This is a genomic window from Maricaulis sp. (assembly GCF_048269565.1).
Classification (GTDB): domain Bacteria; phylum Pseudomonadota; class Alphaproteobacteria; order Caulobacterales; family Maricaulaceae; genus Maricaulis.
On record NZ_JBLXIK010000002.1, the window covers coordinates 458,559 to 570,647 of the forward strand.

A 112,089-nucleotide genomic window follows, 5' to 3' on the forward strand; every position below is an offset into this window, starting at 1 on the left:
CGGGACATCCTTCGCTCGAATTGAGCGTTGGGCCTGCCCGGCCGTAGCTCGCGCAGCGAGCGAAGGATGGTGGAGCCGAGCGGGATCGAACCGCTGACCTCGTCATTGCGAACGACGCGCTCTCCCAACTGAGCTACGGCCCCGAACCAAGGAGGCGTCAACTACGAGCGTGTGCGGGTGGTGTCAAGCGCTCGCTTCTGGACGCGGGCGGGCGGGGCGGTTACATAGCCCGTCATCGTTTGTCGCTCCGGATTTCGCTATGCCGCTCGAATTGTCCCTTGGCCAGGCCCTGGTGGTCTATTTTCTCAATCCGATCCTTGGCTTGTTGTGGATCGTCGTCATTGTCGGCGTGGTGTTGAGCTGGTTGATCAGCTTCAATGTGGTCAATCCGCACAATCAGCTTGTCGGCATGGTCTGGCGTCTGACCAATACGATTACCGAGCCTCTGCTCCGGCCGATCCGCAGCATTCTGCCGCCGTTTGGCGGGATGGATTTCTCACCGGTCGTGCTGCTGCTGCTGATCTCCTTCGCGCAGGGCTATCTGGTGCCGACTCTCATGCGAGCGCTTTGAGCGGAGCCTGGCTCGAAGACCAGGCAGGTCTGACGCTGCGAGTCCGCCTGTCGCCCAATGCATCGCAGGATGCGGTGGCGGGCGTGGCCGCGACTGCAGACGGCCTGTGTCATCTCGCCGTCCGGGTCCGGGCCGTGCCGGAAAAGGGCAAGGCCAACAAGGCGCTGATTGTCATTTTGTCACGCTTCCTCGGTGTGCCGAAGCGCGATATCGAAGTGATCCGGGGCACGACGTCGCGTTTGAAGACGGTCCGTGTGTCGGCGGATAGAGCGGCGCGGCAGCGAATGTCCGCCCTGCTGGGGGAGATTGAAGATGAGCGCGATGCTGATTGACGGCAAGGCCGTTGCGGCCGAGATCGATGCCCGTGCCGGTCGGGCCGGCGCCGGGCTGGCCCGGACGCTGGGCCGGGCCCCCTGTCTGGCCGTGGTCCTGATCGGAGACGATCCGGCCAGCGATGTCTATGTCCGTTCCAAGGTCAGGCGCACCGAAGCGGCGGGCATGACCTCGATCGAGATCCGGCGGCCGGCCGATATCAGCCAGGCCGAGGTGGTCGAGATCGTTCGCGGCCTCAATATCGACGACACGGTTGACGGTATCCTGGTGCAGATGCCGCTGCCCGGTCATATCGATGCCAATGCCGTGCTGGCCGTGATCGATCCCGGCAAGGATGTCGATGGACTGACCGAGGCCAGTGCCGGCCGCTTGCTGCTCGGCAAGCCGGGGCTGCGGCCCTGTACGCCGGCCGGCTGTGTCTTGCTGGCGGAGCGCGCGATGGGCTCGCTCTCGGGCAAGTCGGTCGTGGTGATCGGGCGGTCCATCCTGGTGGGCAAACCGGCCGCGATGTTGTTCCTCGAACAGAACGCCACCGTCACGATCGCCCATTCGCGCACCCATGATCTGCCCGCACTGGTTCGGACGGCCGATATTGTCGTCGCTGCGGTTGGCCGGCCGGAAATGGTCCGGGGCGACTGGATCAAGCCGGGCGCCTGCGTGCTCGATGTCGGGATCAACCGGATCGATGCACCCGAGCGTGGTGAAGGCCGCACCCGGCTGGTCGGCGATGTCGCGTTTGACGAGGCCGTCGGCCATGCCGGCTGGATCACGCCGGTGCCGGGTGGTATCGGCCCGATGACGATCGCCATGCTGTTGCGTAACACCGTGCTCGCGGCCGCATCCCGGGCCGGGCTTGCGCCGCCTGAGGAGCTTTGACGCCGGACATTCTTGCATCTGTAAACGGTTCAATAACGCAACTCGGCGACACTGGGACGAAGGGAGAGTCCAAATGGCCAATCAGGCACTGCACGTGCTGCATGTGGAAGACGACTTCGCGGACGCGATGCTCGTTCAGCAGGCTGTTTGTGAGGCGGGTGATTTTGACATCTCCTTCGAGGTTGTCCGCACCTTGCGTGAAGCCAAGCAGCGCATGCAGGCCGGCGGGTTTGACCTGATCCTGCTTGATTTGCGCCTGCCGGATTCGGTGCACCCCACCGAGACGCTGGAAGTTGCCCGCAGCACTGCCGGCAATACGCCTGTCCTGGTCCTGTCCGGTTCGATGGCTGTTGATCGCAATCATCTCGGCGGCGAAATTGCCAGCCTCGACAAGAATGCCAGCTTCAAGTCCGAACGCGGCCGCAAGGGCATCAATATCGCCCAGAGCATCCGCAATGCGGTCGACACGGATGACTTTCTGAGCATCTGAGTCCCTGCCATGCCGGGTTTCCGGCACACAGCTTACAATCCCTGCGAATCCCGCGTTATAGTCGCCGCCCAACAAGCGGTGAGGGAATGTCCATGAGCAGTGCGCACGAAATCGATTACAAGATTTGCGGCGAAGATATCCAGTATGTCGAGATCGAGCTGGATCCGGGCGAGACCGTCGTCGCGGAAGCCGGTGCCATGATGTACAAGTCGACCGGCATTGCCATGGAATCGGTATTCGGCGACGGGTCCCAGAAAAACCAGGGATTCATGGGTGCATTGGCCGGTGCCGGCAAGCGGCTCCTGACCGGTGAAAGCCTGTTCATGACCGCCTTCACCCATAACGGCCAGGGCAAGGCCCACGCCGCCTTTGCGGCCCCGTTCCCCGGTACGATCATCGCCGTGCATCTGCCCGATGTCGATGGTGAGCTGATCTGCCAGAAGGACAGTTTTCTCGTTGCCGCCAAAGGGGTCTCGATCGGGATCGCGCTCCAGAAACGCATCATGACCGGTCTGTTCGGCGGCGAAGGTTTCATCATGCAGCGCCTCGAAGGCGATGGCTGGTGCTTCATCCATGCCGGCGGCACGCTGGTCGAGCGCGAGCTGGCAGCCGGTGAGGAAATCCATGTCGATACCGGCTGTGTGGTGGCCTACACCAAGACGGTCGACTTCGAGATCGAGCGCGCCGGCAATATCAAATCGATGATTTTCGGCGGCGAGGGCGTGTTCTTTGCCCGGCTCAAGGGGCCGGGCAAGGTGTGGATGCAATCCATGCCGTTCTCGCGCCTCGCCGGCCGCATCATGGCCAACCTGCCGGTCACCGGTTCCGGACAGGGCGAAGGCTCGGTGCTTGGTCCGCTTGGCAGCATCATTCGCGGTAATTGATCACCGGTTCAGTCGGGGCCTGCCGCGCGGTTGGCCCCGTCTGCCTACAGGAGTCGACACCATGCGACACGAAGATCTGCCCTCAGCCGAACAGGATGCCCTTGACGCAGCGACGTTCCGCCGCCTGCTGGCACATCTCAATGCCAACCGGGATGTCCAGAATATCGACCTGATGATCCTGGCCGGCTTCTGCCGCAATTGCCTCGGCAAATGGTACCAGGCCGCCGCCGATGAGCGCGGCGTCGAACTCGGTGACGAAGCGGCGCGTGAACGCATTTACGGCATGCCCTATGCCGACTGGAAGCGCGATTTCCAGGCCCCGGCCACGCCGGAGCAGCTCGCGGCCATGGCGGCGCGGGACAAGGCCTGAGGCGGTTCGGTAACGGGCGACAGGTTTGGCGCCATGATCTAGTCTGGCGGCGTGTAAAAGGCGGAGATGATGATGTCAGCTTGCTTTGCATTCCGGATGCTGGCGGCCACCCTGCCGGCGCTGGTGCTCGCGTCCGGCGCGGCCCGGGCGCAGACGCCGGTCTATATCGACAGCCCCTTCCTGCTGTTCGACATGAGCGAAAACCTCACCGCTGCGGTCGAGCTGGCCGATATTGATGGCGATGGCGATCTCGATGTCCTCGCCGCCAATGGCCGCCACTGGGCGCAACAGGATTTCGCCTTTCTCAATATTGGCAATGGCCGCCTGCTCGAGGCCTTGCCCGTGGGAGATGCGATGGGCGCGAGCTATGCGATCCGCACCGGGGATCTCGACGGCGATGGTGATCTCGACGCGGCGGTTGCACGCGACAGCCTGCCGGCGCTGGTGTTTCACAATGATGGCCAAGGCCGGTTTGCATTGGCGGGCAGCCTCGAAGGCAGCGGCGGTGCCGTTCGAGCGGCGCTGTTGCAGGACCTGGATGGCGATGGCTGGCCCGATCTGGTCCTGGCGCGCCGACGCGGGGCCAATCTTCTGTTTCGCGGCGATGGTGAAGGCGGATTCGGGCCGGCGGGCGAATTGCCCGGGGCACTGGACGGATCGACCGGTGTGGCGATTGCCGATCTCGACCAGGATGGCGATCCCGACCTCGTCTTTGCCTGCCGCGATGGCAATGCCAGCTATGTCCTGCTGAATGAGGGCGAAGCCCGCTTCGTGCCGGCCGCGCTGGCGGGCAGCGAGGGCGATCACCGCCAGGTCGTGGCGGCGGATTTCACCGGCGATGGCGCGCTTGATATCATTTTCGCCGCCACCGACGGCACCAATGCGCTTTATCGCGGCGATGGCTCAGGCGCCTTCGGCAGCAGCCTCACAATCGGCGAGGCCGGCCGCGCCGTGCAGTCCCTGGCGGCTGCCGATCTTGATGGCGATGGCGATATCGACCTGATCGAGGGTGCGGGAGAACAGCCCAACCGCATCTACTGGAATGATGGCGGCCAGGGCTTCACGGCGATTGAGCTGCAAGACGGGGCCGAGGACACCTATGGCGTCGCGATCGGCGATCTGAACGGCGACGGCCTGCCCGACCTGGTTTTCGCCAATTCAGGAAGCCCCAACCGTGTCATGATCGCGCGCCTGCCGCGGGAGTAGCGGGGGCGGGGAACTGGCAGTTTGTGATCAAGGTTGCGCGCAGTCCTCCTTCGCCGAGGCTTCGGAGGGCATCTCTTCGCCCCCAAGTGCGCGCTGCGGGTGGCTTGCCACCCGAAGCCCGCAGGGCGCCACAAAAACAGGATGGAGAAATGTTGCGCGCGGGCCCTCCTTCGCCAAGTCTTCGGAGGGCACCTCTTCGCCCCAAGTGCGCGCTGCGGGTAGCTTGCCACCCGAAGCCCGCAGGGCGAAGGGTGGTGCCGCATGGGTGACTCGAACTAAGCGGCAATCTCGTTATATTTATCTTTGAAATCAGAACCTTAATGGATTGGCGTTGTCGCGACCCAATAAAAATACCAACAAAGATACCAACTAATTTTTCTTCTTGCGGGCTGCGTTTGCCGTTGCGTTGGTTTGCTTTGGGGCGGCCCGTTCCATTATGGCGGCGGCGGACGCGACATTCTTCGACCGAACAGTTTGCCAGTCCGATTCGCCAGACTTGAACTGAACCACAATTGTTCCGGGCCGCTCAATTTGAACCTGACCGCAGGGCGCAGCGAAATAGTCTTCAGTCACTTCCTCGCCCAATGGTCCGCGTTCTCGCTCGATGCCGGCGCTCACTGAGAAAAGCTCTATACCGTCCGGCTCGAAAAGCGCTCTGGCGGAAAATGGAGCCTTTCCGTCGCCGCGTGAGGCAATTTCGAACCAGCAGGTCAAATCCATAGCGTGCGGAAACTCAGTAACCACAATCTCACCAGTGTAAACACCGATGAGAATAACCTTGCCATTATCTTCGCGGCGCACATCATCACATATAACAACATTGCTGCAGGTTATGGTCAGGGTGTTTTTGTTTTTAGGCATTGTGATCAACGTTCAGGGTTCGTCCATTGGTGCTAGTCAGGTGCGTAGGCGGGCGGCCCTGAAAGGTTATCTGCCCAGTTCTCGTTTGCTGTAGGCTTGCCGCATATGAATGTTCGGATTCTACCCGCACATGATTTGTTGGGTTGGTGCTCGGGTCGAAGATTTCAACCTTAATGCACTGACCCAATCCCCAAACCAAGTCCGCGAGAGACTCAAGCGTGAGGTTGTTGAGGCCCCGTAGCCTGCGATTGACCACAGATCGATTGACGCCCAGCTTCTCCGCAAGGCTCGTTTGGGTTTCGATCCCTTGTTCGTGGCGCTCAGCGTAGGCGTCGCGAATTTGAGATTCGACGTCTGAGACAAGCGAAAGGTAGACCTGCCTTCGATTATCAACGTTGTTTATGTATGACCGCAATTAAGTCTCCCTGCATCATTGTGTTTTCGAGGCCGTGCGCTTTCGCGAAGGCCAGCACTGAGTTCCGTTTTCTATCGTTCAAGCCCTTGTCCAGCTTCGTTTCGGATTCCAATGCCCCCGACACCAAAACCATCACCCTTGGCTCGCAAAACCATCCGTAGATGCGCAGTTTGGGCGGGCGTAGCGTCCACACTCTATCTCTCGTAGGCATCAACCGTCGCAGGTCGCCACCACCGGGGCGCTGGGCACAGCGGAAGTCGCACAGTGTCTGAATCAGATGTTCAACGAGCAATCTTCCACCCACGCTGTGAGTTTTGCTGGTCAAGCTAGGGTGGTTGTCTGACCACTCATCCAGTTCTGGTGCCACATAGAGTGCTCGTTGGGCCACCCTTGTCTCGATGCACGGTAAGGCAAATAGCTCCAACGCCCCCTTAGATATCGCCTGTTGAATTGTTGCCATATAAGTCAACACTACTCAAATTAATATATTGTGATGAATCGTCGCACGCATCATGGCCGCAACTGACGCGGGTGCACAAGGTGAATAACACTACGGCGTCCGGACGCGGCAAAACGGCGAAGAAATATTCAGGCACACATAAACGTTGGTGCGCCCCTAAGTAATGGAGAAGCCGAATGACGCGCATGGTCGCGGGCTTCCGAACTTAGGAAACGCGAATAATAATATGACAGATAACCCAGATAATGATCCCCAAGGCCTAGAAGCTGCAAGAGCAGCCGCAACCGCCTTTTTTAAAGACACGTACCAGACGCTGGTTGATGAAGGACAGGTTGTCCTCCCATACGAGATGGCAATCGCTGGGGTAGAGATGGGGGTCGATGATGACGGCAGCCCTCAATTAGTCGTGTTGCTGCCCGAAAACCTGAATTGGCATATGAGGGGATGGTGGACCGAGGTTTCGAAATTCCCTTTCCCGATCTATGACGAGGGCGGCACTCCGTCAGCCTCTACCCGAAGCCATGTTGAGGTCATGATCTTCGACCGTGATCGCATTTGGCGGAAGATCGGCCCGGATGCCCCACCCATCAAATTCGACGGCACCTACTTCGACCGGCGCCGCGCCGTTCTTCGTTACCGGGAACGGTTGGGAATACTGGATTCAGACGCATCGATGGAACAATTCCACCGACAACTCGCCCGCAGGTTTCCGTCCCCTACTCCGCGATATCCAACGCCGGTAATCGCCGCACGATCTTCATCGTTTCCAGACTGACCGTGATCACCCGCTGGAATAGCTTCAGCGGGTAGGCGGAATCATGCATGGTTTCGGTGGCGTAGAGATTGGCGTCACCCCGGTATCATCCGTCGCTGGGAGGAAGCCGAGCATCCACCGAGTGCGAAACATGTCCCGGCGATTGTCGAATTTCCCGCCGATGATGATTGGCTGGAAGCCGGGTCGTTTTGCCAGAGGCTGACGCGATTTCGAAAATTGCGTGGATGGTCTCAACTGCCACTGTCGCACTCGCTGAACTGTGCCGAGACCTCAATCCCGATGTGGGAGCGCGGCGTACGTCCGAGCCGGACCATTCACGGATTGACCCTCCGGACATTTCTCCAGAATCCGTACGCAATGATGCCCATCAAGAGGAACTGAGCCGCTACCGGCTGTAGCGCCGGGAAGACGCCGAGCATGGCGATACGGGGCACGAATGGCCACGGCGTTATGCCTACCATTCCTGCCTCCTGGAGCCCGGCCACGCCTTTTCCGATCAATATCACCGCCAATATGGCGATAAGGACCGCGCTATAATTGAACAACTTGCCGACGGGCAGCTCGCGGCTGTATCGCAGCATCGCCCACGCAACCGCTGCCAGGAGTAATATGGCGGCGCCCGCGCCTGCCAGAATGGCGGCGCCATTCTGTTCGGTCCAAAGTGCCGCGAAAAACAAGATTGTCTCAAATACCTCTCGGTAGACGACGAGGAAAGCGAGACCGAACAGGAACCAACTCGATCCCCGAGACAGCGCCTCGCTCATGGTTTTCTGGATGTAGCGTTGCCATTCGCCGGCCTGCGACTTGCCATGCATCCAAATACCCACTGACACGAGCACGACTGCCGCGAGCAGAGAGCCGAATCCCTCGGTAAGTTCACGGCTCGCGCCGCTGACGGCTATCAGTTCAGTGGCTACGAACCATGTCGCGGTTCCCACCACCAGCGCTGTGACCCAGCCTGCATGAACGTAGCGTATACCCTCCGGACGCCCCGCTTTGCGCAAAAAGGCGACCATGGCGACGACGATCAGAAGCGCCTCAAGCCCTTCCCGCAGCAAGATCGTCAGGGAGCCCACAAAACTCGACATCCAGTCTCCCGCCCCCTGTTCAAGCACGCCGTCGGCCTGGTCGATTAGACCGCTCAGCTCATCCGCCTGAATTTGCACTTCGGAGGTTGGCGCACCTCGACCAATCGCTGCCCTGAGTGCTCCCATCGAGCGCTCTATCTGAGCCAGGAGTTCCGCATCTCGCATCGCCAATGCCGGCTCAAAAGGCTCGAAACCGTCAAGATATGCAGATAATGCAAGGTCAACTGCCCGATCCCGATCGCCATTCTGATAGGCTGACACGCTTTCTCGCACTCGAGCGCGAGCGACATCGAGCCCCGCCGCTCGACTGGCTGTCGCTCTTCCGGGCATCTGTCGAAGGAATGCTGCTAGGGCAGGAGCCCTTTCGGCGCCCAACTCTCGGTTCAGCTGTGCCGGGGTGATCTGGGTAAGCGCCTCGAGAGTCGAAAGCCGCCGACGCAAGTCCGGCTCGGCATTCCAGATCAACTCGCCTCGGCGTGCGTCCGCATCGGAGAAGGCGAATGCACTGACACGAAAGGCCAATGCCCATTGAGCCGAACTGTCGAGATGCGCGAAGCTCCCCATTGCCGTTCCGTCAACACCTTGATTGATAACTTGGTAGAGACTGAAAACGCTACGCTCCTGAGCCCTGACCAAGTCGGTGAACACGGCTGGTGGCGGGTCCAGACCAGCCGCAACCGGACCGTCACCGTCCCCAGTTGGCCCGTGGCAGGAGGCACATTGATCCGCGTAAAGCGCCGCCGATTGCGACAAGTCGGGCAGGGCGGACGGAGCCAAGGGCACGGGATAGGCGAGCAGCACTTCACGCCCGAGTGCGCGCGCGTGTGCGCCCACGACCTCGGCTGACGCCCGGTCCGCTATCGCGCGCTGTAGCTGATTGGCCAGCCTCACAAGATCGGCTTTGGCACCGGTGGCGGGCAGACCTGCGATCCGTTCGCTTGCGGATTGAGAAAACTCAAGCATCTCGTCATATTCGCCGCGATTAATTACCGCCCCGTCGGAAACCGCTCCGGGATAGTCGACCGCAATATAATCAAGGAGCCGCCAGGCTATCGCCGCGTCGGCCTGTCCAGGAGCAGCAGCTAATGCCGACGCCCCGGTACCAACAGAAAAAAGTAGCGCGATCCCGACGATGATTAGCGTAAACCGATTCACATTCTTGCCTCGCCCTTTAGTCTCACAAGCCTTCAAACTACGCGATATTGTGAGAAGAAATCACGGTGTATACACGCGGTAGCGGTTATTGGATCAAGATGTATTTGACCGCAATTGTGAAACGAATTCACAAAAGCCGTTGCGAAAAAATCTTATGAATTGCTCCACGGGAGCGGCAGTTGTCTCATGAGTGGAGCTCATGGTTCTTCTGCTCAGACAATGCTTGCGCACAAATTAGCCATGCTGAGCGAGAAAAAATACCTGCCAATACGAATGCTATAACAAGATCAGGCCATGCCTCACCAGTGATCGCAACCAGTCCGGCCGCGACCATCACGCCAACATTGCCGATCGCGTCATTTCTTGAACACAGCCACACAGATCGAACGTTGGCGTCGCCATCTTTCCATTTCAGAAGAATGAAAACACTGATCACATTGGCAAGCAGTGCCGCGAAACCAACAATCCCCATCGTCTCAGCGGCAGGCGGTTCGCCCGTAAGCGCGCGAAAGAGCGTCATGCCCAGGACCGCAATCGCAATCGCAAACAGCAACCCACCTTTGAATAATGCTGCCTTCGAACGAAGGGCGAGACTTGAGCCAATAACCAACAAGCTGATGCTGTAGGTCATCGAATCGCCGGCAAAGTCGAGCGCGTCCGCTATCAGAGCTTGCGAACCGGACGCAAACCCGGCCAATGCCTCGACGAAAAACATTGCGCTATTGATCAAAATTACAGCCCAGAGTGCCCGGCGATAAGCCGGTGAAGCGCCGTCGAATTTTTGATCGTTTGAACAGGAACTCATATTCTTGACCCGGTAATTGATCTGGAGTCTACTTTCTACAGCGACTGTAGAAGCAAGGTAAAAATGAAGCGGGATTTCACAATCGGCGAAGCGGCAAACGCCTCTGGCGTAAAAGTGACAACGATACGCTATTACGAGAGCACCGGCTTGATGCCCGAGCCACGCCGTGTGGAAAGCGGGCGTCGTGTGTACAGTCAAGGTGCTGTGGGTCTGCTGGGCTTTATTCGGCACGCACGCGACTTGGGATTTTCCGTGGAGGCCATTAGGGGGCTGCTCGACCTCCAGGACAACCCGGGCACAGATTGCACGAGGGCGGATGAGCTTGCCCGTCACCATCTCCTTGGGACCCGCAAGCGCATTGAACAGTTGCGCGCCCTGGAGCGCGAGCTGGAACGAATGATTGAAGGCTGTTCAGGCGGAGAGGTCGGAACGTGCGAAATCGTCAATAGTCTCTTTGATCATTCCAGATGCCTCTCTGACCACAAACACAATATGGCCAGCAAACAGTAGAGCCTATTGCTCAACTTCCTGCGATGCCTGCGGTCTTAGTTTCCATCCGGCGAGCAATAGCATGACGCCGCAAAAGACGAACACATCTGCCAGATTGAACGTCGGCCATCGGATCGCGTGCAGGCCAAAGTCCAAATAGTCGGTCACCGCTCCATCTCCGAGCCGATCAATGGCGTTGGCAAAACCGCCAGCCGCGAAGAATAATCCCGCGGCATTGACCAATTTCGATTTCTGCCGGGCGGTCCAGCCTAGGGCGAACGCCACAAGGACGACTGCGACGCATGCAAGTAGAACCGGTGTGAGCCAGAACGAACTGTCCAGCAGCCCGAAACTCACACCTCGATTGTGACCCAGCGTGAGATTGAGGCCGGGGAATATTGGGATTGAGGCGCCCAAGGTCCCAAGCCCTCGCTCAACATAGAATTTGATCACCAAATCCAATCCGGTCAGCGCCGCCACGCCAACCAGCTGTGAAGGACGAAGCTGCCGAAGGCCAATCAATGTTGGTCGGATGAAATTAGAGTTCATAAGGAGTACTCCGTCCCTACTAACCCGGCTGGGTTTAATCATGGATAGTTGAGCGAACAGACCCGGGCATTTTCTAGAGTGCGCCAAAACGCCCGGGCTGCGAAGCTCGCTAGCTACGACGCCGACAAATGATCGGTATCGCTGTTCAAGGTGTGGGGTGCGAACCACTTGTAGACCGCTGGCAACACCAACAGGGTCAGCACGGTCGACGTCACCAAGCCTCCGATCACCACGGCAGCAAGTGGCCGCTGCACCTCTGAACCGATACCGGACGCGAACATGAGTGGCATGAGCCCGAGGCCTGTCGTGGTCGCGGTCATCAGCACGGGTTGAACACGGCGCACGGCGGCCTCGACCGAGAACACATCAATGTCCAGCCGTTCCTTGGCGAGACGGTCCAGGAATGAGACTAGAACCATGCCATTGCCGAGGGCGATGCCGAACAGAGCGATGAACCCTACAGTCGCGGGTACCGACAAATTCTGACCCGTGAGCCAGAGAGCCGCGATGCCGCCGACCAGTGCCAGTGGCACGTTCGCCATGATCAGAAGCGCACTTTTCAACCGGCCAAAGCTGAACAGCAGCAGCAGGAAGACGACCCCGAGTGTGATCGGGATCACAACCGCGAAACGGGCATTCGCTTGTTGCTGAAGCTCGAACTGTCCGCCCCACTCGATGAAGTATCCTGGCGGAAGCTCGATATTGGCAGCCACGGCCCGTTGGCCGTCTTCAACGAAGGACCCGATATCACGCTCACGCACATTGGTTTGGGTGGTGATGTAGCGCTGGCCGTTTTCACGGGTGATCTGACGCGGCCCCTCGATCCGCTCCACTAACGCGACCCGGCCGAGCGGAATTGTCACATCGCCGGGGCCATTGAGGACGATCCGGCTGATCCGCTCTGCGCTCAATCGATCTTCTTCGCGATATCGCACGATGATGTCGAAACGCCGCACGCCTTCGAACACCTGGCCGGCCTGCGAGCCACCAATCGCGGTTCGCACGACAGCCAGCACATCCTCAACATTCAGGCCAAATCGGCTGATTGCGTCGCGGTCTACCGAAATCCGCAATTGCGGGGCGCCGGTGACCTGGTCGGTTTGGACGTCAGCCGCGCCCGGGACATCGCGGATCACATTCGCAATCTGTGCCGCATACTGCTCCAGGACAGCCATATCCTCACCGAACAATTTGATCGCGAGGTCTGCCTTCGTGCCCGTCAACAACTCATCGGTTGCCGCAGCAATCGGTTGCGTGAAATTGAACCGGGCAGCAGGGAACGCCTCAAAACTCTCACTCATCATCGCGAGCAATTCATCCTGGGATCGTGCCGAAACCCATTGGTCGCGAGGCGCCAGCGCCACGAAGGCTTCAGCGCTATTGACAGGGTCGGCATGAGCACCAACCTCGCCGCGGCCAATTCGGGTGACAATTCGCTCTACCTCCGGAAAGCTGGAGAGCAATTGTTGTTCGAACCGCGTGACCGTGTCTCGTGCCTCCGGCAACGAGATCGACGGCGCCATGGTGAGGCGCACCAGCAGGTCGCCCTCATTCATTCGCGGTGTGAACTCTGAACCCAATCGAGGGAAGATCGCCCCGCCCACGAGCAGCATGACACCCGCCAGCGTGAGCGCAGCCCATCGCTTGTGAACGAAAAATCGGATCAATGGTGCAAAATAGCGTTCGTAGAAATCAGGCCCGTCTGAGTTTGCCGAGCTTCGACCCAATTTGAGCCCGGCCATCGAGGCAGCCGGGGCCAGAAGAACCGCAAAAACAAGCGAGCCCGCCATCGCAAAGACCACCGCGAAGGCCAGCGGCCTGAAGGTTTTTCCTTCCACGCCTTGCAGCGTCAAAATTGGCACAAACACGATCACGACGATCAGGATTGCAAAGATAAGCGGCTGAAGAACTTCAGCACACGCCTTGGCGATGAGTGTTCGTTTGTCGGCCTTGTCATCCGTTGAACTCAAGATACGGTTGACGTTTTCCACGATGACAACGGCACCATCCACCATCATCCCGATGGCGATTGCGATTCCACCCAGCGACATAAGGTTGGCAGAGACACCGAAGGCCTGCATGGCCAGAAGTGCAAAACCGACAGAGAATGGGATGGAAGCCACGACGATGAGACTTGGTCGCCATCCCCGAAGGAAGAAGAACAAGATCGCCGCGACGAGCAGTGCGCCTTGCCACAGCGCCGTGGTCACAGTCCCAACCGCAGCCTCGACGAGTTCCGACTGGTCGTAGTAAGGCACGGCCGTGACACCGGGCGGCAGCGATTCATTGATCCGCTCCAGCCGTTCATGCACGCTCGCGATCACCTCATTGGTGTTTGCCCCGAGTAGTTTGAGCACGAGCCCGGCGACCACTTCGCCTTGCCCATTCATCGTTGCCATGCCCTGCCGGGGAGCTCCACCAAGTTCAATGGATGCGATGTCACTCACCCGGACCGGAACGCCATCTTCAACCTTGACGATGATCTCGGACAAATCATGAATGCCCTGGGCCAGGCCCACCGCCCGGACGGTGTATTGCTCGCCATTCTCAACGAGAAACTGAGCGCCTGCATTGGCATTATTGTTTTCGACGGCAGTGACGATCTCTTCAATCGCAAGCCCGTATCTCAACAGGGCCTCCGGCCTGACATTGATCTGATATTGCTGCTCGAAGCCGCCAAGGGACAAAACTTCGGTCACGCCGCGGACCGTCTGAAGGTTGAGCTTGATCTGCCAGTCTTGCAGGGTTCTCAGCTGTATGCCGTCAAGCGTCTCATCGTCGGTTTCCAGGAAATAGAAGAGAATTTGACCAAGCCCGGTCGTAATCGGACCCATGCCTGGATCGCCGAAGCCTTGCGGTATCTCTTCACGCGCTTGTTGCAGGCGCTCTCCGACGAGCTGGCGTGCCCAGTAGATATCGGCCCCGTCTTCAAAATAGATATTGACCACCGACAATCCGAAATTCGACGTCGAGCGAACTTCACGTAGACGAGGCAGGCCGTTCATTGATGTTTCGATGGGAAAGGTGACGTATCGCTCGACCTCTTCAGGCGCGAGCCCCTCGGTTTCGGTAAACACTTGAACGAGCGTCGGCGTCACATCGGGAAAGGCATCGACGGGCATCGACCGAAAGGTAATGATGCCGCCGATCAGGACGAGTGCAAAAGTGAGCGCCGCAAGAAGCCGTCCGCCCGCAATGCGGTGCAGAAGGGTCGTCAAGCCGCTGGCCGGTTGGGTTTCTTTAGTGTGCGTGTCCATCGTCGAACTCCCCTTTCTGCAATTCTGCTTTCAACGAAAATGTCCCCGTGATGGCGATCAATTCGCTGGGCGAAACACCCGACAGGATTTCGGCGAACTGTTCAGAGCGGCGGCCAAGTTGAACGCTTCTGACCTCAAAGCCGTCATCGCTGCGGACAAAAACCACGGATCGACCGTCAATGGTCTGCAAGGCCGAAACTGGCACTCGGACCACCGAAACCGCGTCGGAAGCCACTGCGAACACGGTCACGAACATGCCTGGGCGAAGCCGGTCGCCAGCGTTAGCGATTACGACGCGGGCTCTGCCGGTTCGCGTTCGCTCACCAATTTGCGGGCTTACGAAATCGATGGTGGATTCAATCGGGGCCACGCCATCACCTGGATCAATGGAAACCGCAGCACCGGCCCGTAACCGCCCCAAATCCCCACCGTAGATCGCTGCATCAACCCAGACTGAGCTGGTATTCGCGATGATGAAGGCAGGCGGTTGCCCGCCTTCTTCCAGCACTTCCCCGAGCACGGCGTGCCGCTCAATGATTGTTCCAGCGATTGGGGCCGCCAGTTCGTATCGTGTCAAAGAGAGGTTCGTCGTAGCATTCACCCGGGGCAGAGTGCTCGCGTCCACCCCAAGGGCATCAAGCTGTTGGCCTGCGCTTCTGACAACGATGCGCGCCTCTTCCAGCGCTTGCCGGGCGTTGAGAAAATCCTGCTCTGCGGAGATTTGCCGTTCCCACAGGCGTTCCTCACGTTGATAGGAACTCTCAGCGAGGTCCAATCTTGCCCGTGCTGACAGGTAGGCGGCTTTCGCGTCGGCGAGCGGGCGACTGTTCAGAATCGCGAGAATGTCGCCGGCTTCGACGCGGTCGCCCTCCGCAACACTGACGCTTTGAACCACACCGGAAACCCGAGGCGATACGTGGGCAAGATGGTTTTGGTCGAACCCGACTTCACCGGGTAGTTCCAAAACGCCATCGACGGCACCAGTTGTGACCGCTTCAACCGTAATGCCCAGGGCACTGAATTGATCTTCGCTGAGATGGACCTCAGGGTTTGCGCCACGGCCGCCCGGCTCCGCATGGTTGTCTTCAAGGTTGCCCTCATGTTGGGCGCCATCAGTGTCTGAGTGTGGCGCGGCACCGGTTGAGTGCTGATCTCTGTCTTGATTGCCCGGTGAGCACGCGGCCAAAGCAAGCATGCTGACCGTTACCGCTAGAAGATTGGTTTTGAACAGTGTCATTGTGCTGCCTCCGTGGAGTTTGGCGCGGCCAATTGGTTGAGTTGCGGCGTTCCGGCGAGCGCATCCAGTTCGATGGCGGCACTCGCGAGTTCGGCGCGTGCGGAAATCAGATTGATGCGTGCGTCAAAATAGGATCGCTGGATATCGAGCAAATTGAGTACATCAAGCGCCCCTTCCCGGTAGGCAAATTGAGCGCCCTCCAGGGCTGTTTGGGTGGCGGGCAGGATGTTCTCGTCGAGCAGGGAGAATGTGGTTCGTGCCCGTTCCAGTCGCCCCGCTGCAGCGGCGAACCGGGCCATCAGCGTGCGGCGAGAAGCGTCTTCGTCAAAACGGGCACCGTTCTCACGCGATGCCGCCGCGGCAACGCCGCCCTGATTGCGATTGAGCAGCGGGATCGGCATTTCCAACGTCGCGATGAATGCCGATTCGTCGGTGCCACCATAGCGACGCCAGCCGGCGCCAACGGTTAGATCGGGAATTGCTTCGGCCCGTTCTCGTCGAATTTCCTGGCTTCGAGCGAGGGTCACCGCTCGCAAGCTCACAAGCTCCGGATTATTGGAAATCCAGTCAGCCGGCGCTGCCGTGCGATAATTGATCACATCGAGCGATTGCAAGGGCGATTCAAGAGCGACGTCGACCGGGATACCAGACCAGATTGCGTAGAGCCGGTTGCGCGCCTGTCGTTGGGCATTCTCCGCGTCCCGAGCGGCAATGGTCGCCAAGCCTACCAGTATCTCCGCTCGACTGCGCTCGATTGGCGAGGCCCGCCCTGCCTCAACTCGGGCGAGAATGGCAGCTGATGAACTATTGGCGAGTTCCAATAATTCCAGGCGAACAGTGTAGGTCTCTGAAGCGGCAAACGTCGCAATATATGCCTGTGCGGTACTTGCCAGAAGATCGCTACGTGTCTGGGCCAGATCGGCTCGGGCCGCGTGAGCCCAGGCTGTGGTTACGTCGCGGGCTCGCGCTCGATCTCCGCCCATCGGGATAGTTTGCCTGACCGAAAGCGTCGTGTCGGCATCACCGATTGCCCGTCGATCACCACCGAAATCTTCAAAGTCAGCACTAAGTGTCGGATTATCCCACAGGCCGACCTGTCGGGCTTCAGCTTCAATCGCCCGGAGTTCGGCGTTCGCGGCTTCGATTATCGGGTTGTTGTCTAACGCAAGTCGCAGCGTTTGGGACAGGTTGATATGCGTTGCTGCAGCGTCTTGCGCTCCAGCAGATTCAATGGAGATCGCGGCAAGCATAATCGCAGCCACGGTGCTCCGACCCAGCCAAATTGGCCAGACGTCACTGATTGTATTCATAAAATTGGATTCCGATTGTTGGTTTCAGCTGGACGGGTTGTTCAGACTGAAATTCAAATCGGTGGCTGGTAGGGCGGTTCGGTCGCGGATCGCGGCGCACGGTCAGAATAGGCCGGATGGGCACCCAAGTGACGTTCGGCTGGAGGCGTAATCGCTCCAAGGCGAAGATCAACAGCATGGTGGCAGGCGCCGCAGGCATGGAGGGCATGCTGACCATGGTCGGATTGCGGCTCATCGTCCCTGTCGAGGGAAACGATTTCATGGTGGTCCAGATTTGGCGTCGCGGCCACACCCGCTTCACTCGCGAATGCCACGAGAAAGAGTGCCGCTATGATTGCCCGAAGATAGACCATATCCGCAGTTACATTGTCCCGTGGTGCGAAGCAAGCGCGGCGCCGATCATGATGCCGCCGGGCTTGGCCCTACCTGTCAGACCGTTTCGCCCCCAGCCGGTGCGGCGTTCGAATTGCGTTCCGGTCCATCATATTCCCGACGCCACACTGGTATTGGTAGAGGCCTGCGGCGACCAGGGCTGGGTTGGGGAAGCCTGCCGTGTCTAGCTTGGCAAGGGCTTGCCTCGATCCGCCACAACCATCTTCGATCCGCCCCGACAGCGGGCGAGAACTTGCGCCGCAGATGAAGCTTACTCGAACCGAAAACTGGGCTCGTCACGGGGCCCCTTCAGGATTGAAGCAATTTGATGAGTGAAACGCTCATGACTGGATCGCTCAATTTCTTGCGAAATTTTTGGACCGACCAATCAATATCGCAGGTAACCTGGCTGCTAAATCGCCCTCGTTATCGGCGACTATTTTTCAGATTATTGATTGGAAATGTGTGGACAATTTCGTCGATATTCTTGTTCGAAACGATGAATAGATGGCCACTGATGGCGTTGAATATTACCAGTGAACGTACAATGTCATCAAAAAATTAAACAAATACATCGGCATCTTTTCATCAATATCAACACTATTATTGTCGTCCACTATCACCGTATTATATTAGATGTTTGAAACAATATTACTTTACATGATTTTGGCGGCGTCAGTGTTAATTTGTTACATCAATAGAAGAAGTAATGCTATAACAAATTAATAGAATACTATTTGCACATAAGTTGATTGTGTGCATTGATTTTACCAAATACTTAGTTCAACGAGTTGTGCATGTCGTTACGTACATTCAGCAAGCAAGTTGACTGCAGGTCGGACCAACGTCGTCCCGACCGGGGTGTGTCTAGGTCAGGGCCGTGCCGTCCGGCAGTGTCCCGCAGGTTTCGCCAAGCATTTCGAACGCAAACTTCGTGCAATACCGAACCGTGTTGGAGACCTCGGCAGGGCGGACCGTCTGGATGTCTATAGCCAGATGCCGGTGGGTGGCCTGAGCGCCAGACCGGTTGGACAATGCATTCGCAAGCTTGCTACGGAACCGGCCTTCGTTTGCCTGAAATCGAAGGATTTCATCCGAGTCATCAGTCGAGAAGATGGCATGGATATGCATTGGAATCTCACGTCCAGTGGATTTGGAGCGCTTTTCGGGAACAATAAGGCAAGGGGTTGATTGCTCGCCACGTTTGTATGCGTGCTTGGAATGCACAGTCTCGTTGTAGATATGCTTCACGAGACGACAGGTCTTTCCGATGGCGTGTCCCGCAAATGCGTTGAAGCGCGAAACTCTTTCGATGCCGCCGGCAGGTGCGAGCCCTAGCGTGACCATGATCCCATGGTCTGGCCAACCCATTTCGGCAAAGTGTTCACTCGTCCAATGACAGCTTTGGAAGAGGTCCCGGTTGTAGGGCAGCTGATCCGACTGCGTGGGAAGCCATGCTCCGCAGTTGGACTGGAGGATGCCGGATTGGACCGTTGACGCATTCGTGTTGAGAATATGGGTCATGCCGGCACCCCAGCGCCGCAATGTCGGGCAGATTCAGGCGGGCGGGCGAGTATCCAGTCCTCGACCTCGTGGTCGTGCCACGCCAACCGCTTCTCAAGCAGTCGAACTGGGGCCGGGAAAGTTCCATTACGCACAGAACGGCGAATAGAGGACTTGCTCAGCGTAGTAGTGCAAGCGACGTCATTTATAGAAAGTAACATAGTAGTTCTCCGTGGTTACAGAACTACTTATGGCTACAGATGACGCATCTTCACGGTTTTCGCAAATAAATCGTAAGAAAATGCAGTTGCTTCGAAAATCGCAAGCCGCTGATAAGCTTGATCATTGCAATCAAAATTCGTGGTGCCGAAGCAATTTCGGCGACTTGCAGCGAAATGAGGGCGGTTTGTCCTATGATGACTGCATACCATCAATTCCCTGAGACAACGCCCATGACCGAACGAATACTAATCACGACCGCCGAATTCTGTGAAACCTGCCGAATCTCCCGCAGCACGTTCTACCGCCTCCGGGCCAGCGACGCCGATTTTCCACAATGTGTTGAATATGGGGTCCGGTCCGTCCGGTACCGCCTAGTTGATGTCAACGGGTATATTGAATCGAAATTGCGTCCCGTCGCCGCTTAGTCAGGTGGCCTATGCCTGATGTCCGGCGACTTCGGGCGCGGACTGCTTAGTGCAGTATTCATCATGCAGGGCATCCAGCTTGTCGGCGTACCACTGCATCATCTCGGTTCGATCCCGAAGGTAATCGGCCGCATTGTAGGCGGCTCGGACTGAGTTGCCTTCGACGTGTGCCAACTGGGCTTCAATCCAATCTGGTGCGAAATGGGCGTTGTTGAGTATGGTGGATGCCGTTGTTCTGAATCCGTGTGATGTATGGCGGTCCTTATAGCCAAGTCTCCAAAGGGCTTGGTTTAGCGTGTTCTCGCAGAGCGGCACTTCCTTGAAGGCTGATCGGAACACCCATGGTGATTCAGGGTTCAGCAGCTTGAGCTTTTCAATCAATATCAATGCCTGTCGCGAGAGTGGGACCACGTGGGGTCGCTTCTTCTTCATACGGTCCGCGGGAAGCGCCCACCGGGCATTCTGAAGGTCGATCTCTTCCCATCTTGCAAATCGCAATTCCCCGGGCCGCAGAAATGTCAAAGCGCACATTTCAAGTCCGTAGCGTGTCACGGCCTGTCCCGAGTATCGCCTACAGTCGAAGATCAATTGACCGACCTCATCTGGTGCGGTGATCCCCGGGTGGTGTTCTGGACCATTCGTCGGAATGGCCTTCGGAATCTCTACCGCGACATTATTTTCGACCCTGCCGGTCGCGACAGCGTAGTTCAATACGTCAATAATGAACCGGGCAGTCCGCCGCGCCTTGTCGAAAGTCTGCTTGCGGGTGTGGACTTCGACGGCCAAGTGGGCGCTTCGGGCGGTTATCTTGGCAACTGGCGTCTTCCGAAATTCGGCGCCGGTCGCCTCGAGCGTCCAGCGGTATTTTGAAACAGTCGGTGGCTTCCGGCCATCGAGGATGCGTTTGTCAATGAACTCATTCGCGACAACCTCGAACGAGGAATGCTGTGTCTCTTCTGCCTGCCGCTTGCGTTCACGCTTCAGCGCCGCCGGGTCATCGCCGTTCGCTAGTTCCCTTTTCACTTCCTCGCGAAGTTCGCGAGCCTCTTTCAGGCTGACGGTCGGATATGGACCGAACGAGATCGTCCTTTGCTTGCCATGATATCGATAGGCCTTCTGCCAGAGTTTGCCGCCGGCCTTTGTAACGAGCAGGTACAGGCCGCCGCCATCGCGATGTTTTTTGGCAAACCCTGTTGAGGACAGGTTCTTGATCTTTAAATCGTTCAGCAGCATGCCGTCTCCGGTCTCAAAACACCAACACCAATACCAACAAAAATGTGGGATTGTGCGATGCGACATGGAGCGTCGTGGGACAAACTTCAAGCGGAATCCCAGAAAAAAATCATTTTTTCAGTGGGTTGTGGATCGGCAGGAAGTCTTCTGGGACTCTGTGACGAAAGGAAATGGTGCCGCATGGGTGACTCGAACACCCGACCTACGCATTACGAATGCGTTGCTCTACCAGCTGAGCTAATGCGGCTTACCTTGTGGCGTCCGGCCGGTTGTCTGGCAGGAGGCGGCGGAAACTAGCTTTGAACGGGCAAGCGGGCAAGCCCTTCGTCAGCGCGGCCTGCGCATGGCCGGATTGAGCCGGATCAGCGCTTCAGCAGCGGCTGCGGCGCCAGGGCGACGCGTTCCACCACCGGCCGCGCCAGGGCGTCGAAATCGGGTGCGCCCATATTCTCGACGACCAGATCGGCCGCCTCGCGCTGGGGCTCGACATACAGATCGTGCATCGGCCGCACAATCTGCTCGAATTGCTGTCGGGCGAAGGCCTCGGTGCGGCCGCGCTCGGCGACATCGCGCTGGATGCGCCGGGTCAGGCGGGTGGTGTCGCAGGCATCGACGAAAATCGTGAGGTCAAATTGCGCCGCCAGTTGCGGGCTGGCCAGAAGATGCAGGCCCTCGACGATCATGACGGCGGCCGGGGCGCGGGCGACCGTGGCACCGCAGCGGCAATGGGTGGTGAAATCGTATTGCGGTGCCTCGACCATCCGGCCCTGACGCAGGGCGGCGAGATGGTCGGCCAAGAGGTCATGGTCCTTGGCGGCTGGCTCGTCGAAATTGAACTCTGACGCCGAAAAACCGGGCTGGTTGCCGGCGTCGACATAGTAATCATCCTCGGGGATGACATAGGCGTCATGCGCGGCGAAATGATCCGCCAGGGCTTGGGCGAGGCGGGTCTTGCCCGAGGCCGAGCCGCCGACAACGGCCAGGAGGAAGGGCGTCTGCGTCACGCGGCCCGCCCCGAATCCTCGCCATCATCATCCACGCCCGGGTCGTCCGGCGGGCGCGGAGCTTCGAAATAGGCCGGCGCGGCCTTCGGTCCGCCCGTTGCGCCGCGCCGGTGCGGGGCTTCCACCAGCAGCGCCGTCTCCGGCACGGCCTCGGCATTGCGCTCATAGCGCTCATAGCGGGGATGGATCAGCCGGCCTTCATCCCCATAGATATAGACCATCCGCTTCCAGTCATCGCCGGTATAGGGGAAGGCGTTGCCGTCCGGGTCCATGTCTGACCAGTCGGCCTCGGTCGAGGCGTGGGCCGCGCGCGCCATCCAGCGGCGGGCCTGCTCGTCCTCGCCCTCGAGCCGGGCCAGCCGGGCGGCCAGCGCACACAGACGCGAGCTCGGCGTGCCGTCGTCGATCAGGGGCGCGATCAGGGTGCGTGCGGTGGCGGCGTCATTGTCTTCCAGCGCGACATCGATCAGCACCAGCTTGCTTTCGCGATGCTCCGGCTGCAGCGCTGCCAGCCCCTTGAGGCGCTCCAGCCGTTTGGCCCGGGTATCGGACTTGCGCAGCTCCCGATAGGCGCGGGCAATGGCGGGGTGAGGCGCCAGCGTCCAGCAGGCCTCCAGCACGTCGGACGCCTTCTTGTACCGGCGCGCCGAGGTCAGCAGGCGCGAGGCGAGATTGGCGGCGGGGGCAAAGCCGGGTGCCGCACGGCAGGCCGCTTCGGCGAGATCGCGGGCACGGTCGGCATCACTCGCTTCGCAGCCGAGCGCGGAGGCTGTCAGCAAGACGGCGCGCCGGCGCTTGGAGATATTGGGCGCGATGTGCTTGCGCCGGTCGCCCTCGCCGAGCGTTTCCAGTGCCGCGTCCCAGCGACCCTGGGCGACTTGCGCCTCGAACAGCGCATCGAAGGCCCAGCGCGCGCCCTTGGCCTTGTCAAAAGCGTCGGCGGCGTGTTCGGCGGTGGCTTCCAGATCGCCGCGATCATGCGCCAGCTGGGTCAGGCCGCGGCGGGCGACGACGCGGGTGCGCGGGTCTTCCAGCAGGGCTTCATACTGGGTTTCGGCGCGTTCCGGATTGCCGGCCGCTTCGGCGGCACGCGCGGCGAGCAGGCGCGACAGGGCCGGCCTGTCGAGCAGGGCATCGGCACGCGCGGCCTGGCGCACAGCGGCCTCGCCATCGCCGGCGGCCGAAGCGATCAGCGCGCGTTCGAGTGCATCATAGCCTTGCTCGCGGCGGCGGCGCGACAGGAAGGTCTTCACCTTGTCCGGCGAGGTCCACAACATGTAGATGCCCCACCACAGCACCAGCATCACGAAGGAGAAGAAGATGATCGCGCCGGCGGCGACGACGAAGGGCATCTCCATCTGGGTGCCGAGAAACTCGAAACTGGCATGACCGGGATTGAGCGCGAGGAAGGCCCCCAGCGCCGCCGTCAGCAGCGCGACGGCAACGGCAATAATCAGGCGAATCATGACGGATCCTCCCCCTGGGCAGCGGCCGCGTCGGTCAGGGCCTGACGCAGGGAGACCAGACGCCGGTCGAGATCGAGCCGCGCCTGGGCGCCGATCAGCCAGTCGCGCGCGGCGGGCAGCGCCGTCTCGTCCAGCCGTTCGGTCAGGGCAACAGCGCCTTCAAGATCGCGCTGGGCGAGGCGGTTTTCCGCCAGGGCCGAGATCGCCATGGCGCCGGTCTCGCTGGTGCCCGGATCGGCCTGGCGCACTTCGATCAGGCCGAAGAATATCCGGCCCGGTCCCGCCGCGTCGCGGATTGCGTCGCCGGGATAATCGGCAGTGAGGTCTTCCAGGGTCGGCACGCCGGCGCGGGCATAGCTGGCCATCGCCGCCAGATCGGCATTGCCGCGCCAGAGCTGCGCCAGGGCGGCGCGTTCGGCCTCGAAACCTTCATGGGTGCCGGCGATGTCGCGAAGCGCGCTCAGCGCCAGGGCGCGGGCGGCGAGCTGGCGCGAAGCCTGGCCGGTGTCCGGTGCGGGGCTTGCTGCAGTGGTCGCAGCGGCTTCGGCCAGGGCGCGGGTCTCGGCGAGCGCGGTTTCGAGCTGGTCGATCCGCCTGGCGAGATCATCTATCCGGGGATCGGCGACCGGCTCGCCCGGCGTTGCGCCGAGATCCTGTGCCGTCTCCAGGGCGGCGATCCGTTCAGACAGGTTTTGCAGCAGCATGGGGTCTGTCGCGGCCTGCGCGCCCTGGGCTGCCGTGTCGCCGGCCTCGCGGGCGAGTGTCGCGATGGTGGCGAGTTCCGCTTCGATCGCGTCGAGCCGGGTCGTCCATGCTTCGGCGGCGGCGGTATTCTCGGTTGGTGCAGCGGTCTCCAGCGCCGCAATGCGGGCTTCAACTGCGGTCAGGTCCGGTGCGGGGCCCGGTGCGGGCGTCGCGGCCTCGAGCGCATCAAGGCGGGCCGTGATTGCGGCAACAGGTTCGGCCAGCGCGGCCTCAACCGTCAATGCAGGCGCTTCGCCCTCCAGCGATGCCAGGCGGGTCTCCAGTGTGGTGATGGCCTCAACCAGGGCTGCGCGCTCATTGGCCGCGCCGGTATCGACCGTGTTTTCGGCTGGAAGATAGCGGGCGCCGGCAAAGCCGAGGCCGCCCCCGGCGAGCGTCGCAATCAGGAACAGGATCGCCACTGTCGCGCCGCCAACGCCCTTGCGGCCGGCGCGCGGGCTGTCCGCTTCCGGCAAATCGCTGGCGGGTTCAAACTCGGCATCAACCGGTTCGGGGTCTGTATCTGGGTTGGGATCGGCCATCTCTGCACGCGATTCAGCTAGGTTTGCCGCACCTTATGATGCGTTGCCCAGCGGCGCCAGTTCCATGGGATGAACCAGCAGGTCGAGCAGTGCATCCTCATTGGGTTGCGGCGCCGGGACCAGCGCGGCAAGGCCTGCGTTTTCCAGTGGCTTCAAGGCATTGGCGCTGATGCCATAGGCCGTCACCGATTTCAGCCAGGGCTGCAGTCCGAATTTTCGCGCCAGTTCGAGAAAGGTCTTCGCACCGCGCCCCGAATGAATCAGGACCGCCACCGGAGCACCGCAGAGAATGGCGGCGATGGCGTCTTCGCGCAGGGCGTCGACCGCAACGGCGCCATAGCCGATCGCCTCGCGTACCTTGAACCCCGCCGCCTTGAGCTCACCGGACAGATTGCCGGCAATCTGGATGCCGCGCACATGCAGGATGGCGCCGTTTTCCGGTTTCAGTTTGCGCTTGATGAGACTGGCCAGATCCTTCACATCGCCATCGGCTGAATGGACCTTGCGAAAACCGGCCTGACGGGCGTCCGAGGCCGTATTGCCGCCGACGGCGAAGACCGGCAGGTCGCGCTCGGGTCGCCGCGGCCCCCAGGCGCGAACGCCATTGCCGCTGGTGAAGACGAGGGCCTGGACATCTGTGAGGTCAACATCGATGCGGGCGCGGAAATTGATGTCGAGCACCGGCGCGATGATCGGGTCGATGCCGCGCTCGCGCAGCCCCTTTGCGGTGCGTTCGGCGCCGGGCCAGCCACGTGTGACCAGAACTGTCATGCGCCGGCAAGCACGGCCGCGAGCTGATCGCCGGCCGCATCCCTGACCGTCTGGCCCATTTGCTGGCCTGCGGCTATGGCGCTGGTTCTGGTGGCTGTCTTCATGTCGAATCGCATCTGTTCCCGCCAACGGAGCTGGCCATCAGGAGTCAAAACTTCGCCGCTGAAGTCCATTGATTCGATATTCACATGGGCCGCGATCGGGGTGCGGCAAGAGCCGTCAAGCCTTGCCAGGAAGGCGCGTTCGGCCAGGATGGCGAGCTCGGTTGCGCGGTGGTTGAGTGCCATCAACAGTTCGCGGGCGCGCTCGTCATCATCGCGAATCGCCACGCCGACCGCGCCCTGGGCCGCGGCGGGGAGCATTTCCGACAGCGCCAGCGGTTCGGCTTTGGCTTCGTCGCGGCCGAGCCGGTTGAGGCCGGCGCGGGCGAGGAAAGTGGCGTAGACCTCACCGGAGGCGAGACGTCCGAGACGGGTATCGACATTGCCGCGCAGCACCACGACTTTCAGATCGGGCCGCTGGTATAGCGCCTGGGCCTGGCGCCGCAGGCTGGCGGTGCCGATCACCACGCCTTCTGGCAGATCGGCCAGCCGCGTTTCGCCGCCGCGCGCCAGCAGCATGTCGCGCGGGTCCTCGCGTTCCAGGATGGCACCGAGCTCAAGCCCGTCGGGCAATTCGGTCTGCACATCCTTCATCGAATGTACGGCAAAGGCGGCGCGGCGCTCGAACAGGGCCTCGTCGATCTCCTTGGTGAACAGGCCCTTGCCGCCCGCCTCGATCAGGGCGCGGTCCTGGATCTGGTCGCCGGTGCTGACCAGGCCGAGGATCGGGAACACGATATCGCGCTGGCCATCCTCGACGCCGTGCAGGCGCGCCAGCCTGGCCTGGACGTCGCGGGCCTGGACAAGGGCGAGCGGAGAGCGCCGGGTGGCGATGGGCATGGGTTTGGACGGTAGCGGCACGTTGCGGGATCCCGGCGGTAAGGTTATCGAACAGCCATGGACTTAGCCTCGCCATCCCCCTTAGCGCAAGACGGCACGCTGACCGTGCTCGGGCTTGAATCGAGCTGTGACGAGACCGCAGCGGCCGTGCTGCGCCGATCAGCCACAGGCGAGATCGAGGTCCTGTCCGATCTCATCCTCGGCCAGACCGAGGCCCACGCCCCCTATGGCGGCGTCGTGCCCGAGATTGCGGCGCGCGCCCATGCCGAGGCGATGTCGGGGCTGGCCGAGCAGGCCCTGCAGCAGGCCGGGCTGACCCTGGCGCAAATTGACGGCATCGCGGCGACGTCGGGGCCGGGGCTGATCGGCGGCGTGATGGCGGCGCTGATGACGGCCAAGGGGCTGGCGCTCGGCTCGGGCAAACCCCTGATCGCGGTCAATCATCTTGAAGGTCATGCGCTGTCGCCGCGCCTGAGCGAGACTCTGGACTTCCCGTATTTGCTCCTGCTCGTCTCCGGCGGGCATACGCAATTGATCTGTGTGGAAGATTTCGGCGTCTACCGGCGGATGGGATCGACGCTGGACGATGCCGCCGGTGAGGCGTTCGACAAGACCGCCAAAGTGATGGGGCTGGGCTTTCCCGGCGGGCCGGCGCTGGAGCGCTGTGCGGCCAATGGTAATGCCAAACGCTTCGACCTGCCCAACCCGCTTAAGGGCCGTCCCGGCTGCGATTTTTCCTTTGCCGGCCTCAAGACGGCGGCACGTCAGATCTGGGACGGGTTCGACAATCCGAACGATCAGGACCGCGCCGACCTTGCCGCCTCGGTGCAGACGGCGATCGCGCAGACCCTGGCGACACGCTCGCGCCGGGCGATGCGCGAATTTGCCTCTGATCATCCTTCCCTTGCACGCCCGCTACCCTTCATTGTCGCCGGGGGTGTCGCTGCGAATCAGACCGTGCGCCGTCTGCTGGAGAGCGCGGCGCGCGAGGAAGGTTTCCGTCTGGTCGCACCGCCGATGCGCTGGTGCACCGACAATGCCGCGATGATCGCCCTGGCCGGTCTGGAGCATCTCGCGCGCGGTGAAATCGACGGACTCGATGCGCCCGCACGGGCGCGCTGGCCTTTGGACGCACTCTCGGCCAGATTGGACCCTGTGATCGGCTCGGGACGAAAAGGACCAAAGGCGTGACGGATTTTCAGACGATTGGCGTAATCGGGGCCGGTGCCTGGGGCACGGCGCTGGCACAGACGGCGGCCAAGGCCGGCCGCGATGTCTTGCTCTGGTCCTTCGAACAGGACGTCGCCGATGTGATCAATAACCAGCACGAGAACAGGATCTTTCTGCCCGGCGTGGCGCTGGAGCCGAATATCGCTGCCGTCACCGCGATGGCCGATCTCGATGTCTGCGACGCGGTTCTGGCCGTGGCACCGGCGCAGCATTTGCGCGCGACGCTGGAAAAATTCGCCCCCTTCGCCAAGCGCGGCCTGCCGATCATCCTGTGCGCCAAGGGGATTGAGCAATCGAGCCTGTCGATGATGACCCAGGTGCTGGCCGAGACCATTCCCTCCGCCATCCCCGCCGTCCTGTCGGGTCCGAGCTTTGCCATCGATACCGCCCAGGGCCTGCCGACGGCTGTGACCCTGGCCTGCAAGGACGAGACAACCGGCGCGGCCCTGATCGAGGCGCTCGGCACGACGCGGTTCCGCCCCTATCTCGCGACCGACCTCATCGGCGCGGAAATCGGCGGCGCGGTGAAGAATGTGCTGGCGATCGGTTGCGGCATTGTCGAAGGACGCGGGCTGGGCAAGTCGGCGCATGCGGCGCTGATCTCGCGCGGCTTTGCCGAGATGACGCGGCTGGCGCTGGCGCTGGGCGCGAAACGGGAAACCCTCGCCGGACTGTGCGGGCTGGGCGATCTGGTGTTGACCTGTTCCTCGCCGCAATCGCGCAATATGTCCTGCGGCCTGGCGCTGGGGCGCGGCGTGCATCTGGACGATATTCTCGGCAGCCGCCGCTCGGTCACCGAAGGTGTGGCCAGTGCGCCGGCAGTCGTTGCGCTGGCGAAACGAGAGGGCGTCGAGATGCCGATCTGCGAGGCCGTTGACGATATTCTCGCCGGCCGCACCAGCGTCGAAAACGCCATCGAAACCCTGCTCGCCCGTCCCTTCACGCTGGAATCCGCCTGATGCTCTTCATGGTCCACGCTACCGACAAACCCGGCGCGCTCGATATCCGCCTCGCCAACCGCCCGGCCCACCTCGACTGGCTGACCGCCGCCGGCGCCGCCATCAAGGCCGCCGGTCCCTGGCTCGGCAGTGACGACAAGCCGGCCGGCTCGCTCCTGATCGTCGAGATGGCGGATCGCACCGCGCTCGATGCCTGGCTGGCCACCGATCCCTATGCCATCGCCGGCCTGTTCCAATCGGTTGAGGCCGCGCCCTATAAATGGGTGTTCAACCCGCCGGCCGATCTCGCTCCATGAGCGGTTTGCCGAAACCCGGCACCGTCCTCGGCCGCCTGGGCGACCTGCCCGACCCCGGCGCCCGTGCCTCGAGCTGGAATGACGGCGCCGTCATCCTGGTCCGCCGCGGCGACACCGTCACCGCCTTCCTCAACACCTGCCCCCACGCCCAGCGCCCCCTCAACCTGCCCGGCGGCAAGGTGATGCTGCACGAGGGCCAATTCATCGTCTGTCCGGTGCACGGGGCGAGTTTTGGCGCCAGCGATGGTGTTTGTGTCGGTGGACCGGCTGCGGGCTATGGCCTGACGGGGGTTGGGGTTGAGGTGGTCGGGGGCGAGGTAAGGGTGGTTTAGTGGTGGCGGCCGTGTGGCCCTAAATCATTCAACTTCAATCCATTTTTGTTGTCATCCCGGCTCTGCGCCCGGATCGCTGACGCGTCCGGGCATCCGGCAGGGATGGCACGAGTTGGGTTTGTTTGATTGAGTGTGACGGTGTGCCCGCGCCGGGCAGAGCGATCCCTGAAACCCTTGCCAAGCAGGGCGCCAGAGAGGAGTTGAGCGGTCAAGGGCGCGTCGCGCCGCTTCGCGGGTTCCCACTTGACCGCTCAACTCCTCTCTGGCCGGATGCAGGCATGGTTTTCAGGGCGGGCTGTGGCCCGGCGGGGCCAGGTTGCTCAAAGCTCACAATCCCATATTCCTCCGGCCTTCGCTGCGCTCCTCCGGGGGAAATCAAAGAGTGGCGGATGACGCGGAGCGCGGGGGCCTCGCGCCGCTACTCGCCGGCCGGAATCGCCGCGGCTGCATCGACCAGCGCGCGGCCGGTGGCCTCATCCCGGACCACGGCGCAGAAGGTGCCGTCGGTGGCGCGGTGATAGATCACGGCGTCGGTGGTGACATCGTGTTGCTGGCCGGCGGCGCGGTAGAAGTCGGCGGCGGCGGCATCGAGGGCCTGGCGCGGTGCGTCCGTCATCTGGCTGACGAAGAACTCATAGCTGGCGCGTTCGCCGCCGAGGGCGTGGGCGATGCGCACGGCGCCGTCGGGGCCGCGTTCGATCAGGGTCTGGCCCGGCTCGAGCAGGGCGGCGCGGTCGTCTGCGAAACAGGCGTCCGAACTGGCGAGATGGTCGGCATCATAGACCGGCGCCGCCTCCGGCTGCGAACAGGCAGCGAGCAGGATCAGGGCGGGGATCGCGAGCAGGACTTTCATTTCGGGGCACTCCGGGGGCGAGGTTTCAACGCCGCTATAGCGGAGGCGGGCAAGGTCCGTGAAATGAATGTTTTGTGTCGGGACGGGCGGCGCGTTGCGGCCCCGGTCGCGACAATATGCATCGGGGCCCGCGCTTGCACCCCGGCCCGCTTCGTGCCCAGTCTGTCAGTTAAAGCAACTGAGGGAGACTTCCTGTGAGCACACCGATCGATGCGGTTACCTGGGTCGCGGCGCTGGATGGCGGCAAGGCGCTGATCTGGCGCAATGAGGGCTTTGACGACCAGCCCAATCTGAAACTCGTGGATCAGGACGAACTCGACAATCCGCCTGCCCATGATCACAGTTCCGACCGCCCCGGCCGGGTGATCAAGGCCAGCGGCGCCCACGCCGCGGTGGAACACACTGACGGGCACAGCCAGGCCAAGCATAATTTCGTGCAGTCAGCGATTGCCCGCCTCAACCAGGCCGCCGAGAAGGGCGCGTTTGACCGGCTGGTGCTGCTGGCCCCGGCGCATGTGCTCGGCGAGGCCCGGCCCTATTATTCCGACGCGCTGAAGAAGCATCTGATCGAGCGCGAACGCGATGTCGTGAATCAATCGACCGACAAGATCGAGGCGCAATTCATCGCCGCCCTGGCCGAATAGGGCCGCTGATTTCAACGCGCCGCCGTTGGCTGCCTATGGGGCGGCCGCGGCGGCGGTCTTGAGGTTGAAGAAGGCCTCGACATCGGCGATCAGGGCCTGCTTGGCCACGGCGACGATCTGCGCGCCCTTTTCCGGTGTCGCCTGCGAGGGATCCGAGCCGATACGGCCATCGGGGAATTTGGCGCGATAATCGGCGGCGTCGGCAAAATTGCCCGAGGGTGCGATTTTCGGGCTCATCTCAACGGATTTGATCGCCTGCGGCAGGGCGTATTGCGTCACCGAGACTTCCGAAGCGGTGGCGTGCGAGCCCTCGCCGACCGGAAACAGCTGTTTGCAGGTCTCCATCACGCCGGGCAATTCCCACCAGTTGCGCTGCATCAGCCGCGCCGGGCAGGGTTCGGCGTCGAGCGACCATTGCGCGTAGAATTCGGCGAAGGCGGCGCTGATCGTGGTGATATTGCCGCCATGGCCATTGAAGAAATAGATCCGCTTGAAACCGTGGCGCAACAGGCTCTCGGTCCAGTCATTGATGACGGCGATCATGGTCGAGGGGCGCAATGTCATCGAGCCGGGAAAGCCGAGATGGTGCTGGGCGATGCCGACATTGAAGGTCGGCCCGACCAGAAAGCCGGCCTCGGCGCCCGCTTCGGTGGCGATCACTTCCGGGCAGATCGAATCCGTGCCCACCAGGCCGTTGGGGCCGTGCTGTTCGGTCGAGCCGATCGGAATCACGATGCCCTTGCAGCGCTTCAGATAGGTTTCGACTTCAGGCCAGGTGGCGTGATGGAGCAGCATGGCAAGGCCCTTCGCGGCGGGATTGGATTGCCGAGATAAACGGCCCCGGACGCGAAGTGCAAGTGGCTGCAAGCAGTGCGGCCGGATCAGTCTTCGCGGCGGCTTTCTGCCCGGTAAATGAGCGCGGCGCCAACGGCCATGATTGTCGCGATCGCGAGCATGAAGTGCATGATTCAATCTCCCCAAGGTCACGGAAGGAATCAGGCTCCGGACACGCGCCATTCAATGCCAGAAAAACCCTTCTCAACTGTAAAGGCTTGAATCTTTGAGGGTCGATCAGGGTCTCACAGCGAATTGATTGGCCTTGCGCCGCCGCATGCAGATGATGATTGCCCATGATACGGGGATTATTGTCGGGGACATCATCATGCGCCTTCTCTTGTGCCTTTCCGCTGCAGCGCTTGCGCTGGCAGCCTGTACGCCGGCGAGTGAAACAGACACCGCGGCCGCCGCCGACGCCATGGCCGCGGCCGCCGCCGACGCCATGGCCGGGGCCGCTCCGGTTGAGCCTGCTGCGGCCCGCGCGGCTGACCCGATGCCGGCGGCGATCGAGGCGGCGCTCGCCGATGCCTCGCGCCCCGAGGAAGACCGCTTGCTCGATGTCGCGCGGCACCCGGCCGAAGTGCTGGCCTTTGCCGGTCTCGAGCATGGCTGGCAGGTCGCCGATATTGTTCCCGGCGGCGGCTATTATGCCCGCGTGCTGTCGACCGCTGTCGGCGATGAGGGCCATGTCCATGCCTTCAATCCGGGCTGGTTGGCCGAGCAATTTGCCGACGCCAATGCGGCGCTGGGTGAGCTGGCGGATTCCCGCAGCAATATGAGCCATGTGGTCGGACCGCTGGAAGGTTTCGACGCGGCGATCGACGCGCCACTGGATGCGGTTTTCATGGTGCTTTTCTATCATGACACCGCGTATTCGGGCACGGATCGTGCGGCGATGAACCAGGCGATCTTCAACGCGCTGCGCCCGGGCGGCGTCTATATCGTGATCGATCATCATGCGCCGGCCGGGTCGGGCGTGACCTTCGTCAACGATACCCACCGCATTGACGCCGAGCTGGTGCGCGATGAGGTGACGGCGGCCGGTTTCGAGCTCGATGGTGACAGCGACATGCTGGCCAATCCGGCCGATGACCGCACCGGCAGCGTCTTCGCGCCGGATATCCGGCGGCACACGGATCGCTTCGTCTACCGTTTCCGCAAGCCGTCCTGAGGCGCTGCGGCAGCTGAATCAATAACGGGCGGCGCCAGATCGGCACCGCCCGTTTTATTGAGACAATCGCGATTGGCGATCAGGCGGCGTCGAGCGCGGCCTTGAAGGCGTTGAGTTCGGCGTCGAGCTGGGTCGCCGACTGGTTGAGTTCCGAGGACGCCACCATGAATTCCTCGGCGGCGGTGCTGGTGCGGCCGGCGGCGCCGTTCACATTGTCCATTTCCCGCGTGACTTCGGAGGTCTCGCTGGCGGCGCGTTCGGCCAGCTCGGCGATTTCCCGCGTGGCGCTGCTTTGCTCGGTGAAGGCGCCGCGAACGCTGTTTGACGAGGCGCGCAGCTCTTCAATCGTCTCGGCAATCTTGCCCAGCGAACTGGCGGCTCCGCCCGAGGCGCCGCGCATCGCCTCGATCCGTCCGGCAATGTCGCTGGAGGCGCGCGAGGTCTGTTCGGCCAGTGCCTTCACTTCCGAGGCGACGACGGCGAAGCCCTTGCCGGCCTCACCGGCGCGCGCCGCTTCGATGGTGGCGTTGAGGGCGAGCAGATTGGTCTGTTCGGCAACGGCCGCGACCAGTTGCATGATGTCCTCGATTTCCTTGGCGGCGGCCTGCAGGTCATCGATCGAGCGCCCGGCCCCGACGGCTTCCGCGGCGGCGCGTTCGGAGACATTGTCGGAGTTTTCCAGGATGCGGGAAACTTCCGAGATCGAGGCGGACAATTCCTGCGCTGCCGCGGCGACAGACTGGACATTCGAATTGGTCAGGCCGGCCCGTTCGGTGGCACTGCGGGCACCGTCACGGGTGGCGCCGGCATCGGTCTGCAGCTGGCGGGCCAGGGAATCCACCTGGCCGGCCGCACCGGAAACGCCACTGGCGACCGTGCGCAGGGCGTTCTGGAAATCGGCTGCGAGGCTGGAAATCGAGGCGCGGCGGGTTTCGGTATCCGTTTTGGCCGATTGTTCTGCGGCGGCGCTTTCGGCAGCCGATTGCTGGGCCAGATTGGCCTCGCGGGTGCTGGTCTCGGCATCGGTCAGGGCCTTGGCGGCCTGTGCCGTCATCCAGATCAGGGTGCCGCTCTGGCCGATCACGATGATGGCGTGAAACAGGACGCGCAGGAAGCTCGAGCCATCCGGGAAGATCGCCCAGGGCAGGATGAAGTTGAGCGAAAGGTGGTGGACAGCGGTCACGCCTGCGGCCGCGACGATCACGCGCCAGTCGAGCAGGACGGCGGTGGCGGCGAGGCAGGCAAAGAACATCATGTGCATGTCGATCTGCCAGGCCGAGCCGCTCATCATGTAGACGAGCGTCGCCGGGAAGGCGATCAGGGCTGCGCCGGTGGTGATGCGTGAGGCCGTCGAGTTCGGATCGGTCTTCCAGGCGAAGACTGCGGCGCCGGCAACGGCCGCCAGCAGGATTGTGCCGGGGATCAGCCGGTCGGTGGCCAGGAAGAAGGCCGCGAGTGGGTAGAGCAGGGCACCGGCACAGATGACGAGGGTCAGCGCTGACTGGGCCTGGGCCCTGAGTTGATCAAGACGGTTCATGTCGGAATTCCGATGCTGGTCGAGGGGGAGGCAAAGGGGTCGGAGGCGTCGCGTGGCAACAGGCAACCGCCCAGTGCGCCGGGCGGTAGCAGGAGCAGGGCACCGGCGTGGCGCAGCGCCGTCAGGGAGGTGTCGTCGACAATCTGCACAATGCCGATATTTGCGAAGGCGCCGAAGCGGACGAAGGACAGGTCTGCCTCCGCGGTGGCGAGCATGACATCGGCATGCGTCCAGCCCGGCGGGAAGATGGCCGCAGCCTCATCGCCGCGCACAGGTTCAAACGCGGACAGGAGCGGCGCGCCGATCACGGCCAGGCTGACGGCGATGGCGGGCAGGTAGCGGCGAAGGGCAGTAAAGTGTGTGCGCACGGTTTCGGATCCATACCAGATGAACCTTCAGACCATGATTGTGGTTAAGGAAGCCTTGTGGCCGTTGCGCACACCCTGCTGAAGGCTGATCCGGCCCTAGAGGCTGATGCGACTGAAGATCAGGCTGTCGCGCACGCCGATATGGGTTTCCCAGGCGGCGCGCAAATGGCCCTCAAGCTGGAAGCCGATCGCCTCGAGCAGTTTGATCGAGGCGGTATTGTCCGGATCGGTGTCGGCATAGATACGGCGCAGGCCGCGCGTCGCGAAGCCGTGCTCGACCACCGCCGCCGTCGCCTCGCGGGCATAGCCATGACCGTGCCGGTCGGGGCGCATCATATAACCGGTCTCGGCCGCATTGTTCTTGCGATCCATCAACACGACCCAGCCGAGCGCATCCTCGGGGGCGTCCTTCAGCGTGATCACGAAGGTCTCCACGCCGTCGCCGCGGATATTCCAGCCGAGATAATCGCGTACCGCCTCGATGCCGGCCAGCGGACCGCGTGACCAGTATTTCATCGTCTCCGGATCGGTCAGCGCCGGCAGGAAGGCCTCGCAATCCTCAAACGTCATGGGGCGCAATAACAGGCGCTCCGTGGTCAACAGCACGGGCTCGAGGCGTGGATAGGGTATCGTCAGGGCATCATCGGTGAGGGTGAGGCGGATCTCGTCGAAACGCTCTTCGATACAGGCCTGCATGGTCTTGAAGCAGTCCCGGGAAAACCAGTCATGATCGGCAAAACAGGCTTGGCGCATCGCTTCTGACGGCCACAGCGCATAGGACCAGAACTCGCCGTTTTCGCCCTCGTGCAGGCGGGCGCCATAGGAGTTGCAGCGCTGATGGATCAGGCGCGTGCCCTCGGCCCAGGCAGCGCGGAACTCCGCCTCGCGGCCGGGCTTGAGACGCCAGTGATAGAGGATGGCGGCGGTCATTCGCCTGCGGCCGCTTGGGCTTCCAGCCGCTGTTTCTTCAATACGCTCGCCTTCACCTTCTTGCTTTCCGAGCGCAATTGCCCGCAGGCGGCGAAGATATCGCGGCCGCGCGGGGTACGGATCGGCGAGGCATAACCGGCCTTGTTGACCAGGTCGGCGAAGGCGGTGATCTGGGCCGGGTCCGAGCATTCATAGGGGCTGTCGGGCCAGGGATTGAAGGGGATGAGATTGATCTTGGCCGGCACGCCCTTGAGCAGTTTCACCAGGGCGCGCGCCTCGGCGAGGCTGTCATTGACGCCCTTCAGCATCACGTATTCGAAGGTGATGCGGCGTGAATTGTTCAGCCCCGGATAGGCGCGGATCGCGTCCATCAGCATTTTGAGCGGATATTTCTTGTTCAGCGGCACCAGCTCGTCGCGCAGGGCGTCATTGGTGGCGTGCAGCGAGATCGCCAGCATGGTGTTGGTGCGGGTGCCGAGTTCGGAGATTTTCGGCACCACGCCGGAGGTCGAGACTGTGATGCGGCGACGGCCGATCGCCATGCCTTCGGGATCGGAGATCGTGTCGATCGAATCCGAGACATTGTCGAGATTATACAAGGGCTCGCCCATGCCCATGAAGACGATATTGGTCACTTTGCGGTCGGCGTTGGAGCTCGGCCATTCGGCGAGGTCATCACGCGCGATCATCACCTGGGCGACGATTTCTGCAGCGGTCAGATTGCGCACCAGCGCCTGGGTGCCGGTATGGCAGAAGGTGCAATTGAGGGTGCAGCCGACCTGGCTGGAGACGCACAGCGCCCCGGAGCGGGCGACATCGGGGATGAAGACGGTTTCGCACTCGACGCCGGGCGACAGCTCGATCAGGTATTTGCGCGTGCCGTCGGTGGAGACGAGGCGTTCCAGGATGCGTGGCCGGTCGAGCGTGTAATGCGCCGCAAGGCGTGCCCGCGTCTCCTTGTCGATATTCGTCATCTCGTCGAAGGACGTGCTGCCATAGTGATAGATCCAGCCGAACAACTGGTTGGCGCGCATCTTGGCCTTGCGCTCCTCGACGCCACAGGCGATCGCGGCTTCGCGCAATTGCGCCCGGCCCATGCCCGCCAGCGAGGGCAGGGCACGCGGCGTGGTGTCGTCGATGCGCGGGGCATTGGTCTGGGAAGCAGCGATGTTCAGCGCATGGCTCATGATCGAAACGGTCGTCCAAGGGGGCGGGAGCGGCGCGCAATATCACAAAAGCGCGGCCCGGCCTAATCGCGTCTGATGCCGCGAGGTCTAGCCGCAGAGGCTGGAGACCCGTTGCAGGGCAGCCGTGACGCCGCTGAGCGAGAATTCATAGGCGGTGGCAATGCCGTCGACCGTAGTGCCGGTGACACGCATGGTCGCGCCGCGGCGCATTTCCCGGATCAGCGAGGGCTCATCATCCAGATTGTCGAGAAAGCCTTCCTGGCCGTCTGCGAACAGGTCAAAGCGGCTGGACCCGACCCGGATTTGCGGCGGGCTGTTGGGGCGCAAATCATAGCCGACCAGCAGGCTGGGCTGCTCCTCGACCGCGCCGGACTGCCAGGAGGAGACGAGGAAATAGACATTGCCATGGGCATGGGCGAGCGGGGTTGCATCGCGGGGCCGGCTCAGCGTGTAGCAGACCAGCCCGTCATCACCATTGCGTGTGAAAACGCGCCAGTCGCCATACTCGCCACGAAATTCGGGCTCGCCCTGCGCCATCGCAGGCGCAGCCAGCCCGAGGGCGAAAACGAGAGCAGTCAGACAAAGTCGGAACGTCACGGCAATACACCTCACAAAAGACCACACGATAAAAAGCGCATGCAGATGGCGGTATGATGGCGAGGGTTAAGCCCGCGCTAAGATTTGCGGCATGACCGCAAATTTAACCGGGAGAACGCCTGCAGGCGCTAGTTGATATCGACGGTGATCTGTCCGTCTGCATGCACCACGGCGCGCTTCATGCCCGGCGAGTTGAAGGGCTGGGCGATATGGCCATGCCGGTCGACGGCGATCAGCCCGCCCTCGCCGCCCAGCGCCCCGACATCATCAATCGCTGCCTGGCAGGCCGTCGCCAGATCGGCGCCGCCATAGGCCATGCGCGCGGCCACATCCTTGGCTGTGGCGGTGCGCAGGAAATATTCGCCCTGGCCGGTGCAGGAGACCGCGACGCGGTCATCGGCCCAGGTTCCCGATCCGATCACCGGGCAATCGCCAATGCGGCCTTCCATCTTGTTCAGCGTGCCGCCGGTCGAGGTTGCGGCGACCAGGTGCCCGGCGCGGTCGAGCGCGACACAGCCAACCGTCCCGGTCGCCATGGCCCGGTCATCGGGCGCGGCGGCGGGGGTGTAGTAATCATTGACGCTGTCGACGCATTCGAGACCCTGCTGCATCGCGAAGGCATCGGCACCGCGGCCGGCCAGCATGACATGCGGGGTGGTTTCCATGACGGCGCGCGCTGCATGGACCGGGCTGACGAAGCCGGTGAGTGCCGCCACAGCGCCAGCCTTGCGGTCAATGCCGGTCATGATGGCGGCATCGAGCTCATAGCGGCCGGCCTTGTTGGGTGAGGCCCCCTTGCCCGCCACATAGAGGCCCGAGGCCTCCAGCTGGCGGACGATTTCCGTGACGGTATCGAGTGCGCTTTCGCCGGATTCGAGCATGGCCTTGCCGAGTTCGGCCAGCTTGCGCATGTGGACGATCTGGTCGGGATAGCCGTGGTCGGCGAGCACACCGGCACCGCCATGAAGAAGAAGGGCATAGGCACCGGACATGTGGCGTGTCTCCAGGCAAGCGGGCGAATCTGAGGTCCGCTCTATCACCTGCCGGAACGGAGGTGAAGGCGGCAAGACGATGGGCTGCGCACAATTGCCGCATTCAACCATACAGAATTTGTGTGTATATCGAGCGCCGTGTTCAACCAGTAGGGAGTGAGTGTCATGACAGATGTGCAGACTGCCCCGAAGAGCGGGGAAAAAGCGGTGGCCGTGCGCCGCACAGATCCTCTGGCGAGCTTGCGGGAGGACATGGATAATCTGATGCAGCGGGTCTGGCGCGGCGCGCCGATCGCGGGCCTTGAATGGCCCCGCATCGGTGCGAATGGCTGGGCAGCCCCGGCCATGGATTTCAGCGAATCCGACAGCGCCTACACCTTCACGGCCGAATTGCCCGGCATGGACAAGGACGATATCGACGTTTCCGTCCAGGACGGCATGCTGGTCGTATCGGGCGAAAAGCGCAGTGAGCTCGACGAGACGCGCGACAATATCCGCCATAGCGAGCGCCGCTATGGCCAATTCCAGCGCGCTTTCTCACTGCCCGCCGATGCGGCGGATTCCAAGGTCGATGCCAAATACAACAATGGCGTCCTGGAAATCACCGTCCCGCGCTCGCCCGGCCTCGCCAAGGCGACGAAGGTCCAGATCCGCTAAACTGCCTGCTCTGGTTATATTCCCCTGAAACTCGGCGCTGCCCCGCTTGCGAAGGCAGCGCCTTTTCGTTACGCCACAACACAGAGTTTGACGGGCGATGTGCCCGTCCATGCGAAGGATTGAACCGATGAAAATTGACGCGTCTATTGCTGCCATTGTCACCGGCGGCGCTTCCGGTCTTGGTGAAGGCTCGGCCCGCCGTCTGGCTGCTGATGGTGCCAAGGTCGCCATTTTCGACATGAATGCCGAACGTGGCGAAATGGTCGCGAAGGAAATCGGCGGCGTGTTTTGCCAGGTCAATGTCGCCGACGAAGCCAGCGTTGATGCCGGTTTCGCCAAGGCGCGCGCCGCTCATGGCCAGGAACGCATTTTCGTCAATTGTGCCGGCATTGGCTGGGCCGAGAAGACGGCGCGCCGCTCCTCCTCGACCGGCGAGGTTTCCGCGCACAGCTTTGCCGGTTTCTCGAAGGTGATCTCGATCAATCTGATCGGGTCCTTCATCTGTGCTGCCAAATCGGCGGCCGGCATGATGGCGATCGACCCCAATGGCGGTTCCGGCCGCGGCGTGATCATCAATACCGCATCCGTCGCAGCCCAGGACGGTCAGATCGGCCAGGTGGCCTATTCAGCCTCCAAGGGCGGCATTTATGGCATGACCCTGCCGATGGCGCGCGATCTGGCGCGTGAGGGCATTCGCGTCAACACCATTCTGCCGGGCTTCTTCGAGACGCCGATCTATCAGCAAATGCCGCCGGAAGTGAAAGTCAGCCTCGCCTCTCACCTGCAATTCCCGCAGCGCTTTGGCACCCCGGCCGAATACGCCGATCTCGTCGCCTTCATGGTCACCAATGACTATATCAATGCCGAATGCGTCCGCCTCGATGCCGGCGCGCGCATGCCCCCGAAATAGCCAGCGCACCCGACGTTGCCAGCAAGGGCCGGGATGATCCCCCGGCCCTTTTTGTTGCGCAGAGCTGCGACAGAGTGTGCAACTCACTCGCAATAATGCTGGACTTTTCCGGGGCCGCTCTGTAATTGCGGCTCATTCGCAATGCATGATCCGGGGGTTTCCATGCGCCGTACGCTTCTCTCTGCGACCGCTCTGGTCGCGATTTCCATGCCCGTCTGGGCGCAGGAAGCGGCGCAGGCGGCCAGCCACGCCGATGTCATCGCGGTGATCGGTCTTGGCGGCGACCCGAATTCGGTGCCAGGCTCGGCGGCACTTCTTGATGCCGACGATCTCGCGGTCCACGACTATCCCGACATCACCCGTCTGCTGCGCACCGTCGCCGGCGTGAATATCCAGGAAGAGGATGGCTACGGCCTGCGCCCGAATATCGGCATGCGCGGCACGGGCCTCGACCGCTCCGAAAAGATCACCCTGATGGAGGATGGCGTCCTGATTTCGCCGGCTCCCTATGCTGCCCCGGCGGCTTATTATTTCCCCCATGCCGGCCGTATGGCGGGGGTCGAGGTGATCAAGGGTGCGGCAGGCGTGCGCTATGGACCGCGCACCCAGGGCGGTTCGCTGAACCTGCTCTCGACACCAGTCCCGGATGAGTTTTCGGGCCAGATCGGTGTATGGGCCGGCGATGAAGGTATCCTGCGCGGGCATGGCTTTGCCGGCGGCATGAGCCAGGCCGGCACCGGTCTTCGCGTTGGCGGCCTGCTGGAAGCCTATCTCGACAGCGCCGACGGCTTCAAGACGATTGATGGCTTCGAGGACGCCTCGACCGGCTATGAAATCGAGGACTATGTCGGCAAGTTGCGCTTCGAATTCGACGCGGGCGGTATCGCCCACATGTTCGAACTGAAGGGCCAGTATTCAGACGAGCTGTCCAACGAAACCTATCTCGGCCTCACCGAAGCCGATTTCGCCGCCGATCCGTTCCGCCGCTATGCCGGCAGCCAGATGGACGCGATGGACGCGCAGCATTCGGAACTCTCGCTGCGCTATCGCGGCGAGCTGGAGAACGGGCTGGTCTTTTCAGCCGTCGCCTATTCGACCGAATTCTCACGCGACTGGTTCAAGCTCGACAGCGTTGACCCCGATGGTGCCGGCGCCGCCGGTTCGGTTTCCATCGCGGCCCTGCTCGACGACCCCACCACCCATGCCGACGCCTTCGAGACCGTGCTCGGCGCCAGTGGCTTCGTCTCCGCTGATGATGCACTGCGGGTCAAACACAATAATCGCGACTACGCGGCACAGGGCGTCCAGTTCGAGCTCGCCGGTGACATGACCATGGCCCGGGCCGACCATGCCTGGCGGATCGGTGTCCGTGCGCACCGGGACGAAATGGATCGCTATCAATGGGTTGAACGCTTCCGGATGGATGACGGCGAGATGGTCCAGACCAGCGTCGATGTCCCGGGCTCGGATTCGAACCGGATCGAGAGCGCTGAAGCCCTTGCTGTCTTCGTCCAGGACGAGATCAGTTTCGGCAACTGGATGCTGACTCCGGGCCTGCGCTATGAGCGCGTCGAGTTGCGGCGGGAGGATTTCGGCAAGCTGGACCCGGACCGGACCGGCGCCAATCTAGCCATCCGGACCAATACGGTTGAAGCCCTGATCCCCGGCATCGGGCTGCGCCATGACATTGATGCCCACCTCTCGGTGTTTGCCGGTGTCCACCGCGGCTTCGCACCGCCGGCACCTGGCTCGACGACGCAGGAAGCGGAAGACGCGACCAATTGGGAAGTCGGCGCCCGCTACGGTCGCGAGAACTGGCAGGTCGAGGCGATTGGCTTCTTCAACGGTTATGAAAACCTGATCGGCAGCTGCACCAATTCAACCGGCGGCGGCTGCACGGTCGGTGACCAGTTTGACGGTGGCAAGGTCGATGTGCGCGGGCTGGAGCTGACCGGCGATGTCGATCTCGGCCCGGCGTTCGGGTTCGGATTCTCCGTGCCCTTACGCGCCGCCTACACCTGGACCGAGGCCGAGTTCCAGACCGCGTTCAACTCGGGCTATGAGCCCTGGAGCATGGTGCTGGCCGGCGATCTGGTGCCCTACATTCCGGAACAACAGGTCTTCGCTGCCATCGGGATCGAGACCGAAAGGTTTGGCGGTGAGCTGGCTCTGTCCTGGGTCGACGAAGTGCGGACCCAGGCCGGACAGGGCGCCATCCCGGCGGATGAGCGCATCGAAAGCCATACCGTGGCCGATTTCTCGGCCTGGTATGCCTTCACCGACCAGGTGCGGGCGCGCCTTTCGGTCCGCAATCTGACCGATGAGACCTATGCGGTCGCGCGGCAGCCGGCCGGTCTGCGGCCTGGCGCACCGCGCGCCGTTCTTGTCGGCCTCTCAGCCAGCTTCTGAGGCGGGCATCAGCCCGCTTCCGGCCTGACGATCTGCGGCCCCAGATTGGTCATCACCTCGCGTGCGTCGAAGGCATTGGCGTCATCGGGCTTGCTGCCATGGCCGAGCACGATTTCGGCACTGGCCTCATAGCGGGTGATTTCGCGGTAATTGATGTCGTTCCAGAACGGATCGCCACCCCCGTACCAGCCGGCCCGCGGATGGTAATACCGGTAGTGGAGGCCGAAACCGGGCCGGTAGAACGGGTCCCGGCCGGAGCCGACAATCCGCGTTTCGGCGTCGGTGACGCGTTGCGCGACGATGAAATGATCGAAGCCGCGCTCCAGCGTCAGCTCGGCGGCGCGGTAGAGGAAATAGGTCTCGACAGTTTCCCGGTCGGTCAGTGAATTGCCACTGAATGACACCCGGAACCGGTTGGACTCGATCTGGCTTTCCTGGAACCCCCACTGATCACCCGCAGCCGCCTGGTAGGGCGTCGGGGTGGCGCAGGCTGTGAGGATGGAAAGTCCGGCGAGGGCGATGAGGAGGCGTTTCATGAGCTTGTCCTTGGTCAGTTTCCCGATCGGGATTCATCAATTATGACTCGTCTTGGCCAGTTTGTAAGGGCCGAATCGAAATCGGTATCGGGCGGGCCTGTTTCAAGGCGAGGGAGTTTATGTCGCACCATGTCGGGACTCTGCACCAGAGCGATGTTCAAACAGGCGACGGTTGCGCTTGTCCTGGTGCTCGGCGGCCCGGCCATGGTTTCGGCAGAGCGTCCGGGTGAAGCCGCAGGCCGGCTCACGACCGTCTGCGCCGCACGCGGACATCCCGATGAGGCCTGCCAGTGCCTGTCCCGCGAAGCGGGATCGCGCTTTGGCCTTGATCAGCTCGAACACATTGCTGACGCGCTGGAAGCCGGCGAGAGGCTCCTCGAAGCCGGTGATCGCATGCGCCGGGCCGGCATGCCCGAGAGCGAAGTCGCCAGTATCATAGACCGGCTCCACACGGCCGAAGTCGTCATCCAGCAAACCTGTGGCGCCTCCATCTTCGAGCCCGCTGCAGACAATTAGGCCCGCAAACGCCCGCGCCCGTGCCTGATCCGTCAGGGCAGCTGGAATTGCAGGATAACCGTCGCCGGGCGCGGATCGTCGGGAACAGACCCATCCTCTGGAAATAGCGGCCAGGCGGCATTGGCGACCAGCCAGCCGCGGCCATCAGCCAGGTCGATCAGGGTCGGCTCCGTATCGCCCGCCATGTCGCGATGGCCACGCAGGATGACATCGACATTGGCGACAGCGCGTCCCGTGGCATCGAGATCTATGGCCATGACCTGATGCGGCGAGACGCCATTGCGCACGGCGATCAGCCGCCCGTCCCGTGTGTTGAGGAAGCCATCAATCCCGATCAGGCTCTCATCGCCGGGCCGAACCAGCGAGGCGCTGTGATCGCCCAGATCGATCCGCCAGATCCCCATGGCATAGTCGGCGACATAAAGCGCACCGTGAGCCAGCGCGAGGCCCTGCAGGCTGACGAAGCGCGGATCCTCGACCAGCAATTCGAGCTGTCCGGAGAGCGAGTCGAGCACATAGATGCGCGGCGCGGCACTGTCGGAAACGTAGACAATGCCGTCCCGCACGACGAAATCGCCAAGACGTTCGGCCCCCTCGATTTCATAACGGCGATAGAGGTCGCCCGTGGTCATGTCGAAGGCGAACAGGGCGGTGCCGCTGTCCTCGTCGGCCGCCATCGGCGTTTGTGGCACGACACCGGACGTCGCCCAGACCATGCGGCTGCGGTCATCGACGGCGATCCCGAATACCGACCACAGCCCGTCCTCGCGGTCGGCAAACACTTCCGGCGTGTTCGGCGCGAAAGGTTCGAGCATCAGGATTTCGCGCCCGGCGACCGAGGACAGGAAGATCCGGTCGGTCTCGATATCGACCGCGACGCCTTCGATCAGCGCGTCGGGCCGCTCGATCCGGGCGGCCCGCTCGGCCTGGCCGGCCGGAGCCAGATTGGCATCCAGTTGCCGGGTGATAGCGGCGAAGCGTTCGCTGTCGGCGCTCGCAAGCCAGTCGGCCTCGCCAGTTGTGTCATAGTAAAGTCCGGCCGCGGCGATGCGTTCCAGCACGTCGAGCGCATCCTCCGGCCGTTCGGCTTGCTCGGCCACCCGGTAAAGTCCGCGCAGGATGGCGGGGTGGCCCGGCTTGAGATCAAGAGCCGACTCGAGCATGCGCCGTGCGCTCTCGTAATCATCGCTGCGCAAGGCAGTGTTGGCGCCGGCAAACAATTCCATCGCGATGCTCTGGGGCGTTGGCGTGGCAGGTCCGGCATCCGCACTGGTCTGGGCGAGGGCGGGCAGGGTGACCAGCGCCGCCAGCCCTGTCGCTGCCAGGAAATTCCGGATGGAGATAAACTTGCCCATGAACACGCCTTCTGGTCTGTGCCGCCGCGCGAGAGAGGCGGCGAAGTAACTGGATAATATAAGGATAAGTCTGGCCCGAAAGTTACATTTGCGACAACAGCCGGTGTTCAGAGATCGAGTTCGATCTCGCCCTGGTCCTCGACCGGACCGGTGAGAATGACATGGCCGTCGCTTTCGCGCCATTCGACAAACAACTCGCCGCCATCGGCGGTGATGGATGCGCGCCGTCCGGCGAGACCGCGGCGGTGGGCCGCAACCAGCGCGGCGCAGGCCCCGGTGCCGCAGGCCGGCGTCAGCCCGGCCCCGCGCTCCCAGACGCGCAGGCGGATATGCTCGGGGTCGAGAATCTGGGCGAAGCCGGCATTGACGCGTTCCGGGAAGACCGGATCGTACTCCACCTCCCGCCCGAGCCTTTCAACCGGCAGGCTTTCGACATCGCGCACGAAGAAGACGGCATGGGGATTGCCCATATTCACCGCTCCGGGATTCTCGATCCGGACGCCATCGACCTCGGTGCAAAAGTCGAGGCTGACCGTATCCATCTCGCGCGCCAGCGGAATGTCGCGCCAGTCGAGCCGGGGCGGGCCCATATCGACGCTGACCTCATGGCCCGGCGTGCGGCTGGCCAGCAGCACGCCCGCGGCCGTGTCGAGGGCGATCCGGTCGCCGGCACCGTTTTCCATCATCCGCCATGCGGCAGCGCGTGTCCCATTGCCGCAGGCGCCGACCTCGTCGCCATCGGAATTCCAGATACGCATGAAGGCATCGGCGCGGCCCGACTTCTCCAGCACCAGGAGCTGGTCAAAGGCCCAGCGCTGCGCCCATGCGCGAATCCGGGCGGCATCAATGCGGGTCGGCGATGGCCTGTCACGCGCATCGGCAAGGATGAAGGCATTACCGGCGCCATTGATCAATCGTGCTTTCATCCTGTTGCGATAGCGCCGAGACGGCTTTACGTCCAGCATCAGACCGGGCTTTACTGCGCCGCAAATCGGCAGAAGGAATTCAGCGATGCGTTCAATGACGAGCAAGTTGATGGCGGCGGCAGGAGCATTGCTGCTGGCAGCGTGCACCCAGCCGGCCGTGGACAATGGAGACAGCGTGACCCCTGAGACCCCCGCCGCCGGAACCGGCCGGCAGATCGTCCAGATCGATCCGGAAAACGATCCACGCCTCTGGCTGGAGGAGGTCGAGGGCGAGCCAGCCCTCGCCTGGGTCGAGGAACAGAATGAGCGGACCTTCGACCGGTTGCAGGGCGATCCGCGCTATCAGGGCATGTTTGACGAGGCGCTGGCGATCTATCAGAGCGAGGACCGCATCCCGCACGGTGCCTTCTACGGCGGCTATGTCTGGAATTTCTGGCGGGATGCGACCCATTCCCATGGACTGTGGCGTCGCACGACGATGGAAAGCTACGTCACCGAGACGCCGGAATGGGACATTATTCTCGATCTCGACGTCCTGTCGGAAGCGGAGGGCCGGAACTGGATCTGGCGCGGCGCCAATTGCCTCGGGCCGGATTACGAGCGCTGTATGCTCACCCTGTCCGATGGCGGCACCGATGCCGCCGTGCGGCGGGAATTCTCGATCCCGGCCCGTGATTTTGTCGCTGGCGGCTTCGAGACGCCGGAAGCCAAGGGCGGCGTCAGCTGGGTCGATGCCGACACGCTGCTGGTCGGTCTGGCGACGAGCGAGGCCGATACCACCGAGTCCGGCTACCCGTCCGTCGCCTATCGCTGGCAGCGCGGTACAGAGCTGGCGGACGCGACCGAGGTGGTGCGCGGCGACCGGTCCGATGTCGGCCTGTTCAGCTTCCGCGTCGAGGATTTCGACGGCACCGTCTATATGATGGCCTCCCAGGCGGTCACTTTTTACGATACCACTTGGTGGTATTTGCCCGATGAGGCTGCGCCGGTGCAGCTGCCATTGCCGGCGAAGTCCTCGCTCCAGGATATTTTCCATGGCCAGCTGGTCTTCACCATCGAGGAAGACTGGACGCCGGTCGAGGGCGGCGAAAGCTTCACCCAGGGCTCGCTGCTATCATTCGACATGGCGGAATTTGCCGCGAGTGGAGAATTGCCCACCGTGCACACCGTCTATGTTCCGCGGGGGCGGCAATCGCTTGGCGGCATGGGGGCGACGCGGACGGCCTTCCTCGTCGAGATCGACGAGAATGTCGTTGGCGGGCTGGAGGCCTTCCATTTTGACAATAGCGCCTGGACCTCCGAGACGATCCCGGTTCCGGCCAATCTGACGATCGGGCTCGGCAGCACCAACAGCCATGAAGACCTCGCCTTCATCAGCGCGGAAGGCTTCCTGACCCCGGATACGCTGTCGCTGGTCAACTCCGCCGAAATGACGGTCGAGCCGATCAAATCCATGCCGGCACGTTTCGATGCCGAGGGCCTGATCGTCGAACAGCGTGAAGCCGCGTCAACCGACGGTGTGATGATCCCGTATTTCGTCGTCCGCCGCGAAGACACCGTGATGGATGGCACGACCCCAACCCTGCTCTACGCCTATGGCGGTTTCCAGGTCTCGATCCGGCCGGGCTATTCCGGCGTCGACGGCCGCCTGTGGCTGGAGAATGGCGGTGCCTATGTCGTCGCCAATATCCGCGGCGGCGGTGAGTTCGGGCCGGCCTGGCACCAGGCGGGCCTGAAGATGAAGCGGCAGATCATCTATGATGATCTGATCGCGGTGGCGGAGAACCTCGCCGAGACCGGCCTGACATCGCCGCGTCACCTCGCAGTCTATGGCCGTTCAAATGGCGGCCTGTTGACCGGTGTGATGTATACCCAACGCCCTGACCTGTGGAATGCGGTCGTGTCTGGCGTGCCGCTGCTCGACATGCTGCGCTACAATCAGCTGCTGGCCGGCAATTCCTGGATGGGTGAATATGGCGATCCGGCCGATCCGGACGAAGGCGCCTTCCTGCGCTCGATCTCGCCCTATCACAATGTCGATGCCAACGGGGAATACCCGGAAATCTTCCTCTACACCTCGACCCTGGATGACCGGGTTCATCCGGGCCATGCGCGCAAGATGGCGCACTTGCTCTCCGAGGTCGGGCATTCCTATCTCTATTACGAGAATACGGCCGGCGGTCATGCCGGCGCGGCCAACCTGGCCGAGAATGCCCTGCGGGATGCCCTGTTCTACACCTTCCTGACCCAGAAACTGGTGGATCCGGACGATCCGGCAAGCGATGCCGCAGCATCGCCGGAATAGTTCGGCCCTGCCTGTTTGACGCGAGACCCCGGAGCCTGGCTCCGGGGTTTTTCGTTGGCGATGTGCGGTCAGCGTGGCTGGATCTCGCACAGGAAGCTGCGGCGACCGGCATCGGCCTCGGCAAGCCGGGACGGGTCCTCGACGATCCGGCGGTAAAGCACCAGGCCGGTATCGCTCGGGCTCCGGACCGGGATGGCGCCATCCGGTTCGGCCATGCTGCCGGGCCGGTCAAGCCAGATGGCTGCCGACCGACCCTGGCTCGCGGCCCGGTCGCGGTCACTCAGCGTGAAGATATTGTTGGTGCGCGCATCATACAGGCTGATGGAGGCATAACTGCCATCCTGAGGCCATTGTGCCTGGACCAGCAGCGGGCCGGTGGACAGGTCGAAGGGGCAGATCGAATACAGGATGTCCGGGCTGGGCCGGACCACCCCGCGGCTCGTTTCGGTCACCGGCGGGGCGTGGGTCACAGCGTTGAGAGCAGCGCCGCCGGCCAGGATGCGGTCCATGGCCCGTGCCATGATGAAGTCCGGCACCCGGTCCAGGGTCATCCAGAAGCCGAGCATGCCGGCCAGCAGTGCGGCGGCGAGGGGAAGCAACCAGCGCATCAACCCATGCCCCCGCAGGACAGGCGCTCGATCACCGGCAGGGCAGCGAGGGTCGGATCCTCACGGATCGCATCGGCGGGTTGATACAGGCGCAGCGTGAGGGCGAACTGGCCGCCATTGCGCGAACTGATCCAGTGGGGCGCACTGTCAGGCCGGGTCGCGGCAATCATGATGGTCATCGCATCCCCGGCGCCGGGCGCGGCCTGTTCTGCCGTGATCGAGGCGGCCTGGTCGCCATTGACGGCGAGATAGTCATCTGCGGCATAGAGGGTCAGACTCCACCAGCGCGTATCGGGCCGGCGTTCAAGGCTGACGCGATAGGAGCAATCCTCACGCAGCCTACGGCCGGCATCGTCGGTGGTGGCGTTGAAATAGACCGTTTCAGACCGGCTCAGTGCCAGCAGGCCGCGCCGGGCGATGACGGCGCGCAGGACCGGTGAGGCATCAGGCGCCCCGATCAGGAGATTGGTGCGCCAGGGTCCCGCCTGGGCACCGCCAATTTCAAGCGGACCGAAAACGAGCAGCAAGGCCAGCGCGCTGCCGCCCGCCAGTCCTGCCAGAGTCGCCAATCCGGTTCTGATCCACATGCGGTGAGACTAGGGGCGGTGCAGCGGCTTGAAAAGCCTGAGACCCCGCGCGCGGGTATGGTCAGACATCAGGCGGCTTTCGCACGGGGCGCCAGCTGGACCAGCATGGTCTGGATCTGCTTCAGCTTGGCCTTGCCCTCGGCGGTCGCAGCCTCGCTGGCGCCGGCTGCGGATTTCAGGTGCCGCAGCGCGCGGGCCTGCGCATCCTGCGCGCACTGGCCGGCCGGCAAGGCACCGGCAGTGGCCAGACGAAGCAGTCCTGTGGCCTTGTCGAGTGCCGGGCGATCACCGGCTTCAACGGCGTTGAGAATCTTGCTCTCATCAATGATTTTCATGCCCAGCGCGTCGATCGCGCTCGCCAATTCCGCTTTCTCACGAGCGGGATAGTGGCCCTTGAGCACGCGGCGTTGATGCGCTGTCAGCGAGGCGAGCCGTTCCAGCGGCTTGCCCGGGCCGCGCAGATACCATCCGAGAACTGTCTGTGAACCGAGCAGGCCCTGAACAAAGCCGGCGAGTTTCTGCTTGTTCGTCTCGCCGACAATATTCTCCTCGAGCGCGAGCAAACGCTCGACTTCCTCGTCCGGGTCGCGCGCGTGTTTCAGTAATTCATCGATCGTTTCCGGGTGCAGCAGGCGCGCGGATCGTGCCGCGAAGGCCTTGATCAGGGCGTCGGTCGGCAGAAGGGAGTCGGGGCTCATGACCAGTTTCTGCGCCAGTTCCCGCGCCAGGCGGAGTTCTTCGGAGAGGCTGCTCGGGCGCAGGCGTTTCGGGCGCTCCAGTTCTGCCAGCAGGGCTTTGGCAATGACACTGCGGCAGGCGTCCACTTCGCTCTTGCCGATATAACGCGCCATGCGCTTGCACACACCCGGCGCGTAGTTGATGGCTTCGGCCCCCGGATCACCGTCGAACAGACAGGTCAGCCGCTCGAGCATTTCACCCGAATCCCGGCATTGTCCGAGCAGCGCGGTCATGCCGGCATCGAAGCTGATGACTTCGGCCGCATAATTGTCGATTTCCGCCAGGGCGAAGTCGCGAACCGGACCCTCGGCGCCGAGCTTGTCGGCCATGTCCATCAGGGCGTCGAGCTTGTCGCCATATTTCCTGGCGGACTTCAGGCGGTTCGCCATGGCTGCGCGCAAGAGATAGGCGCGCTGGTCGCCGGCATGGATCTCGCTGGCAATGTCCTTGAACGGCTTGGAATCCGGATAGTCCGGCAGGCGCTGGGCGCGGGCATCCTGGTAGATGCGCGTCAGGGCCATCTGGACCAGCTCGTTGAGCTGTTTCACATAGCCGTGCACATCGGCATCGCTGTCGCGGGCGCTGGCGATGGCGACTTTCTGGACGGCGCCCTGCAGATCGGTGCCGGAGGCTTCCAGCTTCTCGACCAGATCCGGCCGGTGCAGCAATTCCATCGGCAGCGCCTGCAAGCGCTCGAACCAGGCCGTGAGCACGCGACGGATCGTGTCACGCGCGTGCGGTTTCGACAGGTCTTCCGGCGAGAGGCAGGGCAGGCTGGCGGTCCCGTCCTTTTCCTCGTCGGCAGCGAACTTCTCGGCGCCAAGCTCGCAGATCGGGACCGAGCGGAAGGTGCGCGCGTCCTCGTCATAGACTTCCTTGGTGACGCGAACCGAGCCGGTCTTGTTCTTGGCGAAGACACCGTGGGCCAGCCGGATCGCCGCCTCGCGGTCGTCCTGCGCTTCAAACAGGGTCCACGGGGCCTTGCGGTTTTTCTTCAGGAAGACTTCGAAATGTGTATCGGCAGCCATAATCACCCCCGGTGAATAGCGGTCGAGACTGGCCCAATAGGCTTAAAAGCATATGAACCCGGCGCATTCAGGCGGTTCCTGCTTGGCGTGCGGGCCATGCCGCGTCTATTCTGCCGCTCGAACGGAAATATTCAGCTTCCGGTTCGCGGTGCAATGGGCGGAGATGGCATGGCTACAATAGCGCTCGTCGATGACGACGAGAACATCATTACCTCGGTCTCGATCTTTCTTGAGGGCGAGGGCTATAATGTCCGGACCTATAATGACGGTGCCTCTGCGCTGGTTGCGCTGACCGAGGATCCGCCGGACCTGGGAATCTTCGACATCAAGATGCCACGCATGGACGGCCTCGAGCTTTTGCGCCGCCTGCGGCAATCCTCGAACCTGCCGGTCATCTTCCTGACATCGAAAGATGACGAGTTCGACGAGGCACTCGGGCTCAATCTCGGTGCCGATGACTATATCGCGAAACCCTTCTCGCAGCGCTTGCTCGGCGAGCGCGTCAAGGCGGTACTGCGCCGCGCCCGTCTGGCGTCGGAGCCCCTGACGCTGACCAGTGGCGAGCCGGGCGACAGCAAGCCGCTGGACCGGGGCAAGCTCTTGCTCGATTCCAATCGCCATGCCTGTTCCTGGGTCGGCGAGCCGGTCCGGCTGACCGTGACGGAATTCCTGATTCTGCAGGCGCTGGCGACACGGCCGGGCTATGTGAAGAGCCGCGACAATCTGATGGACGCCGCCTACGACGACCAGGTCTATGTCGATGACCGTACCATCGACAGCCACATCAAACGGATCCGCAAGAAGTTCCGCGAAGTCGACAAGGAATTCGATTCCATCGAGACTCTCTATGGCGTGGGCTACCGGTATAAGGAAGATTGACGTCGCCGATATGCGCGAGACCGTCCGGCGAACACGCGCCATCCTGCGTGGGCTGACGCCCCGGGCGTCGTCGCGTCTGGCACAGCTCATCCTGGTGGCCAATTTTGTCGCCCTGGGTGTGCTGGTCGTCGGCATGCTGGCGCTGACTGAAACGCGACGGGGCCTGGTCAATGCCAAGCTCGATTCACTGCGTAGCCAGGGCGAATTAATCGCCAATGTGCTGGCCGAGGGGGCGTCGGACGGGTTTCCGGCGCCTGCTCTGCGCAATGATGACGCCCGCGCCCTGCTGCGGCAACTCTATGTGCCGGCCGAAGCACGTGTCCTTGTCTTCGACAAGGGCGCGACCCTTGTGGCCGACAGCCATCTTCTGGCCGATGTGTTTGAAACCTCCGAATTGCCGCCCGCCGGCACCGCCCCCGCCGGCGATGACGAGACCGCAGGCAATCTGCCCGGACGTCTGCTCGACGGTTTTGCCGATATCCTGCGCTCTCCCGAAGAACGCGCCGCGCTGAACCGGGATCTGCGCGACGAGGTTCGCCAGGCGATCGCCGGCGGGATTATCGCCGGCGTGCGGCGTGAGCCCGATGGTCGCCGCGTCGTCTCGGTCTCGATCCCGATCCAGCCGGTCCGGGCGGTTGTCGGGGTGGTGACGATCGAATCCTATGACCTCGACCGGCTGATCGAAGCCGATCGCCGCGCCCTCTTGCCCTTCATCCTGATCGCCGCGCTGGTGACCGGCATGTCGTCGCTGGCGCTGACCGTCTTCATTGCCCGGCCGATCCGGCGGCTGGCGCGCGCCGCGCACGAGGCCCGGCGCGCTGGTGGCCGGCGGGTCAAGATGCCGGATCTGAGGGCGCGCAAGGATGAGATCGGGGAGCTCGGCGTCGCGCTCTCGGAAATGACCGATGCCCTGTATGACCGCCTCGACGCCATCGAAAGCTTCGCCGCCGATGTGGCTCACGAGCTGAAAAACCCGCTCACTTCCATCCGTTCCGCCGCCGAGACCCTGCCCAAGGCCCGGGATGATGTCCGCCGCGACCGCCTGCTGGCTGTCATCACCGCCGATGTCGCCCGGCTGGACCGGTTGATCACCGATATTTCCCGTGCGTCTCGGGTCGATGCCGAGCTGGCGCGCGAGGATGTGGCGCCGTTTGATCTTGGCGGGCTGCTCGAGAGCCTCACCGAAGCCTATAATGACACACCTGCGAGCACGGTGCCGGTCCTGTTCGAGCGCCAGGTTCGGGACAGTCATGTGCTCGGGCGCGAAGGGCCGTTGGGGCAGGTCTTCCGCAACCTGATCGACAATGCCATCACCTTCAGCCCGGCCGGTGGCAAGGTTTATGTGACGGCGACGCGCGGCCAGCGTGAGTCGAAGCCCACCCTGGTCATCACGGTCGATGATGACGGGCCGGGCATCCCGGCGGAGAATCTCGAAGCGGTATTCGAGCGCTTCTATACCGAGCGCCCGACCGGTGCGGCTTTCGGGACCCATTCCGGCCTCGGCCTGGCAATTTCCCGGCAGATCATCAAGGCCCATGGCGGCCGTATCACCGCCAGCAACAGGCTTGATGCGACAGGCGCCTGTCTCGGTGCGCGCTTCACCGTCGAACTGCCCGCGGCGCCGCAACACTGACAATGAAGCTGCTTGTGTTGCAAAAAGACGCTTCCCCGATGAGCCAAGCCGCGATTAGATGCATCGCATGATAGGAGTTGTCGTCGTCAGTCATGGCCGTTTGGCCGATGAATTCGTGGCCGCCACAGAGCATGTGGTCGGTCCGATGGATGCGTTTCTGGCTGTCTGCATTGGTCCCGACGACGATATGGAAAAGCGCCGGAATGATATCCGGCAGGCGATTGCCGATGCCGATCGGGGTGAGGGCGTGCTGGTCCTGACCGACATGTTTGGCGGCACACCGTCAAATCTGGCGATTTCCCTGCTCGAGGCCGGCAAGGTCGAGATCATTGCCGGCGTCAATCTGCCGATGCTGATCAAGTTGGCCGAGGCCCGCTCGCGCGCCGATCTCGATAGTCTGGCCCGGATGGGCGAGGATGCCGGCAAGCGCTATATCGCCATTGCATCGAATGTCCTGGAAGGCTCCGGCAAGTGAGTGTTGCCGAGCGCCGCGTGACGATCTGCAATAATCGCGGCCTGCACGCCCGTGCGGCGGCGAAATTCGTCGAGCTGGCCCAGGGCTATGACGCGGTGATCCACGTCTCGCGCGATGGCGAGACCGTGAACGCCGATTCCATCATGGAATTGTTGATGCTGGCCGCGGGCAAGGGCTCCGAAATCGGGATCGAGGCCTCCGGCAGCCAGGCCGACGAGGTCGCCGACGCACTGGCGGCCCTGGTTGAGGCCGGCTTCCACGAGGACGACTGATCCGGTGCGGCGAGGGTTCGCCGCTAGCCTGCCTTGTCCGGATCAACTTCAACTTCAGGCGCGCCGGGTGCGAAATCGCCGCTGGCGCTTTCCATCATCGGATCATGATCATCATCAATCATCGGATCCTCGATCGCGGCCGCGGTGACGGACGCTTCGGCATCGTCAGCGGCTTCCGCTGAGACTTCACCGGGCTCTGCTTCTGCGGCGACATCCTGCGGAGCCGGGCTGGCGTTGATGATCCCGGCAGGCTCGTCTGCAGGCGTGTCACCCATTTCGCCGGCCGGCATCGGGGCCAGGGCTTCGGCAGCCGGTGTTGCGGCCATCAGCTCCGGCGTGGCCGGCTCCGGATCTGCGCTGGCAGGGGCTTCGGTCTCGGCAGGCGGTGCCGGCATCGGTGGTGGAGCGGCCACCGCCATCGTGCGGTCGTCGTCCAGCAGGCTGGCTGTGCCTGCATCGGCTTCGGCACTCAGCCCCGCGCGCTCGCTATCACTGATCGCGGCGGCGGCAGCCACCGCTTCCAGGCTCGGCAGGTCATCTTCGGATTCGATGTCGCTGTCGGCCGCGTCAGCTGATTGATCGCCCGCCTCGGCGTCGGCGTCCGTTCCAGCTTCCGCCTCCGCTTCAGGGGCGGCATCGGCGGCGGGCTCAGCGTCGTCCAGGGCCTCGTCCGATTCTTCTGCTGCAGGCTCCGCGCTCACGGCCGCAACCGGCTCGACCTCGGCCTCGACATCCGATGAGGTCTCGGCGTCGGTTGCAGTTTCAATTTCGGCCGATGCGGCGGTTTCGTCATCGCCGTTTTCATCAGCGGCAACTTCGCCATTCGCGGCGCTCCCGGCGGTATCGGTATCGGTAGCCTCGGCGTCCGCAGGGTCGATCTCATCTGCGGCCACGGCCTCGGGCTCGGCATCATCCCCGGCTTCAGCGGCAGGCTCATCGCCTTCGGCAACAGCTGAGGCCGTCGCGATCGCGGTCGCGGCGACAGCGGCAGCCAGCGGTTCCGGTGCGATGCTCGCCGCGCGGGCCGTTTCGGAGCTGCGGACGCCCTCCTCGGGCGGGTGGCTCAGAACATACTCAGCCAGGCGCTCGACGCGGGCATTGAAGCGGCCGCCATCGCGGACCCGGTTGATGAAGCCGCCAATGACGAACAACAATACGGAGCCGCCGATCATCAGCAGTGTTGCGACCGGGCTGGAGAGAATGGCGCCGGACACGACGCACAGCAGTGCCAGGGCCGGCACATAGAGCAGGCGCCAGGAACGCGCGAAAAACGTGACCAGTGCGAGAATCGCGACGCCGGTAACCAGGCCCCACTCGGTCAGCTGGTTCATGGGCACCACGCCAAGGGCGGCAATACCGTCGAACAGGCCCGATGGCAGTGCCGTTTCCAGCCGCCAGCTGGCGAGGCCCGGCATGCGTGCACCCAGTTCGGCATAGAGGTCAAAGGCCGGCACGCCCGTCATCATCGCGCCGTTCACCTCGGTGAGGAAGCTGTGCAGGGCCGGCCAGGCGGCGGCCACTGCGACCAGCGCCAGCGCCAGGACCGACAGCCACCAGTTCAGCGTTCGTGTCACGCCGGAACGGGCCAGGATCGATGTCGCATCCGGTGCGGCCCGCATCCAGACATTGCGCGAATGATTGATGATGGCGACCGGGCGCGAGCGCCGGCTGGGACCGGACTGGACCCGCAAGACGGTCGCGGTATCGCCGGCGGCGAGGGCGCTGGTACGTTCGATCAGGCGGATGTCGTGGACAACGCCGTCACCATCGGTCACGCGGCCTGTGCCGGCATCGGAGTTGGAGACTTCTCCGGAAACGGTGATGAAATCGATCCGGCGTGAACCGAATGACTGTCCGGCATGAGCAGTGGGCAACAACGACATAACGCAACGCACCTTGTAAAACGCCTGGCGGACAGGGTTTTGTACCAATCCGGGCCAGTCAATGGTAACTTTCGATTAATCCTACAAGTTCGGTGCCGGAATTAGAACCATCGAAATGATGAAGTTTATATTGGGTGTGAAAAGTGGTGCGCGCTGCCCCGGCTTCCGTGGGCGACCTTGCTGCGCGTGCGATTTGCTTCGGGCCTGCTGCGCGCTAGCTTGTCGGCCATGATCCGTTCTCTGCTCGTCCTGATTTGCCTGTCTCTCGCCGGTTGCGCCGGCCTGCCCGGCGGGCTGTTGCCGTCAGCGCCGCAACGCGCGCCGTTCCGGCCCGTCGATGTCTATCCGACACCGCCCAATGTCGACCGGCTGATCGGTCCCGAAGATTGCCGGGGCTCGACCCTGGCTGCGGTCTCGGCGCCGACACCTGTCTATCCCGCCGGGCAATATGCCAACGGGCGTCAGGGCTGGGTCGTGGTGCGCTTTCACGTCTATTCGGACGGCAGCGTTCACCGCGCCCGGATTGCCCGCGCCGTGCCGGGCGGTGCCTTCAGCCGGGCTGCATTGAGGGCGGTTTCAAGCTGGCGTTTCAGGCCACTCGACGGGGTCGATATCCTGCAAAACTGCGTCGTGATGTTCGAATTTCGCGCTGGTGAAGTGCAAATCCGCTGATCGGGACACGCAGTCGGCCGCGCCGGCTATCCCCGGCAATTTCCGCATTGTGCACGGATATTATTCGCGGTTTTGCGCGCGCCTGATAAGTTATTAAGAGTTTTGCGGCGCCGGGCATCGCCCGCGAGTCCCCGCACCGTTATCATGGTGATTCGTGCAGGCCTCGAAACATGGGGTAGATGCCTGCCACAGGGCGAGATTGATGACCGGACAGACCTTCCAGATCGTGACCCTGATCGTCACACTCGGCGCTGTGGCCTTTGCCTTCGCGACCGGGATGTGGGCCTACCGGCTGACAGCGGGCGCGCGTGCAGCCCAGACTTTATGGCGCCGGCGGACCTCGGAACTGGAAGACAAGATTGCCCGCGCCGACAGTGTGTTTGGCGCGCATCCGGGCCTGGTTCTGGTCTGGGACGAGCCGCCTTTTGATGAAGCCGAATCGGGCTGGGGCCATCCACGCATTTTCGGATCGCCGGTCGCACTGGCTTCACTCCTGCGCTTTGCCGAGGCCAGCGATGGTCCTGATCCGGCCAGCACGCTGATGGAAGGGCTCGCCGATTACGAGGCTCGGTCGGCCGGCGGGGACGAGACGACCCTGCGTTTGCGCTTTCAGGAATTGATGCGGCAGGGAAGCCCGTTTTCGCTGACGATTTTAGGGCCTGGCGGCCGGTTTCTCGAAGTTGATGGCCGCGCCGCCGGCACCCAGCTCGTGGTCTGGCTATCGGACTCCACCATTCGCGGTCTCGAGGAATCCGGCGCCCGGGGCCGGGTGGAGGAGGCGCAGCGCCTGGTCAGCAAGGACCCGCTCGCCTTCCTCGACATGCTCGGTCGTGCGCCCTTCCCCGCCTGGCGCATGAATGCGACCGGCCGGCTGGAATGGGCCAACCAGGCCTATGTGAACGCCGTCGATGCCGAGCATGTCGACCAGGTGCTGCAAAAGCAGACAACGCTGGATGCCGGCATGGCCGAACAGGCCGCGCGGGCAACCGCCAAGGCCGATGTTGTCGGCGATACCCGGGTGGTGGTGGTCGGCGGCCGGCGGCGGTCCATGCAGTTTCTTGTTTTCCCGGTCTCCGGTGGTGCTGCCGGTTTCGCGCTGGACGTCACCGAGGGCGAGGAGGCCAAGGCCGATCTGTCGCGGTTTCGCCGCGCCCATGACGAGACCCTCAATCACATGGCCGAGGCGGTGGTCGTGTTCGACCGTTCCAAGCGCACAGCCTTTCACAACACGGCGTTCTCCAAATTGTTCAAGCTCGACGAGGCCTGGCTCAATGACCGGCCCGGTCACGGCCAGCTGCTCGATCGCATGCGTGAAAAACGCCTCCTGCCGGAACAGGCCGATTTCTCGGCGTGGAAGGCCCAGGAGCTGGCGCGCTATGAGGCGGCGCCGGGCGATGAGACCCCGGACGAATTATGGCCGGTCCCCGATGGGCGGACGCTGCGCGTCGCGCGCCAGCGCCACCCGCTTGGCGGCTTGATGCTGATCTTCGAGGACAAGACCGACGAGCTGGCGCTGCGGGCCCGCTACAACACACTGATCAATGTCCAGCGCGCCACGCTCGACAAGCTGCACGAGGCCGTCGCGGTGTTCGGCGCCAATGGCCGGCTTCAACTCAACAACAATGCTTTCGAGCAATTATGGGGCTTCGACCCTGACGAGCTCGACGGCCAACCGGATTTCGAGGCCGTGGCCGAAACCTGCGCCACCCTGTTTGCCGATGACCGTGTCTGGAACGATATCCGTGCCCGCGTCACCGATCCGAGCCCGCAGGCGCGCAAACAGGTCACCGGCGAGATGCACCGCTCCGACGAACGCGTGCTGACCTATCTGACGCGGCCATTGCCCGATGGTGCGACCCTGATCTGTTGGGATGATGTCACCGACAGCCGCCGCATCGAGGAAGCGCTGCGCGAGCGCGCCGAGGCGCTGGAGACATCGGAGCGGATCAAGACGGAATTCGTCGAACATGTGAGCTATCAATTGCGCACGCCACTGACGACGATTGGCGGCTATGCCGACCTGCTGGCTCAGGGCTTTGCCGGCGAGCTGACCGATCGGCAGAAGGAGCCGATGGCGGCAATCCAGTCGGCATCATCGCATCTGGCCAAGCTGATCGATGATATTCTCGATATTGCCGCGATCGATGCCGGCCAGTTCGAACTCGACCTCGGTGATGTCGATCTGGAGGAGGTGGTCCGCGAGGCCGCCGAGCTGGTCGCGGCCCGGGCCGATCATAATGCGATCAAGCTGGATGTGCGCGTTGATGGCGATGTCGGCCTGCTGCGTGCCGACCGCAACCGTCTCAAACAGGTCGCGATGAACCTGCTGTCCAACGCGCTGCGCCATGTGCAGGCCGGCGGAAGCATCACGATTGGCGCGCGCCGTGAGGGCGATCAGTTGACGCTTTGGGTCAATGACAATGGTGAGGGGATCGCGCCCGAGAAGCAGGCCAGCGTGTTTGACCGCTTCGCCCGCGGCGAACGCGGCGGTGCCGGTCTCGGTCTGGCGCTGGTGAAGGATATCGCCCAGCTGCATGGCGGCTGGGTCGAGCTCAAGTCAGAACCCGGCGAGGGCACGCTGGTGGCCTGCCATCTGCCGGCCGAGGCGCGCAGCCGGGCGACGCCAAAGGAACTCGACCTCAAGGGCGTGACGCAGGACGATTCCCGGATGGTGACCGACAGCTAGCTGCGACGCCTGTTCCGGTGCCGGTGTCTCAGCCCTGGTGTTCGGGCATCCGCACGATCAGTCCATCGAGATCTTCGGTAACCTTGATCTGGCAGGAGAGCCGCGAGGTCTCGGTGACGCCGTCGGCGAAATCGAGCATCGACTCTTCCATCGCCTCGCGCGAACCGGTCTTTTCGAACCAGGCGGGATCGACGTAAACATGACAGGTTGCGCAGGCACAGGCACCGCCACAATCGGCATCAATGCCGGGAATGGTGTTACGAATGGCCCCTTCCATCACCGTCAGGCCGGGTGCGACCTCGATGCTGTGCTCGGTTCCATTGTGTTCAATATAGGTAATCTTGGCCATGCGACGCTCCGGTTCTGTGCCTTGGAAATGAACAGCGTTCACCGCGATGTCAAGATTGCGCCTCACCGCTTGCCGTCGCCGCCCGGCTTCGTTATGCGCGAAGCATGAGCCAATCGCCACCACTCATCCTGTCCGATATCGCCGCGACCGCGGCGCTGGGACATCGCCTCGCGGCGGCCTTGCGGGCGGGCGATGTCGTGTGCCTGGCTGGTGATCTGGGTGCGGGCAAGACCACCCTGGCGCGCCAGGTCATCGCCGATCTGTGCGGCATTGATGATGCGCCCAGCCCCACCTACACCATCGTGCAGGTGTACGAGACGGCGGATTCGGTTCCGCTCTGGCATGTCGATCTCTACCGAATCGATGAGCCCGGCGAGCTGGAACAGCTCGGGCTTGAGGATGCCTTCGACGAGGCCATCACGCTGATTGAATGGCCGGAGCGCCTGGGCGCCGCCATGCCCGCTGACCGGCTGGAAATTTCCATAGCCATGGCGGGCACAGGCGTGGAGACTGTCCGCGAAGCCCGGATAACAGGGTTCGGAAACTGGGAGAGCCGAGTTGACGCAATCTGATCGCGACGCTGCGCGAGCACGCTTTCTGGACAAGGCCGGATGGGGCGATGCCGAAGTCATGGCCTTGCCGGGCGACGCCTCGACGCGGCGCTATTTCCGCCTGTCAGGTCCGGATCAGCAGGCGATGCTGATGGACGCGCCCCTGCGGGCCGAGGCCCCGACCTGTCCGGAAAACGCGACGGCGCAGGAGCGGGCGGCGCTCGGCTATAATGCCCAGGCCCGGTTGGCCGGCTCCAATCCGATCGCCTTCGCGGGACTGGCCACGGCGCTGGTCGAGCGCGGCTTCTCCGCGCCGCGCATTCTGGCGAGCGATACCGGTCAGGGTTTCCTCCTGCTCGAGGACCTCGGGGATGCCCTGTTTGCCCGCCTCGTGCCGGGACAGATGCATGAGGGACGGCTCTATGCCGAGGCGGTCGATGCCCTCGCGGCGCTCTATCGCGCCTCCTTCCCCGACCGGGTCGGGTTCGACAATCAGAGCTGGCCAATCCTGTCCTATGACGAGGTCGCGCTGGGTGCCGAGATCGAGCTGTTTCTGGACTGGTATGTGGCCCGCCATGCCGGGCTGGAAATCGATGCTGCCGCCCGCGCCGAATGGTCGTCGATCTGGAGCCGCGCCTTTCAACGGCTCGACTCTTGCGCGCCTGGCCTGGTGCTGCGCGACTTTCACGCCGAGAACCTGATCTATTTGCCCGGGCGCGAAGGGCCTGCCCGCGTTGGCCTGCTTGATTTCCAGGACGCCCTGATGGGGCATCCGGCCTATGATCTGGTCTCCCTGATCGAGGACGCCCGGCGCAGCGTTGACCGTAATCTGGCGGTGCCCCTGAAGGCGCGTTTTGTCGAGAAGGCCGGGCTTGGCGACGCCGCCGGATTCGATGCCGCCTACGCCGTGCTCGGCGCCCAGCGCAATGCCAAGATCCTCGGCATTTTCGTCCGTCTCGCCCTGCGCGATGGCAAGCAGCGCTATCTCGATCTCCTGCCACGCGTTGCCCGGCATTATGTCGGCAACCTGCAGCATCCGGCCCTGCTGCCGCTGTTGATGTGGACCAAGACCCATACGCCGTGCGTTTTCGCGGAAGCGCACAAATGATCCGGATCGACACCGGCATGGCGCTTGCGGCCGGGCTTGGCACCCGGATGCGCCCGCTCACCAATGACCGTCCCAAGGCATTGGTCGAGGTTGGTGGCAAGGCCCTGCTCGACTGGGCCCTCGACCGTTTCCAGGCCGCCGGAGTCACGCGGACCATCATCAATGTGCATCACTTCGCCGACGCGATGCAGGCGCATATCGAGGCGCATCCGCGCGCTACGGCGCTGACGGTGTCCGATGAACGCGCCGAGGTGCTGGAAACCGGCGGCGGTGTGGTCAAGGCCCTGCCCCTGCTGGGCGAGGACCCGGTCTTCATCTCCAATATCGATGCCATCTGGGTCGATGGCGCCGAGGCCGAGCTCGATCGCATGCGCGCGGCCTGGGATGGTGACCGCATGGACGTTTTACTGTTGCTCGCGCCGATGGCGGCGACACTGGGCTTTGACGGTGCCGGCGACTTCTTCCTGGGTGAGGATGGCCGCATCGCCTGGCGCGGCGAGGCGGCGCGTGCGCCCTTCGCCTATGCCGGGGTGCAGATCATGAAGCCGTCCATCATGGCCGGCCGGCCGGCGGCACGTTTCTCGATGACCGAGGTCTGGCGCGATCTGGTGCCGAAGGGCCGCGTTTATGGTCTGCCGATGCAGAGTTTCTGGATGCATGTTGGCGATCCGCAGGCGGTAAAAGCCGCCGAGGCGCGGCTGGCGCGTTGAGCGAGAGCCTGTTCGATACGCCGGCCCCGCGCCTCTTCACCCTGCCGCCCCAGGCGGACTTCCTGCGCTCCATTGCCCGCCGCCTGCGGCTGCAATTCAATGTTGATACCCATCCCGACGCACTGACGCGGGTGCTGATCCTGACCCCGACGCGGCGTGCCGCCAAGGCGCTGGGCGATGCCTTCTCCGCAGAGGCCGGCAATGGTGTCGCGCTCTTGCCGATGATCCGGCCGCTCGGCGATATCGATGTCGACGACCCGCCCTTCGAGCCGGGCGAGCTGGCCGGTATCGCTCCGCCAGCCGTGTCCGCCTCACGCCGCCGTTTCGAGCTGGCGCGATTGATCCTGGCCAAAGAAGAGGCGCTGGGTCGCGAGATCGGCATTGGCGGCGCCCTTGCCCTGGCCGAACCGCTCGGGGCCCTGCTTGATGATCTGGCGACCGAGGACGTGAAGGATTTCTCCGTCCTTGATGAGGCGCTGCAGGAACATTTGCCGGCCGACCGGCGCGAGGCGGTGGAATTCCTCAATATCGTTGGCACGATCTGGCCGATGCGGCTGGAGGAGCTCGGCCTGGTCGACAGTGCCGCGCGCCGCTCCATCGTGCTTGGCGCCCTGGTCGAACGCTGGCAGACGCAGCCGCCGGCGCATCCGGTTCTGGTGGTCGGCTCGACCGGCTCGATCCCGGCGGCGCGTGACGTGATGCGCTGCGTTGCGATGCTAGAACAGGGCGCGGTTGTGTTGCCCGGCTTCGACTGGGATGCCGATGATGCCGCCTGGGACAAGATCGATGACGCCCACCCGCAATGGGCGATGCGCGACTTTGTCGACACGCTGGGCGTTGAGCGGCGCGAGGTGCAACAATGGCCCGGTTCCGCCGAGAAAGCGCCGGCGCGGGCGCGGCGGCGCGTGATCGCGGAATCGCTGCGCCCGGCGGAAGTCACCGATGGCTGGCTGGGCCGGGTCGAGCGTCTGGCCGAGGAGTTTGGCGCGGATTTCTTCGCCCGCGGCCTTGATGGCCTCTCCCTGGTCGAGGCGCCCGATCTGCTGGCCGAGGCGCGCATCTGCGCCCTGCTGCTGCGCGAGACGCTCGAGACCCCGGACAAGACCGCCATCCTGGTCACCCCGGATCGTGGTCTGGCGCGCCGGGTTGCGGCCGAGATGGAGAAGTTCGGGGTCCGGCTGGACGATTCCGGTGGTGCGGCGCTGTCGGAAACCCATGCCGGGGCCTTCCTGCTGCGACTGCTCGATGTCGCCGAGGACCCGGGCAGTGTCGTGGCGCTGTCGGCCTTGTGGGGCTCGCCGCTGTTTGCCGCGGGGCTGGAACGCGGCCTGGTGCATGGCGTGCTGGGGAAATTCGAGGCCGAGGCCCTGCGCGGTGTGCGGCCGGGACGGGACCTGGCCTCGGTACGCGCGCGCCTCGATGGCAAATACGTGCAGCTGTTTGATGACGACCGCGCCGCGATTGAAACGATCCTGACGCAGATGGACGCGGCGATGCCGCCGCTCGGAGGCGAGGAGGTTCTGCCCGCCGCTGTCTGGGCCGAGCGCCATGCCCGCGCCGCCGAGGCGCTGGCCGCCACATCCGACCGCGACGGCGCTGTGCGGCTCTGGTCCGGCGAGGGCGGTGAGGCGGCGGCTGGGGTGTTGCGCGAATTGCTCGGCGAGACCGAGAGCCTGCCGCCGATGCGCCTGTTTGATTATGCCGGCGCCTTTCGCGAGCTGGTACGGGCGCGCCGGGTACCGCCGCGTCTCGGCGTGCATCCGCGCCTGCAGGTGCTCGGCCCGCTCGAGGCGCGCTTGATCGGGGCCGACCGGATTGTGCTGGCTGGCCTCAATGAAGGCGTCTGGCCTGCGGGCCTCGGGGTTGATCCCTGGCTCTCGGCCGGCATGCGCAAGGCCCTGAAACTGGGCGCACCGGAACGCCGGCATGGTCTGGCGGCGCATGATTTCGCCCAGCTGGCAGCCGGGGCCGAGGTGTTCTTGACCCGTGCGACCAAGGCCGATGGCGCGCCGACCGTGGCCTCGCGCTGGGTCTGGCGCCTGAAAACCCTGGTGGAAGGGGCGATGGGACGCGAGGCCGCCAGTGCGGCGCTGCGCCCGTCTGTTGATTATTCCGCCATCGCCCGTGACCTCAACGCGCAGGGCTGCGCGCCGAAACCGGCGCCGAAACCGGCGCCACGTCCACCGGTCTCGGCGCGGCCACGCGGCCTGTCGATCACCGAAATCCGCACCTGGGTGCGCGATCCCTATTCGATCTATGCCCGCCGCATTCTCGGCATTGACCGGCTCGACCCGGCCGATATGCCGATCGGCGCGCGTGAACGCGGCACGGCGCTCCACAATGCGCTGCATGAGGCCTTCATGGCCTGGAAGGACGTGCTGCCCGAGGACGCGGAAACGCAATTGATCGAGGTTTCGCGGCGGCACCTGGTGATGGCCGGTTTTGCACCTGAGGAGCTGGTGGTCGAGCTGCCACGCTTCGCCCGCGCCGCGCGCTGGCTGGTGGGCTGGGAGCGGGAGCGCCGGGCTGCCGGCATCACCATCGCCGAGCTGGAGATCAAGGGCCATATGACGCTGGATGTGCCCGGTGGTGACTGGGTGCTGACGGGCCGTTCCGATCGGTTTGATCGCCAGGCCGACGGTCGCATCGACATCATCGATTACAAGACCGGAAATGCGGCTTCAGCGAAGGAAGTGGCGGCCGGTTTCGATCCGCAATTGCCGCTCACCGCCGCGATGGCGCGCGAGGCCGGCGTGTTCCCGGACTTCGCCGGAGACCCGGCCGGGCTGTATTATGTGCGCCTTCCCGGCAATGCCGTGGGCGGCGTGGAAACCCGTATCGACAGCACCAAGGCGACCCCGTCCGCGGCCGAGATGGCTGACCAGGCCATCGCCGAATTGCGCGAGTGGATCACTCGTTTCGATACCGAAACGGAACCCTATCTCTCGCAGCCGCGCGCGAAATACGTCAATGATTATGGCGATTACGATCACCTCGCCCGGCGCGGCGAATGGGCCAGTGCGCCCGGTGGCAGCGATGAGGGGGGCGGCGAGACATGAGCGAGCCCGGCTTCGATCCAGTCATCATCAAGAGTGCCACCGCCGAACAGGACCGCGCGGCCGATCCTGCCGCCAGCGTTTTCGTTGAGGCCAACGCCGGCTCGGGCAAGACCCGCGTTCTCGTCAATCGCGTGATCAATCTCCTGCTCGACGAGACCCGGCCGGACCGCATCCTGTGCGTGACCTATACCAAGGCGGCCGCTGCCGAGATGAAGGGACGCCTGTTCGAACGGCTCGGTCAGTGGTCGGTGCTGCCGGACGCAAAGCTCGGCGATGAGCTGGCCAAGCTTGGCCATGACCGGCGCGATCCCGGTTTCCTCGCGACGGCGCGCAAGCTGTTTGCCCTGGCACTGGAAACGCCGGGCGGGCTCAAGATCCAGACGATCCACGCCTTTTGCGAAAACCTGCTGCGGCGCTTCCCGCTCGAGGCCGGCGCACCGCCGGGCTTCAAGACGCTGGACGATGCCGAGGCCGCGAAGGTGGTTGAAGCGGCACGGCGGCGCACGCTGCAGCGACTGGACCGGGACACGGTCGATACGCTGCTGCAGGCCGGTGGCCCCGACGCGCTGGGCAATATCCTGCGCTGGACCCGTTTCAACCGTCACAAGCTCGGCGACGCCCTGGTCCTGGCCGGTGACGCCGCTCAGCTTGTGAACCGGCTGTATGATCTGTTCGATCTGCCGGCGGGCGCCAAATCGGCGGCGCTCAAGGCGCAGACCTGGGCCGAGGCCCCGCATGCGCATCTCGCCGAGGCGGTGATCGCGCTGCGCAATTATGGCAGCAAGACCGATCACACCCGGGCGGCCGCGCTCGAGGCTGCGCTGAACGCGCCCTCGCCCGATCTCGCCTTCGATGCCTGTCTGCCGGCCTATTTCATCACCAATGGCGAAGGCAGCCGGGCCAAATCGCTGATCACCAAGGATTGCGACAAGGCAGCACCGAGCCTCAAGCCCATGCTTGAGGCCGAAGCGGAGCGGTTCGAGCTGGCCCGTGACCGCGTCCGCGCGGCCCGGGTCGCCGAGGCCAGCGCGGCAGGCTTACGCGTCGCAACCCTCTTCCTCGAGGCCTATGACGCTGAGATGCTGCGCCAGCGGGCGCTCGATTTCGATGATCTGGTGGTGCTTTCGGGTCAGCTCCTGAGCCCTGCCAACGCCTTTTCCGGCTGGGTCGGCTACAAGCTCGACGGCCGGCTGGCGCATGCGCTGGTCGATGAGGCCCAGGACACGGCGCCGCGGCAATGGGACATGATCGCCTCGCTGACGGCCGAATTCTTCGCCGGCAAGGGCGCCAATGAGGACAGGCGCACCCTGTTCGTGGTCGGCGACGAAAAACAGTCGATCTATTCCTTCCAGGGCGCCGAGCCGGCCCGCTTTATCGCCGAGGGTGATGCGCTGGGTGAGCGGGCTGAAGCGGTGGACCTGAAATTTGAACGGCCGGGGCTGGATGTCAGCTTCCGCTCGGCACCGGAAATCCTGCACGCAGTGGATCTCGCCTTCGCACCGATTGCGGCCAGCGCGCCGGAGACCAAATTCGTCAATACCGATCCGGCCCGGCCCTTCGCTTTCTACCACAATCACAAGGCGGCGCGCTCGGGCACGCCGGGCTGTGTCGAGTTCTGGCCGGCGGTGCCCAAGCCGGAGGCGGTCGAAGAGACCTCGATCTTCGATCCGGTCGATGCGCCCGGCCGTGGCTCGGCGCGCGATATCCTAGCCCAGACGATTGCCACAGAGATCCGCGCCATGCTCGATCGCGGCGATGCGGTATGGCAGGAGACGGACGGAGGTTTCGAGCGGCGCCCGGTGCAGCCGAAGGATATCGCCATCCTGGTCTGGCGCCGTACCGGCGGGTTTTTCGAGGAAGTGATCCGTCAGCTCAAACTGGCCGGGGTTCCCGTCGCCGGCGCTGACCGCATGGTGCTGCGCGAGCAGACTGTGGTGAAGGATCTGCTGGCGCTGGGGCGGCTGGCGATCACGCCGGGCGATGATCTCGCGCTGGCCGAATTGCTCAAATCGCCCTTTTTCGATCCGGCAAGCAGCACCGTGCCGCCGATTGACGATGCCGCCCTGTTCGATCTCGCTGCCAGCCGACGCAACAGCAATCGCGGCGCCTTGTGGAATGCGCTCTTCACCTCGACCGATCCGCGCTTTGCCGAAGCGAAGGCGGCGCTGACGCGCTGGCGGAACAAGGCCGATAGCGAGGGGTTGTACGACGTCTATTCCGGCTTCCTCAATGAGCGCACCCCGACCGGTGAAAGCCGCTGGGCGCGGGTTCTGGCGCGGCTGGGCGAGGAGGCGCGCGATCCGGCGGAAGTCTTCCTCGGCCGGGCGCTCGAGCATGAGCGCGAGCAGGGCGGCGCCATGGCGAGCTTCATCGCGTCACTGCAGGGCGAGGAGACCCAGCTCAAGCGCGAGATGAGCGCCGACCGCGACGAGGTCCAGGTGATGACGGTTCACGCCTCCAAGGGGCTTGAGCGGCCGGTCATCATCCTGCCCGACACGACGCGTTCGCCGGCCACGGGCAAGGGCGAACCTATCTTCAGCCATCCCGAGGCGGGCCTGATCTGGTCGCAGCGCAAGGCCGAGGACCCGCCAGTGGTCGCCGAGATTCGCGAGCACGCGGCCGCCAAGGTCCAGGCCGAGCATGGCCGTCTGCTTTATGTCGCGCTGACGCGGGCGCGTGACCGGCTGATCGTTTGTGGCTGGCGCCAGGGCAATGGCCCGTCCGGCAGCGTCGCCAAGGACAGCTGGTACACGCAGCTGGCGGCGCAGTGGTCGGGTGCGGACTGGGCGGAGTTTGACACGCCGCTGACGGCCCGTGTTGAGGATATCGGGCCCGGCTTGCGGCTGGGCGAGGCGCCGCTGGCGCTTGGCCCCCATGATCGTGGCGCCGGTGGCGCCGCAGCCGTGCCGGGCTGGGCGATCGAACCGGCGGTGGCCGAGGCGGGCGCGCTGCGTGCCATCGCGCCGTCACGCCTGCTGGCCGGCGATGAAACGGCCGAAGCCGTGGTCTCGCCCCTGCTGGATCCGGGCGGGCACCGGTTCCGCCGCGGCGAGGTGATCCACAAACTGCTCGAGACCCTGCCCGATCTCGAGCCCGGTCGCCGTCGCGATGCGGCGACGCGCTTTGTGGCGGCCCAGCCTGATCTCGACGCTGACGCGCGCCGCATCATTGTCGAGGAAACCCTCGGCATTCTCGCCCATCCCGATTTTGCCGACCTGTTCGGTCCGGGCAGCCGCGCCGAGGTGGCGCTGACGGGCACCGCGCCGGGCCTGCCGCCCGGCACCAAGGTGCGTGGCCAGGTCGACCGGCTGGTGGTGACCGACCAGGAAGTCCTGATTGTCGACTACAAGACCAACCGGCCCCCGCCCGCTGATGTCAGCGGCGTTGCGCGGGTCTATCTCGGCCAGATGGCCGCCTACCGGGCGCTGCTGCGCAGCCTGCATCCGGGCAAGTCGGTGCGTTGCGCCCTGTTGTGGACGGATGCAGCGCGGCTGATGGAGCTGCCGCCAGAGTTGATGGATGAGGCCCTGTCAGGTGCAAACTCTTGACGATTGACCCGGCGCTGCTTACCTCACGCCTCATCCAATGAGTTCGGAACAACCGGACTCGTCCCGAACAAAGGAGTAGCCCATGGCGACGAAAGCGGTCAGCGATGATTCCTTCGAGTCTGATGTCCTCAATGCGGATCGTCCCGTGCTTGTCGATTTCTGGGCCGAGTGGTGCGGTCCGTGCAAGCAGATTGCACCCGCACTTGAAGAATTGGCCGAGGAAATGGCCGGCGAACTCACCGTCGCCAAGGTGAATATCGACGATCACCCGATGACGCCCGGCAAGTACGGCGTCCGCGGCATCCCGACCCTGATGATTTTCAAGGGTGGCCAGGTGGCCTCGACCAAGATTGGCGCGATGGCCAAGGGCAAGATCACCGAATGGGTCCGCGAGACACTTTCGGCCTGATCCGTTCTGCCTGACGAAATGTGAAAAGCGGGCTGCCCTTGTCAGGGCGGCCCGCTTTTTTCTGCGCTGGCTTGTGCGGGATGCCTACTGGCGCGCGAGCGTCAGCGCGGTGTCCATTGCCGCAGCCGCCTCGATGGCGATATCCGGCACCACGCCATGGCCTTCAATGCGGCCATTGGTCATCGAGTAGTAATCGGCAATCGGCAGGGCGAGCTGATAGCCGCCCGGCAGGTCGTACAATGTCTGCGACAGCATCTCACCGGCCGTCGTCTCCCCGATCAGTGTCGCCCGGCCTGAGGCCTTGAGCGCATCGGACGCCATCTCGGCCGCGCTGGCGGTCTCATGGCTGGTCAGCACATAGACCGGACCGTCAAAGCCGGGCTCGACCGGCTGGAAGGTGATCCGCGTGACCAGGTTTGCCTGGACGTCGGCCCAGAAGGAGAGGACCGACCAGCCCTCCCAGGGCTCAAGGCCGGCGATGTCATCGGGGCCGGGCGCGTGATCCATGGTCGCATTCCACGGCTGGGAGATGAAGGCTCCGGCATCGAGCGGCGTGTCGATGATGTGGGCCACCAGCGGTCGCACGGCAAAGGCCCCGCCGCCATTTTCTCGCAGGTCGACAATCAGGGCGGCGGTATCATGGCGGGCGATCTCGTCAAAGGCCGCATCGATCTCCTCGATCGTGTCCTCGCCCATCATCGTATTGACCGTCAGCACGGCGATCTCGTCGTCCCAGCTCAGCACGGCACCGCCGCCGCCAATGCGCATGCTGTCGAAACCGGCGCCCATCTCGGCGGCGGTCTGATTGCTCTGCCGCAGCACGACGTGGGAGAAGGGCCCCGAGCGCCAGATGGTCCGGAAGCCCGAGAGGAATTCCTGGTCGGATGTGGCGGTCAAGGCGAGGGCGGAAACAGCTTGCTCGACGGCAGCATAAGCCGGTCCTTCGAGCTCTGCCGGGTTGTAGTGATGAGCGAGCATGGTTGCGTTGATGGCGTCAGCCAGCTCGGTGAAGTCGGTATGGGCCGATGCCTCCTGGGCGAGGCTGCTGGCCGGCGCGAGCAGGGCAAGGGCGAAGATCGATGTGGCCAGATGGAGGGTATTGCGCATTGTGGATTCCTGTCGATGAACGGGTTGTCTGTGATCCCATGATGTTCCGGCAGGACAGGTTGGATGCAGGCCAGGTCTTCACGCTCGCGTGAACGGTCAGCCCGGTGTCTGGTGCGGCGGTGAACCGCCGAGCGCCAGTGCCTCGCCGGCAAGATAGAGCGAGCCTCCGATCAGGATGCGCGGTGCCGGCAATTCCTTCGCGGCATTCTTCACCGCCTGCAGCAATCCGGTGGCGGTCTCCGCCCTGAGGCCGGCGGTATTGGAGGCGGCAGCAACGGCTTCGGCTGTTTGCGACCCGCCACGCCCGGAACTGAATTCGACCGCAATCAGCCGCCGCGCGAGGCCGGCAAATTGCGAGCACCAGCCCTCGACATCCTTGTTGGGCGAGAAGCCGGCAATGATCACCAGCGGGCGGTCTTCGCGCTCATCCATATCGGCGAGCGCGTGTGACAGCGCGGCGGCTGCGGCCGGGTTGTGGCCGCCATCGAGCCAGAGTTCGGCCTTATGGTCGCGGGCGATCTCGCCGAGCGGGCCGCGGGTGATGTTTTGCAGCCGCGCCGGCCAGGTGGCGTGGGCGATACCGTCAGCGACACATTTTTCCGGCCATTGCAGCACCGCGGCACAGGCGGCAGCGGCGCCGGCATTGTCGATCTGATGCGGCCCGATCAGGCCCGGGCTGGGCAGATCCCAGACGCGGCTCTCATCTTCATAGGTCAGGCGGCCATGTTGCTGATAGGCCCGGTAATCCTGGCCCCAGACATAGGTCAGGGCGCCGACGCGGTGGGCTTCCTTGAGCAGGGCAGCCTCGGCCTCCGGGCTCTGTTGACGGCCGATAATGGTCGGGACGCCGAATTTGCAGATGCCGGCCTTTTCGTGGGCGATCATCTCGATCGTGTCGCCGAGGAATTCCTGGTGATCCAGACCGATGGCAGTGATGACGCACAGGATGGGGTTTGCGATCACATTGGTGGCGTCGAAGCGGCCGCCCAGCCCCACTTCGAGGATCAGCAGATCGGCCGGGTGTTCGCTGAACAGCAGGAAGGCCGCCGCCGTGGTGATTTCAAAGAAGGTGATCGGCTCGCCGAAATTCGCCGCCTCGCAGCGCGCGAAGGCCTCGATCAGCGTCTGGTCGCCGACCGGCTGGCTGTCGATCTGGATGCGCTCATTGAAATCGACCAGATGCGGCGAGGTGTAGACATGCACTTTCTGGCCGTTGGACCGCGCCATATGGGCCAGGAAAGCACAGGTCGAGCCTTTGCCATTGGTGCCGGCGACATGGATCGTCGGCGGCAGCTGGTTCTGGGGATTACCCAGCGCTGCGAGCAGGCGCTGCAGCCGGCCCAGCGACAGGTCGATCTTTCTGGGATGCAGCCGGGAAAGCCGCGTCAGCGCGTCGTCAACGGCCTGGCGTCGGGCGCTCATGCGCTCCTCCGTCCGCCGCCACATGATCGGGCGAGGGCGGTGCCAGGCGGCCGGGGCTGGAAGCGCTGGGCCGCTTCATCAGAACGCGCAGCATGCGCGCCAGGGTGGCCGGGATTTCATGGCGATGCACGACCTGGTCGATCATGCCCTTTTCCAGCAGATATTCGGCACGCTGGAAGCCCTCGGGCAGTTTCTCGCGGATGGTCTGCTCGATCACGCGCGGGCCGGCGAAGCCGATCAGCGCGCCCGGTTCGGCAATCTGGACATCGCCGAGCATGGCATAGGAGGCGGTGACGCCGCCCGTCGTGGGATCGGTCAGCACGACGATATAGGGCAGGCCGGCATCGCGCATCATCTCGACGGCAATCGTGGTGCGCGGCATCTGCATTAGCGACAGGGCGCCTTCCTGCATACGGGCGCCACCGGCGGCGGTGAAGACGATCAGCGGCGCGCGCTTGGCGACTGCGGTTTCGGCTGCCTTGATGAAGCTCTCGCCAGCGGCCATGCCGAGCGAGCCGCCCATGAAGGCGAAATTCTGCACCAGCACGACGGATTCAACGCCGCCAATACGGCCAACGGCAATCGCCATCGCATCGTCGCGCCCGGTCTTCTTGCGGGCTGTCGCGATCTTGGAGACATAGGTTTTCTCGTCGCGGAATTTCAGCGGGTCCTTGGGGACTTCCGGCGTGTCGAGCTCTTCATAGGTGTCGTCAAAGGTGAACTGGAAGCGCCAGGCCGGCCCGATCCGCATGTGATGACCGGCCGGCGTGACGAATTGACCGGCTTCCAGGTCCTTCTGGAACACCATCTCGCCGGAGACCGGGCATTTGACCCAGAGATTGTCGGGCGTATCCCGCTTGGAGAATATTTTCGACATCCCCGGAGGGGTGATCTTGGACAGCCAGTTCATTTCCGAGTCCCGATCCCTCATTGCCCGTATCTCATCGTTTGACGCCGTGTGTGGCGCTCGACAAGGTTTTCACCAATTTCACCGCGCCCGCAACACCGCCATCATGCATCGCATCGACGATGGCCGAGCCAACCACGACCGCATCGGCGCATTGCGCGATCGCCTTGGCCTGTTCCGGCGTGCGAACGCCAAAGCCGACCACGACCGGCAGGCCGCTTGCCGCTTTCACGCGCGCGACCGCATCGCCAACCTCGGTGACGGCGCCGGAGCCGGAGCCGGTCACGCCCGTGGTGGAGACGTAATAAACGAAGCCCGAGGTGTTTTCGACCACTGTTGCCAGCCGCTTGTCGTCCGTCGTCGGGGTGGCGAGGCGGATCATCGAGATGCCCTGCCTGGCCAGATGCGGCCGCAGCACAGCATCTTCCTCCGGCGGCAGGTCAACGCAGATCAGCCCGTCGACGCCGGCCTTCGCCGCGGCCTTGGCGAATTTTTCCCAGCCCATGGAATGGATCGGATTGGCATAACCCATCAGGACGATCGGTGTCGTGTGGTTATGCTTTCGAAAGCCCCTGACTTGCTCGAGGGTGCCTTTCAGCGTCATGCCGGCATCAAGTGAGCGCAGGGCGGCGGCCTGGATCGAGGCGCCATCGGCCATCGGATCGGTAAACGGCATGCCGAGCTCGATCACATCCGCACCGGCATCGGGCAGTGCCGCGAGCAGGCCGGCGCTGTCGCCATCGCCGGCCATGATATAGGCGACGAAGCCGGGGCGGCCCCAGGCTTCCAGCTCGGAGAAACGGGTGGTGAGGCGGTTCTTCATGTCAGAGGTCTGCTCCTGCGGGCGTTGGGCGACAACGTCTCATATCTTGAAGCTTCATGCCTCCCCCTTCTTCATCGCATCGACATAGGCGCGCAGCACCGAATTGATGCGGGTCTGATAGCCTTTGCCCTGCGCCTTGAAGAAGCGGAGAATGTCGACGTCAAGGCGGAGCGTGACTTGCTCCTTGGTCACCGGCATGCGCAGCTCTGCCTTGGCGAACCAGGCCTCGTCGAGCTCGGGGATATCGGAATAATCGATATCCTCGTCAGGCATGTTCGCGATCTCGGCGACACGCTCTTCGGAGACGTGGAGATCACTGAGTTTCTTGCGAATAATGGCCATGATAGAGCGCCCTTTCCTTCTTATTGGCCCGCCGCGCCGAGATGAGGCGCGTGCGGCCCTGCCTGTCGGTGTGAACGATGGCAATGATGGCGCGGTCCTCGATTTGACCGATCGATATTTCGCGCAATTCGCCATAATCCACCCTGTCGTCGACAATGGTGAAAACCGGGCCATCAAAGGCCTGCACGGCCTCCTGGAAACTCAGCCGGTGCTTGGCGATATTGGCCGCGTTCTTCGCCTCATCCCATTCGAACATGGTGCATTGTAACTACAAATGTCGTTACAATCAAGCTAGCGGTTGGCATTGGTAATCTAGAATTATGGCGCTTCGCATTCGGTGACTGCCGTATAGGCAATGATAATGACGGCTGGGGGTGGGACAGCGTCGGCGCCTATAACAGTTGGATCGCTGCGGTCAGCGACTGAGAAACCGACTCGTTCACAATTATCGTCGTCCGCAAGCGAGCGTTCCCAGATATACCAATTTCCAAGCGTGTAGGTGTCCCGCCAATCGCTCGTGTCCAGATGTTCCGTGAAGACGGAGAGATCGGCAACCTCGTCGGACAATATCTCGATGCAGCGAAACCCCAGCGCGTTGCTGTAGGAGGCACGCTCTGGTGGCCAGAGCTCACACTCGGTTTGCAGGCGGGCGCCTTCGGGGACTGGCATCGCGACAGAATCTGGAAAAACGCGAGTCTCTGCCGAAGCTGGCGCCAGGAGGGCAGCGGTGAGTGAGGCGAGCTCGAAAATCACAGCTTAACTCCCAGCATCTCCGCCACCTGCGGCACGTCCTTGTCGCCGCGGCCGCACATATTCATCAGGATCATGCCGTCCGGGCCCAGCTCCTTGGCCAGGTCGCGGACGCGGGCGAGGGCGTGGGCCGGCTCCAGCGCCGGGATGATGCCTTCGAGTTTGGAGCAGATCTGGAACATTTCCAGCGCTTCTGTATCGGTGGCCGAGACATATTCGGCACGCTTCATGTCGTGCAAGAAGGCGTGTTCGGGTCCGATGCCGGGATAATCCAGTCCGGCGGAGATCGAGTGGGCGTCGATGATCTGGCCGTCATCATCCTGCAGGAGATAGGTGCGGTTGCCGTGCAGGATGCCGGGCCGCCCGCCCTTGAGGCTGGCGGCGTGCTTGTCGGTATCCAGACCCAGGCCGGCGGCTTCGACCCCGATCAGGCGGACATCCTCGTCATCGATGAAGGGGTGAAACAGGCCCATCGCATTGGAGCCGCCGCCGATACAGGCGACGCAGGCATCGGGCAGGCGTCCGGTGCGTTCCAGGATCTGCTCGCGCGCCTCGCGGCCGATGATCGACTGGAAATCGCGCACCATGGCCGGATAGGGGTGCGGGCCGGCGACGGTGCCGATGACGTAGAAGGTGTCATGCACATTGGTGACCCAGTCGCGAAGCGCCTCATTCATCGCATCCTTCAGCGTGCCGGTGCCGGAGGTGACGGGAACGACTTCGGCGCCGAGCAGTTTCATGCGGAAGACATTGGGTGATTGCCGCGCGACATCGGTGGCGCCCATGAAGACGGTGCAGGGCAGGCCGAAACGGGCCGCGACCGTGGCGGTGGCGACACCATGCTGGCCGGCGCCGGTCTCGGCGATGATGCGGGTCTTGCCCATACGCAGGGCAAGCAGGACCTGGCCGAGGCAGTTATTGATCTTGTGGCTGCCGGTATGATTGAGCTCGTCGCGCTTGAGCCAGACCTGGGCGCCGCCGAATTCCTCGGTCAGGCGCTCGGCAAAATACATCGGGCTCGGCTTGCCGACATAATCGCGCAGGAATTCATCCATCTTGTCGGTGAAGGCCGGATCGGTCTTGGCCGCCTCATAGGCGGTTTCCAGCTCGAGGATCAGCGGCATCAGGGTTTCGGCGACAAAACGGCCACCGAAATCGCCGAAACGGCCGGCCTTGTCCGGCCAGGCGGAGAGCGAATTGGGTCGGGTGTCGACGGGCGCAGTCTCGCTCATGGCGCGTGTCCTTCCAGATCAGGCCGTGCGCCGGGGGGCAAGCGCATCGGCAAAGGCTTGTATCCGTGCCGCATCCTTGATGCCGGGCGCTGATTCAATGCCCGAGGACACGTCGACAGCCCTGGCGCCGGAGGCCGCAATAGCTGCCGCGACATTGCTGGCATCAAGCCCGCCGGACAAGAGCCAGGGCACAGAAACATCCAGATTTTTCAGCAGGGCATAATCATAGCCCTCGCCCCAGCCACCGGGCCGGTCGGCGCCCTTGGGCGGTTTGGCGTCGAACAACAGCCTGTCGGCGACGCGGTCATAGACGCGCGCGGCCTCGAGATCGACGGCGCTGGCGACCGGGATCGCCTTGATAATCCCCTGGCGGGCATAGGCGCGGGCCTGAACGATACGCTCTGGGCTTTCGCTGCCGTGCAGCTGGATCCAGTCCGGCCGCATGGCGTCGCGGATCTGGGCCAGCAGATCGTCATCGGGATTGACCGTCACGGCGACGGTCTCGGTGCCGCTTGCCAGATGCGCCAGTTCACCGGCCAGGCTGGGCGAGACGTGGCGCGGGCTGCGGGCAAACACCACAAAGCCGGTCCAGCGCGCACCGGCCTCGACGGCGGCGGCGACATCGCGCCCGGTTTTCAGGCCACAGAATTTGATCTCGGTCATGGCTGTGGAGTTAGCCCTTCCCCGTCCTGAGGGAAAGCCGGTTGTGGCCGATTGAGACAGAAGGCCATCGGCTGGAACAGCATCCATTGCACGAAGGCTGCGATCTTCGGCTCTTTGGCGCGCGCCTTGTCGAATACCAGCCAGTGGCCCTCGCCATGCCCGGTTTCGTGCGTGAAAGGCTGGATCAGGCTGCCGGCCGCGATCTGTTCAGCGAAATATAGCGGCGAGACCATCACGGCCGCGTCTCCCGCGGCAATGGCAGCGGCGACCTCCATTGTCTGTGTTTCCAGCTCCAGATGCGGGCGCTCCGGCAGGCGCGATGCGTCGCCCCCGGCGCCGCTCATCCAGTCGCACCACCAATTCATCGGACCGATCAGGCGCAGGCGCAACAAATCATCCGGCGTGGTGAAGGGGCCGTGCCGCCCGGCGGTGCGGGCCGGGATCAGGGCGGTCGCGGTATCGTCGAACAGGCGGCGGGCTTCCAGGCCCGGCCAGCTTCCATCGCCGAGACGGATGCCGATATCGGCATCACCGGCACGGATATCGACCAGGTCGGGACGGCTGTCGATGCGCACGGCGAGCTCGGGATTGTCCATCTGGAAGGAGCCGATGCGTGGCACCAGCCAGTTGGAACAAAACGTTGGCAGAGCGGTGATGGTCAGCACGCTGTCGCGCGCCTCACGGACATCGCGGAAAGTCCGTTCCAGCAGGCGGAAAGCTTCGGTGGTGCCCTTGGCGAGCTGCGCCCCGCGCGCGGTCAGTTCGACATGGCGCGCCTTGCGCTCGAACAGGGCAAAGCCGAGCCGGTCCTCCAGCAGCTTGATCTGATAGCTCACCGCGGCCTGGGTCATGCCCAGGGCATCACCCGTGCGCGTGAAATTGCCGAGCCGCGCCGCGGTCTCGAAGACGCGTATGGCATTGATCGGCGGCAGGCGGAATGGGGCAGGCATAAATTCAGCTTATGGCAGACCATTGAATACCCGTTGGTCAATGCCGCATTTGGAGCGCTATAGCAAGCTCATGCTTCTGATGGAGAGCGAGATGACATTCTATGAATTGATGCATGAAACCCAGCCACCCAAAGCGCTCGATGCCAAGGCCCTGCGCTGGAAACTCGGTGGCGGCTGGGTTGGATGGTTGGAGCGCCTGCTCGCCAAACTCGGCGACAACGCTGACTATCACCGCAAGGTCTAGGCGGTGAAACCGGGGCATGGCGCTGCCTGATGCCGATGGGCAGCGCCGCGCAGGCGGCGGTTCGAGGTTGGACTGTGACCGACCCGAAAGGGACCGCCTTGAATGACTCTGCATGCCCTGACCGGATTGGTCGGGGTGAGAGTCAGCGAAACGGAGCGTGCCCGGGCCCAAGAGGTCCAGGCATCGCTTCCGGTTCGCCCGCCGCACGCGACAACTACCGAATGCGGGGCTGGGAACGGGAACGGGCACTGTCACAGTCACTGAGGCTGATATGGGCGGTGCCGCATAGATTGTCCGCCTGAAGGCGGATTGTCAGCTTCATGGATATGGCGCGCGCGTCAGGGCTGGCAGAACCCAGCCATGCCGGCCCGGATCAAGGCCGATCAGGCCGGCGTCAGTTTCGAGGCCCGTGAGGCGTCGACGCGTTCGCGCAACTCCTTGCCGGTCTTGAAGAAGGGGACGTGCTTTTCCTTGACGGCCACACTCTCACCCGTGCGCGGATTGCGACCGACGCGGGCGGGGCGGTGACGAACGGAAAAGGCTCCGAATCCGCGCAATTCAACGCGCTCGCCGCGCGCCAGGGATTCGGTGATGCCATCGAGAATGGTGTTGACCACCCGCTCGACATCCCGGTGGTAAAGATGAGGATTGGCTTCCGCCAATTTGTCGATCAGCTCGGATTTGATCATGCGACAACTCCACGCCTGAAAGTTCAAACCTGACCTTTGCGACCGCCCGCGTCAATGCGTCAGATTCAAAAAAGGCGGCCAGGACAACAAGCCCTGACCGCCCTTCTCGATCAACCCCTGGGGGTCAACAGATTTTATTCGCCCTTGTCGGCATCTTTCTCGCGCATTGCTGCACCGAGAATATCGCCAAGCGAGGCACCGGCATCAGACGAGCCGTACTGTTCGACAGCGTCGCGTTCGTCAGCGATTTCCAGCGCCTTGACCGAAAGCGAAACCCGGCGCGAGGCCTTGTCGACATTGGTGATGCGGGCATCAACCTTGTCGCCGACCGCAAAACGCTCCGGACGCTGTTCAGCGCGATCGCGCGACAGGTCGGACTTGCGGATGAAGGCCTTGACCGCGGCGTCGTCGCCGAAGGTGACTTCGATACCGCCGGAGGTGATTTCAGTGACCGTACAGGTCACGGTGTCACCGCGATTGGCACCGGAGGAATCCATCGGATCGCCAGCCAGTTGCTTGATGCCGAGGGAAACGCGTTCCTTGTCGATATCAACGTCGAGCACTTTCGCGTCGACCAGGTCGCCCTTCTTGAAGGCTTCGATGGCTTGCTCGCCCGACTGATCCCAGGAGATGTCGGAGAGGTGAACCATGCCGTCGATTTCGCCTTCCAGGCCAACGAACAGACCGAATTCGGTGATGTTCTTGACTTCGCCCTGGATCTGCGAGCCCGCCGGATAGTTTTCCGCGAAGACTTCCCATGGATTGCGCTGGGTCTGTTTGACGCCGAGCGAGATGCGGCGCTTGTCGGCGTCGACATCGAGAACCATGACTTCGACTTCCTGGGAGGTCGAAAGGATCTTGCCTGGGTGGATATTCTTCTTGGTCCAGCTCATTTCGGAGACGTGGACCAGGCCTTCAACGCCTTCTTCGAGTTCAACGAAGGCACCGTATTCGGCGATATTGGTCACGCGGCCGGTGAAGGTGGCGCCGACAGGGTATTTGGCGGCAACGCCTTCCCACGGATCGGACATCAGCTGTTTCATGCCGAGGGAGATACGCTGGGTCTCCTTGTTGATCTTGATGATCTGAACTTTGACGTTTTGACCAACTTCGACCACTTCGGACGGATGACCCACGCGGCTCCAGGACATGTCGGTGACGTGCAGCAGGCCGTCAATACCGCCGAGATCGACGAATGCGCCGTAATCGGTGATGTTCTTGACGATACCGTCACGGGCTTCACCCTCCGCCAGCTGACCGACGAGTTCCGCACGCTGCTCGGCACGCGATTCTTCGAGAACGGCCCGGCGCGAGACGACGATATTGCCGCGCGGACGGTCCATTTTGAGAACGGCGAAAGGCTGTTCCTGGTTCATCAGCGGGCCGACATCGCGCACAGGGCGGATATCGACTTGCGAGCCCGGCAGGAAGGCGCTGGCGCCGCCCAGATCGACCGTGAAACCACCCTTGACGCGGCCGACGATGGCACCGTTGACAGGTTCTTTTTTTTCGAAGGACTGCTCGAGGCGATCCCAGCTTTCTTCGCGGCGAGCCTTGTCGCGCGACAGCATGGCTTCACCGAGGGCGTTTTCGATGCGCTCGAGGAAGACTTCGACTTCATCACCCACGACCGGGGCTTTCGAACCGGGGCCGGTGAATTCACGGACCGGAATGCGGCCTTCGGTCTTGAGACCTACGTCGACGACGACGGCATCATTTTCAATTGCGGTGACGATGCCCTTGATGACCTGGCCTTCGGCAAGGTCACGGCCAGCCAGGCTGGCTTCCAGCATGGCGGCAAAATCGTCGGTCGTCGGGGAAAGGGTTTCGGTAGACATGTAAGAGGTTGCTCCAGAATGCGATGCGAGCCGCAAAAGCGGGGTAATTCGCACCGCTGGGCCAAGATGGCCCGGCAAGGGGTTTTTCCATGGGCACCGGCGTCAACGCTCGCAGCGATGGTGAAATCGCGCGCGATTTGAAGTCGGTAAGCCCGGTTTGTGACCGCCAAAGCCTTCGCGGATCACGCCTTGTTGGCGTTTTCCACAATCTGTATGGCAGCGGCGATCGCCGCGTCTATACTCAAGGACGAGGTATCAAGCAAGGTTGCGTCATCGGCGGGCCGCATCGGTGCATCGGCGCGCTCGGTGTCGCGTGCATCGCGTTCGCGCGTCTGGGCGAGCACGGTTTCATAGCTGATCGGATCGCCCTTGGCCGCCAGTTCGCGCCAGCGCCGCTCGGCCCGGGTTTCGGCATTGGCCGTCACATAGAGTTTCACATCGGCATCCGGGCAGATCACCGTGCCGATATCACGCCCGTCCAGGATGGCGCCGCCCGTCTGTGAGGCGAAATCGCGCTGCAATTCATAGAGCGCGGCCCGCACGGCCGGCAGGGCAGCCACGCGTGAGGCCATTGCGCCGGCCTGTGCGGTGCGGATCCGGGCCTCGTCAATGCCGGCGATATCGAGGGCGCGAGCTGCCGCGGCTGCCGCCGCTTCATCGGCCGGATCAATCCCGGCATCGAGGACGGCAACCGCCGTGGCGCGGTAAAGCGATCCGGTATCGAGATGGGGCAGGGCGAAATGGCGCGCCAGCGCCTTGGCGATCGTGCCCTTGCCCGAAGCGAGCGGTCCATCAACGGCGATAATCATGTCACGCAGGCTCCAGTATGGCGCCGAGCGCCTTCATGTCATCGGCGAAACCGGGATAGCTGGTCGCGATCATCGCCGCATCGTCAATGCTCACCGCCTTCTGTGCCGCAAGCCCGAGCACGAGCGCACTCATCGCCAGGCGATGGTCGTGATGGGTTGCCACCATGCCGCCGCCGGCGACCTGGCCGGGGCCCTTGCCGTGAACCGTCAGGCTGTCCTCGCCGGCCTCGACCTCGACGCCATTGCGGCCGAGCAGATCGGCGGTGCCGGCGAGACGGTCGCTTTCCTTGGCGCGCAACTCGGCAAGGCCGGCCATGTGCGTGGTGCCGGTGGCGAAGGCGGCGGCGACGCCGAGCACCGGATATTCGTCGATCATCGACGGCGCGCGTTCAGCCGGCACATTGACGCCCTGCAGCTGCGAGGCCCGGGCAATGATATTCATCGTGCGCTCGCCGGCCATGTCCGGTCCGGGCGTAATGTCCAGGTCGGCGCCCATCTCCCTGAGGGTCTCGATCAGGCCGGTACGGGCCGGATTGTCCATCACGCCGGTGATGCGGATATTCGAGCCGGGGATGATGAGGGCCGCCACCAGCGCAAATCCGATCGAGGACGGATCCCCCGGCACACTCACATCGCGCGCCTGCAGCGATTGTGGTCCGGGCAGGCTGATGCGGATCCCTGCCTCGGTGCGGGTGATGTCGAGGCTGACGCCGAAGGCCCGCAACATCGTCTCGGTATGGTCCCGCGTCGCATGGTGTTCGGTGATGATGGTCTCGCCCTCGGCGCCGAGCCCGGCCAGCAACACGGCCGATTTCACCTGCGCCGAGGCGATCGGCGGCGCATAGGCAATGCCGTGCAGGGTTGATGGCGTCAGCGTCGCCGGCAGGCGTCCATCGGTGCTCGCGAAACGGGCACCCATCAATTCAAGCGGATCGGTGACGCGGCGCATCGGCCGGCTCGACAGGCTGGCATCGCCGGTGAAGACGGCGCCGGCGCCGCTGCCGGCAATCGCCCCCATCATCAAACGCACGCCGGTACCGGAATTGCCGAAGTCGAGTGGGGCCTCAGGCGTCGTGAAGCGGCCGCCAGTGCCGCTGACGCGCCAGCTGCCGGGCCCGAGGCGCTCGACCCCGGCGCCGAGTGCTGCGACCGCCCTGGCGGTATTGAGCACATCCTCGCTTTCGAGCAGGCCCTCAATGCGGCTCTCGCCATGGGCCAGTGCAGCGAAAATCAGGGCGCGATGCGAGACCGACTTGTCGGCAGGCGCGGCAAGGGTGCCGCTCAGCGGACCGCTCTGGCGAGCGAGAAACGGGCCTTGCAATGGGGGGGCAAGCTGGGTCATCAACGAAAATTCAACGATTGGGGTGGGAAGACGGCGATCAGGTTTTGACAGAGCGCGGTGATCGTGGCAACGGGTCGCGCCGAAAAACAAAAACCGGTTGTGAAGGGATGTCATGGCCAAGCATGAACTGGGTTCCAAGCGCACATGCCCGAAGTGCGCCGCCAAATTCTACGATCTGGGCCGCCGCCCGGCGCGTTGTCCGAAATGCGGCAATGAGTTCGATCCCGAACTGGTGTCGCTGTCGCTGAAGCCTGTCGCGGAGTCCGTCGAGGATGACGAGGCGCCGGTCAAGGCCGCGCCCGCCGAGGCCGACGGTTTCGAGGATGAGGTTGATGACACGCCGGAAGTCGGCGAAGGCGGCGATGAAATCGTGGTCGACGAGGATGACGACGATGAGGGTTCGGGCCTCAGCGACGATATTCCCGATGGATTCGAGGAAGATGACGGCGAAGATCCCGTCGATGAGGATGACAATACGGTCCTGCTCAACGATGATGAGGACGATGATTTCGCCGAATTCTCCACGGGTGATGACGAGGACAGTTGACGCCGCCGTCATGGCGCTGCACATGGCGCTGCGTGAAGGCTTGATCCGTATGAAAAGCGGGACTAGTTTCCGCGCCTCTCGCCGCACCCCATCGCGGCGGACAGGATAATGGGGCCATAGCTCAGTTGGGAGAGCGCTTGCATGGCATGCAAGAGGTCGTCGGTTCGATTCCGTCTGGCTCCACCATCCTTCGCTCGCTGCGCGAGCTACGGCCGGGCAGGCCCAACGCTCAATTCGAGCGAAGGATGTCCCGCCATAGCCGGAGGCGAAGGCGGACACCCCGGTCAGTCCGGCCTCAACATCATTTGGCGCTCGCTGCGCGAGCTACGGCCGGGCAGGCCCAACGCTCAATTCGAGCGAAGGATGTCCCGCCATAGCCGAAGGCGAAGGCGGACGCCCACTCTCCGCATGCTCAACATCATTTGGCGCCCGCTGCGCGAGCTACCTCCGGGCTGGCCCAACGCTCAATTCGAGCGAAGGATGACCCGCCGCAGCCTTCTCGGCGAAGGCGGACACTCCGGTCATCCCTGGCTCAACATCCTCCAGGCGAAGCTGCACAACAAAATGCCCCGCGGGTCTTCCGGCGGGGCTTTTGCTGTTCGGGTCTTACGGGGCCGGCGGGTCGTCCTCTTCCCGGCGCAGGTCGTCGCGCTGGCTCTCCAGGCTGTCGGGATAGTCCGAGACATCACCATATTCGAGAAACTCGTCATAGCGCCGGTGCGTGCCGCGGACGCGCGCGGCATGCTTGATCGGGCACCAGTATTGTTCGGTGCGTGAACCAATCTCGTGGACATAGGCGATGACGCCATTGGCGTAGGCGCAGTAGAAGCAGTTCACCTTCTGGATCAGGTTGAGATAGGGCAGCCGGTGGCGATCATAGACCACATAGTCCCGCCGCCTGACCTGCTTGATGCCGTAAACCCGAAAGCAGATGGCCTGATACAGGCTCGCCACGACATCGAGCAGGAAGATCGGGATCGCGACGGCATAGATGAAGGGCGCCGTGAGGATGGTCAGGATGCCGCTGTCGAGCAGATAGCGCCGCAGTCCCAGCTTCAGCGCGGTCTGGCGCTCGCGGGCCTCGCGCGTGATGAAGAGGCGGCCCTGCTCGAGCTTGTAGCCATAGCTGCGCCGCTTCTCGGCCAGCTGTTCCTCGAGTTCGGCCTCCAGCGTCTGGATTCTTGCCAGCAACTCATTGATCTGGGTGCGCATGACGGGCTCCGGCGCCAGTTGGTTCCTGGAGCCAAGCATACACATAAATCCCGTCAGCGACCGGCTGACGCGATTTGCCGCAGGCGGCGGCGATCAGGTCCGGGACACGACTGTCGGTCTCAGGCGGCGTCGGTGGCGGGCTCACCGGCCAGCACGGCATAGACGGCCTCGGCGTCGGGGGCGGCCCGCAGGCGCTGGCGCACATCTTCCCGGCGCAGCATGCGCGAGACGCGGGCCAGGGCCTTGAGGTGTTCGGCACCGGCATCTTCCGGGGCCAGCAGCAGGAAGATCAGGTCGGCGGGCTGGCCGTCGATCGATTCGAAATCGACCGGCGCGCGCAACCGCATGAAAAAGCCGATCACCTGATCAATCCCCGGTAGCCGGGCGTGCGGGATCGCGACGCCCTGGCCGACACCGGTCGAACCAAGGCGTTCACGCTGCAGTACGGCCTCGAAAATGGTGCGCGCATTCAGCCCTGTCGCCAGCGCGGCCGTTTCCGACATGGCCTGCAGGGCCTGCTTGCGGCTGGACGCACCAAAATCAACGCTGGCGCCGCCATCGGGTATCAGATCTGCTAATGCCATGATAAAACAACTCTGTTTTTGGTCTGTCAGGCCGAGGTCACGCGGGCAGGGTCCAGCCAGCCAATATGGCCGTCCGGGCGCCGATACACGATGTTCAGTCCGCCATTTGCGGCATTGCGGAACATCAGGAAAGGCGAATCTGCCGCATCGAGCTCCAGCGAGGCCATGCCAACTGTCAGGGTGCGAAACTCGCCGGCATGCTCGGCGATGACAATCGGTTCGGGCGCGTCGGCCTGGACCTCATCGACATGATCCTCGTCTTCCTCGGAATAGGCATCGCGCATACTCTTGAGGACGACGATCGGCAGCGTCTCGGCCGGCAGATCGGCCTTGTGATCGTGGCGGTGATTCTTGAGTTTGCGCTTGTAGCGGCGCAGCCGCTTCTCAAGCTTGTCCATCGTGCCGTCGGCGGCCTTGTAGGCATCCTCGGCGCTGTCATGGGCCTGCAGCATCATGCCTGATGGCAGGTGCAGCGAGCAGTCAACGCGAAACCCGATTCCCTCGCGTGAAATCGCGATATGGGCTTCTGCGGGACGATTGAAATATTTCGCAACGCCGTCTTCCACGCGTCCAAGGATCTGGGCCCTCAGACTATCGCTGACGTCGATGCCTTTGCTGACAACTTGAATGTGCATGCGCTCCTTCCCGCTGGCCATACACCAGCTTGTGAGGCGTCCATTAAACCATTCCGCCTCCCCCCGGATTGCGGGCGGAACCTAGTCGCGGGCTGTGTCGGGAGTCAATCGCCGTCGCTGGTTGCACCGCGACCACATCATAAGTGGCACAAGTAGCACTGTCATGCGAGATTCGGCCCGACGTCAGCTGGCACGTTTCAACATGCGGCGGCGTTGAACCGATGAGGGGATATTCAACGCCTCACGGTATTTGGCCACAGTCCGGCGGGCGATTTCAATCCCCTCATCGTGCAAAAGCTCGACAAGCTTGTCATCGGACAGGACATCGTCAGCGGTTTCCTGCTGGATGAGGAGTTTGATCTTGTGCCGCACGGCCTCTGCCGAATGGGATTCGCCACCGCCGGCCGAGGGGATGGATGAGGTGAAAAAGTATTTCAGCTCGAACATGCCGCGCGGTGTCGAGACGTATTTGTTGGACGTTACCCGGCTGACGGTTGATTCGTGCATCCCGATCGCATCGGCGACAGTCTTCAGATTCAGGGGTCGCAAATATGCGACACCATGGACGAGGAACAGGTCCTGCTGGCGCACGATTTCGCTGGAAACCTTGAGGATGGTGCGGGCGCGCTGGTCGAGGCTCTTCACCAGCCAGCTGGCGTTCTGGCTGCATTCGGTGATGAAGCTGCGCTCGGACTCATTGCGGGCCGCCGCGTTGATTTCATTGTAATATCGGTTGTTCACCAGAACCCGCGGCAGGGTTTCCGAATTCAGTTCCACATGCCAGCCGCCATCGGGAGCCTGGCGGATATAGACATCCGGCTCCACCGAGCGCGTCGATTCCGTTCCAAAAGCGAGGCCGGGCTTGGGCGTCAGTGCCTTGATTTCGGAGATCATGTCGTCGAGGTCCTCGCCATCGACGCCGCACAGTGCTTTCAGTGCGGTATAGTCATGCTTGGCCAGGCGCTCGAGATTGTCGAGCAGGGTCGCCATGGCCGGGTCGAGCCGGTCCATCTCTTTCAGCTGCAGCGCCAGGCATTCGGCCAGGTCGCGGGCCATCACCCCGGCGGGCTCGAAAGTCTGTGTCAGGCTGAGCACCGATTCGATACGGGCGCGGTCGAGGCCGAGGCGGAGGGCGATTTCATCGAGATCCGTGCGCAGATAGCCGTCTTCGTCGGCCAGGTCGATCAGATGCGCCCCGATCAGCCGGTCGATCGGATCCGAGGTCGCGGTCGAGAGTTGTTCGTGCAGGTGTTCGGCCAGGGAGATGTCGCGCGATGAATTGGCGATCGCGTCGTATTCCTCGCCATTGAAGGAGCCGCCGGCGCTGCCGGTGGACGACCAGGTGCTGGCGCCCATACCGACCGAATCACCGGCCTGCGCCGTTTCAACGCCGGACAGGTCGGACTTGGAGTCTTCGCCATGCAGCATGTCCGAATCGGCATCGATGGCGTCGGCGGCGTCGCCGTTGGCGGCCGTGAATTCGAGTTCGCGCGGCTCGTTGTCGCTTTCCTGGCGCGTTGATTCGGCGCTTTCACTGCGGTCGTCACGCTCGAGCAGGGGGTTTTGTTCAAGCTCGCGTTCCACGAACTCGGCAAGCTCGATATTCGAGAGCTGCAACAGCTTGATGGCTTGTTGTAGCTGGGGCGTCATCACCAGGGATTGACCCTGGCGCATCTCCAGCTTTTGCATCAGTCCGGCCATGAACGCCTCTGCGTGGTGGTTTACGGCAGAAGTTAATCAGGCAAAGCTTTCCCCGAGATAAACGCGGCGCACATCGGGATCGGCGCGGATGGCGTCCGGCGCGCCCTCGAACAGCACTTCACCCTCATGGATGATCGTCGCGCGGTCCGTGATTTCAAGGGTTTCGCGAACATTGTGGTCGGTAATCAGGATGCCGATACCGCGGTCTTTCAGGAAGCGGATCAGATCGCGAATATCGGCGATTGCCAGCGGGTCGATCCCGGCGAAGGGCTCGTCGAGCAGCATGAATGAGGGCCGGGTCGCCAGCGCACGGGCGATCTCGACCCGGCGGCGCTCGCCGCCCGACAGCGAGGGGGCCGGTGCATTGGCCAGATGGGAAATGCGCAATTCCTCGAGCAATTGATCGACCAGCTCGTGGCGTTGCTTGCGGTCCTTCTCCACCACTTCGGCGACGGCGAGGACGTTTTCGCGCACGGTCATGCCCTGGAAGATCGACTTCTCCTGCGGCAGATAACCAATGCCCAGCCGGGCGCGCTGATACATGGGCAGGCGGGTGATATCCTCGCCATCGAGCAGGATGCGGCCGTAATCAACCTCGACGAGACCGGTGATCATGTAGAAACAGGTCGTCTTGCCGGCACCGTTCGGCCCGAGCAGGCCGGCGACTTCACCGCGTTGCAGCGACAGCGACACGCCCTTCACGACCGGACGCTTGCGATAGGTCTTGCCGATGGCCTCGACCACCAGTCCCGTGCTCAGCGCGGACGGGGCCGCGGCGGCGTCTTCGGTCATTGTCATGCTCAACTTGCTCTCGATCGGAATTCTAGAGGCCGCCGGTGCCGTCGCCATTGCCGTCGGCGGGGGCCGGCTCACTGCCGCGCGGATAGATCACGGCCCGGACCGGGGCGCCATTGCCCTCCTCACCGAAATTGGAATTTCCGGAGGTCAGGTTGGAGACAAAACGGGTGGTGGTGATGACATTCTCGCCCTGGGTGATGACGACATCGCCCGTGAGGGTGATGGTGTCCTGGCCCATTTCGTAAACGCCAAGATCGCCGGTGGCGTTCTGCATCGGAGAGAAATAGCGCACATGGCCGGTCGCCACGACGCGTTCGATATCGCCGCGGCTGCCATCTTCCGGCTGGGTCCAGACCAGCTCGACCCGGTCCGCCATGATCCGGCGGTCGCCCTGGGTGATATCGACATGGCCGGTCAGGATGGTGCGGCCCTCGCTGTCGAGATTTTCGATCCGGTCGGCGATGGTGTCGAGCGGTTGTGAGGAATCCCCGATCTGGGCGTGGGCACCCGCCAGCGGCGCCAGCAGGAGGCAGGACAGGGCGGTCAGTCGGACAAGCAGGCGGATCATTGATCCTCTCCTTCGCTGGGGGCGGTACGGGCCTGTACAATACGCGCATGTACATTGCCTTCAAAAATGACGCGATTACCACCTTCGTGAATTTCATAGCGGTCAGCGGTGATCGTGCCGACCGGACCTGATCCGGTCACCGGCAGTTCGCCGGTCACGCGCTCCTCGCGCAGGAAGATCCGCGCGTGTTCCGAGGCGAAGCTATAGCCGTTATCGGTATTCAGATTGACGTCGGAATACAGGTCGAGAATCCGGTTGGCGGGATCGAACGTGCCTGTCTGGGCCAGGACCTCCGATGCATTCGCGCTGGTGTTGAGGAAGTCATAGTCGAGCCGGGGCCGTTCCAGCTCGGTCAGCCCGGTGGCGTTGTCACGGCGGCGCACTGCGACATCGGCGGTGAGCGCGTAGGGCGTCAGATTCTCGTCGCGGCCGGTGATGCGCGGATTGACCATGCGCACATCGGTGCTCACAGCCTCGGCCGGCACGGTCGGTGCCCCGGACGATCCGATGTATAATTGCGCGGCGAGCAGCGCGACCAGGGCGATGATCGCGGCGATGAAAACGAAGCGCAGCATGCGGACAAAAGCGGTCCGGCGCCGGGCGGCGCTCAGCGTCAATGCGCGGCGTGGTTCCCAATTGCCGTGCATTGTGGGCTGGAGCAGCTCGAGGCCGGGGGTTGCGGTCGTACTCATCGACAGATCATCATCTCGCAAACGGCAGGCACAGCCTGACCGCGCAACAAAGACCAGCCTTTGCTGGCCTTTTCAAGGCATACCCGCTCAGGCGTGGGCGAAAATATCGGTATCGGGCCAGCCTGCGAGATCGAGTTTCGCCCGCATCGGCAGGAAATCGAAGCAGGCTTTCGCCATCTCCATCCGGCCTTCGCGCTCGAGCATCATCGTCAGCCGCTCGCGCAACTGGTGCAGGTAGAGCACGTCGGAGGCGGCGTATTCCAGCTGGGCCTTCGACAATTCATCGGCACCCCAGTCGGAGCTCTGCTGTTGCTTGTTCATGTCGACGCCGACCAGTTCGCGCGTCACATCCTTCAGGCCGTGCCGGTCGGTATAGGTGCGGCACAGCTTGGAGGCGATCTTGGTGCAGAAAACCGGCGCCATGGTGACACCGAGGCTCCGCTCGACCATCGCGACGTCAAAGCGCGCGAAGTGGAGAATTTTCTCGACCGCCGGATCGCCCAGCAGGGCTTTCAGGTTGGGACAGTCATAGTCCGGGCGGATCAGCTGCACGACATGCGCATCGCCATCACCGGATGAAAGCTGCACGACGCACAGCGCGTCACGCGTCAGCGACAGGCCCAGGGTTTCGGTGTCGATGGCCACCAGCGGGCCCAGGTCGAGATCGGCGGGCAAGTCGCCGCGGTGGTAATGCACAGTCATCGGTCAATCCTTCGTTTCCGGGCCGTCGTATCCGGGACGGGTCCTAACGCTCTGCGCGGTCCGGCGCAATGCGGCTGATCTTGTTCTCAAGGCTGATCCGGTCGTCACGGCTCAGGTATTGCGCCGTTTCGACTTCCGCCGCGGGGCCGGCGGCTTCGAGCGCATCGAACAGCCCGCTGACGGCCTGTCCGTCCGCCGTTTCCAGCCAGCGCTGCCGCCGCTCCCGGATCGCTTCGGCGCTGGCCTCGAGATTGTCCGTCGTCAGGCGCAGGCCCGTCAGCCCGTCAACCCCGCCGGTTTCGCCGCGCATCGTGTCCAGCATCGCCTGGCCGATATGGGGCAGGTAGTGGGAGGGTTCATAGAAGGCCGGATGCGCCCGGCTCTGTTCGGGGCCGGGGGCCGGCAGGGTGGCGAAATCGCGAAAGCCGGAAAAATCCCACAGCATGGCCGCGTCGCCCTCGATACAGGCATTGGCTGCCGGGGCCGAGGCATGGCGCTCGAACAGATCGCTCAGCGTGCGGCGCATCTCGAAATAGGTGTCGCCGCGACCGGCGCGGAACAGGGCTTCCTCGCGCCAGACATGCAGCGGGTGGATGAAGCCGATGACCTGGATGCCATTCGATGTCAGGGCATCAAGAGCCTGCTCGAACAGGGCGACGCGGCCCGGATCGAAACTATAGCCGAGATAGAAGCCGTATATTCCGCGCACGCCGCTTTCATAACGCTCACGCTGGGCGCCGGCCGGATAGGTGTCGGCCCAGGGCACACGCGGCGCGCCGCCGCCGAGATTGTCGGCGATCAGCTGTAGCGCGGCGCCGAATGTGTTCGGCGACAGCGACACCCGCGCCAGCGAGAGCGGCCGATTGCCGTCATTCAGGGTCGAGAGCCAATAAGTCGCCTTGGCCTTGGAATGGGTGCCGAACTCATCGAGATCAAGACCGATCACGACACAGCGCAATTGCGGATTGCGCGCCGCCAGAACCATGGCCTGCGACAGTTCGAAGATATTGGTGCCGCGCATGCCGGCATTGTAGAGGCCGCCCGGCCAGCCGGCGGGATCGTGCGGGAAGCCGTCAACCGTGCGTGAGGAGCCCAACAGGATCGCCGTATCCCCGCCGCGCGCCAGCCGGTCGCCGACATGGACCCGGCCGCCATCGCCGTACAGGCGTGTATCGCGCACCGTCAGGCCGGGAATGTCCGGCGCTCCGGTGACCGCGAACGGGTCGATCAGCGCGTTGAAGCCGGCAAAGCCCAGCAGGATGGCGAACAGGGTGAGCAAAAATGTTCGGGCGTAGTGCTTCATGCGATCAGCCTTGGGCAAGCGCAGGGACAAATCAGGAATTTGGCGCCCGTCCCCCGTTCGCCGCGACGCTAGCGGTGCGCACCGGCCACGGCAAGGCGAGGCTGCACGCGCCTGGAGCGGGGCTTCGTCAGGGCGCGGTGGTGTGGCGATCGCGGTAGAACACCGTCACCGCGTTGTCCGCCAGCTTGGCCGTGTGCCGCGCCTGGTAGTCCAGCTTGCCGGCCAGCCGGGTCGAGGCGGTGTTGGCCGGGTCGATGATGCAGCATGTTTCGGGCTGCTCGAGCGAGGTATCGGCCCAGTCGAGCACCGCCCGCATCGCCTCGCCGGCGAGCCCGCGACCGTGCGCCGACGGGCGCAGGGCCCAGCCGCTCTCCGGGACACCGCCCAGCGGTGGCTCGATTTCGCGTTTCAGGTCCGCCAGCCCGGCCTCGCCGAGAAAGGCGCCATCGGCGCGGTCGGTGATCGCCCAATAGCCGTAGCCGAGCAGGCCCCACATCCCGGCATAGCGCAGCAGGCGCTGCCAGACTTCCTGCTCGCTCGAGGCACGGCCGCCGATGAAACGGATCACCGCCGGATCCGTCCACAGCGCCAGGCTGCCCTCAAAATCGGCCGCCCGATGGCCGCGCAGGACGAGACGCTCGGTCGTCAGGGTCGGGATGGTGATGAAGGGCAGGAGGCTCATGCCGGCACCGTCGCTGGAATTCGGCGCGGGATCAGCGCCATGCCGTCGAGCTAAACCGTCCGGTGGCGGCGGCGTCAATCGGGTTTTGGATAACCTGTCCGCGCAAATGACACCACTCATGCGTGCAAAATCCGGTTTTCAGTTCGCGTCTGCGGGGAGCCGGCTGTAAGCTTGCGGCCGGGGCGGCAATACTGCCGGACAGGCAAGGCCCGGCTGCAACGGTTTCGACCGGTCGCCGGCCGCGCAAACGGGGGGATGCGAAATGCTGGAAATCATGGGCGCACTGGGTCTGGCCGAATGGCTGGGCCTGGCATCGGTCAGTGCGGTGGTGCTGGGCGCGTTCGGCCTTCGTGGCCGGCCGAAACGGCGTGCGGGAGAGACGGCAGCGAAGACGATGTCCGCGCCTCGCGTGACGGCGCGGCAGGGCGATGGCGGCGAGGGCCTGCCGCCCGGCATGAGCCCGGCCGATGCGCATCGTGCCCGGATCCAGGCCGGGATCGAGGCCTTCCAGCGGGCGCGCGGCAGTGTCGTGCTGCGGGTGGTGCATCATCTGCCCTATGAATATGTCGACGAGCACACCGCCATCGAGGCCATTGACGCCCTGCGCGCCGCCGGTCCCGATGCGCCGGTCGACATCATCCTGCATACGCCGGGCGGGCTGTTGCACGCGGCGCAGCAGATCCTGCACGCCCTCAAGCATCATCGCGGCCGCAAGACCGCCTTCATCCCCTACAGTGCCTGGTCGGCCGGCACGATGATCGCGCTGGCCTGTGACGAGATCGTGCTCGGCTCCAGCGCCGTGATCGGCCCGATCGACCCGCAGCTCGGCGGCCTGCCGGCGCCGCTGCTGGCCGAACTGCTCGATGACAAGAGCAATGACCGCATCAATGACCAGATGCTGGTGATCGCCAAAATGGCGAAACAGGCGGTCAAGGAAGCCAAGGAATTCGCCTGCGACTATGTCAATCCGGCTCATAATGGCGGTAATGAGAGCTGCGCCCTGACCAATGAGCTGATCGGCAGCGGCCGCAATCACCAGGCGCCGATCATGCCGCAGGAAGCCATCGCCATGGGGTTGAATGTCTCGATGCAGATGCCCGAGCCGCTCTACCAGGTCTGCCAGCCGCCGCCGGAGGAAGAGGCGATGCTGACGGTCAATCTGTTCGGCTCCCGCATCGACCAGAAAACCGCCGCCCTGCTCGACCTTGACGGACTCGAAAAACGCCTGCGTTGAACCCGCCCCGGACACGGCAAAACGCCGGCCCCGGTGCGAGGCAGGTCACAGTTGTCCGTCATGCAGGAGGTCCAGTGGTGCCCAGGAGAAGACTCGAACTTCCACTTCCTTTCGGAAACTAGCACCTGAAGCTAGCGCGTCTACCAATTCCGCCACCTGGGCAGGTGTGGAAGCGGGTAGGTAAAGAAGGCCCGGCTTTCTGTCAACGCCGGGTGCTCAGTGGACTGCACACGGCGGGCGGCGTGGCGCGGTGCGGCGCTGCAGGCGCATTGCCTCATGGACAGAATGCGCGATTTTTGGTCTACCCGGACCAGGCTCAGCTTGCGCAAGGATGAAACCATGCTTCGTGACGAAATCATCACCGTATTCGGCGGCTCCGGCTTTGTCGGCCGTCATGTGGTTCGCGCCCTGTCCAAGGCCGGCTACCGGGTCCGCGTCGCGACGCGCCGGCCGCACCTGGCCCAGGACCTGCGTGTCACCGGTGTGGTCGGTCAGGTGCAGTTGGTGCAGGCGAATGTGCGCGTTCCCGCTTCGGTCGAGCGCGCCGTCGAGGGCGCCAGCGGCGTGGTCAATCTGGTCGGGGTGCTCAATGAGAGCGGCCGCCAGACCTTCACCCGCCTGCATGCCCAGGGCGCCAGGACCATTTCCGAAGCCGCCGCCGCAGCCGGCATCCCGGCGCTGGTGCATGTCTCGGCGATCGGTGCCGATGCCGACAGCCCCTCGCGTTATGCGCGCTCCAAGGCCGAGGGCGAGGCCTTCGTGAAGGCGGCGCTGCCGACCGCGACGATCCTGCGGCCCTCGATCATTTTCGGCCATGGCGACGGCTTCTTCAATCGTTTCGCCGGCATGGCGCAATTCCTGCCGGTCCTGCCGCTGTTCGGTGGCGGCAAGACCCGTTTCCAGCCGGTCTATGCCGGCGATGTCGCCCAGGCCGTGCTCACCGCACTGACCAGCGAGGCCGCACGCGGCGAGACCTATGAGCTGGGCGGACCGGGCGTTTACACCTTCAAGGATCTGATGCGCTTCACGCTCGAGGCCATCGACCGCCGGCGCTTCCTGCTGCCGCTGCCCTTCGCGCTGGCGACCCCGATCGCCTTCCTGTCGGAACTGGCCGCGATCCTGCCCTTCGTCCAGCCCGTGATCACGCGCGACCAGCTGACCCAGCTGGCGATCGACAATGTCGTGGCCGACGGCGCCAAGACCCTGGCCGATCTCGGCATTGACGGCGAAACCATTGAAGCCATCGTCCCCGATTATCTCATCCCCTATCAGCGTCACGGCCAGTTCCACGAACGCGCGGTCTGATCCTGCACGAAAATCTCCACGCGGCTCGCCGCTGGAGGTTTGGGTGGTGCCTCCCGGAGTGGGAGGGTGCGGGACGCCGGCGAATGCCGGTAACCGGTAGTTTTATTAGCGTGACATTCGTGACGTCCCGCACGTGCAGTTTTCTCGGGCTGTCTCCACCCCGGTTCCAATCCAAAAAGGTACTCAGGTCGGTCGTTTAGTGCCGTCAGACCCTTCTGGACGCCCTGCCAGCGCTCGGGATGTCACCCCTCTGCCCGGACAGGCTGCACGCTCCCGACCGCCGCGATTGACTGAGCTCACGCCTCCCGTGCGACCGGAACGCTGCAAGCATAAGCGCAGCTGGAGGGGGTGGGGATAACATCACCAAAAATTCGTCATCCTGAGGCAAGTCAGGACCTCGAACGACCGGGCTCCGAGCCTGCTATATCGAGGTCCCGGCCTGCGCCGGGATGACGTGAGATAATTGTCGGCGGTGGGGGATAAGCGGGCAAATCGAGCGCCGCCGCGCCCGTCATCTTCACCAGCTCCGCCCGCTTTGCGGGCACCTCTTCCATCAAGGAAGAGGCGGGTGATGGGTCTGGCCGGCTGTTGCTGATTTACAGGCCCCTCACGCGCACAACATTATTGTTGTTGCCCCTTGACCACAACATTAACGTTGTGTATCAGATGCGCATGAGCACGAAACTGATCCTCAACGAAACGGGCCTTCGAGACGCCCAGTCCCGGCTTGCCGAATTCGGGAAGGTCATGGAACAGAGTAATGTGTTCACGCGACTAACCGAGGGGCTGCCATCCGAAGTTCTGGAGAAGATCGACGCGGCGCTTCGGGCTGAACACGATGACTTGTGCGATGCAATTGAATCCTATCGCGCTGCCAAGGAGACGGGTTCGGCTGAGGCGCTGGAAAGGCGCGCGGGAAAAGATCCTGGCTTGGTATTAATCGTCGGTCGGATAGCAAAGGGTTACACGCAACGCGACTTGGCGTGGCGTATGGGTGTCAAAGAACAACAAATTCAACGATATGAAGCTGACCGTTACCGAACAATTAGCCTAAAGAACTACACTCGAATTGCAGCACTCTTAGGGGTGAGGCTGAATGCAACGGTAGAGCCACAGCTGCAGTTCCGGGGGCTAGACAAAGTTATTGATGATGTCTCCCGAGATGACATTCGGAAAATTCTAAAACACGGGCGCAAAAGCGGCTGGTTCACGACGGAGATGAGTGAGGACAAGCTTCGCCAGTTCATTGCCGAGAACCGAGTTGATTTTGGAAGCCCCACCTTGTTGCGGACGGGCCTAAACGTTGTCGATCATAGCGAAGATGTCTTGCTCCACGCATGGCGCGCGCGTGTGTCCTCGCGAGCAAGGGAAATTATTGCTGCCGGGATTTCTCGGTACGATCCGACCCAGATTGGCTGGATCGCAGAGCTTCCAAAGTTGAGCGTACTTTCGGACGGCCCATCGAGGGCGCGTACGCTACTTCTGGAGCAGGGCGTCATACTCATCGCTGAGCCCCAGATTCCAGGCCTAACAATCGACGGCGCGGCGTTTATGGATGACGAAACGCCGATCATTGGTCTAACGCTGAGGCAAGACGATCTAAGCAACTTCTGGTTCAGTTTGATGCACGAAGTTGGACATATCGTCTTGCATAGAAAAACAGGGCTGGCCGGCGGCTTCTTTGACCAACTAGAGATACCCTCCGATGATGAACAAGAGCGCGAAGCTGATTCGTTTGCCTCTGAATTGCTAATACCAAGTGAAATATGGCGAAAATCGAACGCTAGAATCGCTAGAGCGCCCCGTGTTGTTGAAAAGCTTGCAATGGAAATCGGGATCAACCCCGCCATCGCTTTTGGTCGAATTCGACGAGAACGAAATGATTATTCGTTGTTTTCAAGTTATATTGGACGAGGTGCTGTGAGGTCCCAGCTCCTCAACGTGGAGAATGTGTAAGTGATGGTCATATATCGTCCAGCCCTTCGTTTTAAAGAAGGCGAGTACACCGCGTTGTCGAGCCTTCGAGCTGATATCCGCGCCCAGATAATTCCGTATTTCGTCGTTCCACCGTTGCGAGAGCGGGACCCAGAGAAGGGGCGGTCGTTAAACGCTGACGAGATCGCTTACGTAGTCGGCGATCGGATTGGACGGCACTGGCCAATCCTTCCGGCATATATCGATGTTCAGCATGTCTTGAACGACTTGGACGATGTCGGTCTACAAAAGCTTCACCGACAGGCTGCACAGAGAAATTCTCAGCTTATCCCCGTCGTCCCAATTGGCGAGGTGGGGAGTCCGGTTTGGAAATCACTTATCCGAGAAACGTATCCGCGCGCTGCAATCCACATCTCACATGAAGACCTAGATGATGAATTGCTGATTGAAGGCCTTAAATCTTTGGGAGTGGCAGCAAAAGATTGCGAGCTATTCGTAGACTTTACCGGCGCGGAACTGAGACCAGACTTGGCGACAGAATCGGTCGCTGGAATTATCGCAGGGTTGTCGGAGTTGGCGCCGTGGGGGTGCATCATTTTTCAGGCTTCGAGCTTCCCGTCGAAGAATCCCGCCGATGCTGGGGGAGAATGCTCGATACCGCGTCACGAGTGGTCGATCTTTTCGGGGATGGCCCTCACTAGTGGCATCCCGACGGCCCGAATTGGTTTCAGTGATTTTGGAGCTGACAGTGGCGCCATTAGTTTCCCGAAGAAGCCAAGCGGCGGGAGACCTATACCCCATGTCAGATATACGACCGCCACGGACACCGTGGTGATACGGGGCGCGAGTGAGGGTGAGTATTCGCCGGTGATGCGACAAGTGCTTAAGCGTTTAGTGAGACATCCCGAATTCGCTGGTGAGACGTATTCTGTTGCGGACCGCGAATTGGTCCGAGCCGCAAACGGATATTCCTCGGTTGGCAACGCCACAACATGGCGTCGGTGGAACATGGCGCATCATTTCGTGCGTGTCGTACGTGACCTGGGCAGCTTATTTGGTGTCGAGTTTCCTCACGACGCTCGTTTGGAGATTCATTCGCAGCGCCGCCTTTTTGAATCGATGAACAATGGGGATTAGCCCCGAATAGATGATCGAGTTTCGAAACTTTAGAGGACGGACACCGAAGGCCTTTGGCCCCATTTCTGAGACGTGCCGACACTCTGGCGCTCGTCGATCCAGCAGATGGTGCCGGGCTATCCCGACCGGATATTGCCGGTCGACGAGGCCGCCGCCAAAGAGCTGAAAAAGCGCACCCTGACCAATCTCTACAATGCCCGCCCGGCCTGGCTCGACCACGCCCACAAGGCCCTCGATAGCGCCGTCGCTGCCGCCTATGGCTGGCCGGACGGGCTCAGCGATGACGAGGTGCTGGCAAGGCTGTTTGCGCTGAACCAGGAGCGGGCGAAGGCGCAGGCGTAGCGCCCGTCATCGCCACCAGCTCCGCCCCGGACTGCGTCCGGCGCACCTCTTCCATCAAGGAAGAGGAGGGGTCAGGCTGGCGGTTCGCGATAATCCCCCTCCTCTTCCTTGATGGAAGAGGTGGCGCCGAAGGCGTCGGAGCTGGTGACGGCCTCGCGCGCCCATCTCCTGGCTGCCATCTCAGGGCTGGCGCATATCGCGCAGGCCGGCTTCGAGGGCGTCGCGGATGGCGGTGAGGACGCCGTCCATATTGTTGTACACATCCATGTTCCAGACGCGCACGACGCGAAAGCCCTCGGCCTCGAGCCAGGCATCGCGGATGGCGTCGGCTGCGCGGTGGTCGTCCTCGCTGTGCTGGCCGCCATCGACTTCGATGACGAGCTTGGGCGTGAAACAGGCGAAGTCGACGATATAGCGGCCGAGCGGGACCTGGCGCCGGAACACAAAGCCCTCGGCCCGCCAGGTTTTCAGCCGGGCCCAGAGCCGGACTTCATGCGGGGTCATGCGCTTTCTGAGGGTGCGCGCGAGTTTGACCATCGGGCGGGTCATGGTGGCAGGCTGGCACGGGGCGGCGCGCCGGGCGTGTGATGGGGGTCACGGGGGGGGAGATTGTCATCTTCACCAGCTCCGCCCCGGACTGCGTCCGGCGCACCTCTTCCATCAAGGAAGAGGCGGGTGATTGTCCCCCCCCCATCCCCAAACGCAAACGGCCGGCGGATCGCTCCGCCGGCCGTTGCATGTCGTGAGGCCCGAAAGCGCTATTCGGTGACCGGGAAGCCGCGGTCGCGCATCAGGGCTTGCGGGTCGGCGTCGCGGCCGCGGAAGGCGCGGTAGGCTTCGCCCGGGTCGACCGAGTTGCGCGGGGCGAACAGGGTTTCGACCAGGCGGTGCGAGGTCTCCGGATCGTAATAGCTGCCGGCCTCTTCAAAGGCTTCGGCGGCATCGGCGGTCAGGACATCGGCCCACATATAGCCGTAATAACCGGTGGCATAGCCTTCGCCCTCGAACACATGCCCGAATTGCGGGCTGCGGTGACGCATGACGATTTCATCGGGCATGCCGAGGCGTTCCAGGGTCTCGCGCTCGAAGGTGTCGGGATCGCCGATCTCTTCGGGCGGGGTCATGTGATAGGCCATGTCCATCAGGGCGGAGGCGAGATATTCGCCGGTCGAGAAACCCTGGTTGAAATTGGCCGCCGCACGGATGCGGGCGATCAATTCCTGCGGCATCGGCTCGCCATCGACATTGACCAGATAGTTGTTGACCACCGGGTCGGTCAAAAGCCAGCGCTCGAGCAATTGCGACTGGAATTCGGTGAAGTCGCGCACGCCGCCATTGAGGGTCGGATAGGCGACATTCGAGGACAGGCCGTGCAGGGCGTGGCCGAATTCGTGGAAGAAGGTGGTCGCATCATCCCAGGAAACCAGGACGGGCTGGCCCGGTGCCGGCTCGACGAAGTTGGAATTATTCGTCGCCAGCACATTGGTCTCGCCGTCAAACGTGGTGTGACCGCGGAAGCTGTTGGCCCAGGCGCCCGAGGACTTGCCGGTGCGGGCATAGGGGTCGAGATACCACAGGCCGACATTGGCGCCGGTGTCGCGATCGGTGACTTCCCAGACGCGCACGGTCGGGTGCCAGACCGAGACGGTGCCTTCGGGCAGTTCGGTGAAGTTGAAGCCGAACAATTCGCCGGCGACGTAGAACATGCCCTCGCGCAGATTGTCGAGCTGGAGATACTGGCTGACTTCCTCGCTATCGAGATCATAGCGCTCGGCGCGCACTTTCTCGGCGTAATAGCGATAATCCCAGGGCGCGATGGTGATATCGGCGCCTTCGCTGTCGGCCAGCGCCTGCATGTCGGCGACTTCCTCATGGATGCGGGCGACGGCGGCGGTCCAGACGCCTTCCATCAATTCCATCGCGCGTTCCGGCGTGCCGGCCATGCGGTTTTCCAGACGCCACTGGGCGTAATTCTCATAGCCCAGCAGTTCGACGCGTTCGTCGCGCAGGGCGAGGATTTCCATGATCAGGGCGTTATTGTCGTACTCGTCGCCATTATCGCCGCGATTATAGTAATCCCGCCAGACGATTTCGCGCAGATCGCGCTCGTCGGAGAAGGTCAGGAAGGGATCCATCGAGGAGCGGGTATTGGTGATGGCGTATTCGCCCTCATGACCGCGCGCGGTCGCGGCCGAGGCCGAAGCCTGGACGAAGCCGTCCGGCAGGCCGGAAAGCTGGTCGGCGCTGAGGTAATGGACGTAGTTTTCCTCGTCATGCAGCAGGTTGGACGAGAAGGCGGTGTAGAGCTCGGACAGACGCTGGTCGATCGCGGCATAGCGCTCGGCGGCTGCGCCTTCCAGTGTCGCGCCATTGCGGGCGAAACCGTCATAGGTCAGCTGCACCAGGCGCTGCTGGTCGGGGCGCAGGGTCGCCATTTCCTCGCCTTCATAGACGGCGCGGACGCGGGCGAAGAGCGCGGCATTCTGGGTGATCTGCGAGGAGAAGGCCGACAGGCGCGGGGCCATTTCGGCCTGGATGGCGCGGAATTCCGGCGTCGACATGTTGGACGACCAGATGCCCCAATAGCGGAAGACATTGCTGAGCGGCTTGCCGGCGCGTTCCATCGCCACGATGGTGTTCTCGAACGTGGCCGGTTCGGGATTGCCGGCGATGGCCTCGATCTCGGCGAGATTGAGCGCCATGCCCTCTTCCAGCGCCGGCTCGAGATCGTCAAGGCTGGCATTGTCGAAGTCCGGAACACCGCCGAACGGGCCGGTCCATTCCGCGAGCAGCGGGTTTGAGGACATGACGGTCTCCGTGGTTTCGGTGGTGGTTGATGTATTGGCAGGCGCGGTTGCGGTGGTCTGGTCGGCAGGGGTGCAGGCCGCGGCAAACAGGGCGGCGGTGCTGACGGAAATCATCATCAGATGACGCATGACAGGTCCTCTCGGGTCAATTCGTTGCGGCGAACCTATCTCTTCCGCGCATGGCTGGAAAATTAAGAATTCACCATCTTGTCCGCCGCCGCCGCTTGATCGGGCGGGCGGTGCAGACGATGCTCCCGCCGGCCTTCACCGGACCGGAGACAAATCTGTGCGGATCATCGCCATCACACTGATTGCAACGATCACTCTGTTGTTGATGTGGGGCATGTGGCGCCAGCCCGCAAGCCTGACACCCGATCCGGACCTGCAGCTGCGCGCCATCGAACGGGCCGCGGCGGGTGAGGGGCCCTACCTGGTCGGGGTCCAGCCCTGGCTCGAGCCGGGCCATTATCACAGCGCCGCAGCGCTGCATGAACGGCTGGCGGGCTATCTTGATGAAATCCGTGATGAAATTGATGCCGAACCGGGCTCGATCATCGTGTTTCCCGAGCATGTCGGCACCTGGCTGGTCGCCGCCGGCGCGCCGCGCCCGGCCTTCACCGCTGACACCACAGCGGCCGCGATGGGCACGCTGGTCGCCGCCAATCCGCTACGCTTTGCCGCAGCCTGGCTCGGCTCGGACGAGGCGGACCGCATGGCGGCGGCGATCTTCCGCATGCGCGCCGATGCGATGGCGCGCGACTACCAGGCCGTCTTCTCTGCCCTGGCGGCCGAGTACCGCGTCACCATTGCCGCCGGCTCGATCGTGCTGAGCGAACCGCGCGTCGAGAACGGCGTGCTGATCGCCGGCGATGGCCCGCTCTACAACACTGCCGCCCTGTTCCACCCCGACGGCTCGATCGATCCGCAACTGGTGCGCAAATCCCACCCGATCCCGAGCGAGACGCCCTTCACCGCCGCCTGGCCCGCAGAAAACCTGCCGGTGTTCGAGACCCCGCCGGGGCGTCTGGCGGTGCTGATCTGCGCCGATAGCTGGCATCCCGATCTCTATGCCAGCGTCCGGGCGCTTGATGCCGATATCATCGCCGTGCCCGCCTTCCTGCAACCCGCCAATGTCTGGGACCAGCCCTGGGGCGGCTATACCACCGGCTGGCCCGATGATGTCGACCGCACCGATGCCGGCCGTCTCACCGAGGGTGAGGCCTGGCAGCGCCATGCCCTGGCCGGGCGGCTGGCCTCGGGCGGGGCGGAGTTTGGCATGACGGCCTATCTACGCGGCCAGCTCTGGGACATGGGCTCCGACGGCAGCAATATCGCCATTGCCGGGGAGGCGCTGTTTGTCAGCGACGGTCTCGATGGTGCGGCGCTGACCCTGCTGCCGCTGGGCCCGGCCGGCGAGTGAGGCGCGGGGCTCAGCCCGCCGCGAGCGCCGCCTCCACCTCCTCGACTGCGCGTTCGGCCGCCTGCAGCGCGCCTTCGAAATAGCCGTAATAGCGCGTGGCGGTCTCGGTGCCGGCGACATGGATCGGGCCGACCGGCTGGCGCAATTCCATGCCGAGTGAGGTCCACACGCCCGGTCCCATCAGCGCGGCATAGCAGCCGCGGGTATACTCTTCGGCGATCCAGTCCTGGTCGACATAATCGATCGGATTGAGCGCCTGATCGCCAAACAGGCGGGCGAAGGCGGCCAGCACCGCCGCCTTGCGCTCGTCCGGGTCGCGGCCGGACCAGTGGCGGGCATGATCGCCCTCGATGAAGCCGAGCAACAGGCCCGCCGTCTTGCCCGCCTCGCTATTGTCGAAGGTGACACGGACCTCGAGATCGGGCCCGACCGCCTGGCCCGCCAGCCCGTTCTCGCGCCAGAAGGGCGTCTCATACTGGGCGATGCACTTGATACAGGCCCCTGGCGGCATGCGTTGCCACAGGGCGGCGCGGCGCGAGGGCAGGACCGGGTCATAGCGCAGGCGCACGGCCTGGGTTGGCGGCAGGGCGAGGATGGCGCGGCGGGCGCTGAAGCGTGTGCCGGCGGCGGTCACCGTGACACCGTCATCACCCCACGCGATCCGCTCGACCGGATGGTTCAGTCTCACCCGGTCACCCAGCCCCGCCGCCAGACGCTGCGCCACCCCGGCCATATCACCATGCACCCGGTCCTGCTGCGCCCCGCCGGTGGTGGCGAGGAGATTGTCGAGCGAGGTGCCGGCGCGGGCATAGAAGAGCGCATGCAGCAATGAGATTTCATGCGGCTCGGCGGTGAAGACAGCGCCGATCCCGACGGCAAAGATATCGAAGGCCTGGCGGGTGAAGGCGTGTTTGTGCATCCACTGGCCGACCGTCTGCTGATCCCATTCGGTGGCCTTCGGGTGCGTCCACGGGCTGGCGGGGTCGAGCTCGGCGGCCATGGCGTCGAAACGGGTCATCATCAGATGCACATTGAGCAGGACGTGCGGCGGCAGTTTCGGGATGGTGCCGGTATAGCGGCCGAGCTTTTCGCGGTTGAGGATCAGCCGGTCGCCGCTGTCCCAGAGCGGATAGGTCGTCATGCCGAGGCGTTCGATCAGGGCATAGAGCCGGTCCTGGCCTGGCCCGACCCATTGTCCGCCGAGATCGGCGGTGTCGCCATTGGCGAAAGTGTGCGCCAGCGCCCGGCCGCCGACGCGATCACGCGCCTCGAGCAGGACGATGTCATGGCGGTCCCCGAGCAGGTCCGCTGCTCGCAGGCCGGACAGACCGGCCCCGATGATGATAACGTCGCTCAAGTGTGCTGAAGTCATGACTTGCTCCCCGGGAGCGGCACGCTAGCACACCGGAACCGCGCCGAGCGAGGCCGGGATTTTCTGCCTGTTAACCTGACGATAACCGTTTCGCCGCGCTGTCGCCGTAATCCCGGCTGATAAGCCGGTACCTGATTTTAGCGACCGGAGGTTTCCCATGCGCATCCTTGCCGCCACCATCGCCGCCCTGACCGTCTGCCTCGCGGGCCCTGCCTTCGCGCAGGATCCGGATTACGGGCAGCCGAGCCAGTATTCCGATCCCGTTGACACCTATTCCCAGGACGAGCTGACCGATGCCGTCAGCGATTTCTTCGGCGTCACCGCCGAAGCCGCCGCCAGCACGCTCGAGCGTGTCTTTTCCGATCTCGGACGCCCGGTCGGCTATGTCGCCGGCGAGGAAGTCTCCGGCGCGGTCGGGGTCGGCCTGCGCTATGGCGAAGGCTATCTCACCATGAAGAACGGTGTGCGCGAGAAGGTTTACTGGCGCGGCCCTTCGGTCGGCTGGGATGCCGGCGGCAATGCCAGCCGCGTCTTCGTGCTGGTCTATAATCTCGAGGATCCGGCGCTCTTGTTCCAGCGCTTCCCCGGCGTTGAGGGCACGGCCTATCTCGTTGCCGGCATGGGCGTGAACTATCAGCGCGCCGACAACATTACCCTGGCGCCGATCCGCTCCGGCGTTGGCCTGCGCGCCGGCGCCAATGTCGGCTATCTCGCCTATAGCCGCCGCCGTGCCTGGTTCCCCTTCTAGTGCAGATACGCCCCTGCGAGTCAGAGGATCATGCCGGGGTTGATGCCTTGTTGCGGGCCGCTTTTCCCGAGCCGGGCGAGGCGCAGCTGACGGTCGCGCTGCGCGCCGCCGATGCCGATACGCTCGAACTCATTGCCGAGCTCGATGGCGTGATCGCCGGCGTCGTCATGTTTTCCCCGGCGACCGCGAAAACCGGTGCCGGTGCGGAAATTCCCGGTCTCGCCCTCGGGCCGGTGGCTGTGCTGCCGGACTACCAGAATCGCGGCATCGGCGCGGCGCTGATCGAGGCCGGACTCGACTTCATCCGCACGCTGGGGCCGACCTATTGCATCGTGCTGGGCGATCCGGACTATTACAGCCGCTTCGGCTTCGAGCCGGCGCCGTCGCTCGACCTGCACTGGACGGGCGACCCGGAAGACAAGACCGGCAATGCCTTCCAGGTCATGGCGCTCAATGGCGCGCCCAATCTGCCGCGCGGCACGCGGATCGAATATCACCCGGCCTTCGATATCGTCTGAGCGCTAGTGCCCGTCAGCCTCGGAGATCGGCTGGTGGTCATAGCTGAGCACGCGTGACATCCGCCAGTCATCACCCTCCAGCCGCCACAACGTGGTGAAGCCGGCGCGGCCGGTCAGTTCCGGCGCCTCACCGGGACGGACAATGCTGAACAAATGCTCGCCGCTCTGCACGGCGCCATAGAGCACGCCATTGTCATAGAGCGGGTGCAGCACCAGCGAGCCGGGGACCAGGGTCCGGGTCACATGAAAATCGTCGCGGCAGATATTGTTGTCGATGCTGTCGATGAAGGCGGCGCGGCCAAGCGTGACGCCGCCGACATCATGGTAGAATTCAAGGCCCTCGCTGGTCAGCTGCGCCAACAGGTCCAGATCGCAGCCATTATATCCCAGCTCGAAGACCTGCCGGTCGAGTTCGGCGAAGCGGGCATCGAGATCGGGCGCCGCCACTGGCCCGGCCTTCCCCTGCCCCCAGGCCGGCGTCGCCGCCAGCACGATCAAACACAGGCCCGCGCGTAGTCCTGACATTGTAAACCCTCGTCAAATCAAACAATACCGCCACTCAGACCTGACAGGGCGCGAGCGTGCAAGCGGGATTGAAAGTGAGGCTATCCCGCACTACCGCCGCGCTTTATTGCGCGATAGTGTAGCGGGCAGAGGGGCTGAAAACAGCCGAGGGGAGAGTGTCATGAGTGAAGGCAGTACTATCAGCGGCCTGGTCCTGCTGGTCGGCATCGGGGTTCTGTTCGTCCTGATGCTGGCGCGGCAAATCCCCTTCCAGATCCTTGGCCGCATCACCGCCCCGATTTTCCGCCCGATCGGCAAGCTGCTCGGCCTGAAAGCCGTCACCCGCGCCGGACCCGGTTCGGTGCGCCCCGCGCATATGGGGCCGAGCGCCTGGGCCGCGCTGTCACGCGCTGCCCGCTCCCGCACCGAGACCGAGAAAGCCCTCGGCGCCGACTTCGCGCACGAGGATTCGCACCTGAAACGGCATGGATTCCTGTTTCACTGGACCGGTGTCACCGTCGGCTATATCCGCACGCCCGGCGAGCTGACGCTGGAGGTCGCCGAGGATTATTACCGCCAGGGCTCGGCCTTCCTCAATGGGCGCGTCAAGATTTCGGCCAATCCGCAAAACCTGTATGAGGACGAGGAAGGCGCGGTGATCGCGGAGTATTTCCCGGTCGATTGCGGCGCGCTGTATCTGCTCAACGAGATGCGCAAGACGATCAATTCCAATGTCCGCAAGCTGACCGTGGTCTTCTCGGCCATCATCGCCACCGTGCTGATCATCAACCTGCTCTACAATGATGGCAGCCTGATCGAGCTCGCCGGCCCGATGTCCTTCGGCCCGGTCACCATGAGCGCCACCGATCTCAGCCAGGCGATGTTCGCGGCGTTATCGACAATCGGCGGTGCGTTTGCGATGTGGATCATCTATTTCATGGAATACGTGCCGTATCAGCGCAATAATTTCCGCGAATTATCCAATTTCGTCACCCGCTATCTCGCTCGTCTCAACGACCATTTCCGCACCGCCGAAGGCCAGGCCAAATCGGTCACTGTGGGCCAGGAAAAGGATGCGGCGAAATTCTCGCACTCGGCGCGCATGTGGCACACCAATGTGCTCTGGATCGCGCAGCGGATCTTTTTCATCGAGACCTTCGTGCGAAACATCATGTTCCAGATGCTGCGAAATTCCGGCTATTATCTGGTCTTCGTGCCGCTGCTCTTCACCGTCGTCCTGGCCGGGCTCAATCTCGGCCTGAGCGAATGGACCGGTTTCGATGCCGGCGCGCGGCTGGCCGATCTCGGGGTGATCTTCCTGATCCTCTTCGTGGTGCTGGTCAGCATCTATGCCGTCTTCCTGCGCCGTTCGATGGCCAGTATCGACGAGATCAACCAGGACGAATGGATCGGTTTCGACAGCCTGTTGCTGGAGAATGTGCTCGGCGAGATCGTCGGCAAATATGCCGAGGATGTCGGCTATTGGAAAAACCGCATCGGCGGCAGTTTCTGATACCGGACGTCAGTCGATCCCGGGGTGATCGTGCTCACACAGGGCGTGATCCGACAGCGTCTCGATCACCCGGCACTGATCGACCTCGCCATGGGCGCAATGCTCGAGCATGCGCGCCAGCTCGGCGCGCACCGCCTCCAGCCCGGCAATGCGGCGCTCGACCTCGGCCAGCTGCCGGCTGGCGATGGCGTCGGCGCGCTCGCAGGACTGGCTCGGCCGGTCTGAGAGTTCCTGCAGCGCGCGCAGGTCATCGAGACCAAAGCCGAGCGCCCGGCCATGGCGGATGAAGCGCAGGCGTTCGATATCGGCCTTGTCATAGCGCCGCTGACCGCCTTCAGATCGCGGCGGTGCGGCCAGCAGTCCGATATTTTCGTAATAGCGGATAGTCGGGACCTTCACCCCGCTCGCCCGCGACAGCTTTCCAATCGACAGGTCTGACATTTCTTCTTGAACCTCTAGTGACTAGAGAGATTAGGGTGTTCCTGAAGCCAATGGCAAGGAGCGGATGTGATGTCGGGAAGTTGTTGCGAGGCCAAGCAGTTTGACGGGATGAGCCCCGGTTTCCGGCGCGCCCTGATCGCGGTCATCATTATCAATGCCGGCATGTTCGTGGTCGAAATGCTCGCCGGGGCCGCGGCCCAGTCCCAGGCGCTCAAGGCCGATGCCCTCGATTTCATCGCCGATGCCGCGACCTACGGGCTCTCGCTCTGGGTGATCGGCAAGCCGCCCCGCTGGCGCGCCAATGCCGCCCTGATCAAGGCCGGCAGCCTGTTCGTGATGGGCGCCTCAATTCTCGCACTGGCGCTTTACCGGGCGGTCTTTGTCGCCCAGCCGGTGGCGGAACTGATGGGCGGGATCGCGCTGCTGGCACTGGCGGCGAATGTGATCAGCGTGCTGATCCTGATGCGCTGGCGCGATGGCGACGCCAATGTGCGTTCGGTCTGGCTGTGCTCGCGCAATGATGCGATCGGCAATATCGCCGTTTTCGTCTCGGCCGGTATTGTCTGGCTCACCCATAGCCATTGGCCCGACATCATCGTCGCGGTCGGCATGGCCGGGCTTTTCCTCAGCTCCGCTTTCCAGATCCTGGCCCAGGCCCGGCACGAGCGCGCCCACAATCCGGCCTGAGCGCGAGAGATCCGGCGTCAGTGATGCTCGCCGGTCGAGAAGACCGAGCCGAGCAGATCATCGGCCGGCGGCGTGTTGTGACGATGGCGGTAGGGCCGGTCGGCAGGCGCGACGTCGCGCGGTGAACAGCTGGTGCAGCCCGAGGCGATGCGCTCGCGCACCGCGGCCAGCTGCAGCGACAGATCGTGAAAGCGGTCCTGGCCCTCATGCCACAGCCGCGCCGTGTCCTGGCAGCGCGCCTCGTCGAAGCGGTTCTCCTCCAGGCAGCGATTATAGGTGCGGCAGGAGGCGGTGGCGAAACGGTAGGAGCCGTCGAGATCGGTCTCGAAGGCGGCGATCAATTCCTGGGTCTGCGTGTTGGCGACACTGGCCGAACGCCCGGAATCGACCCGGATGGCTTCACGATAGCGGTGGATCTCCTCGAGCATGGCGAGGCGCTGTTCGGCCAGCCCGGCGACATGGCACATGGCGGTGGCGGGGCCGACGGTGTCGGCCGGGCGCGGTTGCGGCGGAGCCGGATGCGAATGTGGCGGCACCGCGCGGCCGCCCGGAGGCGTGCTGGTGGCGCAGGCCGACATCATGGTCGCCGCAAGCAGGCATAGCGTCAGTTTTTTCATCGGTGCAAGTCCTTCCAGTATCCCCGTCAATCCGCCTGGCCGTTCTCGGCCGCAGCGGAATGCCCCCCGTCCATGGCGGCCTGGTAACAGCCGGGCAGGTTGAGTTCCTGCCCGTTCTCGCGGCGCGCCTCGTCGACGCGCTGCTGCCAGGCCAGATAAAAACGGTCACCCGTGCGCTCGGCTTCCGCCAGCAATGCCCGCGAAATGCCGGCCCAGCGATCCGCCGGGCTGTCGCCACCGGTGAATTCCTGGCGCAGGCGGCGGGCGCGCTCATGTCCGAGATCGGCGGCGCGGCGCAGATAGCTGTCGGCGCGCTCCGGGCTCTCGATCAGGCCGCAGAGGCGGTAGCTGCCCTGGATCGTGCCGGTGCCATAGATCAGGGCGAGATTGAAATTGGCGCTGCCATTGCCGCGATCGGCGGCGGTGTCGAGCCATTCCAGAGCCGAGTCGATATTCTGTTCCACGCCGAGCCCGGTCGCGAACATGATGCCGAGCAGATTCTGGGAATCAGCGTCGCGGGCATTGAGAGCGGCATGGCAGATCAGCGTCACCGTCTCCTGCGAATTCAGGGCGCCGGTCTGGTCAAAGCCCATCTCACGCTGGAAATCGCGCACCGAGCGCCGTGTCACCGGACCGTAGGAACCATCGACCGGCCCCGAATAAAAGCCCAGGGCCGCCATGGCCCGCTGGCGCGAAATCAGCTGGATGATGTCGCCGGAATCCTCGCGCTCGCTGGCGCCATAGGCGATGCGGGCAAGGCTTTGCGTCGAAGTCGGACAGGAGAGTTGCAGCACGGCGGTCTGCAGGCGCTGCTGCGCGATCAGCGCGGCCTGGGCGCCGCCGCCATAGGAACCGGCGATCAGGGACTGGTCCCAGGCATCACGGGCCTCATCGGTGCGGCCGACCGCCTGGTAGGCATCGCCGACATTGAGCCAGCAGCGCGCCAGGCGCGGCGCGTCGGGACCGTCCTGGCCGGCGGCGCAGATGCGCTGGCCCGGGGTTTCGAAATAGCGGGACCGGGTGTTGGGGAAGAGCGAGAAACCGCGCGAATCGCGGTCGCGCACCGGCCCGGTATTGAAGGAGAGGCCGCTGCTGCCGCTGACGGTGCGGTCACCCGGCCGGTTCGCGGCGGCGTCGCCATAGAGCACCGAGCCGGAATAGGGGCTGCCGTTGTCGCCGGTCGCGGGGCTGTCGTAACTGTCCGGGCTGTAATAGCCGAAATCGGGATCATAGCGCGATGGATAGTCCGTCGAGCCGGTGGCTGGATCCGCCGGCCCCGGCGGGCTGGCTCGCCCGAAACGCCACCAGGGGCGTGTGCTGTCCTCGGGGCAGTATTCGCTGGCACAATAGCCGGCGCGATAGGCACGCGAATGGGTATAGCCGAGGATGGCCACAAGCCCGATGACGACCAGAATGGTCGCCGCGACCTGTGTCAGCAGGGCTGTAACCCGATCCATCATCCAGACACCCCCCGTCGATGTCATCCGCGGTGCCGTCATTGGTTAACCGCTATTAACCATACTAGCTGTGGGTGCTGTCCAGCGCCATACGCCTGAGGCGAGTTTGTTGATAAATTTTCGCAATCTGCCGGGGAATGTTGCTTTTTCTCCAACAGGTTGAATGTTGGATGCAACAAACACCTGTCAGGCGAGTGCGGTGCGCTCGAAGGTGATTTCCGGCCATAGCGCCTGCTGGCGCTCGCATTTGGCGTTCCAGCCGACCGGGTCAGCCAGCGCCTCAACCGGACGGACATGCAGCGAGAACAGCTCGCCGAGGCCGTAGGGCGCCAGCACCTCCATCTTGCCCGCCGTCTCGAGCCGGACGGCGACGGCATGGGTGTGCGAGGCGAAATGCGAGACGGCATCGGTCGTGCTGGTCAGGGGCGCGCGGGTGACGCCGTGCTTGGCGCCAAACCAGAGATGGACCCGGGCCTGGTTGCGGATTTCGACGATGGCGTCGAGATCGCCAAACACGGCATCGCCGGCCTTGATGACGACATCCTCGGCCGCTTCACCCAGATCAGAGGCGTCGAAATAGCCGAGATCATAATCATTGACGCCATGGGCCGGGTCGCGCCCGGTCAGGGCATTCCACACCGCCTGGTAGACGGCGCCGGCCATCAGGCCGTGATCGGGCAGACCCATCGCGGCCGCGCGTTGCAGCACCGTCATCGCCACCGGATTGGCCTGCACCGCCGCGACCAGAAAGGCCTGCTGTTCGTCAGCCGAAGCATTGGCGAGGCGGCGCGGGTCCGGCATCAGCTGCGCAGCGTACCGCCAGTGGCGCCGGTGACCTTGGCGATCACCTTGGCGGCGACGGCGTCGATATCCTCATCGGTCAGCGTCTTGTCGCGCGGCTGCAGCACAACCTCGATCGCCAGCGAGGTCCGGCCCTCGGGCACACCCTTGCCGTCATAGACGTCGAACACGGTGACATCGCTGATCAGCGCCTTGTCGGCGCCCTTGGCGGCGCGGATCAGGGCATCGGCGGCGACGCTCTTGTCGACCAGGAAAGCGAAATCGCGCTTCACCGGCGTCAGATCGGCGCGGTCGAGCTGGGTGCGGGCCTTGAGGCTGTTGGCCTTGCGCGGCTGCGGGATGGCGTCGAGCACAATCTCGAACGCCAGCACGCGGCCATCAATCCCCAGTGCCTTGAGCACGCGCGGATGGATCTCGCCAAACTCGGCCATCACATTCTTTGGCCCCAGGCGCAGCACGCCGGAACGGCCCGGATGCCACCAGTCGCGCGCTTCCGGCGCCACCTGCAGCGAGCCCGCCGGCGCACCGGCGGCATCCAGCGCCGCCATGGCATCAGCCTTGACGTCGAACACATCCGGCGCCCGGCTGCCGGTCCAGTGACGGCCGGAGGTGATGCGGCGCACGCCGGTCGCGACCAGCAATTGGCCGTCGGGCTGGTCGGTGAGATAGACCGGGCCAACTTCGAACAGGCGCGCATCGGCAAGGCCGCGATCGGCATTGGCCTGCAAGGCCGTCAGAAGATGGATCAGCGCCGTCGGGCGCATCACGTCGAGTTCCGAGGAGATCGGGTTTTCCAGCGCCAGACCAGTCCCGTGACCGCCAAACAGCGCTGCCTGCGAGGTCTCGCAGAAGGACCAGGTCACGGCCTCCTGATAGCCCCGCACGGCCAGGGCGCGGCGGGCATGGCGGGCCCGCAATTGCATCACCGTCGCCGGGGCCTGGCGGCGCACCGAGGGACGTTCCAGCGAAGTCGCGACCAGCTTGTCGAAGCCGTGAATGCGGGCGATTTCCTCGACCAGATCGGCCTTCAAGGCACAATCCATCCGCCAGCTCGGCACACCGACGGTCAGCACATCGCCGGCACCGGTCGGCTTGAAGCCGAGCGTGGTCAGGATGCGCAGGATTTCGGCGCGCGGCAGGTCGAGCCCGGTCAGGCGCTTGACCTCTGTGATCGGGAATTCGATATCGGCCGGCGCCGCAGGCGTTTCGCCGAAGACGACCGTCTCGGAGGCTTCGCCGCCACAGATGTCGAGGATGAGCCGCGTCGCGTATTCGATGCCGTCACGCACCGATTGCGGATCGACGCCGCGCTCGAAGCGGTATTTGGCGTCGCTGTCGATGCCGGTCGCCTTGGCGGTGGCGCGGGTGATCAGCGGATCAAACCAGGCGCTCTCGATGAAGACATCGGTGGTGGCCTCAGTGCAGCCCGAATAGGTGCCGCCCATGATGCCGCCAAGACCAAGGCAATGCGCTTCATCGGCGATGACGCACATCGTCTCGGTCGGCGCATAGCTCTTCTTGTCGAGCGCTTCGAAGGTATCGCGCTCGCCGGCACCGCGGCGCGCATGCAGATTGCCGCTCAGCTTGGCCGCGTCGTAGACGTGCAGCGGGCG

Annotated in this window: 109 protein-coding genes, 4 tRNA genes and 1 pseudogene (1 of these 114 cut by a window edge); 47 read left to right on the forward strand and 67 right to left on the reverse strand. The window is 63.5% G+C overall.

Going from position 1 to position 112,089, the window contains the following annotated elements; genetic code table 11:
- Positions 1–67: 67 nt before the first annotated feature.
- A tRNA-Ala gene (locus tag ACN0YL_RS05715) sits at positions 68–143 on the reverse strand.
- Positions 144–259: 116 nt separating this feature from the next.
- On the opposite strand from ACN0YL_RS05715, the gene ACN0YL_RS05720 reads away from it, so the two are divergent.
- The 7 genes from ACN0YL_RS05720 to ACN0YL_RS05750 all read left to right on the forward strand — a co-directional run bounded on the left by ACN0YL_RS05720 (position 260) and on the right by ACN0YL_RS05750 (position 4,730).
- Positions 260–571, forward strand: a complete 312-nt coding sequence (locus ACN0YL_RS05720; RefSeq protein WP_417467836.1) for a YggT family protein — start codon at positions 260–262, stop codon at positions 569–571.
- Complete coding sequence (locus ACN0YL_RS05725; protein ID WP_417497323.1) at positions 568–903, forward strand: DUF167 domain-containing protein; 336 nt, start codon at positions 568–570, stop codon at positions 901–903. Before ACN0YL_RS05720 ends, ACN0YL_RS05725 begins: the two co-directional genes overlap by 4 nt.
- On the forward strand, positions 884–1,780 hold the full coding sequence (gene folD / locus ACN0YL_RS05730) for a bifunctional methylenetetrahydrofolate dehydrogenase/methenyltetrahydrofolate cyclohydrolase FolD (protein ID WP_417497324.1): 897 nt from the start codon (positions 884–886) through the stop codon (positions 1,778–1,780). Before ACN0YL_RS05725 ends, folD begins: the two co-directional genes overlap by 20 nt.
- A gap of 73 nt (positions 1,781–1,853) precedes the next feature.
- Entirely contained in the window at positions 1,854–2,270 is a 417-nt protein-coding gene (locus ACN0YL_RS05735) for a response regulator (protein ID WP_417467831.1), read from the forward strand.
- Positions 2,271–2,356: 86 nt separating this feature from the next.
- Complete coding sequence (locus ACN0YL_RS05740) at positions 2,357–3,154, forward strand: TIGR00266 family protein (RefSeq protein WP_417467829.1); 798 nt, start codon at positions 2,357–2,359, stop codon at positions 3,152–3,154.
- 61 nt (positions 3,155–3,215) lie between these two features.
- Positions 3,216–3,524, forward strand: coding sequence for a DUF1244 domain-containing protein (locus ACN0YL_RS05745; RefSeq protein ID WP_417497325.1), 309 nt, complete (start codon positions 3,216–3,218; stop codon positions 3,522–3,524).
- A 72-nt stretch (positions 3,525–3,596) separates the two neighbouring features.
- Positions 3,597–4,730: an FG-GAP repeat domain-containing protein gene (locus ACN0YL_RS05750; protein ID WP_417497326.1), complete on the forward strand. Its 1,134-nt coding sequence runs from the start codon at positions 3,597–3,599 to the stop codon at positions 4,728–4,730.
- Positions 4,731–5,099: 369 nt separating this feature from the next.
- Here the strand turns inward: ACN0YL_RS05750 and ACN0YL_RS05755 are convergent, their stop codons facing one another.
- Positions 5,100–5,591 carry a DUF6941 family protein gene (locus ACN0YL_RS05755; protein ID WP_417467823.1) on the reverse strand — a complete coding sequence of 164 codons (492 nt, stop codon included), beginning with the start codon at positions 5,589–5,591 and terminating at the stop codon, positions 5,100–5,102.
- Between the two features lie 1,038 nt (positions 5,592–6,629).
- Between ACN0YL_RS05755 and ACN0YL_RS05760 the strand changes: the two genes are divergently transcribed.
- On the forward strand, positions 6,630–7,241 hold the full coding sequence (locus ACN0YL_RS05760) for a hypothetical protein (RefSeq protein ID WP_417497327.1): 612 nt from the start codon (positions 6,630–6,632) through the stop codon (positions 7,239–7,241).
- Positions 7,242–7,555: 314 nt separating this feature from the next.
- On the opposite strand, the gene ACN0YL_RS05765 is transcribed toward ACN0YL_RS05760, so the two are convergent.
- Together ACN0YL_RS05765 and ACN0YL_RS05770 are read right to left on the reverse strand one after the other, a co-directional pair.
- Positions 7,556–9,484: an FTR1 family protein gene (locus tag ACN0YL_RS05765; RefSeq protein WP_417490341.1), complete on the reverse strand. Its 1,929-nt coding sequence runs from the start codon at positions 9,482–9,484 to the stop codon at positions 7,556–7,558.
- Positions 9,485–9,668: 184 nt separating this feature from the next.
- Positions 9,669–10,289, reverse strand: a complete 621-nt coding sequence (locus tag ACN0YL_RS05770; RefSeq protein WP_417467818.1) for a cation transporter — start codon at positions 10,287–10,289, stop codon at positions 9,669–9,671.
- Positions 10,290–10,352: 63 nt separating this feature from the next.
- Between ACN0YL_RS05770 and ACN0YL_RS05775 the strand changes: the two genes are divergently transcribed.
- Positions 10,353–10,799: a MerR family transcriptional regulator gene (locus ACN0YL_RS05775; RefSeq protein WP_417467816.1), complete on the forward strand. Its 447-nt coding sequence runs from the start codon at positions 10,353–10,355 to the stop codon at positions 10,797–10,799.
- A 3-nt stretch (positions 10,800–10,802) separates the two neighbouring features.
- On the opposite strand, the gene lspA is transcribed toward ACN0YL_RS05775, so the two are convergent.
- The 4 genes from lspA to ACN0YL_RS05795 all read right to left on the reverse strand — a co-directional run bounded on the left by lspA (position 10,803) and on the right by ACN0YL_RS05795 (position 17,083).
- Positions 10,803–11,327 (reverse strand): signal peptidase II, encoded by a 525-nt coding sequence (lspA, locus tag ACN0YL_RS05780; protein ID WP_417467814.1) that lies wholly within the window; start codon positions 11,325–11,327, stop codon positions 10,803–10,805.
- 113 nt (positions 11,328–11,440) lie between these two features.
- Complete coding sequence (locus ACN0YL_RS05785; RefSeq protein ID WP_417467813.1) at positions 11,441–14,584, reverse strand: efflux RND transporter permease subunit; 3,144 nt, start codon at positions 14,582–14,584, stop codon at positions 11,441–11,443.
- Positions 14,568–15,821 (reverse strand): efflux RND transporter periplasmic adaptor subunit, encoded by a 1,254-nt coding sequence (locus ACN0YL_RS05790; protein ID WP_417467811.1) that lies wholly within the window; start codon positions 15,819–15,821, stop codon positions 14,568–14,570. Before ACN0YL_RS05790 ends, ACN0YL_RS05785 begins: the two co-directional genes overlap by 17 nt.
- The gene (locus ACN0YL_RS05795; protein WP_417467809.1) at positions 15,818–17,083 is read right to left on the reverse strand and encodes a TolC family protein; all 1,266 of its coding nucleotides are present in this window, start codon (positions 17,081–17,083) and stop codon (positions 15,818–15,820) included. Before ACN0YL_RS05795 ends, ACN0YL_RS05790 begins: the two co-directional genes overlap by 4 nt.
- 164 nt (positions 17,084–17,247) lie before the next feature.
- Between ACN0YL_RS05795 and ACN0YL_RS05800 the strand changes: the two genes are divergently transcribed.
- A complete protein-coding gene (locus tag ACN0YL_RS05800) occupies positions 17,248–17,691 on the forward strand; it encodes a hypothetical protein (protein ID WP_417467807.1) in 444 nt (147 codons plus the stop codon).
- A gap of 679 nt (positions 17,692–18,370) precedes the next feature.
- On the opposite strand, the gene ACN0YL_RS05805 is transcribed toward ACN0YL_RS05800, so the two are convergent.
- Positions 18,371–19,027: a hypothetical protein gene (locus tag ACN0YL_RS05805; RefSeq protein ID WP_417467806.1), complete on the reverse strand. Its 657-nt coding sequence runs from the start codon at positions 19,025–19,027 to the stop codon at positions 18,371–18,373.
- Positions 19,024–19,227: a helix-turn-helix transcriptional regulator gene (locus ACN0YL_RS05810; RefSeq protein WP_417467804.1), complete on the reverse strand. Its 204-nt coding sequence runs from the start codon at positions 19,225–19,227 to the stop codon at positions 19,024–19,026. The genes ACN0YL_RS05805 and ACN0YL_RS05810 overlap by 4 nt, the downstream gene beginning before the upstream one ends.
- A gap of 231 nt (positions 19,228–19,458) precedes the next feature.
- Here ACN0YL_RS05810 and ACN0YL_RS05815 point away from each other — a divergent pair, with 231 nt between their 5' ends.
- The gene (locus ACN0YL_RS05815) at positions 19,459–19,653 is read left to right on the forward strand and encodes a helix-turn-helix transcriptional regulator (protein ID WP_417490342.1); all 195 of its coding nucleotides are present in this window, start codon (positions 19,459–19,461) and stop codon (positions 19,651–19,653) included.
- A 9-nt stretch (positions 19,654–19,662) separates the two neighbouring features.
- On the opposite strand, the gene ACN0YL_RS05820 is transcribed toward ACN0YL_RS05815, so the two are convergent.
- From ACN0YL_RS05820 to hemC, 7 genes are all read right to left on the reverse strand, one after another.
- Complete coding sequence (locus ACN0YL_RS05820) at positions 19,663–20,886, reverse strand: tyrosine-type recombinase/integrase (RefSeq protein ID WP_417467802.1); 1,224 nt, start codon at positions 20,884–20,886, stop codon at positions 19,663–19,665.
- A gap of 171 nt (positions 20,887–21,057) precedes the next feature.
- A tRNA-Thr gene (locus ACN0YL_RS05825) sits at positions 21,058–21,133 on the reverse strand.
- A gap of 115 nt (positions 21,134–21,248) precedes the next feature.
- Entirely contained in the window at positions 21,249–21,890 is a 642-nt protein-coding gene (udk, locus tag ACN0YL_RS05830; protein WP_417490353.1) for a uridine kinase, read from the reverse strand.
- Entirely contained in the window at positions 21,887–23,356 is a 1,470-nt protein-coding gene (locus ACN0YL_RS05835; RefSeq protein ID WP_417497328.1) for a heme biosynthesis protein HemY, read from the reverse strand. The genes udk and ACN0YL_RS05835 overlap by 4 nt, the downstream gene beginning before the upstream one ends.
- Positions 23,353–24,642 (reverse strand): hypothetical protein, encoded by a 1,290-nt coding sequence (locus tag ACN0YL_RS05840; RefSeq protein WP_417497329.1) that lies wholly within the window; start codon positions 24,640–24,642, stop codon positions 23,353–23,355. The genes ACN0YL_RS05835 and ACN0YL_RS05840 overlap by 4 nt, the downstream gene beginning before the upstream one ends.
- Before the next feature lie 33 nt (positions 24,643–24,675).
- Positions 24,676–25,413 carry a uroporphyrinogen-III synthase gene (locus ACN0YL_RS05845; RefSeq protein ID WP_417490356.1) on the reverse strand — a complete coding sequence of 246 codons (738 nt, stop codon included), beginning with the start codon at positions 25,411–25,413 and terminating at the stop codon, positions 24,676–24,678.
- Positions 25,410–26,354 carry a hydroxymethylbilane synthase gene (hemC, locus tag ACN0YL_RS05850; RefSeq protein ID WP_417497330.1) on the reverse strand — a complete coding sequence of 315 codons (945 nt, stop codon included), beginning with the start codon at positions 26,352–26,354 and terminating at the stop codon, positions 25,410–25,412. Before hemC ends, ACN0YL_RS05845 begins: the two co-directional genes overlap by 4 nt.
- Before the next feature lie 57 nt (positions 26,355–26,411).
- Here hemC and tsaD point away from each other — a divergent pair, with 57 nt between their 5' ends.
- The 4 genes from tsaD to ACN0YL_RS05870 are packed head-to-tail and all read left to right on the forward strand — an operon-like array spanning position 26,412 to position 29,171.
- Positions 26,412–27,545: a tRNA (adenosine(37)-N6)-threonylcarbamoyltransferase complex transferase subunit TsaD gene (gene tsaD / locus ACN0YL_RS05855; protein ID WP_417497331.1), complete on the forward strand. Its 1,134-nt coding sequence runs from the start codon at positions 26,412–26,414 to the stop codon at positions 27,543–27,545.
- Positions 27,542–28,543 (forward strand): NAD(P)H-dependent glycerol-3-phosphate dehydrogenase, encoded by a 1,002-nt coding sequence (locus tag ACN0YL_RS05860; protein WP_417497332.1) that lies wholly within the window; start codon positions 27,542–27,544, stop codon positions 28,541–28,543. Before tsaD ends, ACN0YL_RS05860 begins: the two co-directional genes overlap by 4 nt.
- 8 nt (positions 28,544–28,551) lie before the next feature.
- Positions 28,552–28,839: a YciI family protein gene (locus ACN0YL_RS05865; protein ID WP_417497333.1), complete on the forward strand. Its 288-nt coding sequence runs from the start codon at positions 28,552–28,554 to the stop codon at positions 28,837–28,839.
- Positions 28,836–29,171, forward strand: coding sequence for a Rieske (2Fe-2S) protein (locus tag ACN0YL_RS05870; protein ID WP_417497334.1), 336 nt, complete (start codon positions 28,836–28,838; stop codon positions 29,169–29,171). Before ACN0YL_RS05865 ends, ACN0YL_RS05870 begins: the two co-directional genes overlap by 4 nt.
- Before the next feature lie 418 nt (positions 29,172–29,589).
- Here ACN0YL_RS05870 and ACN0YL_RS05875 read toward each other — a convergent pair whose 3' ends face one another.
- A complete protein-coding gene (locus tag ACN0YL_RS05875; protein ID WP_417497335.1) occupies positions 29,590–30,024 on the reverse strand; it encodes a hypothetical protein in 435 nt (144 codons plus the stop codon).
- A 194-nt stretch (positions 30,025–30,218) separates the two neighbouring features.
- Between ACN0YL_RS05875 and ACN0YL_RS05880 the strand changes: the two genes are divergently transcribed.
- The gene (locus tag ACN0YL_RS05880) at positions 30,219–30,668 is read left to right on the forward strand and encodes a host attachment protein (RefSeq protein ID WP_417497336.1); all 450 of its coding nucleotides are present in this window, start codon (positions 30,219–30,221) and stop codon (positions 30,666–30,668) included.
- Between the two features lie 33 nt (positions 30,669–30,701).
- Here ACN0YL_RS05880 and ACN0YL_RS05885 read toward each other — a convergent pair whose 3' ends face one another.
- The gene (locus ACN0YL_RS05885; protein WP_417497337.1) at positions 30,702–31,463 is read right to left on the reverse strand and encodes a creatininase family protein; all 762 of its coding nucleotides are present in this window, start codon (positions 31,461–31,463) and stop codon (positions 30,702–30,704) included.
- A gap of 316 nt (positions 31,464–31,779) precedes the next feature.
- Here ACN0YL_RS05885 and ACN0YL_RS05890 point away from each other — a divergent pair, with 316 nt between their 5' ends.
- On the forward strand, positions 31,780–32,676 hold the full coding sequence (locus ACN0YL_RS05890) for a class I SAM-dependent methyltransferase (protein ID WP_417497338.1): 897 nt from the start codon (positions 31,780–31,782) through the stop codon (positions 32,674–32,676).
- A gap of 79 nt (positions 32,677–32,755) precedes the next feature.
- Here ACN0YL_RS05890 and ACN0YL_RS05895 read toward each other — a convergent pair whose 3' ends face one another.
- The 6 genes from ACN0YL_RS05895 to ACN0YL_RS05920 all read right to left on the reverse strand — a co-directional run bounded on the left by ACN0YL_RS05895 (position 32,756) and on the right by ACN0YL_RS05920 (position 38,287).
- On the reverse strand, positions 32,756–34,213 hold the full coding sequence (locus ACN0YL_RS05895) for a methyl-accepting chemotaxis protein (RefSeq protein WP_417497339.1): 1,458 nt from the start codon (positions 34,211–34,213) through the stop codon (positions 32,756–32,758).
- Complete coding sequence (locus ACN0YL_RS05900; protein WP_417490367.1) at positions 34,210–34,581, reverse strand: hypothetical protein; 372 nt, start codon at positions 34,579–34,581, stop codon at positions 34,210–34,212. Before ACN0YL_RS05900 ends, ACN0YL_RS05895 begins: the two co-directional genes overlap by 4 nt.
- Before the next feature lie 96 nt (positions 34,582–34,677).
- Positions 34,678–35,511: a GNAT family N-acetyltransferase gene (locus tag ACN0YL_RS05905; RefSeq protein ID WP_417490368.1), complete on the reverse strand. Its 834-nt coding sequence runs from the start codon at positions 35,509–35,511 to the stop codon at positions 34,678–34,680.
- Positions 35,508–36,698: a 23S rRNA (adenine(2503)-C(2))-methyltransferase RlmN gene (gene rlmN / locus ACN0YL_RS05910; protein ID WP_417490369.1), complete on the reverse strand. Its 1,191-nt coding sequence runs from the start codon at positions 36,696–36,698 to the stop codon at positions 35,508–35,510. The genes ACN0YL_RS05905 and rlmN overlap by 4 nt, the downstream gene beginning before the upstream one ends.
- 87 nt (positions 36,699–36,785) lie before the next feature.
- Entirely contained in the window at positions 36,786–37,295 is a 510-nt protein-coding gene (locus tag ACN0YL_RS05915) for a hypothetical protein (RefSeq protein WP_417467769.1), read from the reverse strand.
- A gap of 128 nt (positions 37,296–37,423) precedes the next feature.
- Entirely contained in the window at positions 37,424–38,287 is an 864-nt protein-coding gene (locus tag ACN0YL_RS05920; RefSeq protein WP_417467767.1) for an isoaspartyl peptidase/L-asparaginase family protein, read from the reverse strand.
- Positions 38,288–38,539: 252 nt separating this feature from the next.
- Here ACN0YL_RS05920 and ACN0YL_RS05925 point away from each other — a divergent pair, with 252 nt between their 5' ends.
- The 3 genes from ACN0YL_RS05925 (at position 38,540) to ACN0YL_RS05935 (ending at position 42,263) form a co-directional block, all read left to right on the forward strand.
- Positions 38,540–38,944 carry an Hsp20/alpha crystallin family protein gene (locus ACN0YL_RS05925; protein ID WP_417490370.1) on the forward strand — a complete coding sequence of 135 codons (405 nt, stop codon included), beginning with the start codon at positions 38,540–38,542 and terminating at the stop codon, positions 38,942–38,944.
- A gap of 127 nt (positions 38,945–39,071) precedes the next feature.
- Positions 39,072–39,854 (forward strand): SDR family NAD(P)-dependent oxidoreductase, encoded by a 783-nt coding sequence (locus ACN0YL_RS05930; RefSeq protein WP_417467766.1) that lies wholly within the window; start codon positions 39,072–39,074, stop codon positions 39,852–39,854.
- Between the two features lie 162 nt (positions 39,855–40,016).
- Positions 40,017–42,263, forward strand: coding sequence for a TonB-dependent receptor family protein (locus ACN0YL_RS05935; RefSeq protein ID WP_417497340.1), 2,247 nt, complete (start codon positions 40,017–40,019; stop codon positions 42,261–42,263).
- Between the two features lie 8 nt (positions 42,264–42,271).
- On the opposite strand, the gene ACN0YL_RS05940 is transcribed toward ACN0YL_RS05935, so the two are convergent.
- The gene (locus ACN0YL_RS05940) at positions 42,272–42,799 is read right to left on the reverse strand and encodes a CC0125/CC1285 family lipoprotein (RefSeq protein ID WP_417490372.1); all 528 of its coding nucleotides are present in this window, start codon (positions 42,797–42,799) and stop codon (positions 42,272–42,274) included.
- 129 nt (positions 42,800–42,928) lie between these two features.
- Here ACN0YL_RS05940 and ACN0YL_RS05945 point away from each other — a divergent pair, with 129 nt between their 5' ends.
- The gene (locus ACN0YL_RS05945) at positions 42,929–43,315 is read left to right on the forward strand and encodes a hypothetical protein (RefSeq protein WP_417490373.1); all 387 of its coding nucleotides are present in this window, start codon (positions 42,929–42,931) and stop codon (positions 43,313–43,315) included.
- A 32-nt stretch (positions 43,316–43,347) separates the two neighbouring features.
- Here ACN0YL_RS05945 and ACN0YL_RS05950 read toward each other — a convergent pair whose 3' ends face one another.
- Positions 43,348–44,670 carry a tetratricopeptide repeat protein gene (locus ACN0YL_RS05950; protein WP_417490374.1) on the reverse strand — a complete coding sequence of 441 codons (1,323 nt, stop codon included), beginning with the start codon at positions 44,668–44,670 and terminating at the stop codon, positions 43,348–43,350.
- Positions 44,671–44,777: 107 nt separating this feature from the next.
- Positions 44,778–45,596: a diaminopimelate epimerase gene (gene dapF, locus ACN0YL_RS05955; protein ID WP_417490375.1), complete on the reverse strand. Its 819-nt coding sequence runs from the start codon at positions 45,594–45,596 to the stop codon at positions 44,778–44,780.
- Between the two features lie 175 nt (positions 45,597–45,771).
- Between dapF and ACN0YL_RS05960 the strand changes: the two genes are divergently transcribed.
- Positions 45,772–47,901 (forward strand): prolyl oligopeptidase family serine peptidase, encoded by a 2,130-nt coding sequence (locus tag ACN0YL_RS05960; RefSeq protein WP_417490376.1) that lies wholly within the window; start codon positions 45,772–45,774, stop codon positions 47,899–47,901.
- A 68-nt stretch (positions 47,902–47,969) separates the two neighbouring features.
- Here ACN0YL_RS05960 and ACN0YL_RS05965 read toward each other — a convergent pair whose 3' ends face one another.
- From ACN0YL_RS05965 to ACN0YL_RS05975, 3 genes are all read right to left on the reverse strand, one after another.
- Entirely contained in the window at positions 47,970–48,509 is a 540-nt protein-coding gene (locus ACN0YL_RS05965; protein WP_417490377.1) for a DUF1254 domain-containing protein, read from the reverse strand.
- Positions 48,509–49,078, reverse strand: coding sequence for a DUF1214 domain-containing protein (locus ACN0YL_RS05970; protein ID WP_417497341.1), 570 nt, complete (start codon positions 49,076–49,078; stop codon positions 48,509–48,511). The genes ACN0YL_RS05965 and ACN0YL_RS05970 overlap by 1 nt, the downstream gene beginning before the upstream one ends.
- Positions 49,079–49,164: 86 nt before the next feature.
- The gene (locus ACN0YL_RS05975; RefSeq protein WP_417497342.1) at positions 49,165–50,862 is read right to left on the reverse strand and encodes a hypothetical protein; all 1,698 of its coding nucleotides are present in this window, start codon (positions 50,860–50,862) and stop codon (positions 49,165–49,167) included.
- A gap of 168 nt (positions 50,863–51,030) precedes the next feature.
- On the opposite strand from ACN0YL_RS05975, the gene ACN0YL_RS05980 reads away from it, so the two are divergent.
- The 4 genes from ACN0YL_RS05980 (at position 51,031) to ACN0YL_RS05995 (ending at position 54,121) form a co-directional block, all read left to right on the forward strand.
- A complete protein-coding gene (locus ACN0YL_RS05980) occupies positions 51,031–51,741 on the forward strand; it encodes a response regulator transcription factor (protein WP_417467749.1) in 711 nt (236 codons plus the stop codon).
- Between the two features lie 10 nt (positions 51,742–51,751).
- Positions 51,752–53,374, forward strand: a complete 1,623-nt coding sequence (locus tag ACN0YL_RS05985) for a stimulus-sensing domain-containing protein (RefSeq protein WP_417490380.1) — start codon at positions 51,752–51,754, stop codon at positions 53,372–53,374.
- Between the two features lie 67 nt (positions 53,375–53,441).
- The gene (locus ACN0YL_RS05990; protein WP_417467747.1) at positions 53,442–53,849 is read left to right on the forward strand and encodes a PTS sugar transporter subunit IIA; all 408 of its coding nucleotides are present in this window, start codon (positions 53,442–53,444) and stop codon (positions 53,847–53,849) included.
- Entirely contained in the window at positions 53,846–54,121 is a 276-nt protein-coding gene (locus ACN0YL_RS05995; RefSeq protein ID WP_417467746.1) for an HPr family phosphocarrier protein, read from the forward strand. Before ACN0YL_RS05990 ends, ACN0YL_RS05995 begins: the two co-directional genes overlap by 4 nt.
- A gap of 23 nt (positions 54,122–54,144) precedes the next feature.
- Here ACN0YL_RS05995 and ACN0YL_RS06000 read toward each other — a convergent pair whose 3' ends face one another.
- Positions 54,145–56,004 (reverse strand): hypothetical protein, encoded by a 1,860-nt coding sequence (locus ACN0YL_RS06000; protein WP_417497343.1) that lies wholly within the window; start codon positions 56,002–56,004, stop codon positions 54,145–54,147.
- 228 nt (positions 56,005–56,232) lie between these two features.
- On the opposite strand from ACN0YL_RS06000, the gene ACN0YL_RS06005 reads away from it, so the two are divergent.
- Together ACN0YL_RS06005 and ACN0YL_RS06010 are read left to right on the forward strand one after the other, a co-directional pair.
- Positions 56,233–56,676: a TonB family protein gene (locus ACN0YL_RS06005; protein WP_417490382.1), complete on the forward strand. Its 444-nt coding sequence runs from the start codon at positions 56,233–56,235 to the stop codon at positions 56,674–56,676.
- Positions 56,677–56,878: 202 nt separating this feature from the next.
- Positions 56,879–59,362, forward strand: coding sequence for an ATP-binding protein (locus tag ACN0YL_RS06010; protein WP_417497344.1), 2,484 nt, complete (start codon positions 56,879–56,881; stop codon positions 59,360–59,362).
- 28 nt (positions 59,363–59,390) lie between these two features.
- Here the strand turns inward: ACN0YL_RS06010 and ACN0YL_RS06015 are convergent, their stop codons facing one another.
- Positions 59,391–59,711, reverse strand: a complete 321-nt coding sequence (locus tag ACN0YL_RS06015; RefSeq protein ID WP_417467741.1) for a 2Fe-2S iron-sulfur cluster-binding protein — start codon at positions 59,709–59,711, stop codon at positions 59,391–59,393.
- A gap of 104 nt (positions 59,712–59,815) precedes the next feature.
- On the opposite strand from ACN0YL_RS06015, the gene tsaE reads away from it, so the two are divergent.
- The 6 genes from tsaE (at position 59,816) to trxA (ending at position 69,096) form a co-directional block, all read left to right on the forward strand.
- On the forward strand, positions 59,816–60,283 hold the full coding sequence (gene tsaE, locus ACN0YL_RS06020; protein WP_417497345.1) for a tRNA (adenosine(37)-N6)-threonylcarbamoyltransferase complex ATPase subunit type 1 TsaE: 468 nt from the start codon (positions 59,816–59,818) through the stop codon (positions 60,281–60,283).
- On the forward strand, positions 60,270–61,370 hold the full coding sequence (locus ACN0YL_RS06025; RefSeq protein WP_417497346.1) for an aminoglycoside phosphotransferase family protein: 1,101 nt from the start codon (positions 60,270–60,272) through the stop codon (positions 61,368–61,370). Before tsaE ends, ACN0YL_RS06025 begins: the two co-directional genes overlap by 14 nt.
- Positions 61,367–62,080, forward strand: a complete 714-nt coding sequence (locus tag ACN0YL_RS06030; protein WP_417497347.1) for a nucleotidyltransferase family protein — start codon at positions 61,367–61,369, stop codon at positions 62,078–62,080. Before ACN0YL_RS06025 ends, ACN0YL_RS06030 begins: the two co-directional genes overlap by 4 nt.
- A complete protein-coding gene (addB, locus tag ACN0YL_RS06035) occupies positions 62,077–65,139 on the forward strand; it encodes a double-strand break repair protein AddB (RefSeq protein WP_417497348.1) in 3,063 nt (1,020 codons plus the stop codon). The genes ACN0YL_RS06030 and addB overlap by 4 nt, the downstream gene beginning before the upstream one ends.
- Positions 65,136–68,687: a double-strand break repair helicase AddA gene (addA, locus tag ACN0YL_RS06040; protein ID WP_417497349.1), complete on the forward strand. Its 3,552-nt coding sequence runs from the start codon at positions 65,136–65,138 to the stop codon at positions 68,685–68,687. Before addB ends, addA begins: the two co-directional genes overlap by 4 nt.
- Before the next feature lie 82 nt (positions 68,688–68,769).
- Positions 68,770–69,096, forward strand: a complete 327-nt coding sequence (gene trxA, locus ACN0YL_RS06045) for a thioredoxin TrxA (RefSeq protein WP_417467730.1) — start codon at positions 68,770–68,772, stop codon at positions 69,094–69,096.
- 84 nt (positions 69,097–69,180) lie between these two features.
- Here the strand turns inward: trxA and ACN0YL_RS06050 are convergent, their stop codons facing one another.
- From ACN0YL_RS06050 to ACN0YL_RS06095, 10 genes are all read right to left on the reverse strand, one after another.
- The gene (locus tag ACN0YL_RS06050) at positions 69,181–70,203 is read right to left on the reverse strand and encodes a S41 family peptidase (protein ID WP_417497350.1); all 1,023 of its coding nucleotides are present in this window, start codon (positions 70,201–70,203) and stop codon (positions 69,181–69,183) included.
- 96 nt (positions 70,204–70,299) lie between these two features.
- Positions 70,300–71,625, reverse strand: coding sequence for a bifunctional folylpolyglutamate synthase/dihydrofolate synthase (locus tag ACN0YL_RS06055; protein WP_417497351.1), 1,326 nt, complete (start codon positions 71,623–71,625; stop codon positions 70,300–70,302).
- Positions 71,600–72,535, reverse strand: a complete 936-nt coding sequence (gene accD / locus ACN0YL_RS06060) for an acetyl-CoA carboxylase, carboxyltransferase subunit beta (protein ID WP_417497352.1) — start codon at positions 72,533–72,535, stop codon at positions 71,600–71,602. The genes ACN0YL_RS06055 and accD overlap by 26 nt, the downstream gene beginning before the upstream one ends.
- A 31-nt stretch (positions 72,536–72,566) precedes the next feature.
- Positions 72,567–73,355, reverse strand: a complete 789-nt coding sequence (trpA, locus tag ACN0YL_RS06065; protein ID WP_417497353.1) for a tryptophan synthase subunit alpha — start codon at positions 73,353–73,355, stop codon at positions 72,567–72,569.
- Between the two features lie 54 nt (positions 73,356–73,409).
- Entirely contained in the window at positions 73,410–73,628 is a 219-nt protein-coding gene (locus tag ACN0YL_RS06070) for a BrnA antitoxin family protein (protein WP_417497457.1), read from the reverse strand.
- A 40-nt stretch (positions 73,629–73,668) separates the two neighbouring features.
- Positions 73,669–73,953 (reverse strand): BrnT family toxin, encoded by a 285-nt coding sequence (locus tag ACN0YL_RS06075; RefSeq protein WP_417497354.1) that lies wholly within the window; start codon positions 73,951–73,953, stop codon positions 73,669–73,671.
- 62 nt (positions 73,954–74,015) lie between these two features.
- Positions 74,016–74,450, reverse strand: coding sequence for a hypothetical protein (locus ACN0YL_RS06080; RefSeq protein WP_417497355.1), 435 nt, complete (start codon positions 74,448–74,450; stop codon positions 74,016–74,018).
- Complete coding sequence (trpB, locus tag ACN0YL_RS06085; RefSeq protein WP_417490395.1) at positions 74,447–75,679, reverse strand: tryptophan synthase subunit beta; 1,233 nt, start codon at positions 75,677–75,679, stop codon at positions 74,447–74,449. The genes ACN0YL_RS06080 and trpB overlap by 4 nt, the downstream gene beginning before the upstream one ends.
- Before the next feature lie 18 nt (positions 75,680–75,697).
- Complete coding sequence (locus ACN0YL_RS06090; protein WP_417490396.1) at positions 75,698–76,342, reverse strand: phosphoribosylanthranilate isomerase; 645 nt, start codon at positions 76,340–76,342, stop codon at positions 75,698–75,700.
- Positions 76,339–77,292 (reverse strand): LysR substrate-binding domain-containing protein, encoded by a 954-nt coding sequence (locus ACN0YL_RS06095; protein ID WP_417490397.1) that lies wholly within the window; start codon positions 77,290–77,292, stop codon positions 76,339–76,341. The genes ACN0YL_RS06090 and ACN0YL_RS06095 overlap by 4 nt, the downstream gene beginning before the upstream one ends.
- A 91-nt stretch (positions 77,293–77,383) precedes the next feature.
- Between ACN0YL_RS06095 and ACN0YL_RS06100 the strand changes: the two genes are divergently transcribed.
- Positions 77,384–77,536 carry a hypothetical protein gene (locus ACN0YL_RS06100; RefSeq protein WP_417490398.1) on the forward strand — a complete coding sequence of 51 codons (153 nt, stop codon included), beginning with the start codon at positions 77,384–77,386 and terminating at the stop codon, positions 77,534–77,536.
- Between the two features lie 383 nt (positions 77,537–77,919).
- Here the strand turns inward: ACN0YL_RS06100 and ACN0YL_RS06105 are convergent, their stop codons facing one another.
- From ACN0YL_RS06105 to aroA, 4 genes are all read right to left on the reverse strand, one after another.
- Positions 77,920–78,225: an integration host factor subunit beta gene (locus ACN0YL_RS06105; protein ID WP_417467713.1), complete on the reverse strand. Its 306-nt coding sequence runs from the start codon at positions 78,223–78,225 to the stop codon at positions 77,920–77,922.
- A 134-nt stretch (positions 78,226–78,359) separates the two neighbouring features.
- Positions 78,360–80,063: a 30S ribosomal protein S1 gene (gene rpsA / locus ACN0YL_RS06110; protein ID WP_417467711.1), complete on the reverse strand. Its 1,704-nt coding sequence runs from the start codon at positions 80,061–80,063 to the stop codon at positions 78,360–78,362.
- Between the two features lie 182 nt (positions 80,064–80,245).
- A complete protein-coding gene (gene cmk / locus ACN0YL_RS06115; protein WP_417497356.1) occupies positions 80,246–80,872 on the reverse strand; it encodes a (d)CMP kinase in 627 nt (208 codons plus the stop codon).
- Position 80,873: 1 nt separating this feature from the next.
- Positions 80,874–82,214, reverse strand: a complete 1,341-nt coding sequence (aroA, locus tag ACN0YL_RS06120; RefSeq protein ID WP_417497357.1) for a 3-phosphoshikimate 1-carboxyvinyltransferase — start codon at positions 82,212–82,214, stop codon at positions 80,874–80,876.
- Positions 82,215–82,326: 112 nt separating this feature from the next.
- Between aroA and ACN0YL_RS06125 the strand changes: the two genes are divergently transcribed.
- Together ACN0YL_RS06125 and ACN0YL_RS06130 are read left to right on the forward strand one after the other, a co-directional pair.
- On the forward strand, positions 82,327–82,761 hold the full coding sequence (locus tag ACN0YL_RS06125; protein ID WP_417490401.1) for a TIGR02300 family protein: 435 nt from the start codon (positions 82,327–82,329) through the stop codon (positions 82,759–82,761).
- Between the two features lie 110 nt (positions 82,762–82,871).
- A tRNA-Ala gene (locus ACN0YL_RS06130) sits at positions 82,872–82,947 on the forward strand.
- A 420-nt stretch (positions 82,948–83,367) separates the two neighbouring features.
- On the opposite strand, the gene ACN0YL_RS06135 is transcribed toward ACN0YL_RS06130, so the two are convergent.
- The 10 genes from ACN0YL_RS06135 to ACN0YL_RS06180 all read right to left on the reverse strand — a co-directional run bounded on the left by ACN0YL_RS06135 (position 83,368) and on the right by ACN0YL_RS06180 (position 91,638).
- Complete coding sequence (locus tag ACN0YL_RS06135) at positions 83,368–83,973, reverse strand: hypothetical protein (RefSeq protein WP_417497358.1); 606 nt, start codon at positions 83,971–83,973, stop codon at positions 83,368–83,370.
- Positions 83,974–84,092: 119 nt separating this feature from the next.
- Positions 84,093–84,557, reverse strand: coding sequence for a PTS IIA-like nitrogen regulatory protein PtsN (gene ptsN / locus ACN0YL_RS06140; RefSeq protein WP_417467703.1), 465 nt, complete (start codon positions 84,555–84,557; stop codon positions 84,093–84,095).
- Positions 84,558–84,583: 26 nt separating this feature from the next.
- Positions 84,584–85,192: a ribosome hibernation-promoting factor, HPF/YfiA family gene (gene hpf / locus ACN0YL_RS06145; RefSeq protein WP_417490404.1), complete on the reverse strand. Its 609-nt coding sequence runs from the start codon at positions 85,190–85,192 to the stop codon at positions 84,584–84,586.
- A 183-nt stretch (positions 85,193–85,375) separates the two neighbouring features.
- A complete protein-coding gene (rpoN, locus tag ACN0YL_RS06150; RefSeq protein ID WP_417497359.1) occupies positions 85,376–86,893 on the reverse strand; it encodes an RNA polymerase factor sigma-54 in 1,518 nt (505 codons plus the stop codon).
- A gap of 36 nt (positions 86,894–86,929) precedes the next feature.
- Complete coding sequence (lptB, locus tag ACN0YL_RS06155) at positions 86,930–87,691, reverse strand: LPS export ABC transporter ATP-binding protein (RefSeq protein WP_417467697.1); 762 nt, start codon at positions 87,689–87,691, stop codon at positions 86,930–86,932.
- A 25-nt stretch (positions 87,692–87,716) separates the two neighbouring features.
- Positions 87,717–88,259, reverse strand: coding sequence for an LptA/OstA family protein (locus ACN0YL_RS06160; RefSeq protein WP_417467695.1), 543 nt, complete (start codon positions 88,257–88,259; stop codon positions 87,717–87,719).
- Positions 88,256–88,951, reverse strand: a complete 696-nt coding sequence (lptC, locus tag ACN0YL_RS06165; protein WP_417467693.1) for an LPS export ABC transporter periplasmic protein LptC — start codon at positions 88,949–88,951, stop codon at positions 88,256–88,258. The genes ACN0YL_RS06160 and lptC overlap by 4 nt, the downstream gene beginning before the upstream one ends.
- 87 nt (positions 88,952–89,038) lie before the next feature.
- Positions 89,039–89,653 (reverse strand): ribonuclease D, encoded by a 615-nt coding sequence (locus tag ACN0YL_RS06170; protein ID WP_417497360.1) that lies wholly within the window; start codon positions 89,651–89,653, stop codon positions 89,039–89,041.
- Between the two features lie 43 nt (positions 89,654–89,696).
- Positions 89,697–90,956, reverse strand: a complete 1,260-nt coding sequence (locus ACN0YL_RS06175; protein WP_417497361.1) for a hypothetical protein — start codon at positions 90,954–90,956, stop codon at positions 89,697–89,699.
- 127 nt (positions 90,957–91,083) lie between these two features.
- On the reverse strand, positions 91,084–91,638 hold the full coding sequence (locus tag ACN0YL_RS06180) for a GNAT family N-acetyltransferase (RefSeq protein ID WP_417497362.1): 555 nt from the start codon (positions 91,636–91,638) through the stop codon (positions 91,084–91,086).
- Between the two features lie 262 nt (positions 91,639–91,900).
- On the opposite strand from ACN0YL_RS06180, the gene ACN0YL_RS06185 reads away from it, so the two are divergent.
- On the forward strand, positions 91,901–92,872 hold the full coding sequence (locus tag ACN0YL_RS06185; protein WP_417497363.1) for an SDH family Clp fold serine proteinase: 972 nt from the start codon (positions 91,901–91,903) through the stop codon (positions 92,870–92,872).
- Between the two features lie 75 nt (positions 92,873–92,947).
- Here ACN0YL_RS06185 and ACN0YL_RS06190 read toward each other — a convergent pair.
- Positions 92,948–93,034 (reverse strand) — tRNA-Leu (locus tag ACN0YL_RS06190).
- A 177-nt stretch (positions 93,035–93,211) separates the two neighbouring features.
- Between ACN0YL_RS06190 and ACN0YL_RS06195 the strand changes: the two genes are divergently transcribed.
- The 4 genes and pseudogenes from ACN0YL_RS06195 to ACN0YL_RS06210 all read left to right on the forward strand — a co-directional run.
- Positions 93,212–94,177 (forward strand): complex I NDUFA9 subunit family protein, encoded by a 966-nt coding sequence (locus ACN0YL_RS06195; protein ID WP_417497364.1) that lies wholly within the window; start codon positions 93,212–93,214, stop codon positions 94,175–94,177.
- Positions 94,178–94,849: 672 nt separating this feature from the next.
- Positions 94,850–96,133, forward strand: a complete 1,284-nt coding sequence (locus ACN0YL_RS06200; protein ID WP_417497365.1) for an ImmA/IrrE family metallo-endopeptidase — start codon at positions 94,850–94,852, stop codon at positions 96,131–96,133.
- Positions 96,134–96,136: 3 nt separating this feature from the next.
- Entirely contained in the window at positions 96,137–97,249 is a 1,113-nt protein-coding gene (locus ACN0YL_RS06205; protein ID WP_417497366.1) for a beta family protein, read from the forward strand.
- A 102-nt stretch (positions 97,250–97,351) separates the two neighbouring features.
- Positions 97,352–97,591, forward strand: a pseudogene (locus ACN0YL_RS06210) (type IIL restriction-modification enzyme MmeI); the annotation flags it as partial.
- A 180-nt stretch (positions 97,592–97,771) separates the two neighbouring features.
- On the opposite strand, the gene ACN0YL_RS06215 reads toward ACN0YL_RS06210, so the two are convergent.
- Together ACN0YL_RS06215 and ACN0YL_RS06220 are read right to left on the reverse strand one after the other, a co-directional pair.
- Positions 97,772–98,140, reverse strand: a complete 369-nt coding sequence (locus ACN0YL_RS06215) for an endonuclease domain-containing protein (protein WP_417497367.1) — start codon at positions 98,138–98,140, stop codon at positions 97,772–97,774.
- A 209-nt stretch (positions 98,141–98,349) separates the two neighbouring features.
- Complete coding sequence (locus tag ACN0YL_RS06220) at positions 98,350–100,527, reverse strand: M3 family metallopeptidase (protein WP_417497368.1); 2,178 nt, start codon at positions 100,525–100,527, stop codon at positions 98,350–98,352.
- 214 nt (positions 100,528–100,741) lie between these two features.
- Between ACN0YL_RS06220 and ACN0YL_RS06225 the strand changes: the two genes are divergently transcribed.
- Complete coding sequence (locus tag ACN0YL_RS06225) at positions 100,742–101,818, forward strand: carbon-nitrogen hydrolase family protein (RefSeq protein WP_417497369.1); 1,077 nt, start codon at positions 100,742–100,744, stop codon at positions 101,816–101,818.
- 10 nt (positions 101,819–101,828) lie between these two features.
- Here the strand turns inward: ACN0YL_RS06225 and ACN0YL_RS06230 are convergent, their stop codons facing one another.
- Positions 101,829–103,175 (reverse strand): flavin monoamine oxidase family protein, encoded by a 1,347-nt coding sequence (locus ACN0YL_RS06230; RefSeq protein WP_417497370.1) that lies wholly within the window; start codon positions 103,173–103,175, stop codon positions 101,829–101,831.
- Positions 103,176–103,347: 172 nt separating this feature from the next.
- Here ACN0YL_RS06230 and ACN0YL_RS06235 point away from each other — a divergent pair, with 172 nt between their 5' ends.
- Together ACN0YL_RS06235 and ACN0YL_RS06240 are read left to right on the forward strand one after the other, a co-directional pair.
- The gene (locus tag ACN0YL_RS06235; protein WP_417497371.1) at positions 103,348–103,938 is read left to right on the forward strand and encodes a DUF1134 domain-containing protein; all 591 of its coding nucleotides are present in this window, start codon (positions 103,348–103,350) and stop codon (positions 103,936–103,938) included.
- Positions 103,938–104,456: a GNAT family N-acetyltransferase gene (locus tag ACN0YL_RS06240; RefSeq protein WP_417497372.1), complete on the forward strand. Its 519-nt coding sequence runs from the start codon at positions 103,938–103,940 to the stop codon at positions 104,454–104,456. The genes ACN0YL_RS06235 and ACN0YL_RS06240 overlap by 1 nt, the downstream gene beginning before the upstream one ends.
- A 3-nt stretch (positions 104,457–104,459) precedes the next feature.
- On the opposite strand, the gene ACN0YL_RS06245 is transcribed toward ACN0YL_RS06240, so the two are convergent.
- Positions 104,460–104,981 carry a nuclear transport factor 2 family protein gene (locus ACN0YL_RS06245; protein WP_417497373.1) on the reverse strand — a complete coding sequence of 174 codons (522 nt, stop codon included), beginning with the start codon at positions 104,979–104,981 and terminating at the stop codon, positions 104,460–104,462.
- Positions 104,982–105,141: 160 nt separating this feature from the next.
- On the opposite strand from ACN0YL_RS06245, the gene ACN0YL_RS06250 reads away from it, so the two are divergent.
- A complete protein-coding gene (locus ACN0YL_RS06250; protein ID WP_417467671.1) occupies positions 105,142–106,473 on the forward strand; it encodes a hypothetical protein in 1,332 nt (443 codons plus the stop codon).
- 9 nt (positions 106,474–106,482) lie between these two features.
- On the opposite strand, the gene ACN0YL_RS06255 is transcribed toward ACN0YL_RS06250, so the two are convergent.
- A complete protein-coding gene (locus ACN0YL_RS06255) occupies positions 106,483–106,914 on the reverse strand; it encodes a MerR family transcriptional regulator (RefSeq protein ID WP_417490425.1) in 432 nt (143 codons plus the stop codon).
- A 69-nt stretch (positions 106,915–106,983) separates the two neighbouring features.
- On the opposite strand from ACN0YL_RS06255, the gene ACN0YL_RS06260 reads away from it, so the two are divergent.
- Positions 106,984–107,601, forward strand: coding sequence for a cation transporter (locus tag ACN0YL_RS06260; protein ID WP_417497374.1), 618 nt, complete (start codon positions 106,984–106,986; stop codon positions 107,599–107,601).
- 17 nt (positions 107,602–107,618) lie between these two features.
- Here ACN0YL_RS06260 and ACN0YL_RS06265 read toward each other — a convergent pair whose 3' ends face one another.
- The 4 genes from ACN0YL_RS06265 to pheT all read right to left on the reverse strand — a co-directional run.
- On the reverse strand, positions 107,619–108,218 hold the full coding sequence (locus ACN0YL_RS06265) for a hypothetical protein (protein ID WP_417490427.1): 600 nt from the start codon (positions 108,216–108,218) through the stop codon (positions 107,619–107,621).
- Between the two features lie 26 nt (positions 108,219–108,244).
- On the reverse strand, positions 108,245–109,702 hold the full coding sequence (locus ACN0YL_RS06270) for a peptidoglycan-binding protein (RefSeq protein WP_417497375.1): 1,458 nt from the start codon (positions 109,700–109,702) through the stop codon (positions 108,245–108,247).
- Between the two features lie 159 nt (positions 109,703–109,861).
- Positions 109,862–110,476 carry a nucleotidyltransferase family protein gene (locus ACN0YL_RS06275; RefSeq protein WP_417497376.1) on the reverse strand — a complete coding sequence of 205 codons (615 nt, stop codon included), beginning with the start codon at positions 110,474–110,476 and terminating at the stop codon, positions 109,862–109,864.
- Positions 110,476–112,089: the 3' portion of a phenylalanine--tRNA ligase subunit beta gene (gene pheT / locus ACN0YL_RS06280; protein WP_417497377.1), read on the reverse strand. Its footprint extends 786 nt past the window's final position; the window shows 1,614 of its 2,400 coding nt (coding positions 787–2,400); its start codon lies beyond the right edge, outside the window; it ends in the stop codon at positions 110,476–110,478. Before pheT ends, ACN0YL_RS06275 begins: the two co-directional genes overlap by 1 nt.

Coding starts and splice junctions, on each gene's coding strand:
- rlmN (WP_417490369.1), bottom strand. CDS start 36,698: ATGAGCCATGCGCTGAACATCGCTGCTTCCCAGACCAATGCCCCGCGC.
- ACN0YL_RS06270 (WP_417497375.1), bottom strand. CDS start 109,702: ATGACATCGACGGGGGGTGTCTGGATGATGGATCGGGTTACAGCCCTG.
- ACN0YL_RS06175 (WP_417497361.1), bottom strand. CDS start 90,956: ATGAAGCACTACGCCCGAACATTTTTGCTCACCCTGTTCGCCATCCTG.
- ACN0YL_RS06100 (WP_417490398.1), top strand. CDS start 77,384: ATGACATTCTATGAATTGATGCATGAAACCCAGCCACCCAAAGCGCTC.
- accD (WP_417497352.1), bottom strand. CDS start 72,535: ATGAACTGGCTGTCCAAGATCACCCCTCCGGGGATGTCGAAAATATTC.
- ACN0YL_RS05800 (WP_417467807.1), top strand. CDS start 17,248: ATGGGCACCCAAGTGACGTTCGGCTGGAGGCGTAATCGCTCCAAGGCG.
- ACN0YL_RS06275 (WP_417497376.1), bottom strand. CDS start 110,476: ATGCCGGACCCGCGCCGCCTCGCCAATGCTTCGGCTGACGAACAGCAG.
- ACN0YL_RS05845 (WP_417490356.1), bottom strand. CDS start 25,413: ATGACAGTTCTGGTCACACGTGGCTGGCCCGGCGCCGAACGCACCGCA.
- rpsA (WP_417467711.1), bottom strand. CDS start 80,063: ATGTCTACCGAAACCCTTTCCCCGACGACCGACGATTTTGCCGCCATG.
- lptC (WP_417467693.1), bottom strand. CDS start 88,951: ATGAGTACGACCGCAACCCCCGGCCTCGAGCTGCTCCAGCCCACAATG.
- ACN0YL_RS06160 (WP_417467695.1), bottom strand. CDS start 88,259: ATGATCCGCCTGCTTGTCCGACTGACCGCCCTGTCCTGCCTCCTGCTG.
- ACN0YL_RS06255 (WP_417490425.1), bottom strand. CDS start 106,914: ATGTCAGACCTGTCGATTGGAAAGCTGTCGCGGGCGAGCGGGGTGAAG.
- ACN0YL_RS05810 (WP_417467804.1), bottom strand. CDS start 19,227: ATGTTACTTTCTATAAATGACGTCGCTTGCACTACTACGCTGAGCAAG.
- ACN0YL_RS05865 (WP_417497333.1), top strand. CDS start 28,552: ATGGTCCACGCTACCGACAAACCCGGCGCGCTCGATATCCGCCTCGCC.
- ACN0YL_RS06260 (WP_417497374.1), top strand. CDS start 106,984: ATGTCGGGAAGTTGTTGCGAGGCCAAGCAGTTTGACGGGATGAGCCCC.
- ACN0YL_RS06015 (WP_417467741.1), bottom strand. CDS start 59,711: ATGGCCAAGATTACCTATATTGAACACAATGGAACCGAGCACAGCATC.
- ACN0YL_RS05905 (WP_417490368.1), bottom strand. CDS start 35,511: ATGACCGCCGCCATCCTCTATCACTGGCGTCTCAAGCCCGGCCGCGAG.
- ACN0YL_RS05760 (WP_417497327.1), top strand. CDS start 6,630: ATGGAGAAGCCGAATGACGCGCATGGTCGCGGGCTTCCGAACTTAGGA.
- ACN0YL_RS05870 (WP_417497334.1), top strand. CDS start 28,836: ATGAGCGGTTTGCCGAAACCCGGCACCGTCCTCGGCCGCCTGGGCGAC.
- ACN0YL_RS06245 (WP_417497373.1), bottom strand. CDS start 104,981: ATGTCAGGACTACGCGCGGGCCTGTGTTTGATCGTGCTGGCGGCGACG.
- ACN0YL_RS06135 (WP_417497358.1), bottom strand. CDS start 83,973: ATGCGCACCCAGATCAATGAGTTGCTGGCAAGAATCCAGACGCTGGAG.
- ACN0YL_RS05885 (WP_417497337.1), bottom strand. CDS start 31,463: ATGCTGCTCCATCACGCCACCTGGCCTGAAGTCGAAACCTATCTGAAG.
- ACN0YL_RS05770 (WP_417467818.1), bottom strand. CDS start 10,289: ATGAGTTCCTGTTCAAACGATCAAAAATTCGACGGCGCTTCACCGGCT.
- lptB (WP_417467697.1), bottom strand. CDS start 87,691: ATGACAATGACCGAAGACGCCGCCGCGGCCCCGTCCGCGCTGAGCACG.
- ACN0YL_RS06125 (WP_417490401.1), top strand. CDS start 82,327: ATGGCCAAGCATGAACTGGGTTCCAAGCGCACATGCCCGAAGTGCGCC.
- ACN0YL_RS06075 (WP_417497354.1), bottom strand. CDS start 73,953: ATGTTCGAATGGGATGAGGCGAAGAACGCGGCCAATATCGCCAAGCAC.
- ACN0YL_RS05835 (WP_417497328.1), bottom strand. CDS start 23,356: ATGATTCGCCTGATTATTGCCGTTGCCGTCGCGCTGCTGACGGCGGCG.
- ACN0YL_RS05950 (WP_417490374.1), bottom strand. CDS start 44,670: ATGGGCAAGTTTATCTCCATCCGGAATTTCCTGGCAGCGACAGGGCTG.
- ACN0YL_RS06030 (WP_417497347.1), top strand. CDS start 61,367: ATGATCCGGATCGACACCGGCATGGCGCTTGCGGCCGGGCTTGGCACC.
- ACN0YL_RS06010 (WP_417497344.1), top strand. CDS start 56,879: ATGACCGGACAGACCTTCCAGATCGTGACCCTGATCGTCACACTCGGC.
- ACN0YL_RS06090 (WP_417490396.1), bottom strand. CDS start 76,342: ATGACCGAGATCAAATTCTGTGGCCTGAAAACCGGGCGCGATGTCGCC.
- ACN0YL_RS05925 (WP_417490370.1), top strand. CDS start 38,540: ATGGATAATCTGATGCAGCGGGTCTGGCGCGGCGCGCCGATCGCGGGC.
- aroA (WP_417497357.1), bottom strand. CDS start 82,214: ATGACCCAGCTTGCCCCCCCATTGCAAGGCCCGTTTCTCGCTCGCCAG.
- ACN0YL_RS06220 (WP_417497368.1), bottom strand. CDS start 100,527: ATGCGTCATCTGATGATGATTTCCGTCAGCACCGCCGCCCTGTTTGCC.
- addA (WP_417497349.1), top strand. CDS start 65,136: ATGAGCGAGCCCGGCTTCGATCCAGTCATCATCAAGAGTGCCACCGCC.
- ACN0YL_RS05935 (WP_417497340.1), top strand. CDS start 40,017: ATGCGCCGTACGCTTCTCTCTGCGACCGCTCTGGTCGCGATTTCCATG.
- tsaE (WP_417497345.1), top strand. CDS start 59,816: ATGAGCCAATCGCCACCACTCATCCTGTCCGATATCGCCGCGACCGCG.
- ACN0YL_RS05920 (WP_417467767.1), bottom strand. CDS start 38,287: ATGTCCGGTGCCTATGCCCTTCTTCTTCATGGCGGTGCCGGTGTGCTC.
- ACN0YL_RS06200 (WP_417497365.1), top strand. CDS start 94,850: ATGAGCACGAAACTGATCCTCAACGAAACGGGCCTTCGAGACGCCCAG.
- trpA (WP_417497353.1), bottom strand. CDS start 73,355: ATGAAGAACCGCCTCACCACCCGTTTCTCCGAGCTGGAAGCCTGGGGC.
- ACN0YL_RS06225 (WP_417497369.1), top strand. CDS start 100,742: ATGTGGCGCCAGCCCGCAAGCCTGACACCCGATCCGGACCTGCAGCTG.
- ACN0YL_RS06180 (WP_417497362.1), bottom strand. CDS start 91,638: ATGAGCCTCCTGCCCTTCATCACCATCCCGACCCTGACGACCGAGCGT.
- ACN0YL_RS05815 (WP_417490342.1), top strand. CDS start 19,459: ATGACCGAACGAATACTAATCACGACCGCCGAATTCTGTGAAACCTGC.
- ACN0YL_RS05980 (WP_417467749.1), top strand. CDS start 51,031: ATGGCTACAATAGCGCTCGTCGATGACGACGAGAACATCATTACCTCG.
- ACN0YL_RS06070 (WP_417497457.1), bottom strand. CDS start 73,628: ATGCCTGACGAGGATATCGATTATTCCGATATCCCCGAGCTCGACGAG.
- ACN0YL_RS06250 (WP_417467671.1), top strand. CDS start 105,142: ATGAGTGAAGGCAGTACTATCAGCGGCCTGGTCCTGCTGGTCGGCATC.
- ACN0YL_RS05975 (WP_417497342.1), bottom strand. CDS start 50,862: ATGGCTGCCGATACACATTTCGAAGTCTTCCTGAAGAAAAACCGCAAG.
- ACN0YL_RS06050 (WP_417497350.1), bottom strand. CDS start 70,203: ATGCGCAATACCCTCCATCTGGCCACATCGATCTTCGCCCTTGCCCTG.
- hpf (WP_417490404.1), bottom strand. CDS start 85,192: ATGCACATTCAAGTTGTCAGCAAAGGCATCGACGTCAGCGATAGTCTG.
- ACN0YL_RS05875 (WP_417497335.1), bottom strand. CDS start 30,024: ATGAAAGTCCTGCTCGCGATCCCCGCCCTGATCCTGCTCGCTGCCTGT.
- ACN0YL_RS06095 (WP_417490397.1), bottom strand. CDS start 77,292: ATGCCTGCCCCATTCCGCCTGCCGCCGATCAATGCCATACGCGTCTTC.
- ACN0YL_RS05740 (WP_417467829.1), top strand. CDS start 2,357: ATGTCCATGAGCAGTGCGCACGAAATCGATTACAAGATTTGCGGCGAA.
- ACN0YL_RS05735 (WP_417467831.1), top strand. CDS start 1,854: ATGGCCAATCAGGCACTGCACGTGCTGCATGTGGAAGACGACTTCGCG.
- ACN0YL_RS05790 (WP_417467811.1), bottom strand. CDS start 15,821: ATGACACTGTTCAAAACCAATCTTCTAGCGGTAACGGTCAGCATGCTT.
- ACN0YL_RS06265 (WP_417490427.1), bottom strand. CDS start 108,218: ATGAAAAAACTGACGCTATGCCTGCTTGCGGCGACCATGATGTCGGCC.
- ACN0YL_RS05990 (WP_417467747.1), top strand. CDS start 53,442: ATGATAGGAGTTGTCGTCGTCAGTCATGGCCGTTTGGCCGATGAATTC.
- ACN0YL_RS06235 (WP_417497371.1), top strand. CDS start 103,348: ATGCGCATCCTTGCCGCCACCATCGCCGCCCTGACCGTCTGCCTCGCG.
- ACN0YL_RS05720 (WP_417467836.1), top strand. CDS start 260: ATGCCGCTCGAATTGTCCCTTGGCCAGGCCCTGGTGGTCTATTTTCTC.
- ACN0YL_RS05940 (WP_417490372.1), bottom strand. CDS start 42,799: ATGAAACGCCTCCTCATCGCCCTCGCCGGACTTTCCATCCTCACAGCC.
- ACN0YL_RS05745 (WP_417497325.1), top strand. CDS start 3,216: ATGCGACACGAAGATCTGCCCTCAGCCGAACAGGATGCCCTTGACGCA.
- ACN0YL_RS05775 (WP_417467816.1), top strand. CDS start 10,353: ATGAAGCGGGATTTCACAATCGGCGAAGCGGCAAACGCCTCTGGCGTA.
- rpoN (WP_417497359.1), bottom strand. CDS start 86,893: ATGGCCGGACTGATGCAAAAGCTGGAGATGCGCCAGGGTCAATCCCTG.
- ACN0YL_RS06185 (WP_417497363.1), top strand. CDS start 91,901: ATGCTGGAAATCATGGGCGCACTGGGTCTGGCCGAATGGCTGGGCCTG.
- ACN0YL_RS06000 (WP_417497343.1), bottom strand. CDS start 56,004: ATGTCGTTGTTGCCCACTGCTCATGCCGGACAGTCATTCGGTTCACGC.
- ACN0YL_RS05945 (WP_417490373.1), top strand. CDS start 42,929: ATGTCGGGACTCTGCACCAGAGCGATGTTCAAACAGGCGACGGTTGCG.
- lspA (WP_417467814.1), bottom strand. CDS start 11,327: ATGAACTCTAATTTCATCCGACCAACATTGATTGGCCTTCGGCAGCTT.
- ACN0YL_RS05985 (WP_417490380.1), top strand. CDS start 51,752: ATGCGCGAGACCGTCCGGCGAACACGCGCCATCCTGCGTGGGCTGACG.
- ACN0YL_RS05895 (WP_417497339.1), bottom strand. CDS start 34,213: ATGAACCGTCTTGATCAACTCAGGGCCCAGGCCCAGTCAGCGCTGACC.
- ptsN (WP_417467703.1), bottom strand. CDS start 84,557: ATGGCATTAGCAGATCTGATACCCGATGGCGGCGCCAGCGTTGATTTT.
- ACN0YL_RS05820 (WP_417467802.1), bottom strand. CDS start 20,886: ATGCTGCTGAACGATTTAAAGATCAAGAACCTGTCCTCAACAGGGTTT.
- ACN0YL_RS05805 (WP_417467806.1), bottom strand. CDS start 19,027: ATGACCCATATTCTCAACACGAATGCGTCAACGGTCCAATCCGGCATC.
- trpB (WP_417490395.1), bottom strand. CDS start 75,679: ATGAGCGAGACTGCGCCCGTCGACACCCGACCCAATTCGCTCTCCGCC.
- ACN0YL_RS06105 (WP_417467713.1), bottom strand. CDS start 78,225: ATGATCAAATCCGAGCTGATCGACAAATTGGCGGAAGCCAATCCTCAT.
- dapF (WP_417490375.1), bottom strand. CDS start 45,596: ATGAAAGCACGATTGATCAATGGCGCCGGTAATGCCTTCATCCTTGCC.
- ACN0YL_RS06215 (WP_417497367.1), bottom strand. CDS start 98,140: ATGACCCGCCCGATGGTCAAACTCGCGCGCACCCTCAGAAAGCGCATG.
- ACN0YL_RS06205 (WP_417497366.1), top strand. CDS start 96,137: ATGGTCATATATCGTCCAGCCCTTCGTTTTAAAGAAGGCGAGTACACC.
- folD (WP_417497324.1), top strand. CDS start 884: ATGAGCGCGATGCTGATTGACGGCAAGGCCGTTGCGGCCGAGATCGAT.
- ACN0YL_RS06195 (WP_417497364.1), top strand. CDS start 93,212: ATGCTTCGTGACGAAATCATCACCGTATTCGGCGGCTCCGGCTTTGTC.
- ACN0YL_RS05755 (WP_417467823.1), bottom strand. CDS start 5,591: ATGCCTAAAAACAAAAACACCCTGACCATAACCTGCAGCAATGTTGTT.
- cmk (WP_417497356.1), bottom strand. CDS start 80,872: ATGATTATCGCCGTTGATGGACCGCTCGCTTCGGGCAAGGGCACGATC.
- hemC (WP_417497330.1), bottom strand. CDS start 26,354: ATGCCCATCGCCACCCGGCGCTCTCCGCTCGCCCTTGTCCAGGCCCGC.
- ACN0YL_RS05785 (WP_417467813.1), bottom strand. CDS start 14,584: ATGGACACGCACACTAAAGAAACCCAACCGGCCAGCGGCTTGACGACC.
- ACN0YL_RS05840 (WP_417497329.1), bottom strand. CDS start 24,642: ATGGCCGATCCCAACCCAGATACAGACCCCGAACCGGTTGATGCCGAG.
- ACN0YL_RS05890 (WP_417497338.1), top strand. CDS start 31,780: ATGCAGATGATGATTGCCCATGATACGGGGATTATTGTCGGGGACATC.
- ACN0YL_RS05965 (WP_417490377.1), bottom strand. CDS start 48,509: ATGCGCTGGTTGCTTCCCCTCGCCGCCGCACTGCTGGCCGGCATGCTC.
- ACN0YL_RS06170 (WP_417497360.1), bottom strand. CDS start 89,653: ATGACTGTGCATTACCACCGCGGCGACTTGCCCGCCGATCTCGACCTG.
- tsaD (WP_417497331.1), top strand. CDS start 26,412: ATGGACTTAGCCTCGCCATCCCCCTTAGCGCAAGACGGCACGCTGACC.
- ACN0YL_RS05930 (WP_417467766.1), top strand. CDS start 39,072: ATGAAAATTGACGCGTCTATTGCTGCCATTGTCACCGGCGGCGCTTCC.
- ACN0YL_RS06055 (WP_417497351.1), bottom strand. CDS start 71,625: ATGAGCGCCCGACGCCAGGCCGTTGACGACGCGCTGACGCGGCTTTCC.
- trxA (WP_417467730.1), top strand. CDS start 68,770: ATGGCGACGAAAGCGGTCAGCGATGATTCCTTCGAGTCTGATGTCCTC.
- ACN0YL_RS06005 (WP_417490382.1), top strand. CDS start 56,233: ATGATCCGTTCTCTGCTCGTCCTGATTTGCCTGTCTCTCGCCGGTTGC.
- ACN0YL_RS05750 (WP_417497326.1), top strand. CDS start 3,597: ATGTCAGCTTGCTTTGCATTCCGGATGCTGGCGGCCACCCTGCCGGCG.